Here is a 115,343-nt window from a genome sequence, read left to right on the forward strand (position 1 = left end):
TTTGGCATTTTAACGATGGGGATCACTTGCTGATATTTTGCTACAGCAGGATTTTCAACAGACATTGCAGCGGCAGCAGGAATGCCTTCTTTGTTAAAAGCTTCGACTAACCCGCCTGCCATCTCTCCAAAATTAGGATAATGCATAGCTGGTCCACATAATATCGCATCTGCTTCAAACTTTTTGGCGAATCCGATAAATTTTTGTTTGACTTCTTCTGGATGACTTGAATAATAACGATCACCGCAGTATAAAGTAGCAATAATCTCTGCCTTTTTTTCTTTAAACAATGGTGCTAATGTTTCTCCCGGTCCTAGAGCTGTTTTTTTTCCACCAGGAGGTAATTGTGCTTGTTCGTCACTTCCCATACCTGCAGTCACATGGTTGAGGATCAAAATGATTTTTTTCATGCTCCTACTCCTTTTTATAAGGTATCAAAATCAAAGTCATCAAAATTGATTTCTTCTGCTGTTGATTCTTCTGCCTCAAGCTCTTCTTTCAGATATTGATTGTCTAACACTTTGATGAATGGATAATAAACTGCCATTCCTAATAAAATAAGTAATCCCTGAAGGACAGAAGCTTGCCAACCACTGACTAAAAAGCCTGAAATGATCGGTGGCGTTGTCCATGGAAGTTGAATCCCATTGGTGTAAGCAACTAGCCCTAGATCCATACAAAAATAAGCAATAATGATATTGATTGTCGGTACTAAAGCAAATGGGATCAAAATGATTGGATTTAATACGATCGGTAAACCAAAGATGATCGGTTCATTGATCCCGAAAATTCCTGGTACAAGCGATAATTGTGAAAGTTTTTTCACTCGCTGACTTTTACATACAAGAATCATAATCAAAATCAATGATAAGGTAGAACCGCCCCCACCAAATGTTGCAAACATATCTTGAAATTGACCTGTAATGATATTAGGAATTTCATGTCCGTCTTTGAACGCATTTAGATTTTCAATCGATAAAGCACGAAGAACTGGATTGAAAACTGCACCTACGACACTTGAACCGTTGATTCCGAAAAACCAGAAAAAATGTAAAAATAAGTACGCAATGATCATAGCACCTAAGGTATTCCCTAAACTTAACAATGGTGTTTGTAAGAATTTAAACAGGATTTCTTGTAAATTCCCATATGTGGTTAAACTCGCTACCCAATTAGCCACCATAAAGAACGTTAAGATGACGAAACTTGGAATCAATGCTTCAAACGATTTAACAACAGTAGGCGGCACGCCATCTGGCATTTTGATTGTCCACCCTGTACGAATCAAGGCAACGAACATACGAGTCGCTACTAAAGCAACTACCATCCCTAAAAATAAACCACTTGATCCCATCCAACGTAAAGGAAGACTTCCGACTTCAAATACTTCAGTCGAACCTTCTGGCGTAAATAATGTGGTAAAAGGCGTTACGATAAAGAATGAAACTAAAGAAATAATTGCTGCTTGCATCGCATCCACTTTAAATTGCTTTGCTAAACTATAACCGATGCCCCCAACTGCTAAAATCGTCATGATATCAAAACTGGCAGTAGCAGGCTTATTCAACATGACTGCCCAATTTTCCCCTAAAAAACCAGCCATCCATTCATTCCAATTTGGTATTGGAAAGTTGGTCAATACTAGAAACAATGACCCCACGATCAATAACGGTGTAGAAAGTAAAAAGCCATCTCGTATAGCAATCAAATATTTATTTTCTCCAACCGTTTTTGCCATTGGTGTCAAAACTTTTTCTAACCAATTCAAAAATTTTTGCATCTTTTTTCCCCCGATCTTTTTGTTGACTCCGACTGTTTCCGTTTACAAAAACTCATTTTCTACTTTCTTTGATCATTTTCAGGACATCTTTCATCGCACGTTCGCCATCCATCATGCCATATGCTTCTGTGGCAATTGTGCCTACAGGAATGCCTAACGGCTCAAACGTTTTTTTCATTTTATCACTTAAATGACGAACTTGTGGTCCTAATAAGATGGCTACCGGTTTCTCTTGTTCAACTTTTTCCTCTGCATGGATTGCTGGGAACGCATGGATTTCTAGTGGCATCTGATGTTTTGTGACTACTTCCATCATTTTATTGACCATAATACTCGTTGACATACCTGCTTCACAGAATAAATAGATTTTTTTTGTTGCCATTTTTTTCTCCTCCTTATATATACATATGCTGATTATCAGCTAAATGACTTCGATACTGGGATCAAACTGGGGCTTTGATGCGTTTTTCATAAGCATCCAGCCATTCTTTGGTGATTGGTTCAATGATCGTTGTCTGATCAACTCCTGGATTAGCTAAGTAGATAGCTGGTTGCTCCTTTTCAGTTGCAACAGTAAACGTAAATTCGACATTAGTCGCAACTCCCCATTCACCTGCTTTATTCATAGCAACTAATGAAAAAGCACCTGCTTTGCCATACCGTTCTTTTAATAAATCAGTAAAAGAATACACAGCTTGATCACAGGCTTTTTGTGGAGTGACTCCTTCTCCCATCAAGCGAACAATTTCATAAGCTAGACAGCCTTTCATTAGATCTTCTCCTAGACCAGTTGCTGTCGCACCACCGATTTGACTGTCGACGTAAAAACCAGAACCTGATAAAGGGGAATCTCCCACACGACCTTGCTTTTTCATAAATAATCCAGAACTAGACGTTCCTGCAGCCATGCCAGTGTGTTGATCCAAAGAAACCACGCCCACCGTATCATGTCCGTCATAGGGGCTTAGATTCGTTTTCGCCACTTCTGCCACTCGTTTTTGCCAAATTTTTTTAGCTCTTGGCGTTAGCATGTTTTTCCGTTCGAATCCTGCTAGCATTGCATATTCAGTGGCTCCTTGTCCTACGCGAAAACTATTGAATTTTTCATTACTTAATTTTCTGGCAACTGATATTGGATTCGCAATATCTACGATCCCAGCCACTGCCCCAATTTTGAACGTATCCCCATCCATAAAAGCCGCATCCATTTCTACAATGCCTCGTTCGTTTGGCAAGCCACCATAGCCAACTGATTTATAAAATGGATAGTCTTCTACACATTTGATTGACGTTTCCACAGCATCTCCGCATGTTCCTTCCTGTTCTAATAATTCTTTGGCAGCTAACACACCATCATGTGCCATACGCCACGTTGCGATAATTCCCCACATGTTTACTCCTCCTATATATAGCGCTTACATCTATTTTATTTAGTATATACTATTATGTCTATACTAAAAAGAGACTTTTCTTAAAATCTAATTGATTTATAAGAGAAGTCTCTGATAATCTTTTTTTTAAAAAATATATAACTGCTTATTCGATCAATGCTTGAATGCTTCGCAGGTATATCTCTAAATTCATACGCAGATCTGTTACTTCCATATACTCGTTTTTGTTATGCGCAATCCCTTTTTGCCCTGGAAAAGAGGGACCAAACGCTAATACATTAGGAATCTTTCTGGCATAAGTAGCACCCGTTGTCGTCACTGGTGTAGGGTCGTTCCCAGTAATCTCGCCATAAATTTGAGATAGTTTTTTGATTTCAGGCGAATCTTTTTTCTGACAGATCCCTGGAATACTGCGATTGATTGTAAAAGTCGCTTTCTCGGGCAACTGTTTAGCCAACCCACTCACGACTTCCTCTTCTGTGACTGAAACAGGGTAACGAAAAGCAACTTCTAAATCTAACCCGTTAGTGTTTTTTTGCAAATTCACAGGTGTAAGAATCAACCTGCCTGAATCTTCATCAGACAAAGCAAGCTCGATTCCTTCTCCATAATGTTTATTGTGGAAAGCTTGCCAGATCCAATCAAAATAAGCTCGTATTTGTTCTGGAACAGCTGAATCTGCTTTGATTTTTTCGGCAAGCAGCGTAATCGCATTCTCTCCTAATTCTGGGGCATTACTTGGAGAACGTTTTCCTTCCACATCAAATTTTTTCGCATTAATCGACACACTCAGCTGGTCTGGCACATGATCTCGATATTGATCCCCTGCAAAATCACTGATTTGAATAACTTCTTCTTTAACTAATGGGAAATGAATCGTTAGGTTGACTACTCCTCTTTCTCCGTAAACAACTGGATATTTACAATCTGGCGTAAAACCAAATGATGGTGGAACTTCAGCCTGTAAATAATGAGCCACATCAGACATCCCACTTTCTTCATCAGTCCCAAAAATAATGCGGATCGTTTTTTTAGGAACCGCTCCCATTTTTTTCAACAGGATCAGAGCATAAAAACAACTAATGATCGGCCCTTTATTATCTAAAATCCCTCGTCCATAAAAGCGTCCATCTTTTTCGCTTAAATCAAAGGGTGGAAAATCCCATCCCGATCCTGCTGGAACCACATCTAAATGACCAATGATCCCAATATAGTCCTCATCATCTTCTCCCCATTGGACGTACCCGATCGCATCATCAATCACTTTGGTCTTAAACCCTACTTCTTTTCCTTTTTTAAGTACAAGGTCCAACACTTCTCGAGGTGCTTTCCCAAACGGAGCATGATCTTCCGGCTCCCCTTTCACACTTGGTACTTTCATAACTGTTTGAAGAAATTCAAGAAATTCTTCCCAATGATCATCAATCATCGACTTGTTTTTTTTCAATTTATTTACTCCTTTTTTGACGAATCAACGTATTTTTAAATGTATATTTATCTGCACGATAAAACGAGCAGTCATATAAGATCGGTTTGGCTGCTGGCGAATATGTCATTGAATGGACAAACAACATCGGTTCATCCACAGCTACTTGCAAGAGTTTTGCCACGTCAGCCGTCGCTTTCACTGCTTCGATTTCTTGGTGGGAATAAGCAATTTCAACGTTTTTTTCGATCACTTGATAGAGTGACCCACTTAATTCTTCTTGAGAGACTTCTCCCAGATAACGTTTTAAAATATAAAGATTTTCAACCGTCATTGGTTCGTCATCAAAATAACGTAATCGTCTCAAATGAACGATTGGCTCAGAAATCGATTCACCAAAAGCTTGTTTAACATTCGTTGGTAGTTGTTCAGTAACTTCGCATTCTAAGACTTGCGTTTTTGTCTTTTTCCCTTGGATTCGAGCAGTTTCGGTAAAGCTTTGCAGTCCTCCAGAGCCACTTTGGATCTTAGGTTGTTTCATGACATACGTGCCTTTACTTTTTTCTTTGATCAACTTATTTTGGCTGATCAATAACTCGATTGCTTTACGAACAGTTAAACGACTACATTGAAACTCGTCTGCTAAATCATATTCTGAAGGTAATTTTTGACTAGAAACGTAAATTCCTTCCATGATTCGCTTCTCAATCTCATTCGCAATTTCTTGAAATTTTGGTTGTTTTTTCACGAGATTCCTCCTATATATTTTCCAAGCTCCTGTTAACACGTTCATTTTGAGCAATGAACAGGATGGTTTGCCATAGGAAATAGTATGGGTTAAGTATATATCAAAAAGGATATACTTTCATTCCTCATTTTTATTTTCCAAATAATATAAAGGTTGGCACCTAAACAAACACGCTTCAAGAACCCCAGTAAGGCTATCTATTTTTTATAAAGAATCACAAAATTGACCCTTCAAAAATGCCACTTACCGTTTTTTCATTTTGCAATTTCTCTTGTTTGATTTTCCTTTATAAAGAGATGATTTTGCTAAGCAAGATCGAAAAGCATCAGGCAACAGAACAAAAATATCCGAACGATAGTGAAATATTCCTGATACTCCATCAGGATCGATGATCAAAACATCCATCAACTATCGTTCGAATAATTTAGTTTTACACTTACTATTTTTCATTGAGTGGTACAGCAGACTTTTATTGCAATATAAGGAACAATTCTCATTGCATCATTTACAAACCGTCAATAATTCTATACATGCAACAATCAATAACCTCTTGGATAAATACTACTTATTGAAAGTTACTGACTATTAGAAAGTTTGAACGTACTTTTTCTCACTGTCATAGTTTTGATTTTGCCAAATAGATAGACAGCAATACTACTTATGCCTACTGTTACAAGGTATCTTGTCTCCCACCAATTCATTACTACAGGTAATCGATCAACTACTCGTACGATAAAGATATGGATATAATAAATTTGAATAGAATTTTTTGATAACCATATGATTGGGTCGAGTTTATATTGAACTATCTTTTTACTCAATAGTGTAGTCACTAGAAATAAAAGGATAGATAGGCTTAAGCCATAACTTATATACTGTAATTGCGGTGGATATTTGAAAGCTTGTATGTCAAAGCTTCTTGTTTTAAGGATTGAAACAAAAAATAGAAAAACAAACCAACCACAAAATTTGAGATTATCTACCATCCGATTATTGTAAACACAGATTCCAATAAATACGATAAATGAATAGCCACCTAATTCTAAAGCAAACAAAATCAAAAAATGTCCCGTTGAAACCAATGACAGATTTTGCGCATACTCCAATAGCAGCATACAAAAAATGAATAGCAAGATGATCATTGTCCGTTTTTCTTTCAGTGAATATAACCACTTGAAAATCGGACTCAATAAGGCTATTTCAAAAAATATCCTTAATATCCACATATAACCGATACCTTTATCAGAAAACATCGCAAACGAAGAAATGATATATTCAAAATGATATGGAAAATCCTTATGTCTCAATAATGCGATGGCCCCAAAGAGAATAAAATAGCCTAGTAACACTTTCCAAGTAGGAATAATTAAACGCTTAAATCTTTTAAAAACATAGACTCGGTATTTTTCTTCTTTTGTGGATAAGCTAAAGCTCATCCCTAGTAACATAGTTATTAATGGAACATCAAAAGTTCTTAGCTGAAGTAGATTATTAGGAGGTGAAATATGGGCTAAAATAATGAATAAGATAGCCACTCCTCTTAAAATATCAATGCGTTTGTCTCTCATCGTTTTCCTCTCATTCAAATGCCACTAATTTTTACGATAAACACTCTCTGATAAATTAAGGACAAAAACTGGTGTAAACGTTAATCCCTAGTGAAAGAACAATATTTCGCAAAAAATGTGCGGGGCATTTTTGAATTTCTTCACTTTCAAAAGTAAAACATCATTAAGTCATTGATACCAATTCGATTCGTGTTAGTTTTCTGAAAAAACATTATGTGTCTCACTGAGATCAATGACTTTCTGGATGCTTTCACTTTTACCTTTCACTTTTACATAGTAGCTGGACGTAATCAAAATAATGAGTGGTTATTTTTCTTTGATCGTCACAACATTTCCTTCGCTAATTTGATGGCCATTTGGTGCGTATAAGTTCATTGTTACTTTATCCCCTGATTTTATTTGATTGGCTTTCACATAGTAATCGATATTTCCTTCAGCAAAGCTACCACCCCAGCTGACTGATTTTCCATTAACAAACAATTGTCCTTTTTTAACTTCCCCTTGATAGGTTCCAGAAATCGTTTGTGTGCCTAAGGTATAGCTTAAATCAGTTACTTTTACCTCACTTTTTTGATAGGTTACGTTAATTTTGCTGTTTTCGATGATATTTTTATTTTTATCCACTCCTTCAAGAACCACCGTATCCGTTTCAGATAGTTCCAGTTGACCAATATAGTAAGTGAATTTACCATCTTTAAAGGCACCTCCCCAACTGATCACTTTTCCATTGACAGTTAAACGACCTTGGTAGATGTCGCCTTCATAAGTCCCTTCAATGACTGTACTTCCTTGTTTCTTCACTGCTTGAGTTATTTTTCCTGTTACTTTTTTTAGATTGACCGGTTGTTCTTCTCCTAACGAATGTTGATTTGGATCATATCCTTGGATCGATACCTTATCCCCATCTTTAATTTGAGAAGGCTTCACATAGTAGGTAAATGTCCCGTCTTTAAAAGTCCCACCCCAGCTAATGGACTGTCCATTGATTGTTAAGTGAGCCATTCGAACATCTCCCGTATATGTTCCGGTAATAACAGAAGCACCTAATTGATAGTCAGCCATCGTAATCGCTCCAGAATAACTAGTGATCGTTAGAGTTGCGGTATCCAGTAATTTATTCTCTTCATCAAAAGCATCTAAAACAACTGTATCCCCTGCACTTATTGTTTTAGGTCCACAATAATATGAGAAGGTTCCATCTGAATTAAAAGTTCCTCCCCAGCTGATCACTTTTCCATTGACGGTTAATCGAGCCTTTTTCACATTACCATAGTATCTTCCAGTAATTGTTGTTTTACCAAGGATATACTGATCCGCCTGAATCGTTCCTTTGGTTTCTTCTGGAAGTTCCTCTTCAGTGATTGATTTCCAACCTTTATCTGTCATTTGATACCAATAACTTTTTTCATCATCATTAGGAATCAATTCACTATTATGATAACGTTCAATCCGGTTATCTGATTCTTCATGGGTAATATGGACATAATCGCCGATTTCATAAGGAGCGCCTTTAAACATTTGACTTAACTTGTCACTATCTTCTTCACCTGACAATTCAACTGCTTTTTTCTGTTTCAGGTAACGATCATATTGCTGGATCGTGACATACACGTCATTTCCCCAACTTTGATGAAGTTTACCTGATTTCCCAACCATTGAGAAAGTTTTGGTCTCTGGATTTGGCACAATAATCTGATAGCCATAAGCATTACCAAAAAGTTTAACGGCTTCTCCCCCCAGAATAGTCAGCTCATCATTTGAAACTGTTGTGGTTTCTCCCACACTGTTAGTAACTTTTATCTCTGTGCTGGTTTGTCCTACAGTTGCAAAATCTGGCACTTGTACATATTCGACTTTAGTGATTGGCACAATGTTTTTTTCTGAGCTTGTATCTACTAATTGTTTAGCATCCACTGGTAATCCCAAGAATAAATCTTCTGTGATTGATGTAACTACTGGTTTTAGGTCAACCTCTTTCCAGCCTTTATCTGTCATTTGGTACCAATAACTTTTTTCGTCATCCTTAGGAATCAATTCACTATTATGATAACGTTCAATCCGATTACCTGATTCTTCATGAGTGATGTGAACATAATCGCCAATTTCATAAGGAACATCTTTAAACATTTGACTTAACTTGTCGCTATCTTCTTCACCCGACAATTCGACCGCTTTTTTCTGTTTCATCTGATGGTCGTATTGTTGGATTGTTACATATACATCATCTCCCCAACTAAAATGAAGTTTACCTGAATTTCCAACCATCGAGAAAGTTTTGGTCTGTAGATTTGGCACAATAATCTGATAACCATAAGCATTACCAAAAAGTTTGACTGCTTCTCCCCCAGTTACCTCTTTAATAGGTAAAACGTTAGAAACACCATTCTCATTCGTTAGCTTAATGGTATTCCCTGGATAATCAGAATAGTTGCCAATCCCTTGATAGTAAACATTTGAAATCTTCGTAGGACTAGCAAGTGGAATAGATTTGAGGTTTTCTAACGAAACTTGGCCTGCTGTGGTAAAAATTGGCAGATTAGTCAATGTAAAGGAATCCAGTGTCGGAATGGTGTAAGGCTTAACAGCTCCTGGGAGTGCATAATCCTCCCCACGACCGTCCACATCTTTCCAAATTTCTTTTTCTAGTTTCTTAAACTGTTGGCAATATTTTTCTGTTTCAGCAGTTGTTTTTATTCCCCATTGATTAAAGTAAGGAACTAAGTTACGATTTGCCGCTTGAGAAAATACTTTAACCATTGTCTGAATCTCCTCATCATTGGATGAAGGGAGTTCTCTTGTTTCCATTGTTCGATATAGTTGAGAAACTGTCTTATAGTAATCTAACCCGAAGACACGCTCTAAGGACCAAAACATCCCCAACTGAGCAAATAGCTCATCGCCTAAACTACTAAAATCACGTTTATCTACATCAATATTAAAGTAATCATCAATGACCTTTTGTGTTGAGCTGCTTGCAAGTCGTGAAGGGAAGCCTAATTTTTGTTGGACATACATAGAAGAGATATTTACCGTTACTTCTGTCATACCATCAAATTTGTATTGAGGTGTTTGGAACGTATGCCCCATTTCATGCCAAAATCCCCATTGCTGATCTGTCGGTTTACTTCCTAAAATATCCTGAGAAGCGCCCGTATCTATTTGAAAAGAGATATAGTTATTGGTCGCATAAGCATAGCCTGCCCCTGAATCAGGATTGGCAATATGAATTCTTTGATTCATGTTCTTCTCAGCAGCATAGCCTGCTTGATTATTAAACCCATAACATTCTACAGTCAGTTGATATACTTTATCCCAATAACTAGCCAATTCATTTAAACGATCTTCGGAAAGAGGCGTTATATTTTTTAGTTCACTCATTTGAAATGTTCCAAACACATATTTTCCCTCAATGACAAAAAAAGGAACATTCGTCGTTGAATCATTCAATCGTTGAAAAAAGGTTGCTTGATTATTTTTGCCACCTAATCGAAATTCAGGAACCTCGACTCCACCTGTTAAAGTGACATGAATCGTTTGGTCATAAGATTGGTTACGAATATAAACCATGCCATCGCTGTCTTCTCTAGTAATATGATTGATCCCCTTAGTTAACTGATAATCAACCGGATTTGAACCAATGCTTTCTGGTGCAGAATTAAGATTCTCGTACTTTCCATACTGCCCGATTACTAAGCTAACATTTTCTGGATTCTCTTTGACTTCTACCGTAATTTCTTCTCCACGAGGTAAAAATAGCCCTGTCACTTCCAAGTTATTGTGAGTAGTATTTCTCCGCTCTTTATCATAATCTGTATAGAGATCTCCTCTTGGAATAGCAGTAACATCCACAGTTGGCGTCTTTAATTCTTTCGTGTCAGCGTGAACAACCATCGAACTAACCTGCCAAGTCATCGTCATCAATAAAAAACAAAAACCCCATCTTTTGATCAAATCGTTTAATTTAGCCATCTTTTTCATAATATCTCCCTATCTATAAAAGATAATTTTTTATAAATTCTTCTATTACTAATTGTTAATAGCTGTTTTCTCGTTGATTATTCATTTCGTTACTCTTATTTTTGAACATTGCTTTTTCATAAGGATATCTTTCTGATAACTAAGTACTTAAAAAACTAAATGGTACTGGCAATCAGCGAGTACCATTTAGTTCATCTTAAATATGGAATTTTTTTCTTAATTAACAGAAACTGTTTGGTTTTCAGCCAATAAGTTGCCACTTCCATCATAGAAATTCATTGTTACTTGATCATCAGCTTTGATTAGATCTGGCTTCACATAATAACTGATTGCCCCATCCTTAAAGCTCCCACCTTTACTGATCAGTTTACCATTGACAAACAAGTGTCCTTGGTGAACTTGGGTATCAGAACCATAGGCTCCTTTGATCGTTTGTGTGCCGATTTTATAAGTCAATTCGTTGATTTCAGCTGTTGGTGTTTGAATAGTGACATCAATCTCTGATCCTGGAATTTGTTGTCCTCGATTGTTGGCACCCATCAAGACTACTTGATCATCTTCTGACACTTTAAGGTTTCCTACATAATAACTGAACTTGCCATCTTTGAAGCTGCCGCCTTGACTAACTTTTTCGCCATTGACCAACAAGATTCCTTGGTAAACATCGCCTGTGTAGCTTCCTTCGATCACTGTACTGATTCCCACACGATGGGCTTCTGTTAATTGACCCAGTTGTTCTCCTATAGTCACTGGTTGTGGGTCCCCTAGTGGTGTATTGAATTTATCATATCCTTGAATCGTTGCTTGATCCCCTGCTTTGATGACTTGAGAGTTCACATAATAGCTAAACTTGCCATCTTTATAGGTTCCGCCCCAACTAACGACTTCTCCGTTCACTACTAGTTTTCCTTTATGGATATCCCCCGTGTAAGTTCCAGTAATGGTTGAATCACCCAACTGATACGCGTCCACTTGATCAATTGATCCTGAAGATTCGGAAATCACTTCAATCTCTTTGGAATCCATCAATTTCTTCTCTTTGTTGTAGCCATCTAATACGACTTTGTCGCCGACTTTTAATTTGCCAGCACCAACATAATAGCTGAATTGACCATCCTTGAAGCTACCGCCCCAGCTGACCACTTTGCCATTAACGGTTAATCGGCCGAGAGACATATTCCCTGTGTAGGTTCCAGTAATATTGACATCTCCTACATGATATTCTTGTGGTTCCAACTCACTTTTCACTAGTTCTGCCACATAAGTTCCTGCCGTTAAATCACCCGTGCCGTAATTTGCCATAAAGTCAGCCGGTGAATAGCCTTTGGACTGACCATCTTCACGAATCCAATTTCCTGTCAGCTGATCCCCTTCGTTCAATGCTTCAGGCGCTGATAACTTAGTGTCTCCAATCGCCTTAAAGTGATCGCCTAGTGTTAATTTCTTAAGTGGAGTCTGATAAAACATATTTTCCGACGTTGTTAATTCACTGGTATCAAAACCACTTATATCTAGACTTGTTACGCTATCCATAGCTGCAAACATCGCAAACATACTTGTTACGTTACTGGTATCAAAGCCACTTATATCTAGACTTGTTATGCCACCCATACCTGTAAACATAGAGTGCATATCTGTTACATTACTAGTATCAAACCCACTCACATCTAAACTTGTTACGCTGCTCATACCTTGAAACATAGATTGCATAGATGTTACGTTGCTAGTATCCAGTTGACTTAACCCTTCGATTTCAGTTACATTCGCAAGGTTACCTCTAGTGCTATTTCCAGTAAATAATAAATTAGCATTTTCTGGAGCAACTACTTTTCCAGCCAAGACAATTTTCTTGATGGCTTTAATATCTACTTTGTCGCTGTTCCATGGTGATTCTGCAGCGCCACTTAACTCACCTGCTCCGATCGTTAGTGTCCCTGTATCTTCATCAAAATTATACGGACTGGTCCCCCACAATCCCGTAGCAGAAACATACGTGCCAGCAGTCAAGTCACCGGTGCCATAGTTTTTCATGAAATCTTCTGCTGTATAAGCCTTTCCTTTGCCATCCTCTCGCTTCCAAGCAGAAGTAAGACCTGCGTTTGTTTTATTTGCTTCTACAAATTTAAACGTATCTCCTAAAATTAATTTCTTAAGCGAAGTATCAGTAAACATATTTTTCATAGATGTTACTTTGCTAGTGTCAAAGTTGCTTAAATCTAGACTTGTTACGCTACTCAGACCGTCAAACGCAGCATCCATAGTTGTTACGTTACTGGTATCAAAGCTACTTACATCTAAACTTGTTACACTGCTCATACCAGAAAACATATAACCCATAGTTGTTACGTTACTAGTATTAAAGTTACTTACATCTAGACTCGTTATGCTACTCATATTTCTAAACATATTACGCAGCCTTGTTACTTTACTAGTATCAAAGTTACTTACATCTAAACCTGTTACACTGCTCATACCAGAAAACATATAACTCATATTTATTACTTTACTAGTATCAAAACCACTTACATCTAAACTCGTTACGCTGCCCATATATTCAAACATCCCAAACATACTTGTTACGTTACTGGTATCAAAACTACTTACATCTAAACTTGTTACACGGCTCAGATTGTCAAACATACGCTCCATAGTTGTTACGTTACTGGTATCAAAACTACTTACATCTAGACTTGTTAAGTTCCTCATATCGTAAAACATCCCAAACATATTTGTTACTTTACTGGTATCCAGTTGACTCAATCCTACGATTTCAGTTACACCAGTAAGGGTTTCGGATCCACCGAATAAGAATTCAGAATCTTCCGGGGCAACTACTTTCCCAGCCAAGACAATTTTCTTGATTGCTGTACTAGATATTTTTCCACTTCGCCATGGCGATTCTTTATAGCCACTTAACTCACCTGCTCCGATTGTCAATACTCCTGTATTTTCATCAAACGTATACGAGCTGGTACCCCACGTGCCTGTTATCTCGGAGGCAGCTGCCACATTCGCTTTTTGCGCTACTTTTGGCGCTTCCGCTGTTGGATTAGTTGCATCCCCTTCACTTTCGGCAGTCGGTGCTGTTGCTTGGTCTTGTTCTGTTGCTTGTTTTTGGGTGTTCTCAGTTGTTTCATCAGTTGTTTCATCGGTTGGTACTGACGAGTCACTAGTTGTAGTGGTTGAATCCGTTGGGTTTACTAACGGATCTGTGACGTTTTGTATCGTTTGATCGATGGCTTCTTTTGCTTTATTCGCCTGTGCTTGTTCAGTAGCAGTTTCAGCTGTTGGTGTCAAAGTATCCGCTAATGCCATCGTTGGTGCAATCCCAGTATTTCCCATCACACCAGCCACTGCAAACATCGTTAATAACTGCTTTTTACGTTTTGCTGTTAATTTTTTCTTGCTCATTTTTTACTCCTTCATGTTCTTATTTTTGATCATCTATTTTCCATGAATACATCACTTTATCTGTTGGTTTGTATTCAACAGCTTTAGGCGTTTCGCCTTTTTTCAATTGGAAATAGAGGTCTCCTTCAATCGTCTCTCCTTTGTCCATTTCGTCACCAAAGCTGGCAAAATCCATATTGATGGTTTGTTCCCCTTTATCTGTTTTCAATAAGAAATCAATCGCACCTAAGCCTTTCATATCAGCAGATACATTCTTCCCTTTGACGTGTACGCTATAGATGGTTTGTTTTTTTTGATTCGTATCGAGCAATGTCTTTTCTCCAAAATCAGTAAGCGTCATCTCGATCCCATTGACGATCAATGATTCTGCTTTTTTCTGCGTATGGCTAGCAGTACTAGTAGAAGTCGTTGTAGTCGAATGTCTCGTACCACAAGCGCTCAATCCCCAAAAGCAGGCAATTCCAGCTACTAAAAGTCCAATTGTTTTTTTCATTTCTTCCCTCCTTTTTTCTGCCTAGTTGCTAACTATTTTTATATTCAAGCAAATCCAAATCCACTTGGTTACCTGTATCGTTATTTTACTCGTTTTAACCCCTAATAAACGCTCAATTTAACCACTTATTATTTTAAAATTTTGATCGTTTTTTTTTAATTCTTCTAAATTAGAGTGATTTTTCAGTGAATATAGTTAAGCATTGATGCCCCTTGACAACAGATCCTTATTGACCGATTTAGCGATAGACACTCGTTTTCTCAAAGGTTTTCCCTTGGCTATTCATCTATACTTTCAGTATATTCACTAAAAAAACAGACTAAGCTTAGCGGTTAAACACATCAATGGATGATGTTATACACTATGCTTAATCTGTTTCGATCCGTTCATTTGTCAGTCTTTTTTGGAAAACTACAGGCGTTTTTACAACGATGAGGGTATAGCAAACCTTAGTTTTCCTATCCTCTATGCTGTATTTCAGTTGAATTAATCATTTAAGTAATCTGGAGAAGCTAAAAGTGAACGTGTCACTTCTTTAGGTATCACAAAGGTTGGTGTGCCCATATAGCCAGGTGCGATCGAAAATTGATCGTAAACTAAGACTAATTCGTGGTTTTTATTGATATAAAAAGATGTGTCTTTAGTAACTAATGGTGTTTTTCTGATTAGTCCATCTTTAAAATCATCATCTGTCCAATAATACTGATCAGGGTTTTCTTTGCTATTTTTTTGCATTTGCTCTTTGACTTCATTTGTCAAAACGGAAAGATACTGATCATCTTTGAATAATAGTGGTAAAGATAGGACTACTCCGCTTTTTTTATCAATCGTATCATAACGCTTTTCCGTATAGCTGTCTGCGGCAGTTTGTGTCATCTTTCGTTCAATCACTAAAAAACGCGGATCATCCAACAGTTTCTGATAATCTCCCGTAACTTGAAAATGATTTGTTTTAAAGTCTTGGTACTGTACTTTTGCTTTTTCAAAGTTTTCTTGTCCTTCACGAAAGTACTTTTTGTTCAGTCCAGCAATCGTCTGACTATTTTCTTTATCTTTTGTACTGATTTGCGGCACTCGGATCTCGATTGCTTCATCAGACAGTGTTTTCCCTAAAATTAATTTCACAACTGGGCCAATCAAGGGTAAATCTTCAGCAAAACTACGAATTTGATTGTTAAAAAAAACACTGCTGAACATCATCGCAATAATAGCAAAAGATAGAATAAGTCCTTTCACTTGTTTTTTTCGTTTCACTCGCTGGTTAAATCTTTGTTCTTCCAATGAGTAGCGCTTGATCATCTCATTTTTGATACCATGAGGAATTTCTTGTTGTTGATAGACTTGTTTCAGTTGTTCTAATTCTTTCTGAGCTGAGTACATCCGTCTTTCTCTCCTTTATTGTGATTTTTACTGTAAGATTTTTCTTAGCTGATTTAACGTACGATACATTTTGGTTTTGACGGTGTTTTCATTCAAATCAAGAATCTCTGCAATTTCTTTTAAACGAAAGCCTTCAAAAAAATGTAAAATCAAAATTTCCTTTTCGGGGCTATCAATTCCTTCAATGATTCCATGTAAATCAGTCAATGAATCGTCCATTGTATGAGCGAGTTGAATCGTTTCTTCTTCCAATGTTTCCGATTGATTTCGTTTTTGCTTACGCCAAGCATCGATCGCTGTTCGTATCAAAATACGATAAAACCAAGCTGAAAATCGTTCAATCTCTTTCCCTTGTTCAATAGCAGCTAACGCTTTATGAAAACTGTCTTGCATTACGTCTAATGCTTCTTCTTTGTTATGAACATAATTCATTGTGATCCGAAACATTTTCTCATATTCCTCTTGGATCAATTCACTTAATAAATTCTTTGATTTTTCGATTTGCTTCTTTTTCTTGTAACGATTAAAAATCGGACCCATCTCCTTTCCCTCTCACTTACTATGACGATCAAACAAATCAAAAAGTTTCAATTTTTTTAATTTATGTAAAAAATCAATACAAAAAAACTGCAGATCCCTTATTGGGGGATCTGCAGCTATGAAGCCGAAAGTCTATTCTTCGGTGAACTCTTCGTCCTCGTAGTCTTCGTCTTCATCGTCATCTTCAATGATGCTTAGATCTTCTTCGATGTTGCCTGGTAATTCTTCTTCATCGTCACTTGTGTCGTCTGCACCGATTTCTTGCAAGTCAGAGTTATAAGCAGCGATTTCTTCATCATCGTCATCATCATCTTCAAAAAGATCATCGTCATCTTCGTCAGACAAGTCAGTATCTTCTGGGTCATCATCATTATAATCGATCGCATCTTCATCATCGTTGATAAAGGCATTGACTTTTTTACGTTTGCGTCGACGAGGTGTATCTTCATCTTCTTCGTCAATTCCATGGTTTACTTCTTCATCGATCGAGTCGATCGCATACCATGAACGCAAGCCCCAACGATTGTCACCTAATGAAATAAAGCTACCATCAATATTTAAGTCAGTATAAAATTGTGCCAGTGAATCACGAATCTCACTGTCTGATTTTCCAAGATAGGTTTGGATTTGGTTGGCTAAATCAGAAAAATCCATCACATCGCCACGTTGTTCTAAGATCGCATGTGCTACTTCGATCATTGATAATTCGTTTTTGTTTGCACCTTCAAATACACTAATTTCCAATCAGGACACGTCCTTTCACAGTCTACTCCTTATCATACAAAATCATACGTAAAAAATCAAACGTTTCTTTGCGATTTAAGCAGTAAAATCTAAAGTTAAATAATATTCCCCTAATTTTTCTGGTCCCATTAGCAAGTCGTATTCAATCATTACTTTCCCAGCGGTTGGTCGGTCTTTCAAACTAACATGTAATTCTTTGGTATACGTTTCAATTTGAAGCATGCCATAAGGTGTCCGATACGTTGTTTCCAAACGTTCACGATACCCGAATTTTAGTCGCATCCGTGTTTCTCCCGCACGAATCAGTTGAACCTGTCCATCGGGCATCAATTTGATCGTTACAGGGATTTCTTCTGCTGTATTTTCCTGAATTTCCTGGTATCGTATGTATAACGTATCCCCAATTTTGACCATTTGACCTTTCAGATCAAAGAAAAAGTCTTGATGCTCCCCGTTTTGCATGACTTTCGTCCGTAATTTGATTGAAATGGGTGTTCCTTGCGATTGTGCCATTTTACATTCTCCTTTACTTCATATAGGTACATTGTTCCTAGTTTTCGTCTATTTGTCAAACAACTCGTCATCGAAGAGGTTGTGAAAGCATCGGGGAGCTCCGATGACAATAAGAAAGAATTTTTTAAAATAGCTTCTCATATTTTGAAAAATTCAGGCTTATTTCAAGGAGCTGATGCTTGAACACCGTTTATTCGTTTTTAGAGCTACCAGAAGAGACTGAGCCAAGTTTTGTCCCAGACTCAATAAATTCTTTTTTTAGAGTATGTTAGAGTATAGTATAATAATGAGAGAAACTCCCATGAAACGATGACAAACGTGAATCATTGGAATGTCAATCGATGATTAATTATATAAAGGAGCGAATGTAATGAATCCAACAATTATTTTGGATCAAAAAATTTATCAAAAAAATGATTTTACCCCTTTTGCTCTGACGGATATCTTAACCGAGTATTCAAAAAAAAACAACCAAAACTTTCTCCATTTTTGGCAATATGAACAAACGGTGATCTTAGGAATGAAAGATACTCGAACGCCCTACTTCCATGAAGGCATTCAGGAGCTAAGAAAAGCAGGCTATCAGCCAATCGTTCGTAACGCTGGTGGATTAGGGATCATTTCTGATCAAGGGGTTTTAAATCTCTCATTGATTTTCCCTCAAAACGAACAGGAGAAGATATCGATTGATGCTGCCTATGAAAAAATGCTCACATTGACTCGTCTGGCTTTTCCAACCGTATCAATCGAAGCTTTTGAAGTGACTCATTCTTATTGTCCTGGTACGTATGACCTGAGTATCAACGGTAAAAAGTTTGCGGGGATCGCCCAACGTCGCATAAAAAACGGGATTTCTGTGATGATGTATGTTAGTGTCAATGGCGCACAACAAACCAGAGGTCAAGCGATGAAACGATTCTATCAAGAAGCGCTGAAAGAATATTTCGGCACGGATGGTTACCCGGCGGTCGTTCCTGAAAGTATGGCAACCTTAGCTGATTTACTTGAAACGCCTTTAACCATTGAGGATGTAAAACAACAATTCAAATTGGCACTCACACAACTCTATGGAGAGAGTCGTTCCGTTGATGCGCTCTGCTGGAAAGAGGCACATGTCACTTCTGAACAGTGGACGGATCAAATCAATCGAATGGAAGAACGAAATAAATTAAAGGAGCTTGCTGATGACTATTCCTTATAAATATCAATTATTACCGATCGAAAAGGTCTTTCGTGACCCGGTCCATAACTATATCCATGTCCAACACCAAGTCATTTTAGACTTGATCAATTCAAAAGAAGTCCAACGATTGCGCCGTATCAAACAGTTAGGCACTTCTTCCTTTACTTTTCACGGCGCTGAACATAGTCGGTTCACTCATTCATTAGGGGTCTATGAAATTTCAAGACGGATCTGTGATATCTTTTCCCGCAATTTCCCTCAAGAAAAAATTGGCGCTGACGGCTGGGATGATCGAGAACGTTTGGTTACGTTGTGCGCAGCATTGCTTCACGATGTTGGTCACGGTCCTTATTCTCATACATTTGAACATATTTTCCATACGAATCATGAAGCGATCACTGTAGAGATCATTACTTCTCCCGAAACGGAAGTTTATCAAATTTTGAATCGTGTGGAAGAAGGATTTCCAGAAAAAGTCGCCAGTGTGATCCAAAAAACATATCCTAATCCCCAAGTCGTCCAAATGATTTCTAGTCAGATCGATGCTGATCGAATGGATTACTTGTTGCGAGATGCCTATTACACTGGGACAGAATACGGTACGTTTGATTTAACACGAATTTTACGTGTCATTCGTCCCTATAAAGGCGGGATCGCCTTTTCGATGAATGGGATGCACGCAGTCGAAGATTATATTGTGAGCCGCTATCAAATGTACGTTCAAGTTTATTTCCACCCTGTGTCTCGTGGCATGGAAGTAATTTTAGAACACTTGTTACATCGGGCGCATGAGTTGTATCGAGAAGATCCCAATGTGTTTGAATCCCATTCTCAACTACTCTTACCGTTTCTTGACGAAAACTTTACACTGGATGAGTATTTAAAATTAGACGATGGCGTTTTAGGAACTTATTTTACCCAATGGACGGAATTTTCTGATCCAATCTTAAGTGATTTAGCTAAACGTTTCTTATACCGTAAACCGTTAAAATCGGCGACTTTTTCTGGGGATCGCTCTTCTTCCTTGATCAAGGAAATGACTGCTCTTGTGGAAAAAGTTGGCTACAATCCTGTCTACTATACTGCCATCAATTCCAGTTATGATTTGCCTTATGATTTTTATCGCCCCGAAGAAGGACGCCATCGAACACAAATCGAAATCTTGCGAAATGATGGAACTTTGGTAGAATTATCAGAGGTGAGCCAACTTGTGGCTGCTCTTGCTGGACAAGAACAAGGAGATGAACGATTTTTCTTTCCAAAAGAAATGGTTGATCCGTCTTTAAGAAATCACTACGATCTATTTGACGAAACCTATCAAGAATTTGCAAGCCATATCCGCAATGGTTCACTGATTACCCAAACAAACTAAAACACACGATCACTGGAGGAAATTATGTCTATCAAGTTAGTCGCCATCGACATCGATGGAACCTTATTAAATGAGAAAAGAGAAATTACAGCAGACGTCAAAGAAGCGATTGCTCAGGCTGTCGCTAAAGGAGTAGCTATCGTCTTGTGTACCGGCAGACCGTTGCCTGGTGTCCAAGAACAGTTGAATGAACTCGATTTATTCCAAGAAAATGACTACGTGATCACCTACAATGGCGCACTTGTCCAACAAACAAAATCAGGAAAAATCATCGCACGACATGGTTTGACACATGAAGATTATTTAGAAATCGAAGTGATGGCTCGTCGAGTTGGCAGTCATCTACACTCCATTGATGATCAGGCGATTTACACCTCTAATCGTGATATCAGTGCGTATACGATCCATGAAGCCAGCTTAGTTCATATGCCGTTGAAATACCGCACACCTGAAGAAATGACACCAGATATCAATTTGGTTAAAATGATGATGATCGACGAACCTGATATCTTAGATGCTGCGATTGCTCGTTTACCACAAACATTCCGTGAAAAATACACGACAGTGAAAAGTGCGCCTTATTACTTTGAAGTATTAAACAAAGAAGCAAGTAAAGGCGCAGCCGTTGCGAACTTAGCGCAACATCTTGGAATCGATCAGGATGAGATCATGGCGATTGGTGACAACGAAAATGACTTATCGATGATTGAATATGCTGGCTTAGGCGTTGCGATGGGTAATGCTGTTCCGCTAGTTAAAGAAGCTGCCAACGTGGTCACTAAAACAAATGAAGAACATGGTGTGGCAGAAGCGATCAAAACGTATGTTTTATCATAATAAAAATAACATTTGCTACTAAATAAAAATCCAAAACCAGTTCGTCACTGACTGTACGCTGGTTTTGGATTTTTTCTTGATTTAATTGTTTTAATTGTTTTAATTGTTCAATAACCATTTTTCAACCGCCCACTTGTGGCTACCTCGTTTTAATTTTTCAATGGCTTCTTGTGATGTGACCCACCAAATAGTATTCGTCTTTTCAGTTGGTTCTGCCACTTGTTGCCAGCCGTTTGCCACATAAAAGTAGCCTGGGTTATAGTAATAGGTCTGACGGTAATTGGAATAAAAATACTCATCCGCTTCCCCTAAATAAGTCGCAATTTCTGCGACGATCCCCATTTCCTCAAGGAGTTCTCTCTTAAGAGCTGCTTCTTTTGTTTCCATCGCTTCGATCTCTCCACCAGGTAAAAAATAAGCACCATTTGGAGCTTCAATCAAAGCTAGTTTGTTCTTTTCTTCCACGATGATATAGGCAGCATATCGTGGGGAATACTGGACCCCTGCTTCTTTTTCACCAAATACTGGTTTATCCATCATTTTGTCCACCTTAAGCTTATTTACTTTTTATTTTACATGAGAGTTTTCTCATAAACAAGCGCAAATCTTCTATTGCTCTTTCTTTTTTTGTTATGATGAAAAAAAAGGAAAGGAAGTAGTTATTTATGAAAATGGCTCATACTTGCGTTCGAGTGAAAGATCTTGACGCTTCATTAGAATTTTACCAAAAAGCGTTTGGCTTTGAAGAAAGTCGTCGTCGTGATTTTCCGGAAAACAAATTCACCCTTGTTTATTTAACTTTACCAGGAGATGACTACGAATTAGAATTAACTTATAACTATGATCATGAAGGCTATGATCTAGGGAATGGCTATGGACACATTGCTATTGCTGCGGATGATTTAGAAGCACTTCACGAAAAACACCAAGCAGAAGGATTCAATGTGACAGACCTAAAAGGACTTCCAGGAACAGCTCCTTCTTATTATTTCGTTGTTGACCCTGACGGATATAAAATCGAAGTTATTCGGGGATAAGGTTGTTAAAAAAACGCTCAAAACAGCTTCTCTTGTTTTGAGCGTTTCTTTTTTATTATCATCGGAACTCCCCGATACCTTCACAACTACCCAAGCATGATGCTTTCTTCTGGGTATTTGTAATTGGCTTCTGTCCTGTTCGCTTTTACTAGTAGTGAAAAAACGACTGTCATGATTCCTACTCGACCGATATACATCAAAGAAATAATGACTAGTTTTCCGATCAATGTCAAATCCGGGGTCAACCCCATCGTCAAACCAACTGTCCCAAAAGCGGAAAAGACTTCAAACGCAATATATTCGATTCCTGACGTTTTGGGAATCGTCTCCGTCACAGATAGGACCATGATCGCAACAACACATAAAGAGAGAGTTACAAAGAAAAGAGTCAATGCACGTAGCACAGCTGCTTGGCGAATGGTTCGACCGAAGGCTTCTGCTCGTGTCTTTCCTTTAAACATGGCATGCATTTGGATCAATAAAATTCCTAATGTCGTAGTTTTCAGTCCTCCAGCTGTCGAACCAGAAGTTCCTCCGATGTACATCAAAAACATCGTTAAAATCAATCCTGCATGACTCATCTGTAAATAATCAATAGAGTAATAGCCTGCTGTTCTTGGGGTCACACTCATAAAAAATGTATTCGCTAATCTTTCTGTAAACGTACCTTTAACTAAAGTCAGTCCATTTCTTTCAGTGATGAAAAATAAAATAAATCCACCAATTAATAAGAGTGCAGTTACAGATAAGGCGACTTTTGAATGTAGTGTGATTTTTTTGACCCGATGATAACTTAGAATATCACGCCAGACAATAAAACCTAATCCACCTGCAATGATCAACGCTGAAACGACCATGATCAGGTAAACATTTGTTTGATCCGCGAGTAGACTGTCTCCTAATAAATCAAATCCTGCATTACAAAAACTAGAAACGGCATGAAAGATACTAAACCAGACTCCTTTAGCCCAACCAAATTCAGGAATAAAAACTACACTCAAAGCAACCGCCCCGATTACTTGGATCACCACCGCAAATTTTAAGATATAGATCATTAACTTAATTACACCCGACATCTCTTCAAGGTTTAAGGCTTCCTTTAGCACAATCCGCATACTAAAACTGATTTTTTTCTTCGCAATAGCAAAAAAGAGGATCGGGATCATCATAAAGCCTAACCCACCGATTTCAATCAAGGTCATGATCAAAAACTGTCCTGCACTATTCCAATGCTCCGCAGTATTCAGTGTCGTCAAACCAGTCACACAAACAGCTGAGGTTGCAGTGAATAAGGCATCAATAAAATGGGTGCTTTCTCCGCTGCGGCTAAAAAATGGTAACGTCAGTAAACTACCTCCAAACAGGATCAAGATAAAAAAACCAGCAGCAATTAGCTGGACAGGTGATAATCGTTTTCTTACTCTTTTTTTCATGATAGTCATTCCTTATGCTTAATTTTTATCTAAGATCTCAGAACGACATTTTGTTCTGCGATCATAAATAGGTACAAAATGAATCATTGGCGTGAAGCAACTCCTCAACAATAAGCGATGATTTTCTAAAATAGGAGAAGCTATTAAAAAAATCCTCTCTTATTCGCTCGGAGCTGACCGCTTCTTTCACGACCTCTTTCCATTATAAGCAAACGAGCGCAAGAAGAAAAATAAATTACTACTTTTTCTTCTTACGCTAAATTCGATTTGTTTCGATCATGAAAAAAGCCATTAGAATGCTGAATTGGATCAGCCTTACTCTTCTGTTCCCATATTTTTCACTTTGATCAGGCGAGTTACTTCTGCTCGTTCGTTTTCTTCTAGCTTCATTTTAATATAATAAATCGTTTCTTCCAATTGAGGAATCGTCATATATTCTAACGCATTGACCCTTCTTCTGGTTTTCTCGATCTCTTCAGCCATGAGTTGACATGTTTTTTCAACTTCTGCCAGCTTCAAAAGCTTTGGTAAGAGCTGCGTAAAACCATCGATCGAACGATCCAACTCTGCATTAGAATGAAGATAGCCATACTCTAATGGTGTCTCATTCAATGTTTCATCGTATTGAAAATTCATGAGGGGAACTTTGACACTCATAATATTTTTCTCAACTACAGAAAGTGAGACGTTTTCCGCTGGTAATGCCAAAAGTTCGTCAATAAAAGCTTCTTCGACTGTTGACTTTGCTAAGACAAAATCTTTCATTGCGGTTTGGGTTTCTTTTTCTATTGCTTGGCGTAACTCATTATTTTTACGGATCAGTAAAATAAATTGACGCATCAATTCATCTTGTTTATCCTTTAAAAGTTTATGTCCCCTTGTCGCTGTCGTTAATTGTTTCTTTAAACGAGTTAGCTCCATTCTCGTAGGATTGACGTTTAATCGCATAAGGAACTCACTTCCCTTCTGGCAAATACTTATCCAGTAAATCATCCTTGATTCGTTTTAACTCGGTTCTTGGAAGCATCGCCAACAGTTCCCAACCTAAGTCAAGCGTTTCTGTGATCGTCCGATTGGTGTAAAATCCTTGGTTGACATATTCGTTTTCAAATCGTTCCGCAAACTTTGCATAGATTTTATCAATATCTGACAAGGCAGATTCACCTAAAACGACAGCTAATTCCTTCGCTTGTTTTCCTTGCGCATAGGCGGCAAACAATTGGTTCATCGTTGCTGCGTGGTCTTCTCTCGTTTTACCGGCACCTGTTCCTTTGTCCTTCAACCGTGAAAGAGAAGGCAAGACATCGATTGGTGGTTGAATCCCACTCTTATAAAGCTCTCTCGTTAAAATGATCTGACCTTCTGTGATATAGCCCGTCAAATCGGGAATCGGATGAGTCTTATCATCTTCTGGCATCGTCAAAATCGGAATTTGAGTTACAGAACCTTTCAATCCTCTAATCCGTCCAGCCCGTTCAAATAAGGTGGCTAAGTTTGTGTAAAGATAGCCTGGATAACCACGACGACCAGGAACTTCTCGACGTGCGGCCGAAATTTCTCTGAGCGCTTCTGCATAGTTGGTCATATCGGTCATGATGACTAAGACGTGCATGCCTTTTTCATAAGCTAAATATTCAGCGGCCGTCAATGCCATTCTTGGTGTGGCGATTCGTTCGATTGCTGGATCATTAGCTAAATTCATAAACATAACGGAGCGGTCAATCGCACCTGTTTGTCTAAAGTCTTCCATAAAAAATTCGGCTTCTTCAAAAGTAATACCGATGGCAGCAAAAACCACAGCAAAATCATCGGAAGAATCCAAAACAGTTGCTTGGCGAGCAATTTGGGCAGCCAACTCTTTGTGTGGTAAACCTGAGCCAGAAAAAACCGGCAATTTTTGACCACGAACTAATGTATTCAAATGATCGATTGCTGAAATCCCTGTTTGGATAAATTCATCGGGATAATCTCTGGCAATTGGATTGATTACTTCGCCATTGATATCTAAATATTTTTCTGGCAAGATTTCAGGTCCATTGTCTTTTGGTCGACCAAGACCATCAAAAACCCGACCGATCATGTCTTCTGCTACTCCTAATTGTAAAGGGTGTCCTAAAAAGCGTACGGAAGAATTTTTTAGATTGATTCCACTGGTTCCTTCAAAGATCTGAACCATCGCTTTGTCTTCTTGGACTTCTAGTACTTGTCCACGACGAATCTCGCCGTTTTGCATCCGAACTTCAATCAATTCTTCATATTTGACTCCCGAAACTTTTTCGACTGCCATCAAAGGGCCGACCACTTCTTTGATTGTACGATATTCTTTAATCATCGGTCATCCCTCCTTCTGAAACAATCAATTGGATCGTTTCTTTGATTTCTTCATTTATACTACTAATTTTGGCTAACTCTTCTTCTGGAATATACTTGCTCCGACTAATGCGTTCTCTGACCGCTACCGTACCTTCCATGATTTCATTGAAGTACGCTCCCAACGATAAGGCTTTTCGAGCTTCTTTCCCAAAAGTCAAAATAACTTTCAACATGTTGAATTGTTTTTCTCTTGAAGTAAACGTATCTACATCATCAAAAGCATTTTGTTGTAAATAGTCTTCTCGAATCGATTTTGCTACTTCAAGGGTCAAGCGATCGTTATCAGAAAGCGAATCGATCCCTACCAAGCGCACGATTTCATTTAATTGTTCTTCTTCTTGCAAGATCCGCATGCCTTCAGTTACCATATCAGACCAATCCTGTTGTAAGATTTGATCCATATATCTGCCAACTTCTGTTGAATATAATGAGTAACTTTGGATCCAGTTAATCGATGGAAAATGTCTTTTTTGAGCAAGACTAGAATCTAATCCCCAGAAAACCTTCACCACTCGTAAGGTATTTTGAGTCACTGGTTCAGAGATATCTCCACCAGAAGGAGAAACCGCACTGATGGCAGTGATACTGCCCTCACGTTGGTCAGAGCCTAGAGCAATGACACGTCCTGAACGTTCATAGTATTCAGCTAGACGAGAGCCCAGATAAGCGGGATAACCTTCATCACCAGGCATTTCTTCTAAACGTCCGCTCATTTCACGCAGTGCTTCTGCCCAACGAGAAGTGGAATCTGCCATGATTGCTACATCATACCCCATGTCACGGAAGTACTCGGCAATCGTGATTCCCGTATAAATAGAAGCTTCTCGAGCAGCTACTGGCATGTTCGATGTATTAGCGATCAACACAGTTCGTTCCATCAAAGACTCGCCCGTATTTGGATCGATCAGTTCAGGAAATTCATTGACGACATCCGTCATTTCATTTCCTCGTTCCCCACAACCAACGTAAACCACTAGATCTACGTCCGACCACTTAGCAATCTGGTGTTGCACAACTGTCTTCCCTGCACCAAACGGACCTGGAACGGCTGCCGCTCCTCCTTTAGTTACTGGGAAAAACGTGTCAATGACCCTTTGACCGGTGATCATCGGTACATCTGGATTTAATTTTTGTTTGATTGGTCGACCACGACGTACTGGCCATTTTTGCATCATCGTCAACTCTTTTAAGCCTTGTTCCGTTTCGATCACACAAATCGGATCATCAATCGTAAATGATCCAGATTCAATTTTTTGTACAGTTCCTTTGATACCATTAGGGACCATGATTTTGTGCTGAATGATCTTCGTTTCATCCACGTACCCAATGATGTCTCCAGCACTTACTTCTGTTCCTTCTTCGATTGTCGCTTCAAACCACCATTGTTTCTCATGATCTAAAGCTGGTAATTGGATCCCACGTCCTAAGAAGTTACTTTGAGTCACTTCCATAAATGTATCCAGTGGTCTTTGAATCCCGTCAAACATTTGTGAAATGATTCCTGGTCCTAGCTCAACAGATAGTGCTTCCCCAGTTGAACGAACAGGTTCTCCGGGACCAATTCCTGAAGTTTCTTCATATACTTGAATAGACGCCACATCTTGACGCATCTCAATGATTTCACCAATGACTCCTAAATCTCCCACTAAACACATGTCTTGAATACTTGCTTCTGACATATTTTCTGCCATAACGAGAGGACCGGAGACTTTTATGATTTTTCCAATTTGCAAATGACTATCTCCTTTTCCTATTATAAAATATTTTGTCCAACAGCTTTTTCCACACTATTTTGGATCTCTTCTAAACCGATACCAAGGGTTCCTTGATGACTAGGAATCAAAATGATCGCAGGTGTCAATTGTCCTTTATAGCGCTCAATCGTTTCAGGGACCAGATTTGCACATTGTTCGGTGATATAGATCACACCATATTCATTCTTAGCCATCTCATCGATTGTTTTTCTTATTTCAGTCTTTGTCGTACCATGCTGTACATCAAAGCCAAATAATCGAAAAGGCGAGACAGAATCCTTGTCACCTACTACTCCGATTTTATAAGTCATAGACCTGTCTCATCCTTTCTTTTAGTTGTTCCAGTGAAAAGTGATTTCGTTTGCCAATGATCAAAAGGCGCAGATTTTTACTTTCGACTTCTTTTGCGTTCAAAAAAGCTAGTAATGGTAACGGGCCAAACGCTTGTGTCTGTGCTACTTGATAAAAAGAACTTAAATAATCATCTTTCAATTGTTCCAAACTGACTAAATCAATCTGTTCTTCATGGATGACTTGCTTTAATAGCTCACTGTAATCTGTTGTCAGTAAAAACTGAGTAAAAGATGCCATTTCCCCACGAACAAAGAAAAGCAATGTGTCTTTCGGAATATTTCCTGAACTTGAAATAACTGTTGTCATAAAACCTGCAGAACGTTGCTGCAAGATCCCTCTTGCTGTCGTGGTGATATTCGTTAAATCGATAAAAGCAATGATCTCTTCTAATAGTTCAGGGTAACCAAGCTGTTCCCCTAAGCGACGTTGCTCGGTTAGAAAACAACGGTCATAAATCACATCGATCCCTTGTAAAATAGTCGATTCTTCGCAATATTCATGAACTTCTCGAATATAATCCATGAGACTGTCTGGCAATTCCACCGACACTTGCGTGTGAATCGCATCTTTCAACACTTCCAGCGAATAAAATCCATCATGGATGTAAAGGTGATCAAGGTTTTGCCCTGTGATCTCAGCCTTTGTCAATACTTTCAAATTATGGAAAGTGTAACGCATCGTATAGATCCAAACGATTTCTGGTTCTGGTGCAGATTCTTTCAACCACTGGAATAATTTGCTGCGTTCCTGAGAGAGATTGGCTTCAAAATCCTTGTCAAAGCCGTCATAGATATACGGCTGATAGATCGTGGATTGTAAGATTTCTCCAAGTGAATCGATCGAATCGGTTTGGATCATTTGCTCAAACGTGTCTTTTGAAATCAACTCTAATTCTCTACCACGTATCAAGGGATTTAATTCATGATACTCCATTTGACAATCCCTCCTTAGTCAAATAATTCTTTGGCAATTTCAGCACTCATCGTCTCTTGAATTTCCTTGATCAAGTGACTAAACAAAAAGTTATATTGGATACCAGCATCATCAATGATCAACCCTGCTTGTGCTTTTTCAGTAAAGTCTTCCCGGATTAATTCAAAAGGAAGTTCTTCATTCCATTCAGCGATGACCGCAGGTGTTAAGATATCCGCTGATTTTTCTCCTGGGATCAAGCGAGCTGTGCCATTGATCGGTAATGTTTGGATCATTTGCTTCATCAACGCAAGTTGTTCTTCTTTTGGTTCATTTTCTAACTGAAGCGTTGCTTCCGTGAATAAACGCTGTAAAACTTCTTGTTTCGCATTTAAGATTTCTTGTTTCACTTGCATTTTTTGCTTGTTTCTCAACTGGCGATAACTTCGTTCAATTTCTTCCAGTTTACTTGCTTTTTCTTTCTGAAAATCTGCTTCGATCTGCCACTTTTTCACTTCGAATTTTTGATCGATTTCTTTGCGCTTCATTTCTTCGAATGATGCACGTTCGAGTTGTGCTGTTTCATTTATTTGAGTGATGATTTTATCAATCGCATCCACCGTCATTCCTCCTTATAAGCTAGGCTATTACGCATTTAAGACCAGTAAGAAAGAAATAACGAAACCTAAGATGGCATATGTTTCAACCATCGCAGCAAAAATGATCCCTTTCGTTGCATGCTCAGGTTTTTTCGCTAGAATTTGAATACCAGCTGCTGCAACCTTCCCTTGAGCGATCCCTGAGAATAAACCAGTAAAGGCAATCGGTAAGGAAGCCCCTAAGAAGTTCAATCCTTGAACGACAGACATATCGCTGCCTAAGTTGATAAAAATCAAGAAGGCGATAACGAAACCGTATAAGCCTTGGGTACCTGGAAGTAATTGTAAAATTAACGCTTGTCCGAATTTTTCTGGTTGACTGGTCGTCAATGCTGCTGCCGCTTCCCCAGTCATTCCAACGCCTTTAGCAGACCCGATTCCTGAAAAAATCGTTGCTGTTGCCATCGCTAATACTGCAAATACCATTCCACCATTTTGAGTAATCAAATAATCCATCATTGTATCAAATTCCTCCAATATTTCTATTTTTTCTTATGATTGATGTTGACGTATTTCTCCACCGTTTTTAGTGGTTTGAAGGAACGCCCTCCTCCAGTGTAAAACTTTCCAAAAAATTCTACATATTGTAATCTTGCGCCATGTACATAGGCACTCAAAAGTGTTAAGAACATATTCAAAGCCTGTAGGACAATGATCAATAAAATTCCGACACTAAAACGAGCAGCTGGAGGCATAAAAGCAACTAACATGTTGAAAGCTGCGGCAATACTTCCTCCAGAGATTCCCAGTGCCATTAGTCGTGTATAGCTGACTAAGTCTCCGATATAGCCAGTTAGACCATATAAATTATACGCACCTTTAGCGATCCCCTTGGCTTTTGAAGAAGATTGGAAAACAGGAATGATCAAAATACATACGGCTGAAAGAACAGCTAATGCACCGCCTAAATAAACAAAGGCGTTGTTTTTAAGGATCATCGTTCCCAATAAAACCAGAATGATACCAAGCAAGATCCCTTGCCAAGCAAACCCATCATTGACGGCATCGATATATGCTTTTCGTTTGATATGTTCCTTAGCAGCAATAAATAGTCCGACTAATATTTGGATCAAACCAAAAATTACGGATAAAATCAAGATCGTGTTGACATCATCTGTAGTAGACAAAATTGGAAATGGTAAATGAATACCAAAAATTTCTTTAGGCAATGCCGCCCCAAAAAATGAGCTGTAGATAAATCCCCAGATGATCGAAGGGATTGCTAGAATCTCAAAGAATTTTGCAAAACGTTGCATTCCCCGTGGCAATACCACTAATTTTTGGAGTAAAAATGCCCCTAAAAACATCAGTAACCCATACCCGATATCCGCCACCATCATGCCAAAAAAGACGAGGTAAAACGGCATCATCCACGGCGTTGGATCAACTTCTTCATACTTTGGTAAACTATACATCTCCGTTAACATCTCAAAAGGAGCAACGATCGGATGATTCTTTAGTTTGGTCGGTACTTCTTCAGCAATTTCATTGTCCGTTGGCTCGTCAAAGGTCAAATAGACTTCTTCACTTGCTAAGACATTTTGTAGCATGTGGATCAATTCTTGTTTTTCTTCATGATCCACCCAGCCTTGAATCAGAATCAGATAAGGAGTATGAATGATCCGGTCCTTGATTGATTCTCGTTCAGAGCGAGCCAAGAAGATTTCTTCCGTCCATTCGAAATCTTTGATATACCCACTACAAGCTCCAATGGCTGAAGAGAGTTTCTTTTGTTGGTCCTTGATTTCCTGTAAACTTTGTTTTACAGCAATTAACTGTTGCTGTGGTGTCCCCTCATACAGATAGTCTTCTTTAACAAATCCATAACGACTGGCGATTTCTTCCATGCGTGACTCGTCAGCTCGTAAAACAATGTAGGCAAAGTAAGTCGTTGTTGGTGAAGAGTTGATTTCTTCTAAATAGGCTTCGTTTATCTCAGCAACTTCAGCTTTAAAAGATTCAGCATTTTTAGCATTGACCGTTCCAATGACTAATTTGGTCATTTGACTATCAAATGCTTTAGGCGCCAAATCCAGATTTTGCCAATTGAGCAACCAATTCTCTTGGTCTTCCAATTGTTGGCGTTCGTCTACCAGTTGCTCCCATTGTTCCTTCAAAAGTAAGACTTCTTCCAGCTTTTTCGAAAAAGCTTCTTCTGAATAATTTTTTTCCAAGGTGTATAACGAAAGTTCACGCCTTTTTAAGTGTTGTTTTTTCTGACTTTTTTCGCCATGATGTTCGATAAATTGGATAGCTGTACGAATATCCGTTAATTTATAGGATAATTTCGCAAGTTCCTTGTCCTTATCGATCATCTCTGGTTCAGGAAAAAACGTCTCTACCCATTGATTGTTTTCAGATTCTTGGAACAGATCACGGATTTCTACTGCATGGAGTCCTTGAACTGCTTGCAACAAGATTTCACGATTTTTCTTATCTGAAATGAGAGTCACTTTTTCCATTTTAGTGACAGCCATTTTTTTGTTTCATCCTTTCAATGATCTCATTCGTTAAGTTCTTTTTCTTCGCTATTTCCTCTTCTTCTTTTTCTAAATATGTTTTTTCTATTTCAAGAACTTTTTGACGAAATTGTTCTAAAATCAATTCCAGTTTGTGCTGTTCGTCTTCAGTTACTTCCTCTTCATTTTTTCTTTTTTCTTTCATTAGCTTGGTTAATCGTTCTTGGAATTCTTTATTCAAATCGATTAATTCGTTATTTTTTAATTGTTCATATTGAGCAAGTTCAGCTTTGACCTGCTCTTCTTTTTTCTGATTATTCTCTTCTGCTTCTTTGATTCTTGTCAAAATTCGTGCCATTTCTGTCACAATCACTTCCCCCTTTCGATTAAAAAAGGACACATGCTCTCGTTACATTGAAAGTATGTGCCCTTTAGTTGACTAATGATGCTGAGCCCTTCAATATGTTCTTCTCACCCCTTGAAGAACGCGATCCTTGAAGCATTATGCCCAACCATTTTATTCGTGATTTAATTCTATTGTACCAAAATGACGAAAAAATTCAATAAAAACACCATATTTTTCCTCAGTAACTCTGTTTTTTTATAAGAAATTCTCATGAAAAAAATTTTTTCTTCATATGTAATCCCAAACTAGATCTATTTCAAATAGTTTTAAATTTTTTTTATTCTTGATAGAATAGAACGAATAGACGATTTGGAGGAATGTTTATGTTACCCATTATTGGAATTGCTGGAAATCAGTTGATCCGAGCGACAGATACTTTTCAAGGAAATCAAGTAACCTATACTCCCCAAGGCTTTGTCAATGCTGTGCAGCAGGCGAATGGTTTACCGATCGTTTTACCAATCTCATCCCCTAAGACTGCTTCTGCTTATATTGACCAAATCGATAAACTGATCTTAGCCGGTGGACAGGATATTTCCCCACAACTGTATCATGAACCTCCCCATCCAAAACTTTTAGAAACCAACCTTCAAAGAGATCTCTTTGAAGCAGCACTTATCAGCGAGGCACTCAAACAAAACAAACCAATTTTTGCTGTTTGTCGTGGAATGCAACTCTTAAATGTCGTGCTTGGGGGTAGTTTGTATCAAGATTTAACCACTTATCCTAAGTGGTCAGTCAAACATGAACAGCATCCAACCGCCCCACAATTTGCTACTCATGAAGTAGAGATTTTACCCGACACTCTATTACATCAGCTACTACCTGATACTTATTTGGTAAACTCTTATCATCATCAGGCGTTGAAAGAGCTGGCACCTTCATTAAAAGCCACAGCCTTTTCACCTGATGGTCTAGTGGAAGGGATTGAAAGTCTCGATAAGGATGTTCGATTATTTGGTGTACAATGGCATCCAGAGCTGACACATTCAAGCAATCCCACTGACCAAGGATTATTTGATTTTTTTGTTCAAGAATTTTAGTCCTGAAGTGATTGGGCAACGATTTTTTTCCTTTAGAATATCCTAAAAAATGCTGGCGTTATTTCGTAGATCAACCGAAATAACGCCAGCATTTAGTTTTTCATTTACCGTTTTCTTGTGCCGATACTGCTTTTAATAGTCAGTCGGTTAGGATTTTTTACGTTCATTTCTCATAATTGAAAGTGACTGTTTCAACGAACTCCATAAGCCACCTTCACTATAAACAAGAACATTTGATTTATACATATTCGCTGAGAAGAACATTAGCAGGAATGTGACAATGATTAACACTACAAGTGAAATCAATACACTAGTCATTCCAACTGTCTCATTCGCCAATCGAATCGGCATAATATAAGAAGAAAGGAACGGAATATAGGACGTGATCCGAATCACGATATTGTTTGGATCAGATGCGCCTAAGATCAACCCAAGCATATAGCCACCTAAAGAAAGATAAGTAACTGGTAAAATCGCTTTTGCTGTATCTTCTGCTTTGTTGACTAATGATCCACATAATGCCGCTAAAACGGAGAAGATCAAGATACCAAAGAACATAAACAACAATGCGTACCATAAAAATGGACCGATGATCTTATCTAGTGAAATATTCTCTATGATACTTTTTACAAAATCCATATGTTTAAATTGTTGGAATCCCACAGTCAAGATCACACCGTATAGAGCCATCTGCGTTAAAGCAACTAACAAGACACCAGTCAATTTACCATAAAAATGTTTTTGAGCTGTCGTACTTGATAAAATGACTTCCATGATTCGAGTTCCCTTTTCAGAAGCAATTTCTTGCGCGATGATTTGTGAATAAGTCAGGATAATGATAAATAAGATAATGGTTGCTGCATAACTAATCGCATATTGTACGCCAGAATTATCTTCTCCAACTTTCATTTTGTTATTACTATCAAAACTTACTTTTTGTCTAGTCAAACTTGCTGGTTGACTAAGACTAGCTACTTCTTCAGGGGAAAGTCCCAGTTGGCTAGCTCGCAATAGTGATTGCAACCCAGTTAATTGCTGTTGGATCAATAATTGTGTACTTTGTCCTAACGAATTTTCACTGTAAAGTTGACCTTTTAGCTGATCGTTTTCGACCGTGACGACTAAATAGGCATCAATTTTTTCATCGGCTAATTCTTTTTGAGCTTTTGTTTGCGAATCAACCGCTTGAAAGCTGAACTCATCGGTTTTTACTTGTTCAAGCTGTTGCGTTACTTGTTGATTTTCGGACAATACACCAATTTTATTGATCTCACTGTTCTGCTGAGCAAAATTGCCTGCTAAATAAACGATCCCTATCATAATGAATGGCACTAAGATCATAATCAAGAAAGAGATAGATTTGACATTTTTTAAATAGACATCTTTTGTAATGATCCAAAATTTACGCATCAATCTCACCTGCTTTCATTTTGAATATCTCTTCTAAGGTAGGCGGTTGTTGATTGAACATTGGAATATAGCCAAATTGTGTTGCTCGGGTAAAGATTTCTTTTCCTACATCAGGATCGTTTAAAGTGATTTCAAGCGTTTGATCTTCATGAGTGACGACTTTTTCGACCCCTTCGATCATTGCAACTTCCTGCTGGGACAAGCCAGATTCTAAGAATAGCTTTGTACGTCCAAAAGAATTTCTGATTTCATGGACTTTCCCGCTTAACACCATTTTTCCATTACGCAACATAATTAAATGATCACAGATTTTTTCAACATTATCCATATTGTGACTGGAGAAAATAACACATGAGCCATGTTCTTTTAACTCAATGATCCCATCTTTCAGCAATTCTGCATTGACTGGGTCAAGCCCACTAAATGGCTCGTCCAATATGATCAATTTAGGTTCATGGATCAACGTAGCAATCAATTGGACTTTTTGTTGATTTCCTTTAGATAATGATTTTACTTTATCGGTTTTCTTTCCTTTTACTTGGAACTTTTCCATCCAAAAATCGATTTTTGGTTCGATCTCTTTTCTTTTTTTGCCTCTCAATTCAGCAAAATACAACAATTGCTCTTGAATCGTTACTTTCGGATACAACCCACGTTCTTCAGGAAGATAGCCAATGATGTCATAGTCTTTTTCTCCCAAAGGTTGTCCATTCCATAAAACTTCTCCTTGATCCTGTGTCAAAAAATCTAAGATCAATCGAAAAGTTGTGGTTTTTCCTGCCCCGTTTTGTCCGATCAGCCCCATAATCTTTCCATCAGGTATTTGAAAAGACACATGATCAACAGCGGTATAGTCTCCAAACGTCTTAACCAAATCTTTCACTTCTAACATCGTCTCACTCCTTCGTCTCCATTTCTTCTACCATATTCAGATAGTTCAGACAACTTAAATCGCATACAAATGCAAAAAATGAAATAGTCCAGAGATTCTTTATCAATTAAAGGTTCAAAGTTTATTGAAAAATGTATAGTTTAAAAAGAAAACCATTCTTTCCCACTTTTCATTGAAACAACGACCATTTTGACATTTATTCAATCTAGGTTGGCTATAATCATTTCCAATAGTCATCATAGCGCTTCCCGCCTCGTCGAACTAAAACGAATTCTACATCATTTGTTATACAAAAAATCATAGGACACTTTACGTGGTTTGTAAAGTGTCCTATGCTAGTTCTCATGCAATTTATCAAAAACATTTTGAGCAACATTTTTTGGTAGCCCAATTTGTTGGAGTTCTTCCATCGTTGCTGCCGTAACATTTTTTAACGATTTAAATTCTTTTAGAAGTAATTTTTTTCTTTTCGGTCCTAATCCTTCAATTTCATCCAGCTTAGAAGCAAAACTGTTTTTACTTCGTAGTTGTCTATGGAATGTGATCGCAAACCGATGGACCTCATCTTGGACCCGTTGAAGTAAAAAGAACTCGGGCGAATTTCTTTCCAATGGAACCACCGAAAGTTCATTTCCAAAAAGGAGTTCATTCGTTTTATGCTTATCATTTTTAGCCATACCAGCCACTGGTATGTCGATCCCAAGTTGATTTTCTAAAACATCTTTGGCGACATCCACTTGCCCTTTCCCGCCATCGATCAAAATCAAATCAGGCAAAGGGAGACCTTCTCGAATGACACGAGAATATCTTCGATAAATCACTTCTCGCATCGAAGCATAATCATCTGGTCCTGTGACCGTTTTGATTTTATATTTGCGGTATTCTTTTTTTGCTGGCTTTCCATCGATGAATACCACCATTGCCGCTACTGGATTGGTTCCCATGATATTCGAATTATCGAAGGATTCAATCCGAACAGGTGTAGGAATATTCATGGCATTCCCTAAACGTTCCACTGCCCCAATCGTTCGTTCTTGCTTTCTAGCAATCAAATCAAATCGTTCATTCAATGCAACCGTAGCATTTTTATTCGCAAGTTCTACTAATTTTTTCTTTTCACCACGTTTAGGTTGTAAAACTTTTGTGGACAACAATGCCTCCACACTCGGTTGATCGATCGTGTCAGGAATCAAGACTTCTTTAGGAATAAAATGTTCATTTTCTTGATAAAACTGCCCAATATAAGTCAGAAAATCCTCTTCTGCTTCATTATAAAAAGGAAACATCGACACATCCCGTTCAATCAATTTCCCCTGTCTGACAAAGAATACTTGGACACACATCCAGCCTTTGTCAATGGCATAACCAAAAACATCTCGATCCACCAGATCTGTATTGGTCATTTTTTGACGAGTCATAATCGTTTCAATGGCTCGTATCTGATCGCGGTATTCTGCCGCTTTTTCAAATTCCATCTTTTCAGCAGCTTGAACCATTTTTTGGTGGATTTCTGATTCAACTTTTTCATAGCCACCATTTAAAAAGCTTTTAACTTCATCAACGATTTTCGTGTAAACTTGTGGATCAACATCAAAATAATAAGGACAAAGGCATTGGCCTAAGTGATAATACAAACACGGTTCTTTCGTTTGGCTAGGTTTACACTTGCGTAACGGAAACAACCGATCAAGGATTTTTTTGGTCTCGTTGGCTGCGCCAACATCTGGATATGGTCCGAAATAAACTGCTTTGTCTTTTAACACTTTACGTGTAATAACTAAGCGTGGGTACTTTTCGTTTGTGATTTTCAAAAAAGGATACGTTTTATCATCTTTCAACATGATATTGTATTTAGGATCATTTTTCTTGATCAAATTGATTTCTAAAAGTAAAGCTTCGATATTGGATTCTGTAACGATATATTCAAAGTCTTCGATCTCACTAACTAATCGTTCGGTTTTGGTATTATGACTACCTGTAAAGTAGGAACGGACTCTATTTTTGAGAATCTTTGCTTTCCCAACATAGATGATGGTGCCATTTTTATCTTTCATCAAGTAGCAGCCAGGTTGATCAGGAAGTAAGGCTAATTTATTTTTGATACGTTCGTTCATGAAATACTTCCTTTCAAATTTCATTGAATTAATTATAACATGTCTGTCAAAAAGAATCGTAATCGGCTCATTTGTTTCCTAGACTTGTTTGAGGGTTTAGATAAACTAGAGAAAGGTTTTACTGAAATTTGTGCTAAGGACAAAAAAACCGAGATATCAATCCATTGATTGATATCTCAGTAACATTCCAGATGTTTATAAATATTGATCGATCATTTGACGTAATTGCTCTTTCGAGTGTACACCAACCGCTTTTTCAACGACTTGCCCATCTTTTTTCAACAATAATGTTGGAATACTCATAATCCCAAATTGTTGAGGTGTTTGTGGGTTTTCATCTACATCCATTTTTACGATTCGGAATTCATCTTCATCGTATTCTTCTGACAGCTGATCTAAAATTGGTGCTTGCATGCGACAAGGTCCACACCAAGTTGCCCAAAAGTCGATTAATACTAAGCCTTTATCTGTTTCTTCGTTAAATGTCGTATCTGTAACTACTTGTGACATATCAAAGACCTCCATTTTTTAGTCTAGAGTCATTATAGCACCTTTCTTGATTCGAGACGAGCCTTCTGCTTACATTTAGTAAGTTTTATTTAAATTTAACGATCGTCGCCCCATTACCGCCTTGGTTAGCAGGAGCAAATTCAAAACTTTTGACACTTCGATGATTTTTCAGGTAGTCAGTGATTCCTTGACGCAAAGCTCCGGTCCCTTTTCCATGTACGATCGTTACTTGGGGATAGCCAGCAAGGATCGCTGAATCAAGGTATTGGTCAACCTCACTCAATGCTTCTTCATAGCGTTTGCCACGAAGATCTAGTTGGTTCGACACGTGACTAGCTGATTCAGAACGTACAGCATGAATGACCCGCTGTTTTGGTTCCTTTTGTGGAGCAACGGGCGTTAATTCACTTTCAGAAACATTCATTTTTAAAATCCCGATTTCCACTTGCCATTGCTCCCCGTTTTTACGTAACAAGGTTCCTCTTTGACCATAAGTTGTCACTAAAACTTCGTCGCCTGGTTTCAATGTTTTTTGTTCTTTGGCTTTTTTCAACACTTTATTTTTTTTCAGTTGTTCTTCTTGATGTAAGTTTGCCAATTTGGTTTTCGCATCAATCAATTGGTGCTCTTTTACATTTCCTTGTCCTACTTGTTGTTGCATTTTACGAATATCTGCAATGATTTTTTCCGCATTTTCTTGTGCTTCAGAAACTAATTCATTGGCTTTTTTCTTAGCTTTTTCGATTTCTTTTTCTCGTTCTTCAAAGAAATAGCGATACGCCTCTTTTAAGTTTTCATATAACTCTTGTGCTTCATCAACGTAGTGGCGCATTTCTAAATACTCCGTTTCAGCCATTTTTCGTCGATTTTCTAAATCAGCGATCATTTCATTTAAATCTTGGCTTTCGTCATTCATCAATTGTTTGGCTTCATTGATGACTGATTGATCTAATCCTAAGCGGCTAGAGATTTCAAATGCGTTACTTCGCCCTGGTACACCAATCAACAGACGATACGTTGGACTAAGTGTATCAACGTCAAATTCCATACTTGCATTGATTGTATTCGCCCGATTGTATCCATAAACTTTTAGTTCTGGATAGTGTGTCGTAGCCATCACATAAGCCGATTTTTTCCCAAGATCGTCTAAAATAGCAATCGCTAAAGCTGCCCCTTCTTGGGGATCTGTTCCTGCGCCTAATTCATCAAACAAGACTAAACTTTTTTCATTCACATGTGCTAAGATATCAACGGTGTTTGTCATATGGGAAGAAAATGTTGAGAGACTTTGCTCGATGGACTGTTCATCACCAATGTCAGCAAATACTTCCTCAAAAATACCGATTTGACTTTCTTCATCTACAGGGATCGGTAAACCCGATTGCCCCATCAATTGTAACAATCCTAAAGTTTTTAAAGTGATCGTCTTTCCTCCAGTATTTGGACCAGTAATCACGATCGCTTGGTACTCTTTCCCAATACTGATATCATTAGCCACCACTTTTTCTTGATCAATCAACGGATGTCTTGCTTGTTTTAAAATGACATGATTTTCTACACTGATTGCAGGAACGATGGCTTTCAGTTCTTTCCCAAAACGTGCTTTGGCGTTCATCAAATCTAGTTTACCGATCACGTATGCGTTATGAATGATTTCATGTCGATGAGGAACCAGTTCAGCAGAAAGTTCACTTAAAATACGTTGGATCTCATTACGCTCTGCAATTTGATACTGTCTCAAGCGATTATTTAATTCAACGATCTGCTTTGGTTCAACGAATAATGTTTGACCAGAAGCACTTTGATCATGGACTACCCCACCAAAGACACCTCGGTATTCTTGCTTGACAGGAATCACATAGCGATCATTTCGCATGGTAATAATCGTATCACTTAAGTATTTGGCGTTTTTCCCCCGAACAATGCCATCTAGTTGTTCTCTCACCGTTTGTTCACTTCGACGAATATTTTGACGAATGATTTTTAATTCAGGGGAAGCATCATCTGTTACTCGCCCATCTTCATCAATCGACTCTTTTAAACGTCGATTCAATTCGGGGATCGTCACCAATTGTTCTGCCCAGAAATAAAGACGTAAAAATTCAATTTCGCTATCTGCTAAATCGGCAAAGAATCGTTTTAATTCACTTGTAGTCGATAAAACACGTGCAACTTGCGCTAATTCGAGTCCATTTAAATCAGCACCGATCTCAATTCGTTTCATATGAGGTCGGATGTTCTCTAACTTAGGAATAGGGATTCCCCCACGTAACCTTTGAACTTTTAAGCCATCTTCTGTTTCTGCTAACCAATCTGTTAATTTCTCTTGTTGGTTGATCGGCACTAACTTTGCGAGTTCTTCTGTTCCTTGCGCGGTTACCACAAACTGACGAATAAGCTGTTTCACTTTTTCAAATTCTAATGTTTCTAGGATTCGATTATTCACGTTATCACCCTAACTTTCACTAAAAGAAGTTGTCACATTTCGCATTGACTCATTGGTCTTTGCTGTCCTGTCACAACTTCGTTTTTTTCTTTCACTACTTACTATTATACTATTACAAAAAATTTTTGATTAGTTTATCACATTCGTTATCCATAAATCATGGATTTTATTGGTTAGAAATGGTGTCTGCTCTACGATAAAGCGGGCAAGACTATTTCCACTAAATTGTTTTTGAACGATATCTACTGGCACAAAAGTCAATAAACTCAAGAGCAAAAATATCGTGACATAGGCAACGATTAAAGATAAGATGCCTCCCGCAAGCCAATCGACTTGTTTTAGGATCGGAATATAGGTCAAGCTATGAACAAAAATCCCGATAAAACGAGTAAGCAATCCTCCGATAAATAAAATCAGCAAAAAGGCGACTCCTGCATAAAAAGCTTCATCTAATCTGAAAGAAAATGTCTGATCAAAAAAGACCATTTGGGAATTAGATGTTACCGCAGGATAAGGAATATATAATTCCAGACGACTTGCTAGATCCTTATAAAAGTGCTGTGCTGCCATAAAAGACAAGATATAACCGATCGTATAAACGACCTGCATAGAGAATCCTCGTCTCGCACCTGAAAAAAATGCAAGCAGCAAGATAAATAAAATCAAAAGACTTAACATGTCTTGTTCCTTTCTCTTTCATCAATTTGAAGATTTTTGTTTGATTTGACCTTTTCTTTTTTCATTTAAAATTTGTTGGGCTTCCACATGATTCTTGATTTCTCGATCTGCTTGTCCGTTTTCTTTCAACACTTCTCGTGCTTCGTTTTCAATCGCTTCAATTCTTTTGATTCGATTTTCCATTTCCACAAATTTGATCATTTTTTTCTTTAAATCTGCTACTTCTTTTTCAAGTTCGAGATTTCTTTCTTGCTTCTTCAATTGATCCGAGAGCGCATTGACAGCCATTAAGATCGCTGCTTGTTCATTATCGATTTGCGGAGACAAATCCTTCAATTCTTTTAGTTGTTCATTGATCAAATTTGTCACGATATCCATATGGTGCTTTGTTTCACGTCCAATAATCGTGTAAGTTTGGTCGGCAATCACTGCTTTATAGCGTGTTTTTTCGTGCGCCATCCGAATCATTTCCCCCTATTGATAAAATTATTATCTAGTGTACCATGAAATTAATGATTTAACAGTTGTACACAAATTTTCTTATATTTACCTTATCATTATATGATAAACTTTGAAAAAATGCTATGTCTCATCCCCAACTGAACGACAAGGAACTATTAAGGGATCTTTCATCTAACAAGCATCTAAATTTATTAATTTAACTAAACTGGAGGTACATAATGAGTAATATTATCATCAAAGTAACGACTGCCCAAATGGAAAAAATGAAACAAGCTTATCTTTCTTATCTTTTACCTAAAAAAATTCCTTATACCGTATTTGCCGCTAAAAAAAATGGCACGACCATCACTGCATACACCTCAGGAAAAGTCATGTTCCAAGGTGCAAATGCCGAAAAAGAAGCAAGTCAATGGGGCGAAGCAGCTTCAGCAAAACCCAAAGCTGGAAAAACAGCTGCATCTTTGCCTAAGAACATCGAATCTTTATCTGTATTAGGAAGTGATGAAGTGGGAAATGGGAGTTACTTCGGTCCATTGACAGTTTGTGCTGCTTACGTGGCCAAGGAGCAACTAACACAACTAAAAAAACTAGGCGTTCGTGATTCAAAAGAATTAAAAGATCCTCAAATCATTCAATTGGCTAGTATCTTGAAGAAGACGATCCCTTATCAACTTTTAGTACTCGAGCCTAAAAAATATAACGAGATCCAACCGAAATACAATGCTGTGCGTATGAAAGTTGCTTTGCATAATCAAGCGATCCATCTACTGCTGAAAAAAATTGCTCCTGTCAAACCAGAGGCAATCTTGATCGATCAGTTTACACCAGAAAGCAATTATAAAAAGTATGTCCGTTTGGAAAAAAATCAAGTGCAAGAAAAACTCTATTTTGTGACCAAAGGAGAACAATACCACTTAGCGGTAGCTGCGGCATCGATCATCAGCCGAGCAAGTTTTCTAGAAGAATTAGCCAAAGAATCAGCAGAGATCGGTCTAGAGTTACCTTCTGGCGCTGGAACAAAGTCGGATCGAATAGCTGCAAAAATCATTGAAAAAGGTGGCATTGATTTGTTAGCAAATTATGCAAAATTACATTTTGCGAATACTGAAAAAGCAAAAAAAATGAGTTTATGATATCCCTTTAACGCTTTATTCTAAAAATAATAAACGTTGTTTCAGAAATCATTCTATAGGAATGAAGCGTTGAAGCAACGGTCATAAGACCTCTTAAAACAGGCTATCCAATTGGTCATTTGACCTTAAGAGCATAGCCTGATCTTTTAGATAGCATAAAAACTCCCATCACAGTAGAATAGAACTTTTTTCCACTGCGATGGGAGCCAATTAATTAGTCCCAAACGTTAAAACTTAGTATGTTTTACCCATTAATAACCAGCAATTTAATCAATCAACTCCCAAGGTCCCCATTGTTCAGTACCTGGTTCTTCCCCGCTTGTCCACCATTTCGCTTGATAGTTTTGCCCTTTATGAGACACCTTATCACCAGCTTTGTAAATATTTGTAGCACTACATGCTTCATATTTTGATGAAGATGTGCTATCTAGTGTTGTTACACTCAAAGGTTGACTGTGTTCTGAAACATTACCAGAATGATCAAACGCTTTTACAGTATAAATGTACGTTGAACCAGCCATTAAATATTTGTCAATATAATTGGTAGTAGCTGTTTGACCAACTTGTTGTCCGTCACGATAAACATAATAACCTGCTACTCCTTTATTATCCGTCGAAGCGGTCCAGTTCAACGTCACGCTTGTCTCTGTCACATTTGAAGCTGTCAGATCAGTCGGAATAGATGGTGCTTCTTTATCTTCTGGATCTGGTGTTGGCGTTGGTGTTGGATTAGTTGAATCCTCTCCATAAATCGTTTGTTGCGAGATATCTATACCGGCTTTTGTAATTCTTTGTGCTAGATTTATAGAAGCAATATGATCAACGGATACATCAGTTGCATTTGATTTTAATCTAAACGTATATGTCTCCCCTGGTTTAAGCTCTTTTCCTTCGTAAACCCCACTTAAATCGATCGTCACCGTTCCATTTGAGGTTGAAACCTCGCCTGCTTTGTAATCACCACTACTAAGAATCTCATTTGAATTCAACGCTAAAGTGTATCGTGGTAATTTAATTGTCTTGTGAGAAGATTCAATAGCTGATAAAACGTCCGAATTTTCATTTAGTGTTTCTTTATTTTTGATGACTAATTCATACCCTTTTGAACTGTTTTCAGAATAAGTAGAAATCCCTACCTCGACATTTAGATCACTTGATACAATTTTATGCTCTGGAAGTTTTTCTGTACCAAACAACCCATTTTTGATTGCTTTGGTCAGTTCATCTCTTTTCGTACTCGTTGTTGGCTTATCTTGCGATTGCATCCAAGAGATTACACCACCTAATTCATGCTCTTTCACATATTGCGTTTTGTAATTAATTGATTTTACATTGTCATAGGTAAAGAACTCTTTTGAAACTTCGCTGTATAAAAATGGTGCTTTGGCTGTATCATCCCAATATTCTTTTAGAGTCGGGATTTTAGTTTTTAATTCATCAATGTTTCGGTAGGACCAAACTCCACCTGCTCGGCCACCATCCCCAAGTGCCAGAGAATGTTCATTGTCCGCACCATATGTCGGCGTTTGGTCTGCATCTTTATTGCTTTTTTCAGCAGGTTGGAATAATCCAGGAGTATTTGGGTCTGTCCCTTTAGCTACTTCATTCCACCCACGAGTATAGAAAGCTGCGCCGATAACGATTTTTTCTGAAGGGGCCCCATGTTCTTTCAAAAAGCGAACGGTCTGATCAACGGACAACCCATTTGCATAGTTCGGGTCGTTAGGATTACCATAAAGTGCAGTATGATGACCACTTGTTGCACTCCAAGCACCATTCATGTCATAAGTCATCATATTCGCAAAGTCAACTACTTCAAATAGTTGTTTGATGTCAATTCCCTTGTCCAACATTCCTTGGGACGCAGGTAATGCTACAGAAAGTTCATAAGTCTTACCTAATTCCACTCCTTGTTTATCGATCGCTGCTCGAATATCTTTTAATAGTAAAATATAATTTTCTTTATCCTCTGGTTTTGCGTTAGGTGTTCCTTCATCATTTTTGTTGTCGACACGATCAGGCTCACGAACATCTGCTGGATATTCCCAATCAATATCAACGAAATCCATGTTGGTATATTTTAAGAATTTAGTAATGTTTTCCACTAATTTTTTTCGTTTCGCAGGACTAGCTGCAACTTCAGAAAAATCACCCGATTTTGACCAACCACCTAATGACACGCCAATTTTTAAGTTTTTATTTTGTCCACGCAAATTTTGAAGCGCATTCAACAAACCAGAAGCAGCATTTCCCCATCCGACTTCTGCTTCACCTGCTGGTACACCTACAGCGGCTTCTTTATCTGTAAATTTCAACTCACCATTACTATCAAAATCCAAAAAGGCATAATTTAAATGCGTCAATTGGTCTGCGGCAATATCTTTAGGATAAAATTCTTGTTCTCCTCCCCAAATCGACCAATCACCATAATACATCACATTACGATAAGACGCTTTTTTTGTAATTTCCTGTGCTTCTTCAGCATGCACATGTTCTTTGTGGCTGAATAATGGTGTTGTCAGAGAAATAACAGAAGAAAATAACATCGCTGCCAAACTAATTTTTTTCAACTTTTTCATTTTTAACCCTTCCCCTCTTTTTCTATACGAACTCCCCTAATAAAACTTATTATCCATAAAACAAATCAGTTATTTTTAATAAACCAACCTCCTAAAAAGCAAAAAAATGATAACCCTTACAAAACAAGGTTAACATTATCTTATCAAAGCATCAAATGATTTGATATTTTTGTATTGCATATTAACATTTATATATTTATAGTTATCTAAAATAACTAATAAATATCCCTATTCTCTTATCTCTTTTCCATCTCTTTTTACTGCTTTATTTAAAATAACTTTTATTTTTTATTTTTATATTTATAAAAGAACAAAAAAAGCATTTCGCCAAAATAAATTGGACAAAATGCTGCGAATCTTTTTATGTATGATTTGTTCATTTTTGAATGTATCCTCTTAGAGTTGGATCTTCCTGATTCTTTTCGTTTCATCATTAACATTTAACTGAAAAATTTTTCAACGAAATTGCCGATCATATTTAATCTGCGATTCCTGCTCTCTAAAACAATTTAATGTACGCAAGTATCGTTTAGCCGATTTTAAATGTTCAGCTAGTGGTTTTTTTTCTCCAAGATAAGTATAATAATTAGCTAACACGACTCTTTTTACCTCGTCTTTAGTGATGGTCTCTAACTTTAGCTTTTTGATGGTTTCTTTTGCAATTTTGACTGGCATTTTTTGTAAGAAAAAGTAATTGACCAGCGCATGTATATGTCCCCCCTTGGATCGGTTCTCTTTGATTAACTCATCACAACGTTTCCTTATGTCCCTTTTCCCTTTGTTGATCTCATCTGCTGAGAGTTTACCATCAAAAATCGGTTGAAATAATGGAATCTCATAACGATCACTTAATCGATTACTGATTCTTCTACTTGCACCTATGGAAATCAATGTATTTTCTATTTCTTTCCTTTGCCAGAGCCAATCATCCTTTTTTTGTACGATATGATCACAATACTTCTCAATGGCGCTCACCTTTAATTCCTCTGAAGAAACGGGCAAAGGAAAATCAAACCCATCAATCACATGGAGTGTTTCCTTTAGTGGTCTCTCTGTAAATAATAGAAAATGAACAATAGCCTTCATTCCTTTTTCATTACCTAAATCCTTTAAAAAAGAGTGACAACGATTCAACTGTCCAGATAAACGTCCAGCTTTGGGGAATAACTCTTCATTTACATGGTTATTGATCAACGTAACTAATTCTTGATTCGCTCCCCTTAAGGCAAGGGCATTTTCACTTGATTTTTTCCACTCAATGAGCCCTAATTTATTAAAAGATGCTTGGCACTCCTTAACAAGTCTTACTTCTTCTTTGATAGTCAAATAACTATTATCAAGAACAACATTTACTTTTGAAGGGATTTTTGTAAAAATTTCCTCAAGAATATCTGGAGGCAGCTCTTGAAGCACGAGATAATTCCGTGTTGCCAATGGCTCAAAATGTTCACAACGTTGGACTACTTCGTCAATGAGTTTTTGAGACGACTTCATCTTCAAAGAAGGAAGCAAGGTGACATTTAGTATCTTACTCAATTGATCGATCTGCGTTCGATTCATTCCTCGTAAAACAAGATATTCCTCACATTTTTTCTTTCCAACAGTTCCCTCAGATCCTATCAACATCGATTGGCACTTGTACACTTCCTCGAATTGTTTCTGTAAATAAAATTTATTGATAGTTTTAGGAAACCTTAGATCTCTAAAAATTTTATCAACATACTTGGGCGCTATATTTTGTAACAATAAGTATTTTTGAATCGCTACAAAGCCTTTTTTTGACCCTAAGTCTTCTAAAAAAGAATTGCACCGATCAACTAATGAGCTAATTGCCCCTCTTTTAGTCATATCTATCATTGGGAATATTGATTGATCGATGTATTCATTCATTTGATGAAGCTGTTGTAAACTAGGATAAGTTAAAATAAAATAATTCTCGAATTTTTTTCTGCCCATTTCTGATCCTAATTCTCGAACAAATTGGCTATATTTTCTATATCTAGTTAAACAAAAATGGAAATTTTTTCGATCCTCATCATTCATAGAATCTTTTATTCGCTCTATGACTTCGATATTGATTGCAGGAGGGAAATCTTCCAACATAAGGTAATTATTGACTGATTTAACTCCATTTACTTTGTTTGGATACCAGTAATTTAAAAAACTTTGGCAATATTTGACTGCTTTAGTTATTTTCTCCTCCTTTGATAAAGGTTCATCTTTCAAGGAAGGCAATAAATTGATGTTTAAAATTTCTCCTATCCGATTGAAAAATTTACGATCTACTCCTTGTAGAACTAGCCGATTTTCTACTTCTGTTGCCCCCATATTATTATAATAGAGCGTTGTAACGAGAAGGTCTTTATACTCTTTTTGATTGATTGTCTTGGGTAATTGAACTTCATTAAGTATATCCTTCGCTCTGTCTGCTGTTGTATTTTGCAACAATAAATAATATTGAACAGCTAATAATCCTTCTGTCTCACCGAAATCCTCTAAAAAAACATTACATCTTTTGGCCGTCAAAGTAATTTGTTTAGAGGATCTGGAATTCTCCCATGTAGGAAACAAAAATTCTCCAATTGTTGCACTTATTTTGTTGTATTCAGATCGAGGAAGTTCATTTAAAATGAGTTGATTTTCAATTGCTTTTATCCCTTCATTTGTGCCATATTTGACCAATGTTTCATTGAACTTTTTATGTAATTGTTTTTTCTTTTCTATCTTTTTAAAAAATCCATGTTTGTTCACAGTTCCCTTAAAAAGTAGTCCTTCAACAATTTCTTTAGTCAATTCTGGACTCAGGTCATGTAGCACAAGATAATTTGTAATAGCTTTTTTTCCTATCGCACTATTAAAAACATTTAGCAGCGATTGACAGTATTGAGTGGCTTCGTTAACTATCTCTTGCTGGGTTTTATCCTTAACTATTGGTAAGAAATCCATCTTCTTGATTTGACTGACTGTCTCTATAGACTTTCGATTTGCACCTTCCACTAATAAATGGTGTTCGATACTTCGTTTTTCATCTATCTCTTTGATTTTCTCTAATAAATAGCAAACATAACTATCCCTATCTAAATAGAACAAAGTTCTTTTCATTTCTCTTTCCCTTCTCGTTTATTCATTGAGCTTAAGTATAAAGTGGAAAATAGGGAGAAACGTTCCTTTTTTTTCAAAAAAAAAAATTTATTGAAATCCCCTAATAGAAAAGCCGCTTCAACTAACGAATGAATCCCATCGGCAACATCAACACAAAAAAACGGTGTGCAAGTGTTCGTTCTTTGAAATAGATCTGATGTTTTGGAGACAAATGGTGTCTCAAAAGCATCAGATCCATCCAATCGAACGGAGCTTACACAACCGTTATTGTCACAAGCTAAACAATAACCCCATTTAAGTATAGATCGATCAAAGTCGCCACATCAAAAGGCTGTTCCTCTGAATGACCAGATTCAGTAATATAAGGGGCTAGCAAAAGGAAAAAATGTTTCGCTGCCAGTTCCTGTGTGACGTTTTTTCGTAATAGTTGTTGATGATTGGCAAAAATCTTTTCAAAAGGTTCCCGATAATTCTTTTTCCATAAACAAAACAAATGATTTCTTGTTTCAGCTGAAAGATTGAGCTTCAAATCATGCAGCATCATAAACAAATCAATGAGATGGGTTTCAATAAGATATTCAGCCATCTTAGTCAACGTTTGTTGAAAATCATCGGCACCCGTTGCGGCGATCTTCCTCAAATCGTCCCCTACTGTTTTCAAATGTTGTTCCAGAACTGCCTGGTAAAGTTTTTCTTTGTCACTAAAGTAATGATAAAGATTGGGTTGGGTAATCCCGGCGTTCTTAGCAATTTCACGAGTAGACGTGCCGAGATAGCCTTTTGACATAAACAAATGATTAGCTTCATGTAAAATCTTTTTTTGCGTGTCTTTGTTATAGCGATGAACCACATACACACCTTCTTTTTATGCTTATTCTGTTTTTTCTTGAAAAACACCGTCTTCCATCATAAACACTTTATCACATTTGTCAATCAGGCGTGTATCATGGGTGACCATAATGATGGCTTTATTTTTTTCTTTCGATTCTTTTGCCAAAATATCTACGACTTCTCTTGCTTTTTCTGAATCTAAACTGGCTGTTGGTTCATCTGCTAAAATAATGGACGGATCGTTGTAAAGCGCTCTAGCAATGGCGACTCTTTGCCGTTCTCCTCCTGATAATTCTTCTGGATATTTGTTGACCAATTCGGCAACACCTAACTGTTCAAATAGTTCATTCGCTTCTTTCTGACGATTCTCATGTTTGACTTTATCCACTAATATCAATTGCTTTTTGACCGATAAAAATGGAACCAAATTAGACGCTTGTAAAATAAATCCGATTTCCTTAAAACGTAATTTTACCCGCTGATTCTCAGGTTGAGCACTAAATTCTTGCCCATTGATCAAAACAGACCCTTTACTAGGCGTTTGTAAGCCACCTGCAATGGTCAAGAAAGTACTTTTTCCTGAACCAGAAGGACCGATGATCGCAACAAATTCGCCTTTATCTACACTAACATTGGTTTTTTTCAGTGCGTGGACGATTTGATCACCATCTTTGAAATTCTTTTCGACATCTTTAAATTCGATTGCTTTCATTTTTTTCATCTCCTAACCAATTGCCTTCAACGGATCGATTTTTACAATTGCTCGTACCGAAAACAGCGCACCTAAAATGGCGACCACTAACATCAAAACACTGATAACTCCGAAAAATAACCAATTACTTTGAAAAGGTACGGTATCTGGTAAAAGGAACGAGGTCCCCACTGTTCCCAACAAGCCAAGACCGATCCCAAAGAATGAGAGTAAGAAGGTTTGTGCCACTACTGAGCGAGCAATAAACCCTCCTGTCATTCCTTGCGCCTTCAAAACACCAAAAATATTGATTTTTTGCATGGTCAACACATAAATGAAAATTCCGATTACAATCGCTGCAATCACGATCAAAAAGCCGATCATAAAACCAAAAGTGAGTACTTGCGCACTATAGCCAGGTAATTCATTGATAAATTTAGAAATGCTGATTTTTTCAAGAGCATTTGGTAAATCATCTATCTGCCCTCTAACAACCACCGCGTTGATTCGAGCATTCTCACTTGTATCTGTTTTTTCAAAACGAATTTCTTGGTAAGCATCAAGTGTTGTATATAAAACCGGCGATACATTGAACTTCGCATTTTCGGTAAATCCAGTTAATCGAAAGGTTTTGTCACTACCAGAAAGTTTAACTGTATCGCCAATTCCTAGACCATACTCTTCTTTTAAGCTAATATCACCCACTGCTTCATCATTCCCAACAAAGGCCTTACCTTCAACAATATTAGGCATGATAAATTGATCTGGATCAATACCAAAAAAACTCACATTGATTTTTCCTGCCTCATCGTTGTCTTTACTGGTTACGACCCCTGGTGTTTGTGCCAAGTAAGCCACCTTATCCCCTTTTACTTCTTGCGCTGTCTTTTTCGTGATCATTGACATCCCTAGGTTCGTATTGGCATCTTTTGACAGTACAATATAGTCTGCCTCCCACTTATCGACAGCCGTTCGGTTATCTTGTGCCAGTCCATACGCTAAACCGGTTAAAAAAAAGACCAAATATGCAATTAAAAACATCACCCCAGCAACCAACGCATAGCGTAATTTTGAATGTATGATTTCATTTAATGCTAAAAACATCTAACTCCTCCTTTAAAAGTTTATCAAACAATAATACAAGTTTATCACTTGATAAATTTTTAGAGGAATAATCTGCTCACAAAAAAACGGTAAGGCCAAATAAGTTTGCCTCACCGTTTGATTATCGCTATAAATTTGGTTCGTATTGCTTGTTGGTATGTTCTTTTCTGAATCAAACGCAACCATTCAAAAGTGCTATCCAAAGTCACTATCTGTTCAAGCTATTTTGCTACTTAATCCCTATTGATAAACCGTTTTTTTGTCTTAACACATGAAACGATTTTCTCTCAATTTTGCGTTTTTGATGTCTTCAACAGTTTGAGTTCCAGCTAATTGCATGACCATTTCAAGTTCTGTTTTGAAAAAATCAAATACTTGTTTGATTCCTGTACTTCCACCTAAAGAAAGTCCATAAATGGCTGGTCTACCGATGGCAACTAAATCAGCTCCTGAAGCAATCGCTTTAAAGACATGTTGCCCTCGTCTAACACCGCTATCAAATACGATCGGTACACGTTTATCCACAGCTTCAGCTACATAGCGTAATGAATCAAAAGAAGCTGGACCCCCATCTAACTGTCTACCACCATGATTGGAGACCCAAATCCCTTGTGCACCAGCATCAAGAGAACGATACACATCATCTTCTGATTGTACCCCTTTGACATAAACTGGCAACTCTGAATGGGTCGTAATAAATTCGATATCTTTTGGACTTAATTTTTGTTTAGACGATTTATAGACTGCATCCATCGTTTGACCGACTCCCGATTGGTAAGCTTGAACGATTGGCATGGGCAACGGAAAAGTAAAACCATTTCGCCGATCTGTTTCACGATTTCCGCCAACTGTTGCATCAGCTGTTAAAACAACCGCCTTTGCTCCGTTTCTTTTTGCCATTTCCAAGATATCCAAGTTGATTTCATCGTCCTTACTCATATAAAACTGAAACCACTGAGGAGCTTCAGGACCACCAGCTGCTCTAATTTCTTCCAAGGTACAAGAAGCGTAAGAACTAGCTGTATAGATCGTTCCAAATTCTGATACTCCTTTAGCCGAAGCTTTTTCAGCTTGTTCATGGGCTAATCCATGCGCTGCTATTGGTGCCATAATGATTGGTGCGGCTAATGTTTCATCAGAAAAATAGGTCGTTGTATCAGGTAATTCCACATCTTTCAAAACATGAGGGATAACCAATCGATGATTAAAGGCTTTTTGATTTTCTCGATAAGTAAACAAATCCCCTGCACCACTACTGATATAGCCATATCCACCACTAGGGATTACTTGAGTAGCTGCTAATTCCAGATCTTCCATATTGATGAAATCAATCATCCCTTCATGTGTACCAGCTTGATAAACTTTTTCCATAATAAAGCCTTCTTTCTCTCGAATTAAGAACCATAAATTTTATGATAGCGTTTGCATTATTATCGTACCTCTCAAAAATGATACAGGCAAATAATCTGTTTGAACTCTAGCAGAGAATTAGAGAAATAGTAGAGAGATAGTAGAGAGATTTTTTTAGGAAAGATTCTGTCTAAGGTTGAATAGGAGCTATTTTGTAGGGGGACAAAACAGCTCCTATCTAGTCAGAACTAACCTATAAAGGCTTACTTCTATCCTATAGAAAATAACCTAGGAGAAAAAGGTCATGATTGTCAGAGTGAACTCCTGTTTCGTTTGCGATGACTATTTTTCCGGAATATAAGCTTCTCCTTGAGCGAATAGTACTGCTTCTCCACCGATCACGATCCGTTCCCCTCGCAACTCACAATCAAGGTAGCCACCTCTTGGTGAAAGCTGATGGGCAATCATTTTTTTCTTACTTAATTTATTTACCCAATAAGGAATAAGATTGGAATGAGCAGAACCGCAAACGGGATCTTCATTGATCGTTAATTTCGGGAAAAATGTACGAGAAACAAAATCTTCCTTCTGACCACGTGCGGTTACGATCACGCCAACGCCCAAATCCAAATTTTTAATAGCTGAAAAGTTTGGTTGCAACTGTTTTACGGTTTCTTCATCTGTCAGTTCAAAAAATAAATCTCGCGCTAAATAAGCAGCTTTGATTTTTGCACCGATTGCTTTTTCGTATTCAGGTAAAATCGCTACTTTTTTAGGCATGATACTTGGAAAATCCATATAGTAAGTTTCTTGTTGTTTTGTCACAAGAAGTTCTCCACTTTGACTAGTAAATTTGATTATTTCTTCCTCTACCCCATAATAATTGAACAAAACAAACGCTGTTGCTAAAGTAGCATGTCCACATAAGTCGATTTCACGATCCGGAGTAAACCAACGTAACTCATAGTGTTCCTCCTTTTTGACAGTAAATGCTGTTTCAGATAAGTTATTCTCAATAGCAATTTTTTGCATCACCGTATCTGGTAACCACTTCTCTAAAACGTAGACTGCTGCTGGATTCCCTTTAAACACTTCTTGTGTGAATGCATCAACAACATAATAACTTAACTTCATTTTATTCAGACTCCTTAACTTTTTGATAAATATATTCTGCACAACATAGATCTTCAATCGCTAAGCCAACGGCATCAAAAATCGTGATTGTTTCTTGTTGGTCTTTTAATAATCTTTTTCCTGAAACCAATTCACTTAACGAGCCTGAGATCGCTGATTCTGATAATTCTCCTTCAGCAATCGGAATCAGTAGATCTCCACTTTCTTTCATTGCAGCTTCATAATCATCGACATAGATGGCACTGCTTTTCATCAACTCACTAGTGATTTCACGTGTATCTGGTGTAAACGTACCAATAGCATTGATATGCGTACCAGGAGTAAGCCATTCTTTTTTCAAAAACGCCTCTTTACTAGGTGTTAGCGTACAAATGATCTCAGCTTGTTCCACTGTTTCTGCGAGTGTTTCTCCACTTGAAAATTCAATTTCCGGGTATGCTGTTTGCATTTCCTCAATAAATTGTTGACTTCTTTCTTTACTCAAGTCATAGACAGATACTTTATTGATTGAACGTATAGCACAGATCGCATTCAAATGCGAGCTTGCTTGTTGTCCAGCCCCGATTAAAGCTAATGATGCCGCTTCTTTTTTCGCCAATATATCAGTGGCTAAAGCGGAAACTGCAGCGGTACGAATCCAAGTGACTGCATTCGCGTTGATTAGCGCTACAGGTACACCGTTTTTAGAATCAAATAATAGAATTTCCCCCAAATGTGAAGATAGTCCTTGTAAATGATTATCAGGAAATGCAGTAATGATTTTTGCACCAAAATAACGATCTTTACCAAGATAAGCAGGCATCATCGCAAAAACATTTTTGTTTTTACCATCTGGCAAAATCTCTACCATACGTGTATTTTGACTAATTTTTCCTTCGCCATAATCGCTAAAACACTGACGCATTACTTCAATTGCCTCTTGAAAATCTAATCGTGATACTGCTTCTTCAAAATCGATTTTTCTCATAAAAATCTCCCCTTCACATCCATATATTATCATTGAATTATATACATTCAATAGTATAATTGTATGGAATACAATTTTAGAGGTGAATAAAATGCCCATAAATTCTTATGAAGATTATCCGATCACTTGGCGACCTGATAAAACAAAATTAACACGCCCCATCTATAAATCTCTGATCCAACAGCTAGAAGAAGATATTCTTACAAGTAAGTTACAAAAAAATACCCAACTTCCTTCTCAGAGAGAATTAGCCGACTATTTAGATATCAATTTTACAACTGTCGGTCAAGCCTATAAATATGGTATTGAGAAAGGTCTCTTGTACACCAATATTGGAAGTGGTACGTTCGTTTCCCCTAATGCTTTTACTTCAATCACGATTTCAACTAATCAAGTAGCTGAGCATGTGATTGATTTTGGATTAGTTAGTTCTTTTGAAGACTGCAACCATCTTGTCCTGCCTTTTATCCATTCAGTCAGTCTCAACCCCAATATCGTGGGTTTATTGAATTATCGTGACCCTATGGGAACCAATTTTCAATTAAAGACGGCAGTCGAGTGGTTACAGACTCAAGGGGTTCAAACAACGATTCATCATACCGCAATCGTTTCTGGTGTTCAAAATGGTCTTGCTGTGACACTTGCCGCCTTTTTTTCTCCTGGAGATCGAATCGCTATTGATCGATATACCTATTCCAATTTTATTGAGTTAGCGCATTTGTATCACTTAGAAGTAGTTCCGATCGATTTCGACCAAGAAGGAATGAAACCTGAATTATTGCTACAAGAGTGTCATAAAAAGAAAATAAAAGGGATTTATCTGATGCCTTCTTGTAATAACCCCATCGGTTTTCAACTGTCTCTCCAACGGCGTAATGAATTGAAAGCTATTATTTCCAAAGAAAAGTTATTAGTTATTGAAGACGATATTCATTCTTTTTTAACGACCCATTTTCAACAACAAGTTTTGCCACCGTTTCAACAGCTGCTACCTGACCAAACCATTTACTTGTCAGGAATGACCAAATTCATTTGTTCAGGTCTTCGTGTAGCCTATCTTGTATTCCCAGAACGTTTAAGAGAACGAATTGAACGAGCAATCTTTAATATAAACGTCAAAACATCTGGTCTAGATGCAGAAATCATCACTCAAATCTTGCACTCACCAGAAACAGTCCAGAAAATCTTAACAACAAAATTAAAGCGAACAGCCGAAGCAAATGACTGCTTTGATGCGTATTTTGATTTACCTCGTCCTTCGAATCCTTATCCTTATTATCGAAATATTCCGATCCGAGCCGATATTTCTCCCTTAGATGTAGAACAACATTTTTTGAACAAAGGGATAAGAATCTATCACTCGAATCGCTTCACTAGTCAACAACAAGCTGATCCTTTTATCCGAATCGCCTTATCATCCAATCATTTAGAGATTTTAAAGAAAGGATTACGGATCATTAAAGAAGAAATCGATGCTTATTTATGATTTTTTAGTTTCTATTCTTAGGTATACTCAAAAAACCATTCAATCACTGGCAAACAAGAGAAGATCCATCACTCCCTTGATTTAGAACGTCTTCTCTTGTTATTGGGGTTCATCATTGAATCGATCATTTAATCGTAGTAAAAAAGTTTAGCACAACTTCATGCTCAACTTTTTTACTTCCTTAAGTAAGCCCTTCGAATTGATTCGCCGTTCTTTCGATCACTTGGATAGCTGTCTTGACCCATGTTCCTTTAGAAACGTGACTTAAATGACTTGCATAACTTGTAGTCAGCTGTTTCAACGTTTGTTTCTTCTGTTGAAGTGTTTGTTTGGTCAAGTTTTTTCTATTTTGCGATGTGGCATGACTTGGTGTTGCAACAATAAGCCGAATGAGTTGTTTTTCCAATGTTTTTTGTAATTCTTCAAACATGTTTTTCTCCCGTTTCGTTTTTATTAGTTGTTAGATCCTTTCTCTAATGCAGAATACTTATCTATTAAGGGATATTCGATGCGACATTCGATCAGTCTTTTCTCTCTGCGAAAAATCCCTTCCGCCTCTTCTTTGCTATCATTTAACAAACGATAGAACTGTTTTCTGTGGGGGGAAACATCAAAAAATGAAAAATCATGGAACTGGTTTGCTAAGTGATTTAAGTAATGATCAAATTTACTTTTCTCGTTCTTTAGTTGGTCGAGTTGATTTTCTAATTGTTTTTTTTCTGAATATAACTGTTTTTCCATAGGTTGAGACTGTCCTTCACCTTTTTTCCATAACCCCTCCATTTTATGAAAGATATTGGGACAATGTTTTATCTGTCCTCACCTGTTCTTCAATGGTGGTTACTATCTGTTTCAGCAGCGTATCTAATTCATATTGGACCTTTTGCAATAGGGTTAGTTGTTGTTCATAGGTAGCTACTGGCTGACGGACTAGTGTGTACTCTGTCACCTGATTTTCTGCCAGAATAGCCATTTTTTCGGTATCATTCAAATGTTCACCCCAGCGGTTCGTATCCCGTTTCGTTTGGCTCCAAAGAAGATTAGCCTGTTCAATCTCCTTGTTTAGCCACTTGACCACTGTGTCTATCTCAGATTGAATCGCTTGTTTGTATCCCAAGGTAATCGTTCTCGCTTGCATCGCATCTAAAAAAATCTCTTGTGAAGAAGAAATTCCTTTACCGCTGTGACGAAATTGATGATGAATCTCAGCGAGCCGATCCAACTCTTTGCTTGTCTGATGTTTTGCTAATTGGATAATCCCTTTAGACTGTGTCACTAGATTCCCATCTTGATCAAATAAATAACCGCCCAACATATGCTGTTTGCCCAACTTCACTTTTTTAGATGTTACTTCAATTATTGTGCCCACTTGTTTTTTTGTCAGTGAATACCCGATCGGTACTAAATCTCTTGTGTCAATAAAATTGAAAATCTTTCCTTCATTCGTTAATTTATCTGCTGTTGCTTGTTGTCTGGGATTTAAAATACTGTAAATGTTGGGGCCTTGGTAGAGATATACCCCCTCTAGCCGATCATGAAAAGCAGTCGGCAAATCTGAAATAGCATATTGTCCATTCATTGAACCTAAAGAATGGCCATATACTGAAACTTTGGCATTGGGATACATTTGCATGGTTTCTTGTAATGTATGGGCGGCAGACTTTAATTGCGGCATCGCAGTTGCTCCTCCTGCATTGATCACTTGGACAGCCGTAGGAAGATTGTTTACTCCCCAATCTCGCCATACATCTCCAGGATTTACCAGTATTTTATTGATCCCTATCGAGCCTTGATAAAGGATAGTTATCTGTTTCACTTCTTTTGGCTTTTGCACTTTTGGATTTCCGTCGGTAATGATAAAACTTTTTTCTCCACTTTTTTTGTTATCTATTATCTTTGATACATAACCATATGTTTGACGATTCACTGAAATTTTTTTGTTCACTTCGAGATTCATATAGCTTTGGCTTATCATTCTTATTCTCTCTTCATCAGTCATCCTCATGACTGATGCGCTCTCTCAATCAGCCTATCTAGTTTTTCTGAGATAACTAATCCATCATTCACTAATTGGTTCCTGCGCTCATTGACTACCAATCCTAATGTTAACTCTTTATCTTGATTAATGATCAATTCAACGTTGATTCCTCCTAAACGATTAGGTTCAATACTTTCGTAATCAATTTCATACGAATGGACGATTCCTTCAGCTGCTAATGCTTTGGGATCTAACCGTTTTAACTCAGATTCGATCAGTTGCGCTACTCGGTCACTCTTAATCATATTGACCATTTCTTCATTAAGCTGCTTTTGTTTCATGTACACAATCCCTCCGATTATGATTACTGCTATCCCTAAAATTTTCATTAAACGATACAACATTTTTTGTTTTTTCATAAATCCTCTTCCTGTTTTCTATCTATTTGACCAACACGTTCGTCATTCTTTTTTCATAATAGAGATACGCAAGTACTTGAAGATTTTGTCAGATAAACCCAATTTTTTTGTTGATCTGGTTTCTTTTACGATTCATGCTTTTGGTTTGATGAATTAGCCGAGTACACTCGTGACTTTCATCATGGGTAGTTCCTGCTCAATTAGAAGAATGTAAACAAAAAAACATAGATCTGGAACAAACGTTGTTCCAGATCTATGTTTTTCTTATCGATTAAAGTAGGAAAAAAATTATTGTCTTCGTTCCTTAAGAAAATAGTTGCATCAAAAATCCTGAAATGATCAAGACGATTGCACCGCCTAAACGATTCCCCATTTGCGCAAAAGCAATCAGTTCCATTCGATTAGCCGCAGATAATACTGCTACGTTTCCTGTACCACCCATTGAGTTGTTACACAAACCAGCTGTAATGGTTGATTCAACTGGGTACAAACCGAATAAACGTCCCACGAATCCTGAAGTGAGCGAGATTGCTACAACACTTGTCAAACATAAAACAACGAATTGCCAAGTTAACGCTGAAGCTAAGACATTTAGATTCAATAGCGCAATCCCTATTCCTGCAAGGACAGCTGCTGTTAAATTCTTAACGATCAGATTATTGAACATAATTGCTGCATCCTCATAATAATCAGGTAAGAGATTTGTAATTTTACAAATCACGACAATGATAATCATGAATGCATACGCATGGATTTTTGGCACAAAGTAGTTGCCGATTTGTCCTAAAATAAAGAATGTCAATGACACCATTAGACCTACACCTAATTGGGGGATCGATGGTTTCACATTCCGTGGTTTACCGTCACCAAGATCGCCTTTTGCCATAAGTTTGCCTTCACCATTCAATTTAGGCATTGATTTTCCTGCACGAGCAACCAAAGCTGCTCCAATGATGGCTAAGACATTAGTCATTGCTGTAGCTGGGAGTAATTGAGAAATAATAGAGGAAGCATTCGTTCCTAAGACGTTCGCATAAATCGTAGATAATGGAACTGCGCCAGCTCCAACTCCTCCAGCCATTGCTGGTAAAGAGATATACAGTACGGAACGTCCAAACCCATTACCAATTAACATTCCAACTAGACCAACAGCAAAAAACGAGACAATCATTGAAATAAGTGCTACTGGAATGAAACGTACCGATGCTTTCATTAGTAAATTACGGTTCATCCCTAAAATACTCCCAGTGATTAAAGCTGCGATATAAAAATCTAAGAAACCCATGTTACTTACAAAATTTTCAGTAGCTTTCACCACGTATTCTGGTAATATACCAAAAGTCGCAATTGCAGCTGAGGCAAAGATCGCAAATACGGAACCTCCACCTAGATAACTTCTAACGATTGGGATTTTTGTACCAATAAAATGAAATAAATTCCCGAATATCACTAGAACAGCGATCGGACCAATCATATTCGTTGGTAATTTCCCAAGTGCCATTGCAACGATCAGGACTAATACCATAACAAAATAGATAGGAAGACTTACTCCAGTAATCTTAGTTGTCCAAAATCCTTCTTTTGTTTTTTCTTCAACTTTTGTAGTTGATTCTTCTCTTTGTGTCATTCATACAGATCCTTTCTGAATAAAAAAGCACGGTGAAAGGCTGAGGTACGTTGAAAAATAGTTCAATATCTGATTTTTATAGCTTCTTCATCAGATGATTCCCATTTTTCACCTCGTTGCATCTAATCAGCTGCTTTCCTTTCACCGATTAACGTACTCTGTGTATGATTGTGCTCAACTAATCCTTCATTCACTTTGTTTTAGAAATTTGGTCAAGTTTATTTGTCTAACTCTTGGTATTCTGGTACCCATTTAGCAGATTCCACTGCTGCTTTGATATCAGTGATTTCTTCACGATTCAATTTTTGAGAAACAACAGATTTCGCTACTGTTTCTGCAATTGTTTGAGAAAATTCAGTGATCTTCGCAACTGGAGGTAAAATTGCTGCGCCTGGTTGTGTAACATCAACGATTCCACCTAATGCACGACTTGCTTGAGAAATGATCTCAGCATTCACACGTGTAGCCGTTGAAGCAATCAAACCAAGTCCTAACCCTGGATACATCAACGCATTGTTTGCTTGTCCGATTTGATAAGTTACTCCTTGATATTCCACGTCTGCTGCCGGAATCCCAGTTCCTACTAATGCTTTCCCATCAGTCCATTCAATTAAATCTTTGGCTTTCGCTTCCGCTAATTTCGTTGGATTAGACAATGGCATGATGATTGGACGTGGTGTATGGCTTGCCATTTCCTTAACGATTTCTTCCGTAAACGCACCTGGTTGAGTCGATGTCCCAATCATGATTGTTGGATGAATTTCTTTTACGACCGCTTCTAAAGTTGTTAGTTCAGCAGAATTAGTAAATTCAGATCGTTTTCGAGCAAAAGGAATTTGTCCTGGAGTCAAACCTTCTGTATCTTCAAATAATAACCCTTGTTTGTCTACTTGATAAAAGTGTTTTCGAGCTTCTTCTTCTGATACACCTTGACGAATCATTTCGTCTAATAGAATATTGGCAATACCTACGCCCGCAGTACCGGCTCCAAAAGTCAAAATAGTTTGGTCTTTCAATGATTCTCCAGAAATATTCAGTCCACCTAGTACACCAGCAAGAACAACAATCCCTGTTCCTTGGATATCATCATTGAAAGTAGTGATTTTATCTTCATATTTTTCTAAGATCGTTGCAGCATTTCCTCGTCCAAAATCTTCCCAATGTAGTAATAGTTCTGGGAAAAGATCCGTTGCTGCATCAACGAATTGATCGATAAATTCATAATATTTTTGTCCTGTCACACGACGATGGCGATTTCCTAAATACAATGGATTATTTAGTAATTCTTCATTATTTGTTCCTGCATCAATTGATACAGGTAATACTTGGGCAGGGTTGATTCCAGCAGCTGCTGTATAAACCATCAATTTACCGATCGCAATATCTACACCGTTGACTCCCCAGTCACCCATACCTAAGATTCCTTCTGCATCAGTCACCACGATCAAGCGAATGTCTCGACCGTCCGCAGCATTTTGTAAACTTGCTTTGATATTTTCTGGTTCATCAATTGAAAGAAACGCAGCATCTTGCGGTTTTAAGAAAATTTCATTGTATTGTTCGATTGAATCCGCAACGACTGGATCATAAACAACTGGCATAAACTCAACTAAATGTTGTCCCATTAATTTATAGAAGAGTGTCCGATTTGTATTGAATAAATTCATTAAAAAGATCCGTTTTTCAAGATCACTTTGTTTACTCAAATATTGTCCGTATGCTTGAATCGATTGTTCCTCTAACGTTTGGACTGTGCTTGGCAACATACCTGTAATCCCATATTTCGCACGTTCTTCCTTCGTAAAAGCTGTTCCTTTATTTAAAAATGGATTATTTAATAAGTTTAATCCTGTCAACATAGCTAATTCCTCCTAGGTTTTAGTAACAAGGGAAGTATAGGCGTGAGAAAAGAATATAGTCAAAACTAATACCTATCATAAATTTTATTTATATGTCAATTTTCCTTATAAACTATATTTTTATGAGCACAGCGTTTGTATAACATCCTAGTGGAATACCATTGCCAATTTTTCTGGTTCCATCAACAAATGAAGAAACGATCAACTACCGTGTTTCATTTTCCTATTGTGTTGGATAAAAAAATAAGATAAGATGAGAAAAATCTTTTGATTGGGGAAAATAAATGAAAGTATTTATCACAAGACAGCTACAACCTGATGCCAAGCAAACGATCCGTGAATTGAAAGAACAGATCGAACAGCAGCGTCACTGCCAGTTTAAACTAGCTCCTGATTTTGCTGAACAAACGAACGACCAGATCCGTCATGTCCTTTGTTTTAAAGAAGAGACACTTATTGCCTATGCTTTTTTAAGTTTTTATGATGAGAGCGAACTAGAAGTGACAATGATTGTGCATGAAAATTTGGCTTTTTTACAACAACTACTTGATGAAATAATGCGATTCGCTCAAACCATCGGTCGAACAACGATTCTTTACATCACTGATCCACGTGACCTTTTTTTGAAAAATTACTTTGAGTCGAAAAAAGAATTGAACAAACAGTTTACTGAGTATCGGTTGATTCTTCAGCCAAACAAATTTAAACAGCTAGATTCTCCTTATCGACCACAAAAAGCTACTCTAAAGGAATCTTCCCTAATTGCCCAACTCCAATTAGGAGAAATTGGGGCAACGGTTCCTCCATTGTCATCTGAAGATTTAGAGAAAACAGTTGTTTTTCATAAAGAAAATCAACTGATTGCTTGTGCCCGAATCGAAGAGGATCTATCTTCCTATGGTATCTACGGCTTAGTCGTAGCACCGGCTTTTCGTGGTCAAGGGTTAGGTAAACTTTGCTTGAACCGTTTGATCCAAGAATTATTAATCAAAGAAGAAAAAGAAATTTATTTAGAAGTCGACGCAACCAATCAAATTGCATATGATTTATATGTAAACATGGGCTTTGAAAAGAAAAGTACATTTGATTACTATGTTTGCCAACTGACTAAATATTGAAAGCTGTCACTCCAAAATATCACTAGAAATAAAACAGTTTTTCAGTTAAGGAATGCTCTATATAGAATGGCTCTATATAGAATGGCTTTATACGTTTTGATGTTGGTGAAGTTCACCAACATCTTTTCATTTTTCCCCCTTCATTTCCCTCATTTGATCCCTCCAGTAAAGAAAAACAATCAAATGTGTCCTCAATAAATATCCTATTCCATTCCTCACATCTACTAAGTCCTAATTCAGTCGTTTTAAGAAATTGTTTTAGCATTCAAATTTCCCCTACTAGAAATGTGTCCTCCATTCTTATGAATCCAGTCGTTATACTAGTCACTTCTTATTTTTTTCGACCAACTATTATTCTCTAATAATAAAAACAAAGAACCCTATCAAAAGACTAAATTCTATCATTGACATTAGTACGAATTCGTATTATTATCATAAGTACGAATTAGGATTATAAAGGAGAGGTTCATAAATGGCTGAAAAACACACGAATCAACGAATTGGAAAAATAACTTCTACACTTGATGGTGTTTATTGGAAAATTTCAAAATTATCTGGTGTCAAAGAAAATTTATTTTGGCTCTTATATGTTTTAGACGATGGAGAATTCCATTCACAGAAACAAATCTGCGAGGATTGGTCATTTCCCAAAACAACAATCAATACGCTGATCAAAGAATGTGAATCAGATGGATACATTACTCTTAAAAATATTCCTGGGAAAAAACGTGAATTACAAATCTGTTTAACTGAAAAAGGTCTCCTCTATGCCCAAGAAGTATTAAAACCGGTATATGAGATTGAAAATAAAGCCCTTCAAGAAACTATGAAAATTGCACCAACTTTTATTGATGATTTTGAGAGATTTTCCAATGAACTCTTTTTCTCTTTAGAAGATTACTTAAAAAGGAGAAATGAATCATGAAAAAATTATTTTCCTTCTTAAAGTCATATTATAAAGAAACTATAGTAATGATCTTATGTGTTTTCATACAAGGATTTGGAACATTATATATCCCTACCCTCACTGCAGATATTGTGGATAATGGTATTCTTCAAGGGGATTTAGATTATATCTGGAAAATTGGTACGCTGATGATTTTGGTAGCACTTACTATCATGAGTTTTTCCATCTTTGGTACTTATCTTTCTTCAAAAATTTCTGCCTATCTAGGCCGTGACCTTCGAAATGCGTTATTTCAAAAAGCACAAAATCTATCAATAGATAAATTCAATGATTTCGGGCCAGCTTCAATGATCAGTAGAAATACCAGCGATGTAACAAAAATCCAAGAAGCTTTTTCTTCATCAGTTGAAATGCTCTTACCCGCTCCTTTCATGGCAATTGCTGGATTAGTTCTCACTTTTTCAAAAGATACTGGTTTAGCAATCAGCATCATGGGAATCATGGTGGTCATTCTTTTCTTAGCTTTTTTAATTAGCAAAAAAGCGATTCCTCTTCTAGCAAAACAGCAAACGCTTTTTGACAAGATGAATAAGAATATTAGGGAAAAAATTACTGGTGTCAGAGTCATTCGTGCCTTTAATCGTATGGATTATGAAAAGAGCCGTATGGATAAATCCTTTTTTGACTACAATAAAACAGCAGTTAGTATAAATAAACTATTTGCCATCCTCATGCCGATCATTACGCTTATCATGAATTTTTCTACATTGTTGATTGTCTATCTAGGAAATATCAGAGTAACCAATGGATCAATGCAATTAGGAGATATCATTGCCGTCATCGGATACTCTTCTATCATTCTTATGTCATTGATCATGGGACTTGCAGGAATCACTAGCCTTCCGAAAGCAAAAATAAGTGCAGATAGGATACTAGCTGTTTTAAATGTCGAGGTAGATGATTCCTCAGAGACTTCTATCAATGAAACTGATGAAGTAACGGAAGTAATCAAATTTGATAAAGTGTCTTTCGGTTATGCAAATGCTGAAGAACCAGTGTTGGAAGACATTAGTTTTAGTGTAAAGAAAGGTCAAACTACAGCTATCGTTGGAAGTACAGGTTCTGGAAAATCAACAATCGCAAGTTTACTTATGGGATTTTATCACTCTTATACAGGAACTATTTCCTATAAAGGGAAAAATATCAAAAATTTATCTAGTGCAGCCCTCCGAGAGGAAATTGGCTATGTGCCTCAAAAAGCTTTTTTATTCAGTGGCACGATTTTAGATAATCTTAAACATGGTAAGAAAGATGCAACAGATGAGGAAATCACTCATGCTTGTAAAATTGCTCAGGTCAATGATTACATTAACAGCTTAAATGATAGATTTGAAACATCAGTAGCACAAGGAGGAAATAATTTTTCTGGTGGACAAAAACAAAGACTAGCCATTGCACGTGCATTAATTAAAAAGCCTGAGTTATATGTATTTGATGATAGCTTTTCAGCCCTAGATTATAAGACGGATGCGAAACTTCGGTCACTCTTGAAAAAGGAAACAAGAGAAGCCGCTATGATTATTGTAGCTCAGAGAATCAATACAATTATCGATGCCGACCAAATCATTGTTTTGGACGAAGGTAAAGTAGCAGGTATTGGCACCCATCAGACTTTATTAGAGACTTGCTTACCTTATAAACAAATCGTTGATTCTCAGTTTAGCAAGGAGGATATCGCATGAGTAACACGACCGTAAATGGAAATCCATCAAAAATAAAGAGTGTGAAAAAAACAACTTCTCGTCTGTACACTGATCTCATGGGACAAAAATGGAAACTACTATTAACTCTTATAGGTGTAGGGATTAGTTCGTTACTGAGTATAGTTTATCCTTTGTTATTAGCTCAGGCTATCAATCTTATTGCCCAAGAAGTTCAATTACCTGTACAAACAAGTAACGCATTTACAATAGGCATACACTCAATGAATACGTTGCTGCTATTGCTAGTTAGTATTTTTTCCGCCAGAGCTTTGTTTAGTTATCTGCAACAATATGTCTTGGCAAGTGTTGCAGAAAATGTCACGCTTTCAATGAGAAAACGAATTAGTGAAAAACTGAATAGAGTGCCACTTCGATTTTATGATACACATAAAAAAGGAGATATATCCAGTCGTATCACTAGCGACCTTGAAAAAGTTTCGACAACCTTACAAGATGGAATTTCTCAACTGCTTTCTTCATTTGTAGCAATGATTGGTGCCTTGTTCATCATGTTTATGATTAGTCCTTTGCTGTCTTTGATTGTACTAGGCACTGTGTTCTTGAGTCTGGTAATTGCTTCAATGTTCACGAAAAAAACACAGGTTGCTCATGCTGAGAACCAGAAAGCTTTGGGAAACATGAATGCTCAGATCGAAGAAGCATTCACAGGAAATATAATTATTAAGGCGTTTAATATCCAAGATGAAATGATTCAGAATACTGCGTCTTTAAATGAAGATCTGTGTCAGAAAGAAAAAAAAGCAAAGTTCATTACTTACGTCATCAATCCAATCATCCAATTTATGAACCATTTAGGCTATGTTGTAATCGCAATTGGCGGGGCAATTCTTGTTTTAAATGGAAGTATTTCAATTGGGTATATTCAAGCGTTTTTACAATATATTGAAAAAGTATCTGAATCAGTGTCTACATTTGCCTATATCTCTAATTCACTTCAAGGAGCTATTGCCGCTGCTGAGCGGATCTATCAAATAGAAGATGAAATAGAAGAAATTCCTGAAACGAACAAACGCATTAGCTTACCTAAAGTCAAAGGACAAATGCGTTTTGAAAATGTTCGTTTCGGCTACAAAGAAGACATGATGTTGATGGATAACATCAATATTGATGTTAAAGCGGGAAGTAAAGTGGCCATCGTTGGTCCTACAGGTGCTGGCAAAACAACATTAGTTAACTTAATCATGAGGTTTTATGAATTAAATGGAGGTAAGATTTCTATCGATAATGTCAATATAACGGAAATGACTCGTCAAGAATTGCGTTCGATCATTGGGATGGTTCTCCAAGATACTTGGCTATCCTCGGGTACTATTGCTGAAAATATTGCTTATGGAAAAAGAGATGCTCCAGAAACTGAGATTATCAAAGCCGCTAAAGCTGCACGAATCGATCATTTTATACGTACCCTTCCTGATGGTTATCAAACTATTTTGGATGATGAAACATCAAATATTTCTGTTGGACAAAAGCAATTACTAACTATAGCTAGAGCTATTCTTGCAGATCCAGCAATTCTAATTTTAGATGAAGCAACTTCTAGCGTAGATACACGTACGGAAGCTGAAATTCAAAAAGCAATGGATGCCCTGATGAAAAACCGTACAAGTTTTATCATCGCACATCGTCTTTCAACAATTCAAGATGCTGATCATATTCTGGTCATGGACAAAGGAACGATTATTGAACAAGGGAATCATGAAGAATTGATTCGTCAAAATGGGTTCTATGCTGATTTATATAATAGCCAATTTGCAGCCTAATCTAAGGGCTTGGTATCAATGCTCTTTCGACGAATGAAGAAACTAAATTATTGCAAGTAACGTATGGAGGAAGGTATGAAGATTTCAACAAAAAATGCGCTAACAAATGAACAAATCAAAACAGTTATATACAAACAATTTAAACATTCTGAAGTTACGAGTATCAAGCAATTTAAGGAAGGAACGCTGAATACAGTCTACCTAATAAAAGGCACCCAAGAATTACGCAACGGAGTAGTATTAAAGACTGCACCTGACGAAAGTGCTGGTTTACCTTTGTTAGAAAAAGGCGGACTTTACACAGAAGTTTATGTTTATCAGTTGCTCCAAGATCATCATGTCCCTGTACCCAAAATGTATGCATATGATTTTTCAAGAAAAGTGATTCCTTATAATTACATTCTATTAGAGTGTGTTAAAGGAAAAACTTGGTCCAACTATTTTTCTAATTACTTGCTTTTAAATAAATCAAGACCTGAATTGATGAAAAAACTCGGGAAAATAAATGCTAAATTACATGGGATTGAAGGCGAATGGTTTGGCTATATCAAAGAAGAACGTCATTATCGTTACACATCTTGGAGTGAAGCATTTACGGCTATGGTTAGCGATTTGTTAGAGGATGCGCGACAGCACGGATACAAAATTCCGTATACTGAAATCTTATCTGCTATAGAACAAAGAAAAGAGTTGCTAGATGAAATTCAAATACCTAAGCTTGTTAATTATGATATGTGGACTGGAAACATATATTTGGCACCCAAAAAAGAAAAGTTGACTATCTCAGGTATCATTGATTTTGAACGATTCTTTTTCGGAGATCCATTAGCCACATTCCCTTCATTCATGTTAGATAGATTAGAAAAAGATCCAAATTTCATCTCAGGTTACAGTAAAGTGATAAATGATCATTTTACGTTTAGTCAAGAAGATAAGATTAGGCTTGTACTCTATGATATCTATACTCATTTGGTAGAAATAGCATGCACCTATCGCTATCCGAAAATTGTAGCGGAAATATACCGATACTATCTAAATTCAAAAATTAAAACCTTTTTAAAAAAATTGAGCCAAAATGAATATGTTATCAAATAAAGAGAATTCCAACTAACAAAAAGAATTAAAATAACTTAAAAAGATAAGTCTAACCAATCTATCTTAATGAAATATTTCTTGAAACCAAAAAATTAGGATGAATATAAAGGGTGAGGAAGCTTATGAATAAAAAAATAAAATTTCGTTTTGAAAACAATCAGTCTAATGATAGTTCATATGAAAATAAACAAATAAAATGGAGTTCATTAAATAAGACCGCCAAAACTAACGGACAACTATTTTTCATAAGTGATATTGATAAGTTAGAAATGGACATACAAAAATTTGCCTATGTGATTGATAAAAAAATTGTTGAATCTGAAGAAAATGCTTTGACTTTTCTGAGCAACAATCCTGAACGAATCCCTTGGTATATCAAGAAGTTGAAAGAACAATACGAGAATTGGAAAAGTTCATCAAAATAAGGGCTTGCGAATACTCTAAGCAATGAGAGTTTCTCTCTTGCTTGGAGTATTTTATTTTTCAGAAGAAATACGATATTTAAATACCTGTTATAACTCTATTCTTCTATTGTATTAGATGACCTACATTCATCAGTTGGCTGTTAACAAAAAAAGGACACCGAGGGTTAACCTTAGCCAAGCGACTAAAAATAAAGCAATTAAAAAACTTGCAGCACATCTAAACATTTAATGAACTTTGTTTGAGTGTTTATAGACACAAAAAGAATAGGATACACTTCATATTCGATTACAACAAAAGTGTCCAGAAATCCGTTGTCTTCTGAACACCCTCTGTTTACCTTTATAAAATAAAACGAACTAAATCAATTTCCTTGTTTAGGATAGCTTACTATTTTTCTGGTTCAATGTATGGAACAATCGGTACTGTTACACCAACAGAACTGCCTCTAACAAAGGGTTTGTCTTTTAGTTCTGCTAAATTCTTTGCTTGTCCTGTAATCATTACTCCTAAGACTTCTAGGTCATCTACTTTCTTATTTTCGTTTTCCTTTAGAAAATTTACCATTGCTTTATTATTCACAGAAGAAACGTGTGATTCAAATGAGCTGAAAAAATAATCTTTATCTGCTTCTGCATCAATCAGCTGATTCTTTTCATCAAAACTTAACTGAAAACCATACGTTGGCATACCGGAACGTCCTTTGCTTTCGTCTCTCTCTTCAGAAAACAAATACAACCAGACAACATTGACATTTTCCGGAAACATTTTTTTCACTTCACTATAGCGATAGGGCCGATCAAAGGAAATCGCTACTTCTGCAAGTAAATCATCCGTGCTTTTTAAATCCGCTAATTCATTTTTCACCCCACCATAATAGTTTTCAATCGTCGGATTGTAGAATGTGGCGACTTTTTGTTTGGTTTGACGATTATATTCATATGAATTTTTAAGGGAATGATACCAAGATGTCATCCGTTCATTATTGTCCACTTCGTTGCCAAAAACATTGTACTTACTATGTAAACTACTCCAGGGTACAATGTAGCCATCAATGTTTTTCGATTGGTTAGTTACGACCTCCCCGCCCAAAATTGAGCTGTTAGCAATCACTTGTGAGTCAATTTGTGTATTTGGTGACGCAATTGTTTGGTAAGCAAATAACGACTGATCTAGCTCATGATAATTTTTCGTAGCGACTTTATCTAATATAAAAACCAAGATACCCGACATCGTAATAAAAATTATGATTGAAACACAACTGACCATTATTATCTGTTTTCTTTTGGCTTTTTTGATACTCCTATTCAAATCCATCACTCATCCTCCCAGTTTGCCTTTAATTTTTTTCGTGCTCTGTATAATTGTTTTTTCACGGTTTCTACTTTTTGATTTAACATACTCGCGATGTCCTCATACGATAGTCGATAATAATACTTAAAAATCAGTAATTCTTGTTCTTGCCTTTTTAGCGAGTCGATAATCATCCATAAATTTTCTGATTCATTAGTTCCATTCGACTGCGAGTCAACATAGCGAAAAATAAGCTCTTTTTCACGCTTCTTTTTCCTGAATAGATCAATATAGTTATTGAAAGAAACTCTAAAAAACCAAGGACGTAAATTATCCTGTGTCATATAGATAAGAGAAGAAAATATAGTATCATAGGTTTTAGAAACAGCATCTTCTGCGTCTTCCAACGTACTCCCCTTTTCTATTAGCACTCTGATTACTTCTTGCCCTAATAAAAGTAATACTTCTTCAAATGTTCCCTCCTGTTTCATTTCATTTTCTCCTTTCATCTATACAACGCTTGAACATCTGAAAAAGTGGACAAGAATATTCACTTTATCTGTCATTTCATTCTTAGAAACAATGACAAGTCACATACTTCATCACAAAGAACCTCTTATTATTATATCGTACCCTACGAAGGGTTTTATATTCCTATCTAGAAATCAGATATTTTCTGCATACTTTATTCTTGATCATTCCTTAAAACAAAATACACTTAACTATTTTGACTCTATTATTTATGGGACTGATGAAACCGAGTTGATTGTTCAGACTCAGATTTGATTTTACTCCACTCATCAGTCCTTCTTGACAAAGAGCCGATTTTTAATAACCTTGGTCAAAACAAAACACAAAAAAGCTGAACCCTTATCCATCAAGGGTTCAGCCGTCATTTTAAGACTATTCTTCTTCTTCAGCCATGAACGTGTTGAATACTTCTTCAATCATGTCCCATTCTGCATCAGTTTCGATTTGTTCTAGTTCGCCTTCTGTGCCATCTTCATTTTCGACATAAGCATAGGCTTGCAACTCAACATCTTCATCTTCTGGTACACCAGCTGGATAAAGCAATACGTAGTTACGGCCAAATTCTTCTTGTCCATCAACTGTTAATAAAATTTCATATAACGTTTCGTTTCCTTGATCATCTACTAAGGTGATATGCTCGTGCCCTTCGTGATCGTGGTCATGTGTGTGGTTATGTTCTGTCATAAGTCTCCCTCTTTTCATTGAAATTAAAATAATTTTTTTCCTGAACCGTCTAAATAATTTTGTAAAATCATGACAGCAGCTAATTTATCAATCACTTTTTTTCTTTTAGCTCTTGATGTATTGGCTTGCTCAACTAACATTCGTTCAGCTTGAACTGTGGTTAGTCGTTCATCTTGATATTCAACTGGTAACGAGAATAATTCTTTAATTTTTTCTCCATAAGCCATTGAGCTTTCTGCTCTTGGTCCAATTGTATTATTCATATTTTTAGGTAAGCCTACGACAAATCGGTCTACTTCGTATTGATCGACTAGTTCTTTCAAACGGTCAAAGCCAAACTCTTCCGCCTCTTCATCAATACGAATGATCTCTACTCCTTGAGCGGTCCAACCAAATGGATCGCTAACAGCAATACCAACTGTTTTTGAGCCCACATCTAAGCCCATTACTCTCATATACTTACCCCATGGTTTGTTAGATAATCTTTAACAATTACTTCCATGATTTCATCGCGTTCGTGACGGCGTATCAAGTTTCTTGCATCACGATAACGAGGAATGTAGGCCGGGTCTCCAGAAAGCAAGTAGCCAACAATCTGATTAATTGGATTGTAGCCTTTTTCTTCTAAAGCCCGATAAACGATCGCTAATGTCTCACTTACTTCTTTTTTACGACTATCGTCAAAACCAAAACGTACGGTTTCATCTGTAAAACCCATGATTCTACACCTCTTTCCCGCAAGGTATTCATTTACCTTCTACACTTTTATTTTACTCGAATTACCTTAAAACTACAAATAAATCTTAAAAAACTTCCAGTTAAATTAATAAACAGACTTCTCATTACTTTAACATATTTGTGATCAAATGTTCAGTTACTTGATCGTATCTTAACCAAAGTATACGCTATATTTAAATAAATATAAGCTTTTTCGATAATTCTTCAAAAAGTTCATACTTTTTTCGTATACTATCAAATGTCATTAGCTATTTTTTTCTCGCCTGTCCGGTATCATAGTTGATTTCATAACCCTCTTGAACGTTATAAATAAACACATTAAATTTTATTTTTTTATCTTCAATACTTTCTGCTTCTAATTGCACTCCTCTGGCAACTAATTCATTCCCCTTAAAATGTGGAGTGACACGATAACGAACGTGATGATTGGTTTCTTTGATATAAGCGGCAATATCATTTTCATGGACTAGCATATACGGCGCATTTAATGAACGAGTACCTGTCATCAAATTTTTGATGTTGTTGTTTTGTCCAGTCAATTGATAACCAATCAAATGGCTACGATTATAAAGCCATTGGCCATCGCTTAATTTTTTTTGTTTCCAACCAGTTGGATCAATATACAACGGCTCGCGTTTTTCTTTGGGAAAAAGGTCTTTTCCCAATAACGCATTGGCCGCACCTACACGGTTCAATCGATCAATATTCGAATAGCTTTGCCATGTTCCTTTAGCTAAGCTCAAATCTTCTTCAGTGAAATCCGGACGATTCTGATTGATCTCAATTTCTTGATGCTTCCCATCATATTCTGGTACGTCTGCTACTTTTGACGCTTGTGGGGTTGAGTCAAATAACCCAGTAATTTGTTGAACGATATCTGAATTTTTTTGTGTTGATAGTCCTAGTGCCCCTGCTAAAACAGCAACAACCACACCCATAATGGCTTTTGTTGATTTTTTCTGCATTTCTTTACTCCTTTTCTAAACAACTATTCTAAACTTTAACATACGTTCCCCTTTTTTAAAATATTTAAACTTATTTTATTCCATTTATTTCTACCTTTAATTCTCTATACTAAGTAAAAATTGATCTCTTCTTAAAAAGAATACGTCATAAAAAATCATTGATCTTAAAACAGTATGTTTTCACTTAATCAAGCAAAAAATGCCTTGTGACTCAAAAACAAAAAACAGTATTGATCAAACAAAATGTGATCAATACTGTTTCTCTTCATTCTTATCGTTCGTTTAAGCGGGTGACGGGAATCGAACCCGCGACATCAGCTTGGGAAGCTGGGATTTTACCACTAAACTACACCCGCATCTTACAAAAATCAGTATACGCCTCTTTCTTTTCATACTCAAGTATTTATTTATTTCTCTTTTATTTAGTCATTTGTAGTAAAATAAAAGCAACAAATGAACTATTGGAGAAAATATTATGACAGAAAAAGAGTTGGATTTATTACTTGATACTTGTTTATTAGCTGGCAAAATCATGATGGAAAGCAATGCTGAGATGTACCGAGTAGAAGACACAATGAGCCGAATCGCTCTTGCTTCTGGCAATTATCGACTGGTCAGCTATGTTACTCAAACGGGTTTGTTTATTGGTCTTGACCGTACGTCAACCATTAGAATGGAACAAATCACCAATCGCTCCATTAATCTGGAAAAAGTTGTCAATGTCAATAATCTTTCTAGAAAATATGTTGCTGGTGAGTTAACTTTGAATGATCTCTACATTGCCTTACAAGCCATTGAAAAAGATCGGTCATTTTTCCCAGTATGGCTTCAAATTTTAAGTGCTGCGGTGATTAGCGGAACGATCATGGTATTATTTGGTGGAGAAATGAGTGATTTACCAATCACTTTGATGATCGGCGGTATCGGCTATGCGATTTACTTATATAGTTTAAAATTTTTTCGGATCAAATTTTTGTCAGAGTTCTTATCTTCCTTGTTAATTGGTCTTACAGCTATTCTCAGCGTTCGTGTCGGATTAGGTGCCAATCAGGATTTGATCATCATCGGTTGTGTCATGCCCCTTGTTCCTGGAGTACAGATTACAAATGCTATTCGGGATTTACTAGCTGGACACTATGTTTCTGGAGTTTCTCGTGGTACAGAGGCCATGATGACTGCCACAATGATCGGATTTGCGATTGCCTTTATCTTCCAACTTTTTTATTGAGAAAGGAACATGATGATGTGGAATCTATTTATTCAATTTTCTTTTAGCTTTTTAGCCACAGCGGCTTTTGCGATCATCACCAACGTTCCTAGACGTGCCTTGATTTGTTGCGGGCTCTCTGGTGCCTTTGGCTGGATGATCTATTGGGTATGTGTGGACTTAGGTGGTACGCCGGCTTTTGGTTCGTTACTGGGTTCTTTAGGTGTTGCATTTATCAGTGATCTTTTTTCTAAACGATTAAAAATGCCTGTAACCATCTTTAATATCCCTGGCATGGTACCACTAGTTCCTGGAGGTCTGGCTTATCAAGCAGTGAGAAATCTAGTAACTGGCTCGTATCAGGCAGCTGCAAGTTATACAGTTCAAGCGATCATGATTGCTGGTGCTATTGCTTTAGGACTCGTTTTATCAGAGGTCTTCAACCACAATATCCGAAACTTCAAATTAAAACGAGAAGCCATTTTTTTGAAACGAAAAAAAAGAACATCTAAAAACGTTCATAAATGAAAAAGTAACGGCGAAAATAATCGTGCCATGAATAAAAAAACAAAGTATCTAGAAAATAGGCAAGCTACAAGCTATTTTCAAGTACTTTGGTTTTTTATTGTCACATCAGTTATTTTTGTCACTAATAATTTTAGTCTTTGCTTTAAAATGACCGATACACATATTGATTTTTGGGCGCCTCGATTTTGGTTAGAGTATTGACCTCTACAACTGGAATGTCCCGTTTGAAGGGTTCATAGTAGTCAGATTGGATGGTGCCTTCGACTTTATACCACTCATCGTTTTTGACATTCGTTCCTTCCGGCATATGTGTCAATAGACCGAATACACCTGAGTCAGCAACGCAATGGATGATTCCAAAACGGAATAAGAAATTATCTTCTTTTTCCCCATCTGGCGTTTTATACACAAAGCCTTCATAAGAGATTTTTTTCCCAATAAATTCACTTGGGTAATTATAAATCAATTCCATGACTTCCAAGTAATTCTCATCAGTGATCTTAATAAGCTGTTTGTCATCATATTTTTCTTTTAATTTTTTCATCTGATCCAAATAGTCAGACTTGTTAAAATAAATGCTCGTATCAGGCTTTAAATATTGTGTCTGCATTTCAGGGTCTCCAACCGACTCCTTACTTATTGGAAAATTGAATCCTTTTGCTTCCACAATCGTCGTATCTAAACTGACTGTTGGAAATAAAGTACCGACAATAACAGGTAAAGCCAACAGAACATAAGCGATCACTCGTTGTGAGGGCTTGGTTAACCCGTGATCGTGATCATGATCGTGGTGATGGTGTACTTCTTCATCTACCTGTTTTTTCCCTTTTACTGAATCACTCTTGACCCAAATATACAATTGGACCAATGCAAGTAAAGCAGATAAAATCATCGATAAAATAGCCAAATAACGATAATGAACATTGATGTACTGATCTAATTTCCCAGATACTTGTAAATACATCATTAGCTCAAAATAACCAGATAATATCAAAAATCGTATCATACTGCTCCTCCTAGATAAATAATGTAAAACCAATCACACTAACGGCTATCAAACCAATGAGCATCAAAATAAAGCGACCATTAAAATAGCGTTTCATCATCAAAAGGTTTTTGATATCCACCATTGGTCCAAATACTAAGAATGCCACCACAGGAGCTGTACCAAAAAGGCTGAGTAAGGATGACCCGATGAACGCATCTGCTTCCGAGCATAGGGACATCGTAAAAGCTAGAAGAAGCATGATAATAATTGCTAGTAGTTTGGTTGAGCCCAGTGTCAACATGACACGAGTTGGCAAGTAAGTTTGCATACTAGCGGCAATCAGACCACCGACAATCAGATACCGACCCGTATCAAAAAATTCATCGATTGAATGTGTGAGGACATGACCTGTTTGCTGACTAAGTTGCTTGATTCTCCCAATTTTGACCTCCTCGTGTTCATTGGTACCATGGGTGTGGTCATGATGATGGTTGTGATGATGGTTATGATCGATTGTTTGTTGGATCTTCGTTTTCAATACACTTTCTTTTTGAAAATAAGCGAGCCAGATACCAATGATCAACGCTACCACAAAGCTTCCAACCATTCGCCAACCGGCCATTTCCCAAGAGTTCCCAAATGCAATAAAAGTAGAAAAAATGACGATTGGATTGATAATAGGTGCTGTTAACATAAATGCAAAAGCGGTATGCACAGGAACTCCTTTTTTGACAAACTGATGAACGATCGGTACGATCCCACATTCACAGGATGGAAAGAAAAATCCTAAAACAGAACCAGTCAAAATGGATAAAAAGCGATTATCTGGTAACCAGCGTTTGACTCGCTCAGGTGTTAAAAAGACTTGTAGTGCCCCAGAGATGAGACAGCCTAATAGAACAAATGGTAAAGCTTCAATAACGATTGATAGAAAAATCGTACTCATCTGCAATACCGAATTTGGTATAAAAGAAAACATTTTTTCGCTCCTTACTATAAACATCATTTGCCAGAATAATATACGCTTTTCGCTAAAAAAAAACAAGGTTACTTCTATTTCTTACCTAACTCTTATCTTTTATTTGATAAAAATAAGACAAGTTAATTGACTTTTTTTCTTATTGTGATTAAATTGGTTCACGAAATCTTTCACAACATTTATTGTGAAAGGCTGTTTTGATTAGGAAGGACGTTTTTTATATGAAAAAAACCACGAATCTATCAGAAGTACATCAGTCATTAGCACAAGATGAAACGGTAGTTCTTTACTTATCTATGCCAAATTGCAGCGTATGTCATGCTGTTCTTCCTCGTTTGAAGAAATTATTGGATCATTATGATTTTCCTAGTTTTCATTTAGATGCTGTGGAAACACCTGAAGTAGCTAGTGCCTTTCAAATATTGACTGCTCCTGTTATTTTGATCTACCATAAAAATAAAGAAGTCGAACGACAAGCACGCTTTATCAATTTTGCGAAACTAGAAACGCTGCTGGATCAGTTAAATAACTCTGATGAAACGATCAGCTATGAAGAATTGTTTCAGTAATCGTTGTCTTAACCTATACTATAGCTATATGAAGACAATTAATGCGCGCTAACCTTTAGATAGGATAAAATACTTCTTAGGTTTGCTTAAGTTACCTTCATCTTACTATGGGCGAAATTTTGGAAATTCGTTCTAGTATTTTTTTCACTATGGTTTATTTAGCCATGTAGTTGACATTACGTAAAAAACACCATAGAGGTTGAACTTCATTCAATCTCCATGGTGTTTTATTATTTGAAATCTGCGGGTAACATTGCACCGCACTAATTTCATAGTACTTCTCGCACTCGCTCTAGATTTTGAGATTTCGTGTATATTGATCTGGGTTTCTCACTTGCAAACTCTCAACAACTAGCTGATTACGTCGATTCAAGTGTCCTGTAACAGCAATGTTATATTTTCTTTCTTCCATCATCATCAACTTATCCGCAATCTCGACATTTGCAACAATACAATTAAGTGGCTGATGAATGGTTTCCAATGTAAACCGAACAAGCAATGGTTGCGTCTTTATCACTCTGATCTTATCAAGTAAACCTACATATGTTTTCACATTGATCACCTCGATAATTGTTAGAAAAAGTCTCAAATCAGTTAAATTTTCATTGAAATCAAATGGTCATTACCAAGAAAGAAACGTTCTTTCCTATGCAATTCGGACATAACTATCCTTCAAAAAATATCTTTTTCGATACAACTAGTCCAAGTCGTGAAATTGTCGATATACTTCTTGCTTTTTGAGTCCGTTTTTTACAGCAACAGCTTTAATAGCTGCATTTGTTTTTTCCCCAAGAGCAATCAACTGTTCGACTTGTTCTTTCAATGATCCTTCAATTTGTGTTTGTGGCTCTTCACTTCCAGTATTTCCTTCAACCAATAAACAGCATTCTCCCTTTACAGGGTGTTCTTCAATGTAGTCTAATAACTCTTCAATACTTCCACGTAAATATTCTTCATGGATTTTTGTTAATTCTCGACACAAAACAACTTGACGGTTACCAAAAACAGTCAACATATTCGTTAAAGTTGCACTGATCCGATAAGGAGATTCGTAAAAAATCAATGTAGCTGTGTATTCTTTCAATGTTTCTAACGTTGTTTGTTGTTCTTTTTTCTTTCTTCCTAAAAAACCATAAAATAAAAATGGCTGAGGTAACAAGCCTGAAGCAATCAACGCAGTCATCCCAGCAGTTGGTCCTGGAATAGCGACTACTGGAATCCCCGCTTGGATGCAAGCAAGTACCAGCTCATGTCCTGGATCGCTAATAGAAGGCATCCCAGCATCACTTACCTGTGCAATCGAGCGACCAGACATCAACTCAGCGATCAATTGCGGAATTCGTTCCTTATAGTTGTGTTCATGTAAACTTTTTTGCGGTGTCTGAATCTCAAAATGATTCAGTAATTTTTGGGTATTTCGTGTATCCTCACTGGCAATCAAGTCTACTTCTTGTAATATCCGTACACTACGATAAGTCATATCTTCTAAATTGCCAATCGGAGTCGGTACTAAATAAAGCGAGCCAGTTTCATGATGTCCTTTAAAACTTTTTTGATTAAGCATGATTTATTCTCCTGTGTAAGAGGTCGTGAAAGAAGCGGTTAACTCCGAGCAAATAAGAGAGGATTTTTTAAAATAGCTTCCCATATTTTAGAAAATCATCGCTTATTGCTGAGGAGTTGCTTCTTGAACGCCGTGTAAGAGGTCGTGAAAACATCGGGTAGCTCCGATGACAATAAGAAAGAATTTTTTGAAACAGCTTCTCATGTTTTGAAAAATTCAGGCTTATTTCAAGGAGCTGATGTTTGAACGCCGTGTAAAGGTCGTGAAAAGCATGGGTTGCTTCAAGAATTAAGAACGAAAAATTGAAAATAGCTTTTCATATTTTTAATTTTTTGAGCTTAATTCCGCAGATGCAATGCTTTGAACGCCATATAAGAGGTCGTGAACAACACGGCCTCCTTTAAGAATTAAGGGCGAAACATTGAAAAATAGCATTTCTTATTTTTTATTTTCGGACTTAATTCCATAGAAGTGATACTGTGAGTGCCGTTTATTGATCGCTAAAAATAAGCAATATCAGGCTTGTTTCAAATCTCTTTGTTTACCGTCCGCTTTCTCGATAGATGACTTCTAAACAAAAGGCACAAGGTTCGTCATTCTCACGTCTTGAGCCATAGAGATCATAACAAACATGAAAGCCTTCTTCATAAATCTTTTCTAAGTTCATACGAGATTTTGAAAGTTCTTGTTTCACATTATCTGCTGGTGTTTGTACTTGATTTAATTCCCGTAAATGCTCTCTTAAACGTTGATTTTCCATTTCCAACGTTGTATTTTTTTCAACGATCTCATGTAATGCTTGCTTCATTTCCACCAATTCAGTTAATGTATTTCTTAGCTCTGATTCTAATTGGTTCAAGCCATCATATAATGATCTCTTATCCATTTATCTCACCTACCTGGATGAAGTTTTTCAATTCATCCCATTCATATTCGATTGGATTTTCCCGACCTGTTAATCGAACATTTACTAGTCGATTAAGTAAGTTCAAGCCGACAACTTTCCCTTTACCATCAGGAGTGTTAACCACTGTTCCAAAATCTGGAAGTGCTTTTTTTGCTAATTCATATTCTTCATTTTCATATTGCAAGCAACACATCAAACGTCCACACAACCCTGATATCTTAGTCGGGTTTAAGGACAAATTTTGATTTTTTGCCATTTTGATTGAAACTGGGACAAAATCTCCTAAAAATGAAGCACAGCATAAAGGCCGTCCACATGGACCAATCCCACCTAGCAATTTTGCTTCATCTCGTACTCCGATTTGTTGAAGTTCAATCCTAGTACGAAACACGGCAGCTAAGTCTTTGACTAATTCCCGAAAATCAATTCGTCCATCTGCTGTGAATGAAAAAATGAGTTTACTACGATCTAACGTATATTCTACATGAATGATCTTCATTTCTAACCCATGTTTTTGGACTTTTTCTTTCGCAATCAGCCTGGCTTGTTCTGCATCTTCTTTATTTTTTTGCTCTTTTTCGAGTTCTGCTTGTGTCGCTTTATGCAAAATTGAACTGATTTGCTCAGGCAATTCTTCCGGATCAAGTTCTGCTTTAGGAATGGCGACAGTTGCAATATGTAAGTTTTTTTGAGTTTCAACGATTACTTTCTCGTTGTATTCATACGTTAATTGACCAGGTTTAAAATAATAGATAGGACCTGCTTCTTTATAACGGACACCTACTACTTCGACCATTTCCATCCCCCTTGACCCTCATTTTTCCTGCTGTCTCAGCCAGTAATTGTTTGTAAAACAAACTGTTCCGCTACTGCTTGGAAGCTGACATTGCTTCTTAATTTCTGTTCCGCTAATAAAATACGCTCAATCGTCTGATTAATACGTGTTACTTTTCTAAGATTTTCTGCTATTAAAGCTTGTTGTAAAGCTTCTTGATAATAAAACATTAAGATCGATAAACCAGTAAATTGTTGCGATTTTTCTTTAAAAGTCTTTATTAACCTTTTTTGAACATAAATGAATGCTTGTGTATCATTTTTTTGCAAATACACAAACCACTGTTGAATCGAATCCTTAGCATCATTAAACCATTCATTTTGCGATATTTCAACTGCTTTTGTGAAACTGTTCGTCAAGAAAGTCAAAAGTTTCGCTTTTTCTAAAGGAATCTGTGCTTGTTGTAATTTATAAATCAACGCATCTTTAGCCAGCTCCTGAAAATGCAAGATTTGGCAGCGTGATTGAATCGTTGGTAAGATTCGCCCAATCGAATCCGTTTCTAAGATCGCTAGAAAATCGCCTGGCGGTTCTTCTAAAAACTTAAGCAAACTATTTGCTGCACTTGCATTCATCTTTTCTGCTTCTTGAATAAGGAAAACTTTCTTCCGAGATTCATAACCACTACGACTAAATTCGGTTTGCAAACGTCTAATTTGATCGACTTTGATCGTTTGCCCTTCTGGTACGATCGTTAAAACGTCTGGATGTTCTTGGTTTTGGATTCGTTGACAATTATTGCATACTCCACAAGGAAGTTGTTCCTGCAGATTCGTACAAAACAGGTGTTGTGCTAACCAAATCCCCATTTCGTGTTTTCCCGTTCCTTTTTCGCCTTCAAAAAGATAAGCATGAGCGAGGCGCCCATGCTCAAAACTTCGTTGAAGCTGTTGATACACGATAGGTTGCATTTGATCCAGCGTAAATTCTTGATCCATGGCGCCTCCTAAAATTGATGAAATCCTTCAACTGGTAACACAAAGACGGTTGCTCCACCGACTTCAACTTCTACTGGATAAGGAACTCCACCGTCCATAGAGATATCCAACGTGACAGGTGTTGAAACAAATTGTTTTCTTGATTCACAAGTTTTTTTGATGATTTCTAATGCTTCTTCTACACGTTCGTCTTCAATCCCAACAATAAATGTACTGTTGCCAGCTTTCAAAAAGCCACCAGTTGAAGATAATTTTGTTGCACGGATATTGGCATCAATCAATTCATTGGATAAACGATTACTGTCTTTGTCTTGAATAATTGCTAAAATAATTTTCATATACAGTCACCTTCCTAGTTTTCAAAAAATTGTGGATATTGTTCAACAATGGCTCTGTAACTTGTTTGAAGTACCTCTTCAAAGCCCTTTCTTGCATCAATTTTATAAATACGTTCAGGATTCTCTTCAGCTATTTTTAAATACGCATGACGTACTCGTTGATGAAATTCCAATCCTTCTGAATCTAATCGATCGATTTGACCTCTTCGGTTCTCTTTAATGCGATGCAATCCAGTATCTGAATCAATATCGAGATAAAGGGTAAAGTCAGGTGTCGTACCTTCTGTAGCAAATTCATTCAAGCGGGCAATCTCAGAAACACCAATTCTACGTCCCGCCCCTTGATAAGCCAATGAGCTGTCTACAAATCGATCACATAAAATAATGCTTCCTTCTGATAAAGCAGGTAGGACTTTCTCGACCAAATGCTGTCTTCTAGCCGCAGCATATAGCAAAGCTTCTGTCCGTTCATCCATCCGATCATTTTTAGGATCAAGGATAACTGCCCGAATCTCTTCGGCAATCGGGATCCCACCTGGTTCTCTTGTTTGAATGATCTTTGTTTTTGCTACTTTTTTCAAAAGAGGGAATAACTCATTTAGAATACTGGTTTTCCCAGCTCCATCTGGTCCCTCGATCGTAATAAATAGTCCGTTCACATTTTTGCCCCCATCTCTTGCGTTACTTCTTTATTGTAGCCGAAATTCTTTTTTATAGAAAATTTATAACTCGCGTCTGCCTTCTACCGCTTTTAACAGGGTCACTTCATCAGCATATTCGATATCCGAACCAACGGATAAGCCGTGGGCCAATCGAGTGACTTTGATACCAGCCGGTTTGATCAATCGTGAAAGATACATGGCAGTAGCTTCTCCTTCAGTGGTTGCATTTGTTGCAATGATCACTTCTTTCACTTGATCATCATGTAGGCGTTCAAGTAACGAAGAAATGTTGATATCTTCAGGTCCAGTCCCTTCCATTGGAGAAAGAACCCCATGTAGAACATGATAAAGCCCACGATATTCCCGCATTTTTTCTAACGCCATCACGTCTTTTGGTTCTTCGACAACTAAGATAACCCCACGATCTCTTGAAGGATCTTTACAAATCTCACATGGGTCTTCTTCTGTGATGTTGCCGCAAACACTACAAAAATGAAGATCTCGTTTGACACTTAACAACGATTTAGCAAATTCATTCACGATTTCATCTTTCATATCGATCGTGTAGAAAGCTAATCTTGTGGCTGTTTTCTGACCGATCCCTGGCAGTCTCATGTAACTATCGATCAATTTAGCAATTGGTTCTGGATATTGCATTTTCATTACCCCTTTAGGAAAAATTAGAAGGGTAACCCCTTAGTGTATTTTCCCATTGTTTTTTCAGATTCTGCATCGATTTTTGTCAAAGCATCATTGACAGCCATCATCAACAGGTCTTGCAACATTTCTGTATCTTCAGGATCCACGACACCTTCACTGATTTGGATGTCTTTCATCCGACGATCACCTGTAAAAATAACTTTTACTAACTCATTGGTTGCTACACCAGTAAATTCTGTTTCGTTCAATTGTTCTTGTGCTTGAACCATCTCTTTTTGCATTTTTTGGACTTGTTTCATCATCCCTTGCATGTTTCCCATTCCGCGCATCATAATTGATCATTCTCCTTTTTTTATTTAATCATCAATGATTGTCACAACATCTGTGCCAAAGATTTCTTCGGCTTTCGTGACGATCGTTTCTTCACTTGGTGCTTGTTGAGGGATCAGTTCGATCTCTTCATCTGAATCTTCCGGAGCAAAAGAATCATCATTACTCCCGTCTTTTGCTTGGACTAAATAGTCTTTGCGGATCGTTGGCCAGCTTTCTCTCGTGATATAGACTGAATCTGGTGCATAGTCTTTGATCATTCGACTTAAATTATTATGGATCGCCAACTGTAATTCTTCGTCGTTAGCAGCTCGTTGACAAACGATCTCGTAATCAAACGCAATGACTAACCCAGTAGGACTAGCCGCAACTGGTTCACTTGCTTTAAGCATCGCTCGTTGTGTCACAGACAAACTCATCAACAAATCGTCCCAGACTTCTTTGACTTCATTCAAATGCTTTCTGGTCGCTTCTCTTAGAACCTGATACACTCGTTCAGTTGGTATCCGATACGTACTTGCTTGTTTCTTTTGAACAGGAGCTTGTGTTTGCTTGGCAGTAGTTGAAGGGGTTCCCCCATTCGTTTTGATCTCGTTGATCGCTTTTTTTAGCTCTTTGATCTCTGCTTGTAGCTGATTAATTAACTGACTGTCTACTTCACTTGCTTGGTTACTACTTGAAGGAGCAGCTGAACCAGAAGCTTGAGCTAGCTTGACGGTTGCTACTTCCAGATAGATCGTAGCACTATTAGTAAAACGAATCTCATTTTGTGTTTCACTCAAAATATGGATCATCTGAAAAAGTCGAGGTGCAGGTACTTCTTTTGCTAGTTCGACAAATGGTTCTCGAAGTGAAGTTGTTCGTTCTGCTACGAGATTTGGCGCTTGTTGGTACATCAGTAAATCACGACAATACTGTAAAAGATCTTCTAAAAAGCGCCGTGCTTCCTTACCAGCAGCTAAGATATCTGTTAATGATTCTAACGCTTTGGGCACTTCATTATTCACACAAGCGCCTAAAAATTCATCCATCATCTCGTTGGTTAGACTACCGGTTACTTGCATCGCATCATCCACAGTTACGATCCCATTACTAAAAGAAATCGCTTGGTCCATGATACTTAGCGCATCACGCATCCCGCCTTCTGCTGCTCGAGCAATAACCCCTAGTGCTGGTTCTTCATATTGTACGTCTGATTGCTTTAAAATGTATGCCAAATGCTCAACGATATCTGCTGCATTGATTCGTTTGAAATCAAAGCGTTGTGTTCTGGAAATGATCGTTGCTGGTATCTTATGTGGCTCGGTTGTTGCTAAAATAAAAATAACATTTTCTTTAGGTTCTTCTAAAGTTTTCAACAATGCATTGAACGCTCCGGTAGAAAGCATATGCACTTCATCTATGATATAGATTTTATAAGTTGCTTTTGTCGGTGCGTAGTTCGCTCGATCTCGAATAAAACGTATTTCTTCGACTCCGTTATTACTTGCTGCGTCGATTTCAATCACGTCTTCTTGTGTTCCCGCTGTAATCGACTGACACATTTCACAATGATTACAAGGTTCTCCATCTTGACTATTCGGACAGTTGATAGCTTTTGCAAAAATTTTAGCTGCACTCGTTTTACCAGTTCCTCGTGGTCCTGTAAATAGATAAGCATGAGAAGTTTTATGGGAAACGATAGCATTTTTCAACGTCTGTGTCACCGCTTTTTGCCCGACGATGTCTTCGAAACGCTGTGAACGCCAGACACGATAGAGTGCTTGATATGCCATGAAGATCCCCCTTTTTTGAAAAATTCACTATCTTTTATTATACGTGATTTTGCTAAAAAAAACTACTATAGTTATGAGAAGAATCATGATTTGTCGTTTGTAGTTACTTGTGTATTCCCCGATTCTTTCAAATAAATACTCACAAACAGCTTTCTCGATCTTCCTTGTTTTTTGCAACTGAAAGAAAATCAGCTAAACAGCTAATATCCATCTTTCGCCTGAGAGTTTTTCATTGCTCCTATGGTATAATAGAGTCATTCATTTAACAATCAACATTCATAAAGGGAGGAATTTTTTATGGGTCTTATCAAAGCAGCAACAAGCATGATCGGCGGTGGATTAGCAGATCAATGGATCGAAGTAATCGAACCAGCGGATATGAGCGATACAACAGTTATGACAAAAGGTGTGAAAGTACGTAAAGATGATAAACGTGGCTCCAATCGTAAAGGAACAGAGGATGTTCTAACTGACGGAACCGTTGTCCATGTCTATCCGAATATGATGATGCTCCTTGTAGATGGTGGTAAAATCATTGATTATACTGCTGAAGAAGGCTACTACACGATCAAAAATGACTCTGCTCCTTCCATGTTCAATGGTTCATTGAAAGGTGCGATCGCAGAAACTTTTGAACGTTTTAAATTCGGTGGCGTGACACCTCAAAAGCAACAAGTCTTTTATATCAATCTTCAAGAAATCAAAGGAATCAAGTTTGGTACCAGTGCGCCGCTGAACTATTTTGACAATTTTTACAATGCTGAATTGTTCTTACGAGCTCATGGTACTTATTCGATCCATATTACTGATCCAATTTTGTTTTATACCAACGCTATTCCTAAAAACAAAACGCAAGTAGAAATCTCAGATATTAATGAGCAGTATCTGGCAGAATTTTTAACAGCTCTTCAAGCTGCGATCAACCAAATGTCTGCTGATGGTCAGCGCATTTCTTATGTTCCATCAAAAAGCTTAGAATTAAGTAAATACATGGGCAATGTTTTAGATGAATCTTGGAATGAATTACGTGGTATGGAAATCGTTTCTGTCGCAGTAGCAAGTATTTCTTACACAGATGATTCAGTGAAATTGATCAATATGCGTAATGAAGGTGCGATGTTGGGAGATCCAAGTGTTCGTGAAGGCTATGTTCAAGGTTCGATTGCTCGTGGGATGGAAGCAGCTGGTAAAAATGATGCCGGCGCGATGACTGGCTTTATGGGCATGGGAATGGGAATGAATGCTAATGGTTCTTACCTTTCACAAGCAGCACAAAATAACCAGGAACAAATCAAACAACAAGCTGAAAAACAAAACCAACAAACTGCTCAAGGGAGCAATGATACTTGGACATGTCCAGTCTGCGGAACTGAAAATACGGGAAAATTCTGTTCTAACTGTGGGGCAGCCAAGCCAGTTGCAAATGTCCAACCAAAGTTACAAATGAAATGTAGTGAATGTAACGAAGTGGTCGATCTTTCAAATGGTATCCCTAAGTTTTGTCCAAATTGTGGAAAACCATTCAAAGGAATCCCACTCGACTAAGTTTTAGAAAGGTGTGGATAGAATGGACGTTCTTACACATAAATGCCCAAACTGTGGGGGTCCTCTCACGTTTGATCCAAAAGATCAAAAATTCCACTGTGACTATTGTTTAAATGTTTACACTGAGGAAGAAGTCAGTCAGTACGAACAAGAACAAAAAGCAGCCCGAGGGATTCACTCAGAAGATCAACCGCCTTCCCAACAAGATTCTGAAAAAGATTTTACTTTTACTGCAGATGAACAGTTGGAGCAGATGGATGAAGCAGAACGAAAAGCGTTTGAAGAAGCTGGTGGTTTTTCTGATCCTAGCGATCAAGCAACACCAGCTGAATCAGTGGAAGAAGAAACAGAAGCAACGATGGAACTATTTCTTTGTCCAAGCTGTGGAGCAGAGATCGTGACCGATGCAACAACGGCTGCTACTTACTGCTACTATTGTCACAATCCAGTTGTTTTATCCGGGCGGTTAAGTGGAAAATTACTGCCAAATAAAGTCTTACCGTTTGCAGTCGAAAAAGAAGAGGCGGTCGAAAAATTCTTAGCTTGGACAAAGAAAAAATGGTTTGTACCCAAAGAATTTTTCAACAAAGACCAAATCGACAAACTAACTGGCGTTTATTTTCCTTATTGGACAACGGATGCAACCGTTGACGGCTCTATGCAAGCGACCGGAACAGTGATTCGTATTTGGCGAGTGGGTGACATCGAGTATACAGAAACCAAACAGTTTGCTGTTCATCGAGAAGGCTCACTTTCCTTTAAAGAACTAGTAAAAAATGCGTTGTCCAAGAATACCCAACAAAAAATGGTGGAAGCAGTCCAACCGTTTCCTTTGAACAAGGCAATTGACTTCAAAAGTCAGTATCTGGCAGGGTTTCAAGCAGAAAAACGAGATATCGAATATGAAGCAATCAAATCACAAGTGCAAGATGAACTGCAAGATTACTCCGAGAAATTGTTACGTGACACCGCAAATGGTTATACCACATTGACCAATGTTCGGACTTCGACAGATATCACTAGTGAGAATAATGAATATGTTCTTTTACCGGTATGGTTAGTCACTTATCGCAGTAGTGATGCCAATAAGAAAGTCTATTATTACGCCATGAATGGTCAAACAGGTAAAGTCAGTGGTGTTTTACCCATCAGTCATAAAAAACTGGGCTTGACGGCTTTTGGAATCTTTGCTGTATTGGCGATCCTCTTTATGATTGGAGGATACTTGATATGAAAAAAAGAATTTTACTTTTCTTTCTAGTCCTATTCGGTTTCTTTTGGAGTTCTTCCGTTGACGCTGCTACACCCGCAGTGAACGATGAAGCTGGTTTGTTCACGCAAGAGCAGGTCCAATCTTTAGAGCAACAAATCCAGCCTATCAATGAGAAGATCAAAGGACAAATCTTTATCGTAACGACGACTTCCAACTCAGAAGAACCTCGAACGTTTGCAGATGATTACTTAAGAAATGCGATCGGTAATGATCAAAATGGGGCTGTTCTGTTGTTAGATATGGGGCAACGTGAGATTTACATTTCAACTTCTGGTAATATGATCGATTATCTTGATGATGCTCGGATCAATGACACATTAGATGATGTCTACGACCAAATGACGAATTCGGCTTATTTTGCAGCAGCTCAAGCCTATTTGACTAAAACTTCAGAATATGTAGAAGCTGGAGTTCCTGGAGGACATTATCAAATTGATGAAGAGACTGGTAAGATCACGCGGTATAAAGTGTTGACGACGACTGAAATAGTGATTTCTATCATCTTAGCCCTGGCATTGAGCCTCGTATTCTACTTTGTAACAGTTTCGAGGTATCAGTTGAAATCAGGAACTTATAAATACCCATTTAGAGAAAAATCAAACGTAAAATTAACGGATAAAACAGATCGCTTAACCAACTCCTTTGTCACTACACGCAGGATTCCAAAAAGCCCACCTCCTGGCAGCGGCGGTGGCGGAAGTACGACTCATTCCAGCGGTGGCGGGACTTTCGGTGGTGGTGGTCGAAGCTTTTAAAGCACCACAATAGGAACAATCATCCATAAATTAAGATGCTTCCTTCATGCATTGTCGTCAGCTAAAGCTGATACAACTACATGAAGGAAGCATCTTATGTTTTCCACTGATCCTATTTAAAAGATAATATTGTCTTCTAATAAATCCATATTGGTGATAATGATCCGATGATCTTTAACGGTGATTATCCCATTTTCTTTCAGTTGTTTTAAGATCCTACTCACACTACTAGCGGTAGAGATTCCGCAAAACTTGGCGATTTCTTCATTAGTGATCACAAAATCGATCATCATGCCTTCCTCTGTCCGAACCCCAAATAAATCATATAACTCGTAAAGTTGCGTACATACAGCACCTAATTTCCCATTTAAAAGCATTTGTTGCATTTTTTTCATGGAATACAGCAAACGATACCGATAATACTCTTTTACATAGTGTTGCATCTTTGGATCTTCGTTGATATGTTCCCAAAATTTCACTCGATTGATTCGATAAAATTCTGCATATTCAGATTCAATCCGAATATTGTACGGCGAATCAATAAACTGCGAATATTCATCTTTTAAAAGTGAAACAATCTCTAGATCTTTAATATACCTCAAGTTGAACTCACGACCATCATTTGAGATGACACTTGCTTTGACCGTGCCTTCTTTCAAAATATACGTGTAACAATCCTCCACTCCTTCAAAAGTTAGATACTTATGATATCTTTTTCGTACAATTGGAAATTGATTTTTCTCTAAATATTCCTTTAGCACTCTGCTGTCCAATCATGCTCCCCCATCCAAACATTTATCTAAAAAAATAATACAAGATTTCTAAGTATTTTAAAGCCCAAAGGTATTTTACTAATGATATTAACATTTGTTAAGTACCATTTTAAATTATGTCTGTGATTTTTTTCTTCTTTTCGTTTCGTTATACTGCGAATGTAAAAAAAAAATGAAAGAATTGAGGAAAAAAATATGAACTACTGGATGAAAACAATTATTAATCGACTTGAAACAGCTTATCAAACAAGATTTGACATGAAAGCTTCTTTGGTTTTCTTAAATGATGCTTACCAAAATTCGATTGAATTGATCAAAGCAGTCGATGAAAAACCATCGAACGAATTAGAAGAATTTTTAGAATTATTTATGACGACTCGAGACTTGTTCATTCGTCAATTGGTCGATCGCTACCCATCAAATTACCACGATGTTGAAGTACAAATCCAAAAATTAAAAGCTTATTCAGATTAAGGGGTAAACACAAAGCAAATGGAAAAAAAATTATTCAATAAACATTTTATCGGAATCACTCTTATTAATTTCATTGTCTATTTAATTTATTATTTACTGATGGTCATTATTGCCGTTATTGCTCAAGATGATTTACATGCTAGTATGAGCCAAGCAGGTTTTGCTTCTGGTATCTACATCATAGGTACACTATTGGCTCGTTTATTTATGGGTAAACAACTTGAATTATTTGGGCGCAAGTTTACTTTGCGTGGTGGAGCGATTTTTTATTTACTCTCTACTTTAGCCTATCTTTTCACCCCAACGATCGGCGTATTATATCTGGTACGTTTTTTAAATGGGTTTGGCTACGGGACCGTTTCGACAGCAACCAATGCGATCGTCACTGCCTATATTCCTGAATCAAAAAAAGGAGAAGGGATCAATTATTATGGTTTAAGTACTAGTTTAGCCGCTGCTATCGGACCCTTTTTAGGAATGATCTTGCTTAATCTGACTGATTTTCATTTTATTATTTGGTTTTCTATCGTTTTAGTTTTTCTTGTAACGATTGCCTGTCTGATGTTCCCAGTCAAAAACATTGATTTATCAGATACTCAAAGAAAATCACTACAATCTTGGAGTATCCATGGATTCATTGAGAAAAAAGCATTGTTCATTACAGGAATCGCCTTTTTAATGGGTCTTTCTTATTCAAGTGTTTTGTCCTTCTTGTCTTCTTATACGAAAGTCATTCATTTAGTCGCTGCAGGCTCCTTTTTCTTTGTGGTCTATGCGTTAGTTATCACCTTCACTCGCCCATTGACGGGACGTATTTTTGATGCTAAAGGTGAACAGTATGTCATGTATCCTAGCTATTTGTTCTTGACTGCTGGCTTGTTTCTACTAAGTGCGACAACGAACAGCATCACCTTACTTATTTCAGGCGCACTCGTTGGTTTAGGTTACGGGACTTTCATGTCAAACGGACAAGCAGTTTGTTTGAAAATCGTCAAAGAACACCGTATCAGTATCGCTCTTTCAACTTACTTCATCGGATTAGATCTAGGTCTAGGTGTTGGCCCCTACTTGATGGGAATATTGAAATCTTATACGTCATTTAGAGGATTATACATTGTTTCTGGTATCATTCCTTTGATCTGTACAGTTCTCTATATCATTTATAATAAAAAAAAGAGCCACTCAGCAAAACTTGAATGGAATTAGTGATGAACTGAAACTGATTCAAGAAACGAATAAAAGGTGTTGAAGTATTCACCTCTAGCAAAACATTGGCCGAAGAATCCAAAGATAGAAGAAACTATTTTTGGATTCTTCGGCTTATTTTCATGATTAGATACTTCTGTCAAAACTCCTTTTTGTTCAGAAACAATCACTCAACTTTTATTCTGCTAACCCATAAACTTCTAGTTCATAAAGACGGACAGCTGTATCTGCACCTTGAGTTGGTTGATCGATGATGACTCTCACAAATCGGGCAGTCGTTGCTGCAAAGGTATTTAGCGTTGAACCTTGCGTATTATTAGTTGTTCGCGAAACTTCTTGGAAATTTTCTCCGTCTGCACTCACTTCTATAGTATAAGCTTTGGTATTCATGCCTACACTTTCTCCTCCTGCAGAAGCGTGAGCCATGCGCACTTCACTGATCAATTTAGCTGTTCCTAAATCAACCGTGATGGTATGTGGCGCACTCCCTACAGCACACCATTTTGTTCCAAGATCACCATCGACAGCAAACTTTGGTGCCTCTGATTCATTCACATATGAAGAGGCTTCTGCTTTGGCACCTTTAGATAATAAACTCAGACCAGCTTGGGCATTCTTGGTAACCGTAACGATCCCTTTCATTTCAGTTGTCGTTTCTCCTGCTTCATTGATCGCTGTCAATTCTACATCGTAGCTTCCTTCTTTTGAATAAGTGACACGAGGCTGTTCTTCCGTGCTTGACTCTACATCAGCACCTTTGAATGTCCACTTTAAGCTTTGGGTATTTCGTGAAGAGGTGTTCGTGAAAGTGATCGGTTCTCCTGGCGCTACCAAAGTTTTTGAGACAGTAAAGGAAGCACGTGGTAACTGAACAGGTGGCCAGTCAAAACGGATTGGTCTGGAAGGTTCACCCTTGTTGCCATAGATATCAACTGGCACAACTTCGATAGCTGTAGCTGTTGCATTTTGACGTTCTAAGCCATTGATAAAATAATTCTCAGCAGGTGTGGCTCCGATAAAGACACGTGTTCCATCGTCTAGAACTCGGTAAATTTCATAGTGTTTGATGCGATCTGCTTGTGGACTAGTCCAAGATAATCTGATCCCGGCAAACATTGCTTCTTCGTCAAATGACAAATCATCGAACGTAACATCATTGACCGCTGTTGGACTCAGCACCTTTTTAGGTGTCGCAGAAATTTGACCTAAGAATAACTCATAATTCTCACTTGCTTTTGCTGAGGCTACCTCATAGGCAATCGACGTTACTTCTTTTCCAGTTGCTTTATTCAAAGGATAAGAAACCGTTGTCCAGTCATTCCCTATTTTTTTATTGCCATTAAACGTTTCAAATGTACCATCAGCAAAACCTAATACTAGTTTCAACGTGGTTCGATCAGATGCTTTGGCTGTCGTCGTAAATGACATGTTTTTTTCGACTTTGACTTTTGTTTGATACAGTTTGATCTTACTTGTTACTTTTTCCGCAAGTTTTCCTTTAAAAGCCAAGGAACTCCCACCATTAAAAGCAGTAGTATAGTCCACACTACCAGCTAATTTATTGCCAGCTCCTTCTTCGATAATATAGCGGTAAGTCGGCATGATATCTTGGAGACTTCGATTATTCCATTCATTTGTTGAAACTTGTTGCCCATTGCTAAAATAGCTGTAACCATTTCCAACATTGAAATTGGTGATAAAAGGCCATTGCGTAATAGCGGTTTGTTCAACCGAAAAAGTAGAGATTCCAGGCCAACTTGTGCCGGTTGGTAGTGTACTTTTAGTAGGATCCCCTTGTTCATTGATCCAGAATTTTTCTTCTTTTTGTTGGTAGTCCATTGGGTCATTGGAAGAAGAATAGGTCCAACTTGGGACGTAAATCCCTAGTGAAGTATAGGGTATTCCCTTCTTATCCGTAAACAAATCCCATCTGACCGGTGTATCGTACCCTTTTTCTTGGACATCGATTCCCGCAAATAAATCATAGGGATCAATCGCTAAACTTTCTGCTTTTTCTTTTGATTTACGCAATAGATCTTGGCCTGCTAAGCTAGAGGTATTCCACCAAAAATTCAAAAACATGCTATCTGCTACTGGATTCAAATCAGCATCCACTAAATAATCTTGGTTTTGATCAGTCAACGCATTCTGCCAATCCATTTTCCCATCACTTGTCATGGAATCGTACCACATAACCTCTAACGCTCCAGCTGATTTTTGTTTAAATTCCCCAATCAGTTCTTTCATTAAATCAGCGTGCTTTTTTGTTAGATTGGTTTCTGTCTCTTGATTGATGAACCATCCATCAAACCCATATCTTTGTGCGACTTCGATCATCTTGTCCACGATTGGAAAATGACCTTGATCATCTTTTTCTAAAAAAGTATTCAACCATTCGATTTTTCCGCCATGGGCCCCTTGCGGAAAAAAGATCGTACCTAAAACAGGCACACCATTTTTGTGCGCCGCATCGGTAACATCTGGGCTTGGCGGAACAATAATACCTTCGCCAGCTGAGCCTCCCCAATAAACCAATTGATCAATATATTGCCAATTCGAAAAAACATTTGCATCAAACTGATTGCTCCCTCTTGGTGCACTTCCACTAGTGCTATTATTCATGATCGAAAGTGCGACAACCTTCATCTTTTCGTTTTGGGTAGTATTCGATTTTAATAAGTGCGATTTCTCCACTCGTGTGGCTAAAGGCTCAACACTAACATTGTATTTCGCATCTGTATCCTGATCAAACGTCCATTTAAGCAATTCATCAGGGAACCAGTAAGAGGACTCCGGTTGATTATCCATCGAAACCCTTACCTCGGGATTTGTGGCATCTACTTGTGCATAAACGACCGGTTCTTTCAGAGCAATTCCCATCATCACCGTTACCAACAATCCAGCTAAAGTACCTTCTAACTTCTTCATTGCTACCTCCTATGATTTGTTCTTATCTAATCGCTTGCTGCAACTGTTCACTCGCTACTCCTTTCTTAATTATTATCTTCCATAATTTATGATAGCGCTTACCAAAAAGGGTGTACATGAACAAACTATAGCTTTCTTGATACAAATTATAGGTGTTATCAATGAATGAATTTTATGAGAACATACACTTTTATTGGTCTTTCTGATTAATAAAAACACTCTGTGTGGTGTTCATGGATTTTTTTCAATTGTTCGTTCGTTAATTTCTGACTGGTCACTAAATAATCGATTTCATGACTAGCAATTGCTTGATGAATGAAGCGTTGTTCTAATTTATCCTGTGTAGCTAACACCATCAAATGATTGGCTTGTTTACGAAACGCTCTTTTTACTAACGCCTCTCCTTCATGCGTTTCCGTCACGCCTTGATTAAAATCAAATCCTCGACAGCTGATGATTGCAAGGTCAGCAGCATAAGTCAAAATATCATTATATGCTTTTGCTCCGTTGATCGTTGCTCGTTTTTGAACGATTTTACCACCGATGATCGATACTTTTGCTGAAGTAAATTCACTTAGCATCGCAGCAGTAATGACCCCATTCGTAATGATTTGCAGCCCCTCAAATCGACCTAAATTTCGAACTAAATGCAAACTAGTTGTACTAGAGTCTAAAAATAAAACCATATCATCTTTGATCAAATTAGCTGCAATATCCGCAATATAACGTTTTTCACTCTCTTCCTCTAAATGAGTGATTTTCATCATATATGGTACATCGATTTTCTGATTATCTACTAACATAGCCCCACCACGGACTCTTCGGATCAGACCACTTTGTTCTAAGACAACAAGATCTCGTTTCACTGTCGCTTCACTGTAATTTACTAAATCGATCAATTCAGTAATCCTGGCAAATTGGTTGATTTTCAAATGATTGACAATCGTTTGTTGTCGCTCTTCTACATCACTTAACATCTTCCCCACTCCTTTCTCTTTCGCTTTATTTTACCATAAACAAAGATGCCTCCACCTACATCCAAAAACAGAATCGAGCGGTTAGAATGAAAATGCTTCGCTATAGGACATCAGCCGAAACAACTAAAATTAGCGATTCATTGGCTTATTCCTAGAAATACTGAGCATTTTTTCATGACCACTCGATTTCGATTTCATTGGAGACTGAGTCAAAACTTGTCTCGGTCTCTTTTAGTATCTCTAAAACGAATAAACGGTGAGAAATTCGTCTTATTTATAACACTTGGCTTGATCGATCGTGTTTAAGATCGTCATTTTATGTTTCACTACTTCCTGTACTTTTTGATTCGCATAAGGGTAGATCATATTCGGTTCATACATTTCCGGGTTTTCATTTAAGATTTCTCTTAAAGCATCGAAAAAGACACTTTTAAGATCCGAACTAAGGTTGACCTTAGCTACACCATATTTAACTGCTTCGCTTACTTCTTTATCCGGATTTCCTGAACCACCATGCAAAACAAATGGCAAATCGATGGTCTCATTCAATTCTTTCAATAACTCGATATTCAGTTTTGGTGTTTTATCTTTAGGATATAAGCCATGTGCTGTTCCAATAGCGATAGCTAATGTATCAATATTCGTTTCTTCAACAAACTGTTTTGCTTGTTCAGGATCTGTGTAAATAATATTAGCTGCCCCACCTTCTGCTGACCCATTATTCCCAATCGTACCAATTTCTGCTTCGACTGACACATCTACCTCGTGAGCTAGAGCCACCACTTCTTTAGTTATCTTTATATTATCGTCAAAGGATTGCAAGGAGGCATCAATCATAACCGAGGTATAGCCATTGCGGATAGCCCGTAACACATCACTTACTTTACCGCCATGGTCAAGATGGATCACTACAGGTACTTTACTTTTATGCGCATAAGCTCGAACAGCAGCAACAAATTCATCATTCAAGTAAGCAATCTCATCGGGATGGATCTCTAAAATCACTGGTGCATTTAACCGTTCTACTTCTTCCATGATTGCCTTTAACATATCATAACTACAAATATTAAAAGCAGGAACCGCAAATTGATTGTCTTTAGCTACTTTCAATAACTCTTTCATTGTATATAACATTATACTTCCACCTCATTTATTATTTTTTCTTGCTTCACTATTTTTTCTTCATTTCCGACTTGTTCTTCGCTTGATTTCTTTAATAATCCAAGTGAAAGAGCCGTAACTACTGTCCCAGCACCAATCGCTAGCAAATACATGGGTAGGTGATTGATCACGTTAGGTATCAGCATGACCCAGATCCCACCATGAGGAGCAATGGATGTGACACCGGCAGCCATTGAGATACCCGCTGCAGTAGCAGAGCCAAGAATCAAGCTCGGAATGACTCGAATCGGATCTGAAACTGCGAAGGGAATCGCTCCTTCTGTAATATAAGAAGCACCAAGCACCCAACAAGATTGACCAGAAGTCCGTTCTTCTTTCGTAAATTTTTTCTTGAACAACAGTGTGGCTAAAGCGATCCCCAGCGGTGGGGTCATTCCAGCTGCCATACATGCTGCGATCGGTGCATTGACTCCGGCAGACATCAAACCAATGGAAAAAGTTGAGATCGATTTATTGATCGGCCCTCCCATATCAGCTGCCATCATCACGCCGATGATCAAGCCAAACATTAACCCAGAAGTATTGCCTAAACTATTCAACCAATTGGTTAATACTTCTAATAACCATGAAATGGGGTGTTCGATTACAAAAACCATTGCTAAACCAATGATCAAGATAGATACTAGCGGAACAACGATCAATTGATACATCGCTAAGATACCTTTTTTTACAGGAATTTTATTTGCCAGAAAATCTGTCACATACCCTGCTAACAGCCCCCCAATCATCCCCCCAAGAAATCCAGAACCACCAGTAGATGCCAGTAGCCCTGCCACGATCCCAGGTGCAAAGCCAGCTTTCCCCGCAATAGAGGTCGCAATCCCTGCCCCTAAAGCTGGCACCATCATAGCAAAAGCGGTGTCTCCGCCAATTCTAGAAAATGCGGCAGCTAGGACATTATAGTCAGCTGATTTAGGATCCGCTGCAGTGATCCCAAAAGCAAAACTTAATGCGATAATAATTCCGCCCGCAATAACAAACGGTAACATATAGTTCACACCACTCATAAAATGGTTATAAAGTGTGGCTTTTTGTTTTGTCGCTTTTGTTTGTTCAACTGATTGGGCAATTTCTAACGTATTGATCCCTTTTAATGCTTCATCAATTACCAATTCTGGTTCTTTAATTGCTCGACTCGTTGAAACTTTTTTGATTCTTTTACCCGTAAAACGTTGCATATCAATTTCTTTATCAACTGCTAGAATAATCGCATCTGCTTCAGCAATCTCTTTTGTAGTTAACCTATTTTCCGTTTTGATTCCTTGCGTTTCAAACTTTGCATCATGGCCTAGTTTTTTAGCAGTCCCTTCTAATTTCTCAGCGGACATATACGTATGCGCAATTCCCGTAGGACATGCGGTTACACCAATTATTTTCATCGTTATTCTCCCCTATCTGCTTATTCAATAACGGTCTCAGTTGATGCGTGTGACATTATTCGATGATTCATTTAACGGATTGCTTTTTCTTCATTTTTTAAAACGGTCATAATTTCTGAGGCTGAATTTGCTTCTTTGATTTGTTTTCTAAAGTTTGGATCAATTAATCGCCTTGACAACGCACTGAGAATCTCAAGATGACTGTCAGCAGCGTTTGCAGGAACCACGATTGCAAAAGTATATGCAATTGGCTCCCCATCTAAGCCAAGATATTCTGTAATCTGGCTGCTACGAACAAAACAAATGGTTGGTGTAATGACAGCCTTGCTTTTAGCATGTGGGATACCAAATCCAGCTTCGATTCCTGTAGGCACTTCCTCTTCTCTTTTAAATAATGCTTTGATTATTTTTTTTGCACTTTTTACTCTATGTGTGGTTTCAAGTGTAGTACCGATACATTCAAATAATGATTTTTTTGATCGAATTGAGTCATCGAAAAGAATCAATTCTTCTGAAATCAGTTGACTAATCTCCACTCCATATAGCCTCCTTTCACTATTTGTTAACGCTTTCTAATAACTGTGGCAAGTATAGCATCCCTAATTCAGCCATTCAATGCTTTGAACGAATAACGAAAAATGGATCAAATTTTTAAAAAATCAGTCAAAAAAAATGATCGATAGCGTTCATCAAAATTAGAGATTCATGTGTTTCAGGCCTTACTTATATAAAAAAACACAACGTATTTTGACCGTTACAATCAAAATACGTTGTGTTTATTGATGATCAATCAATTCTTTCCCAGTCAATCGTTTCTCCAGGAACTTTATCGGTATTCCACCATTTTGCACGATATTTCACACCTTTATACATGACAATATCCCCAGCAACATACACTTTATCTTTATCCCAAGTTTCAATTGAAGGATCTTCCGTGTTGCCATTGTTATTATCATCATCGGTGATATTTCCTGCATCACCTTTCATTTCATCACGATATTCCCAGATTTTCTTCGTTAATTTTGGTAGTCTTGCTAATTCTTTTTTAGTATCGGCAGTAACTTCGATAGCCCATTTTTCAAAAAATGGCGTTAGATTTTTGTTACTGATCTTTGAAGCAGATAAGATAAAATGTTGTCGCTTATCTTGTTCTGTCCATAGCTGTGGACTTTCTTCACGATATAACTGATGTAGTTTAGGATAGAAGTCGCTGCCAAATGCTAATTCCAGCTGCCAAAACATTCCTAGTCGAACAAATTCATCTTGTTTATCAAAATTTTTCGATTGACTTCGATTCAAATAATTGAAAATATCCGTATATACGCGATCTTCTTCTAAACGACTACGCTGTCCTAATGCTTTTTGTACCCGCATCGAAAAGATATTCACGGTCACTTCGGTCATATCCTCCCAACCCATATCATCAATTTGATAGGTATGACCTAATTCATGCCAAATCCCCCACTGTGAGGAACCGTCTGGATCTAACAAGACTCTCATTCCATCTGCATAATTAAAACCAGTATGTTGTTCATACGCGTACATATAATCTTCTCTGGCACTCGTTTCACGCATATGTTGAACTAAGCCAGTTGGTTGACGATGGATTGTAGCGCTATTATCTAGTCCGGCTGTTTGATCGTGAAGATCAATTACTTTTTCTTTCGTTGTTAAAATTTTAGTTGGGTCCTTCACATAATTAATTGTTTTGTCGGATCCTGTAACCAAAACTCGATCACTGACCAATTCATAAGCAGGTGCATTTGGATGATTTCTTACTTCATTCTGCCAATCTTTATTGGTCATTTTTCCTAGAATAAAACGTGGAATTGTAATACCACCACGTATTTCAATTCTCGTTTTTTGTTGCGTGATGCGAGTGGATTCATTTTGGATATGGATCACACCTTCTTGAGTACCGAAAATGACGTTTCTTCCTCTATTTAGTCGTTTCCCTTTCGTTGCCCCTTCGAGATAATCTTTCAGACTAGCCCTGGTAATCGTATACGTCGGTAGTTGTTGCGCCGTTTCATCTACATAAATTTCGATCGTATCATTTTTACGTTTATAGATCCCTGTAGATTGATTGCTACTAGGACCAAACCAATTACCGATTTCTTCCCGATAACTCTCAACATCCTCACTTTGATAAGCATTCAAAACCGTTGAAACGTTTTCATTACTTCGCTCTGAAAGAACGACTTCCGTCCCAATAGTCGGTTCATTTACTGTTGCCTCAACATTTAGGTCATTTGATAAAATAACCATACCGAACAGTAAAGACCCCAAAATCATTGCATTCTTCTTACTCATATTAGCACCCCTTAATGTTATTTTTTTCTTTATAATATAACATTAACATGCATTATTTTATAAATGTTGTCGTTTTTTTCCAACAGAAGGAAAGAATGAAAATCAGACTTTTAAATAATATGGTATGATAAATTTTTAGTGACAATTTTTTGATTATCAGAAACAGAAAACACAAAAAAAAACAGACTACCTTTATCAGATAGTCTGCTAAACATCGTATGAACAATGTTTTGATTATTCTGCAGCGTTTGCGTCTTTGAGACCGTATTTTTTGTTGAAACGGTCCACACGTCCGTCTGCTTGTGTGAATTTTTGACGTCCAGTATAGAATGGATGTGAGTCAGAAGTAACTTCGACACGGATGACTGGGTATGTATTACCGTCTTCCCATTCAACTGTTTCTTGTGAAGTTTTTGTTGAACCTGACAAGAATTTAAAGCCAGTTGTTGAATCCAAGAACACTACTGGATGGTAATCTGGATGGATGTTTTCTTTCATGCGTTTTCGCTCCTTTGCCCTGACCCATTTGCTGAACCAGAGTTGATTTGTCGATATACAACAGTAACATCTTAACATGTTTCTAACAACGTTGCAATTATCTTTTTAGATTTCTTGTCTGATTTTTTTTACCGAACGAGACATCTTGGAATTCTTTGAAAAATTGTTGATTGTTTTTGGTTTTTCTTAAAAAACGGATCAATTGTTCGGTGTATTCCAATGAATCGCCGACCATATTCTTTCGTAACTTCCAAATTTCTTCTAATTGATCTTCTGGCATTAGAAGCTCTTCTTTTCTCGTACCAGATTTCTTGATATCAATGGCAGGGAAGATACGACGCTCAGATAGTTCACGAGACAGTTGAAGTTCTAAATTCCCTGTTCCTTTAAACTCTTCATAGATCACATCATCCATTCGGCTACCCGTATCGACTAAGGCAGTTGCTAAGATCGTCAAGCTTCCACCTTCTTCGATATTTCTAGCTGCTCCGAAGAATTTTTTTGGTTTATATAGTGCGGCTGGATCGATTCCCCCGCTCAATGTACGACCACTTGGCGGTACGACTAAATTGTAAGCTCTAGCTAATCGGGTAATACTGTCCATCAAGATCACGACATCTCGTTTATCTTCGACTAAACGCATCGCTCTTTCCAGGACCAACTCAGATACCCTTGTATGATTTTGTGGTTGTAAATCGAAAGTAGATGAAACGACATCTCCTTTGACGCTTCGTTCCAAATCCGTGACTTCTTCTGGGCGTTCATCGATCAGAAGAACGATCAGTTCTACTTCTGGATGATTTTCAGTGATTCCATTGGCGATTTCCTTTAACACAGAAGTTTTTCCGGCTTTAGGAGGTGCTACGATCAAGCCACGTTGACCAAAACCTACTGGTGAGAAGATATCGATCATTCTTGTTGCTAGTCTTTGAGAGGTTGTTTCTAACCTAAGCTGATCTTGAGGATACAGAGGTGTCAAAGCTGGAAAATGCGGACGTTCTTTGGCTTCTTCTGGGTCTTTTCCATTTACACTTTCCACGTGCATCAACCCATAATAACGTTCTGACTCTTTAGGTGGGCGAGCCTTTCCTGCTACTTTATCTCCATTTCGCAAACTAAACCGTCTTATTTGTGAAGCAGAGATATAGATATCTTCTACACTTGGCCCATAATTGATTGGTCGTAAAAAACCATACCCATCTTGTCCAACGATATCTAAGATTCCTTCCATATAATAAAACCCTTGTTTTTCTGCTTGCGCCCGAATCACAGCTAAAGATAATTCTTTTTTATTCATTTTGCTATAATAAGGAATCTTAAATTCTTTTGCGTAACTGTAGACCTCTTTTAATGTCTTATTTTCCAGTTCCGCCATCGTTAAATAATCACTCATTCAGCTTCCACTTCCTCCACCATTTGGATTTCAGCACCTAATGCCGTCAATTTTTCAATAATATGATCATAACCACGTAAAATATATTCTACGTTATAAATAGTAGTTGTTCCTTCAGCCATGAGACCTGCAATAACTAAACAAGCACCTGCTCGAAGGTCAGAAGCGACTACCTCTGTTCCATGAAGTTTATTTGGTCCATTTGTAATGATCAAATTCCCTTCCACTGATATATCAGCACCCATACGTGCTAATTCAGGCACATGATTCACACGTTTAGCATAGATCGTATCTGTGATTTCAGCTGTTCCTTTGGTCATTAATAAGAGGGGAGTCAATGGTTGTTGTAAGTCTGTTGCAAACCCAGGATATGGATAAGTCATCACATTCACCGCTTTTAACTCTTTAGACGGAAACACTTCAATCTCATCTTCTCTAATTGTCATGTTTACGCCCATTTCTTGAAGTTTAGCAATAAAACTTTCTAAATGTTCGTAAATCACATTTTTGATCTTAACACCATTTCCTGCTGCTGCAGCAAGCGCTAGATAAGTCCCTGCTTCGATTCGATCAGGGATCATGAAATGGCGACAACCATGGAGTTTGTCTACACCTTCGATCCGGATCACATCCGTCCCTGCTCCTCGCACTTTGGCACCCATATTATTTAACAAAGTAGCAACATCGATGATCTCTGGTTCACGAGCGGCATTTTCGATTACTGTCTGACCTTTCGCTTTAATAGCAGCCAGCATCACATTGATCGTTGCACCGACTGAAACGACATCCATGAAAATCCGATTTCCCTGTAATCCCTGTTGGTCGGTCCGTAAATACATTGCACCATGTTCATTATTGACTGAAGCACCTAATGCTTCGAAACCCTTGACATGTAAATCAATTGGTCGTGGTCCTAAGTAGCAACCACCTGGCAAACCAACCACTGCCTCACCAAATTTTCCAAGCAGTGCCCCCATAAAATAATAGGAAGCCCGTAGACTATTGATCTTACCACTTGGCATGGGCACAGAGACGATACCGCGGGGATCAATTTCTAAAATATTTTGTGAAAAATGGATTTTTGCTCCCATGATTTCTAAAATTTCGATTAGTGAATGAACATCCTGAATATCAGGTACGCCTTCTAAAATAACCGGAGAATCTGCTAAAATCGCTGCAGGAATCAAAGCCACTGCACTATTTTTAGCCCCACTGATTGTTACTTCACCAGTTAACGGACGATTTCCTTCAATTATGATTTTTTTCATTGATTTCCACCTTGTTATTGTTCAATTTTATTACACATGCTTGTATTTTATCATAGATGAAATAAAGAAACGAGTTCCCATTCTTTTTTATTTCCTCAAAAATCAAAGGTTTATTCTGAAAAAAGATGGACGAATGTTTATTAAAGTGAACGATTATTAATTTGCGAAAAAAAAACCGCAAAACAGGTTGAACCTGTTTTACGGCATTCTTAATCGATTAATTAAGCTTTGTTAGCTGAACCGAACCAATCAATGTGTTCTTCTGCATCTTTAATGATTGCAGCTTTACCTGGTGCTAACAATTTACGAGGGTCAAAACCTTTTCCTTCTTTATCTTTGCCAGCTTCGATATATTCACGAGTAGCTTTAGCAAATGATAATTGGAATTCAGTATTTACGTTTACTTTAGAAACACCCATTGAAATTGCTTTTTGGATTTGTTCTTGAGGAATACCTGATCCACCATGTAATACTAAAGGCATATCTGGACCTACAGCATCAGCGATTGCTTGTAAATGATCAAATGCTAAACCATTCCAGTTTTCTGGATATTGACCATGGATGTTACCGATACCACATGCTAGGTAGTCGATTCCTGTAGCAACCATTTGTTTGCATTCTTCGATATCTGCTAATTCACCGTTACCGATGATTCCATCTTCTTCTCCGCCGATTGAACCAACTTCACATTCAACAGAAATTCCTTTAGCGTGAGCTTTTTCTACAACTTCTTTCGCTAATTTCAAGTTTTCTTCAAATGGTAAGTGAGAACCGTCAAACATAACTGAAGTATAGCCTACTTCGATACATTCCATAGCTGCATCATAGTCACCATGGTCTAAGTGGATGGCAACAGGAACAGTGATGTTCATTGATTCAACTAAGTCACAAATAATATCTTTAGCAACTTTGTAGCCGCCCATGTATTTAGCCGCACCCATTGAAGTTTGGATAAGTACTGGTGCTTGTTTTGCTTCAGCTGCTTCAAGGATTGCTTGAGTCCATTCTAAGTTATTTGTATTGAATCCGCCGACAGCGTAACCGCCTTTACGAGCAGCTTTTAAAAATTCAGCTCCTGATACTACTGGCATAATAAATTCCTCCTAAGTTTTGTAAAACTAAATTTGTTAAGACTATCCTTAACCAACGAACCTATTTTACCAAACATTTTCAGAGTTTTCTACTAAAATCAATGAAAATGAAAATTTTCAAGAACTTTTTTGCAAAAAATAAGGTTTTCAGTTGGCTGATTTAGTCAAAAATGGCTAGTTTATCGTTTTTTATTGTTCAAACAATAACAATTTATTTATAACTGTTTTCTCTAAATTCATCTGAAACATTAAAAGCGTATTTGTCCCGCTTATTTTCCTTCACGTTCAGACAAAGCAGCTCCGACAAATCCTTTGATCAATTTTTGTGGGCGATTTGGTCTTGAGATCAATTCTGGATGGAATTGACAACCAACAAAGAATTTTTTCTCTGTTAATTCCACGATTTCCACTAAACGATTATCAGGAGAAACACCTGAGAATACTAATCCTTTTTCTTCAAATAATTGACGGTATTTATTGTTGAATTCATAACGATGACGGTGACGTTCTTGTACTACATCGGCTCCGTCATAAGCTTCGGCTGTTTTCGTTCCTTTTTTAATTTTACATGGGTAAAGACCTAGACGTAACGTTCCACCTAAGTTTTCGATATTTTCTTGGTCTGCCATCAAATCAATGATATTATTTGTTGTTTCTGGTGTAGTTTCTGCTGAAGCAGCATCTTCCAAGCCAACCACATTACGAGCAAACTCAACACACGCCATTTGCATGCCTAAACAAATCCCTAAGAAAGGCACATCATTTTCACGAGCATAACGGATCGCTTCAATTTTTCCTTCGACCCCACGATCGCCAAAGCCACCAGGTACTAAGATACCATCTGCATCTTTCAAATATTCTGCTACATTTTCTTTGGTTAGATCTTGGGCCTTGATCCAGTCAAGTTCGATATCCGCATCAAAAGCAAAGCCTGAATGTTTCAACGCTTCAACAACTGAGATATAAGCATCTGGTAATTCTACATATTTACCTACTAAAGCAATTCGGACTTTTTTCTTCAGATTCAATACTTTTTCTTCTAATTGTTTCCATTCTTCCATATCAGCTTCTGGCGTTTCTAGTTTCAAATGTTCACAAACGATGCGATCCATGCCTTGTTTTTGTAAAAGCAACGGAATAGAGTAAAGAGTGTCCACATCTGGTGATTCAATGACCGCTTCGGGTTCTACGTCACAAAATTGTGCTAATTTATTTTTCACATTTTGTGAAACAGGTTGCTCTGTTCGAACCACCAAGATATTAGGTTGGATTCCTAAACCACGTAATTCTTTTACACTATGTTGAGTTGGTTTAGTTTTCATTTCTCCCGCAGCTTTTAGGTAAGGAATCAATGTTGTGTGGATATACATCACGTTATCAGCACCAACATCCGCCTTCATTTGGCGTAGTGCTTCTAGAAATGGTAAAGATTCGATATCGCCGACTGTTCCGCCAACTTCAGTGATGATCACGTCTGAATCAGTCATTTTTGCTGCACGCATGATTTTCTCTTTGATTTCATTTGTGATATGAGGGATGACTTGAACAGTTGCTCCTAAGTATTCCCCTTTTCGTTCTTTACGAAGTACTTCTGAATAAATTTTCCCTGTAGTAACATTGGAGTATTTGTTCAAATTGATATCGATAAAACGTTCATAATGGCCTAGATCCAAATCAGTTTCTGCTCCGTCGTCTGTTACAAAAACTTCTCCGTGTTGGTACGGACTCATTGTTCCCGGGTCTACGTTGATGTAGGGATCAAATTTTTGGATGGTTACTTTTAAGCCACGATTTTTCAACAAACGACCTAAAGAAGCTGCAACGATTCCTTTACCAATCGATGAAACTACGCCGCCCGTTACAAAAATGTATTTTGTCATAAGTTCAAAAACTCCTTCTTCTTTTATCTGCAGGAAAAGTCCCAGAAAATGAACAAAGCTCCCTATTCTAGTTAGAATAGGGAGCAAAATTTCTGTGAACTTCTGACCCTTTAAAAGGGTGCCCAATGAGTATACTACAAGCAAATTTGAAGAAAGTCAAGCCTCTAATTTAACGTTGCAGATGTCGTTAGTCATAAGAATAATCCAACGTCATTGATAAATGAAAACAGGTAGTTCACTCTCTAATAAAAAAACTGCACGAAAAATAGTACACTCATTCTTTTAGTAAGAACGATTAGCCATACGACTTCTTTACTCATTCACTAGACTATCTTTGATGATCTCTAGAAGATTTTTGTCCTTGTTTTTCAGATGTATTTGTACTTCTCGTTCTTGAAGCATTGAATTTTTCTGTCCTATTTTTTAACGGTAACAATTTTTCTACATCTAATTGTTTCCAGTTTTCTTGTCTTCTTTTCTTCAAATCCTCCACTTTTTTCATTACCTGTTCCTGTTGTCCGGGGGTCAAATTAGAAAATTCAGCTTGAAAACCTAATTTATCTTCAGCTTTAGTTCCCACCTTGCCTACACTTTCTTTAACCAACCCTCTAAATTCTCTTTTATATAATTCAAGGTTTGAAAGTTCCTGTGGATTGCCATGCACAAGATCTGTTTGTGGATACTGTAACATATTGAATTCAGCATAGTTAGTCAGCAGTTCTACAGCATGGCGGTTAAACTGCCAACGTTCATTTACGTTTTCCACGCTCAAACCAAGATTATGTATAATTTCCCTATATTCATTCTGCCTAAGAGGCAAAACACGTCTTGAAGTACCTTCTATTGTTGTACTATGTGGTATATCTAAATTCTCTTCTAATATAGATACAACCTCGTGTTGTGCAAGTGGAATAACTGGGTCATTCATTTGCTCACGAAGTACTGAAGTGATATCCTGTATCAGGGTAAAAGGACGGCGCATTCTCAACCTTTCTATTTTTATTGAAAGTTCAGTATCCCTTATTGCCTTCATCTCCTCAATTCTTTTCTTTTGTGATTCTTTAATTTTATTACGAGTATCAGGACTGAGGTCAAACAAGTCCACGAAAGAACCAATATCATTAGGTTTCATCTTAAAATTTTCTATTACAAATTCTATATCCTCACTTAAATCAGCCTCATTAACTTTGTAAGGTAACTCTGAATACATTTTTTTAAGACTCTCTGCAACCTCTGTGAACGTCCTTGATGTCATCGACTGTTGCACCATTTCGTTAATTTTTTGTATTCGTTCTTCTTTTAAAAACTTGATTTTACGTCGAGGTTCTTCTTCAATCTCCCTTTTTCTAATTGTTTCACGAAGATTTTCTTTATTTGCTAGTTCTAGCTTATCAATAGTAGAATTTATTTCATCTGGTGTAAAATAGGTTTTTTCAAAGAAGACGTCTAATGCCTCACTTATATCAATATCGTCTATTGGTTGAATAACATTAATTTCCGGATCATGAATCAATTGATTGATAGATGCAACAACTGTATCTATCATCTTTGAGCGATCAGAGAATGAATTGACTTCCTCACTTTGTTTGTTTAAATTTTTATGAACAGCTCTAAGTTTTTCGTCTCTTAATAAATTTTTTTTTCGCACTTGATGTTTTTTCATTGAATTAATTTGTGATGTTCTAACCTGTTCACGAGTATGATCATCCAGATTAAGACGATCTACTACGTAATTGATTTCATCTTTAGAATAAGTACGTAGGTTTAATAAAAATATTTCTTCTTCATCTTCCTCTAATCCTTCATTCATATCTTTGATTATTTGATCTAATTCAACTTTATTCATAAATTTATGCCTCCTTTATAATATAATAATAAGGCAATAACTTTAAGGCAATAACTTTAATTTGAGCATACCTAATTTTCCCCCCAGAAGAAATAGGTATGCTCAAATTAAAAAAATTCAATTATTTATCATCATATACAATCTTCAATGAACTCATTTTTTACTTGTGCGTATCAACCAGGAGTGCAATAATCACTGTAAAACAAGAATATTCTTAGAAAAATTCTACACAAAAAAAATGAAAAAAATTTTTTTATACTATAGAATAGGTGTGTTATTCATATTTTGCAAATAATTTTCTTTCCATTAAAATTTTAAAAAAAATTTCAATCAGAAATAGCTGTATACTACTCGTAGAGAATGATTTCATTACACAATCCAACCAGTTATTTGTGATTCAGAATAACTTAACATCATCCGTTTCTCATTCTCTTACTCCTGAGGTGTATTCTTCAGGAGTTTTTTGTTGTCCCACATCTATTTTGCTCTCACTAAACCATGCACGAACAAAATAAGCCAAAATTTCCTAAAATAAGTCTTCAGCGACTAAGAAATCAGTTAAAACAAACTGTCTTTCTTTTCAGTCGTACTCATTTTTCGTAAAATTTTGGCTTATTGTCCTGTTTATCAAGCATAAGAAGGTTGTGAAAAGAGCGGTTTGCCCTGAGTATTAAGGATGAAAATCTCGAAACAGCTTTTCATGTTTTGAAAAATTCAGGCTTATTTCAAGGAGCTGATGCTAAAAACCCATTTACTCGTTTTTAGAATGAAGTGAGATTGATCTCTCCAACTCCAGTTATTCATATTCTAATGGGGTAGCGATAATCAATACAATTCCAAGTATTGTTCTCTTTCCCATTCTGAAACAGTTTGTCTAAACGCCGCCCATTCTAAGCGTTTTGCTTCGACAAAGTTTGAAAAGATATGTTGTCCCAAAGCATCGATCATCACTTTGTCTTTTCTTAATTCTTTGATTGCATTATGGATCGTTGAAGGAAGATCTTGAATGTGTGCTTCTTCTCGTTCTTCTTCGTTCATCACATAAATATTTCGATCTACAGCTGCTGGTGGCGTGATTTCATTACGAACGCCATCCAATCCAGCTTGTAATAAAACAGCCATTGCTAGATATGGATTAGCAGATGGATCAACTGAACGCAATTCCAAACGTGTGGATAAGCCACGAGATTCTGGAACACGGACTAATGGTGAACGATTGCGACCGCTCCATGCCACATATACTGGTGCTTCATAGCCAGGAACTAAACGTTTATATGAGTTGACGGTCGGATTGCAAACCGCTGTATAGGCACGAGCATGTTTCAATAGCCCACCTAGGAAATGATACGCTGTTTGGCTAAGTTCTAAATCGCCATCTTTGTCATAAAAGACATTTCCTTCATCATTGAACAAGGACATATTACAGTGCATCCCCGAACCATTGATCCCGAATAATGGTTTAGGCATGAACGTTGCGTGTAACCCATGTTTACGAGCAATTGTTTTAACGACTAGTTTGAATGTTTGAATATTGTCACAAGCATCCACAACGTCTGCATATTTAAAATCAATCTCATGTTGCCCAGGAGCTACTTCGTGGTGAGAAGCTTCTACTTCAAACCCAAGGCTTTCTAATTCTAAAACAATATCACGACGACAGTTCTCACCTAAATCTGTTGGTGCAAAATCAAAATATCCACCTTTATCGTTTAACGTGGTCGTGATTCCACCATCTTCATCTAACTTAAATAAGAAGAATTCTGGTTCTGGACCTAAGTTGAAAGAGGTAAATCCAAGGTTGCGCATATCTTTTAATGCACGTTTCAAATTCCCGCGTGGATCACCTGCAAAAGGTGTGCCATCTGGGTTATAGATATCACAAATCAAACGAGCTACTTTGCCATGATCACTTTCCCAAGGGAAGATCATCCATGTTGAAAGATCAGGATACAAATACATATCGCTTTCTTCAATCCGAACAAAACCTTCGATCGAAGAACCATCAAACATCATTTTGTTTTCAAGTACTTTATCGATTTGACTAACGGGTACTTCGACATTTTTGATCGTTCCTAAGATATCTGTGAACATTAATCTTAAAAATCGAACGTTCTCTTCTTCAATGATTCGTTTAATTTCATCACCAGTTATTTGTTTCTTTACCATGGTATCCCTCTTTCTTTTTCTTTATATTATTCAGTCAAAGAATTGTCGTTGCATTCCTTGCGACTGATAATGCCCAGTTTTACTTAGCCCACCTTGCGCCAATATCTCATCACGAAAAATTTGTCGAACGTCATGATCAGTTAGCGGTTTTTTGCTCTTTTCTTCCTGTTTTTTGGCTTGAGCCATTTCGTAAACTCGTTTGATACCAGCCATATTTAATCCATCAGAAAGATAATCTTTGATCTCTAACAACAAGTCAATATCGTTTAATGAATACATTCGACGATTTCCTTCGCTTCTTTCAGGATGAACAAAATCTTGTTCTTCATAATAACGAATTTGTCGTGCGGATAAATCAGTCAGTTTCATTACTGTACCAATTGGAAATACAGACATTGAACGGCGCAATTCCTTTTCTCCCATCAGACGTCCCCTTTCGTTTAACAAGTTGGGTAAAGTATACCAATCAAAAAAACTACTGTCAACCGCTTATGTCAGGTTTTCTAACATGAGAGTTGGTTTTTTTTACAAAAAAACTTGAGCAACGATTCATTGCTCAAGTTTTCTAACTTTTAAAAAAAGAGAAAATACATAGGTCACTCTGATAAGAAAGAGACAACGACCATTTAACTATTCAGCCATTTAGAAGTTGACTTTGCAAATCCTTTTACTTCATATCCATTTTTTTCTTCTACAAAATGCTCTTTCAAAACGAGGGTTTGTCTTCGTAAAGCACTTAACGTTTGCCCATCCTGACTGGGTACAAAGAGCGTGTATGGCACCATCAATTCCAACAACTGCTGTTTGATCGCTTGCACTAGCTTTTCTTTCCCATCGGTACTTTGCGCCGATATCAATACATTTGGAAAGAGTGAAGGCGTAAATAAAGCTGGTTCAATTTGATCCGCTTTGTTATAGACTGTTAATACAGGCATCTCTTCCATCTTTAGTTCAGCCATCAACTGTAATACAGTCTGCTCCTGCAAAATACGATCTGGCGAACTTGCATCAACTACATGTAACAATAGATCCATGGATTGACTTTCTTCCAATGTTGAATGAAACGCATCAATTAATTGTGTCGGAAGATCTTGAATAAATCCAACCGTATCAGTAACCGTAATCTCAAATCCTTCTGCAAATCGCCATTTTTTTGTTAAGGGATCCAAAGTAGCAAATAACTGATCTTTAGAATACGTATCCGCTTGCGTAAGCAAATTAAGAATGGTTGACTTACCCGCATTGGTATACCCAATCAAACCAATTTGAAAGATTTCACTAGACTGTCTTTTTTGGCGGTTTCTCGCTCGATGCGCTTCTACAGCCTTCAACTCACGTTTTACCCCTAATATTTTATTACGGATATGACGTCGATCCGTTTCCAACTTGGTTTCCCCAGGTCCTCTCGTTCCGATTCCACCACCTAATCGAGACAATGACTTTCCTTGTCCAGCTAAGCGTGGTAAAAGGTATTCTAATTGAGCTAGCTCTACTTGCAGCTTTCCTTCTTTCGAACGGGCTCTCATGGCAAAAATATCTAAAATCAACTGGACTCGGTCAATGATAGGGATTCCTATTGCTTCTGAGACTAGCTGACTCTGCCGAGGGGTCATTTCATGGTTAAAGATAATCAGATCCGCTTCATGAGCATCCGCTTGTTGGATCAATTCTTGTAATTTACCTTTACCGATAATAGTTTGACGATCGACTTGCGGTCGTTTTTGCGTCAATGTAAATACAACTTCCCCAGAAGCTGTATTGGTCAGCTTGCTCAATTCTGCCATCGACTCAGTGAAGTATCGTTGATTCTGTTCTGTCTCAACGCCTACGATGATCACTTTTTCTTTTTTATTTGTCATCTTTTTCCTCCAACCACGTTCTGATCAATTGATCAATTTGCTCCATACTACTGGACTCTGCTAATAAGTCAAACCAATGTGCATCAAGACGATTACGAAACCATGTCAATTGTCGCTTTGCATACCGTCTCGAGTTCATCTTCAACTGCTCCACAACGTTTTCTAAAGATTCTTCTCCCTTAAAATACGGATAAAATTCTTTGTATCCAATGCCCTGACTCGCTTGGACTTCACCAAGTTCATACACAAAACGTGCTTCTTCTAATAAGCCTTCCTCTAACATACTATCTACACGTTGATTGATGCGCTGGTATAACAAGGCTCTCTCGGTATTAAGACCAATCATACAATAATCATAAAGACGTGCGGGTTCCTCTTGCGGTGTTGTGATACTGTAGCCAGTCACTTCAAATACTTCTAAAGCTCGAATCACTTTTCGTTGGTTGTTCCAATGAATTTTTTCCGCTGCTAGCGGATCTTTTGTTTTCAAATACTCCCAAAGTTCTTTTTTACTGAGTGTTTCAGCTAATTCTTCATATTTTTTTCGTACCGCTGTGACGCTTTCCTCTTTTGCACCCAATTGAAAATCATAAAGTAAAGATTGAATATACAACCCTGTTCCGCCAACGATCATCGGCAAACGACCACGTTCTGTGATTTCTGTGATCAATTTTCGTCCAGCTTTTTGAAAATCTGCTACGGAATAAGTTTCATTCGGTTCGATGACATCAATCAAATGATGGGGAATACCTTCCATTTCTGACGTGTTTATTTTAGCCGTCCCGATATCTAATTTTTTGTACACTTGCAGTGAATCCCCACTAATAATTTCACCGTTAAATTTTTTAGCCAATTCCACGCTAAGCGCTGTTTTCCCTACCGCTGTAGGTCCAACGATTACTAATACTTTTTCCATTATCATCCTACTTTTTCATTGTTTGTTTTATCCAAAATGCTTTTTGGGGAAAGTCTGTGATTATTGCATCTAGTTGTTGATCGAAACATCGTGTCATCTGCTGGTCGTCGTTGATGGTCCAGCATCTGATCGATTTGGGGAATGTCTCCATGGATGGCAAATGCTCCAAGTACCAGTCACCTCTAGGATGAATCCCTTCTATCCAAGGAGTATCTTCAGCTAACTGTACTTTCTTTTGTGACGTACTTAAAAGAAGATCCAGCTGTGCCTGAGGATCAATTTTTACTACTCGTTCCAATGTATGAAAGTTAAAACTGCAGTACGCATGTCGAAAAGGCCATTCCACTGCTTTTAATTGTTGAACTACTTTTTCTTCGATGCCAGCATACTCATATTTATCTGTTTTAATCTCGATCATTACCGTTCCACGATAATTCATTTCCCAAAAAAGATGCAAGACCTCTTTCAAAGTTGGCACTTTTGTTGCCTGAAACTCTGTATTGAACCACTTTCCTGCATTCAACTTTTTTATCTCTGCTAATGTTTTTTCCCGTACCAATCCTTTGCCATCCGTTGTCCGATCCACTTCCTCATCATGAATCACCACGATATGCTCATCTTTCGTCAAATGAACATCTAGTTCAATCCCATCTGCACCTATTCGAACCGCTTCGGCAAACGCAGGCAATGTATTCTCTGGATGGGTACCACTACTTCCACGATGCGCAAAAATCTGAACCATTTCATCACCACTTTCAGTCTCTTTGATTGTACCATAGGAAAAAGGCTGTGAAAAAGTCGTAATACTTCAAATGGTTAAGAATGAGGTTGACTTGTCATTTTAAAAAATGAGTAAACGGTATTCAATAAAGAACTCCTCAGCAATAAGCGATGATTTTCTAAAATATGAAAAGCTATAAAAAAGTCCTCTCTCATTTATAGTGTTCCCTCTATCGAAAATAAGCCGAAAAAACCAAAAATATAAGGAACTACTTTTGGATTCTTCGGCTTATTTCTAAAAGCTAGACAATTCTGTCACAACCTTGACTTTACAAATTATAAAAGTTTTTTGATCCTCTTCAATCTCAACTCAAAAAACAATTAGCTCCACACATTATCATTTGAGAAAAAGCCAATGGGTTGTCGCGTGACACTTTTTAATTGCGCTTTTTTTTCATTGATCATTTCCGTCAGATTATCCGTGAAGTTTTCTAAGATCACACGTCCACCTTTATAAGCATAACCGCCTATTTTCATCGTTTCGTCAGGAGAAAGAACGACTTTACGGTGCGCAATGTTTTTAAACAACTCCTCTAAGATGTAATTTGGAAGATAAAAATTATTTTGTGCAGCAAATGACTGTAAATAAGCAAAATCATCAATAGTGATATAACAATCATCAAATGCATCAAAGCTGACATATTCATCTAACAATGTTGCTCTTTTTTGCAAGATTTCATTGATTTTTTTATTTAGT

At 37.4% G+C, this 115,343-nt stretch carries 104 protein-coding genes, 1 tRNA gene and 1 other annotated feature (2 of these 106 only partly in view); of the genes, 21 read left to right on the forward strand and 84 right to left on the reverse strand.

Annotation, left to right across the window (positions count from 1 at the left end; genetic code table 11):
• From AB5M32_RS04925 to AB5M32_RS04990, 14 genes are all read right to left on the reverse strand, one after another.
• Window positions 1-410 carry the 5' portion of a GrdB-related putative oxidoreductase gene (locus tag AB5M32_RS04925; RefSeq protein WP_178285802.1) on the reverse strand. Its footprint begins 109 nt before the window's first position, so the window shows 410 of its 519 coding nt (coding positions 1-410); its start codon is at window positions 408-410; its stop codon lies beyond the left edge, outside the window.
• A 14-nt stretch (window positions 411-424) separates the two neighbouring features.
• On the reverse strand, window positions 425-1,780 hold the full coding sequence (celB, locus tag AB5M32_RS04930; protein ID WP_010738000.1) for a PTS cellobiose transporter subunit IIC: 1,356 nt from the start codon (window positions 1,778-1,780) through the stop codon (window positions 425-427).
• A 52-nt stretch (window positions 1,781-1,832) separates the two neighbouring features.
• Window positions 1,833-2,162: a PTS sugar transporter subunit IIB gene (locus tag AB5M32_RS04935; protein WP_010718620.1), complete on the reverse strand. Its 330-nt coding sequence runs from the start codon at window positions 2,160-2,162 to the stop codon at window positions 1,833-1,835.
• Window positions 2,163-2,223: 61 nt separating this feature from the next.
• On the reverse strand, window positions 2,224-3,171 hold the full coding sequence (locus tag AB5M32_RS04940; protein WP_034699124.1) for a N(4)-(beta-N-acetylglucosaminyl)-L-asparaginase: 948 nt from the start codon (window positions 3,169-3,171) through the stop codon (window positions 2,224-2,226).
• Window positions 3,172-3,316: 145 nt separating this feature from the next.
• The gene (locus AB5M32_RS04945; RefSeq protein WP_368024351.1) at window positions 3,317-4,618 is read right to left on the reverse strand and encodes a Sapep family Mn(2+)-dependent dipeptidase; all 1,302 of its coding nucleotides are present in this window, start codon (window positions 4,616-4,618) and stop codon (window positions 3,317-3,319) included.
• A gap of 1 nt (window position 4,619) precedes the next feature.
• Entirely contained in the window at window positions 4,620-5,345 is a 726-nt protein-coding gene (locus tag AB5M32_RS04950) for a GntR family transcriptional regulator, LSA1692 subfamily (protein ID WP_178285801.1), read from the reverse strand.
• Window positions 5,346-5,920: 575 nt separating this feature from the next.
• The gene (locus AB5M32_RS04955) at window positions 5,921-6,913 is read right to left on the reverse strand and encodes an acyltransferase (protein WP_178285800.1); all 993 of its coding nucleotides are present in this window, start codon (window positions 6,911-6,913) and stop codon (window positions 5,921-5,923) included.
• A gap of 306 nt (window positions 6,914-7,219) precedes the next feature.
• Entirely contained in the window at window positions 7,220-10,891 is a 3,672-nt protein-coding gene (locus tag AB5M32_RS04960) for an immunoglobulin-like domain-containing protein (protein WP_368024352.1), read from the reverse strand.
• Between the two features lie 216 nt (window positions 10,892-11,107).
• Window positions 11,108-14,302, reverse strand: a complete 3,195-nt coding sequence (locus tag AB5M32_RS04965) for an immunoglobulin-like domain-containing protein (protein WP_368024353.1) — start codon at window positions 14,300-14,302, stop codon at window positions 11,108-11,110.
• Between the two features lie 19 nt (window positions 14,303-14,321).
• Window positions 14,322-14,795 (reverse strand): DUF4352 domain-containing protein, encoded by a 474-nt coding sequence (locus AB5M32_RS04970; RefSeq protein ID WP_178285796.1) that lies wholly within the window; start codon window positions 14,793-14,795, stop codon window positions 14,322-14,324.
• A gap of 486 nt (window positions 14,796-15,281) precedes the next feature.
• A complete protein-coding gene (locus tag AB5M32_RS04975; RefSeq protein WP_178285793.1) occupies window positions 15,282-16,175 on the reverse strand; it encodes an RsiV family protein in 894 nt (297 codons plus the stop codon).
• 27 nt (window positions 16,176-16,202) lie between these two features.
• The gene (locus AB5M32_RS04980; protein WP_034699109.1) at window positions 16,203-16,715 is read right to left on the reverse strand and encodes an RNA polymerase sigma factor; all 513 of its coding nucleotides are present in this window, start codon (window positions 16,713-16,715) and stop codon (window positions 16,203-16,205) included.
• A gap of 132 nt (window positions 16,716-16,847) precedes the next feature.
• Window positions 16,848-17,459, reverse strand: coding sequence for a DNA-directed RNA polymerase subunit delta (rpoE, locus tag AB5M32_RS04985; protein ID WP_010718626.1), 612 nt, complete (start codon window positions 17,457-17,459; stop codon window positions 16,848-16,850).
• 75 nt (window positions 17,460-17,534) lie between these two features.
• Complete coding sequence (locus AB5M32_RS04990; RefSeq protein ID WP_010718627.1) at window positions 17,535-17,972, reverse strand: DUF1934 domain-containing protein; 438 nt, start codon at window positions 17,970-17,972, stop codon at window positions 17,535-17,537.
• 370 nt (window positions 17,973-18,342) lie between these two features.
• Here AB5M32_RS04990 and AB5M32_RS04995 point away from each other — a divergent pair, with 370 nt between their 5' ends.
• The 3 genes from AB5M32_RS04995 to yidA are packed head-to-tail and all read left to right on the forward strand — an operon-like array spanning window position 18,343 to window position 21,364.
• Window positions 18,343-19,173 carry a lipoate--protein ligase family protein gene (locus tag AB5M32_RS04995; RefSeq protein WP_178285791.1) on the forward strand — a complete coding sequence of 277 codons (831 nt, stop codon included), beginning with the start codon at window positions 18,343-18,345 and terminating at the stop codon, window positions 19,171-19,173.
• Window positions 19,157-20,527, forward strand: a complete 1,371-nt coding sequence (locus tag AB5M32_RS05000; protein WP_053765708.1) for an HD domain-containing protein — start codon at window positions 19,157-19,159, stop codon at window positions 20,525-20,527. Before AB5M32_RS04995 ends, AB5M32_RS05000 begins: the two co-directional genes overlap by 17 nt.
• A 24-nt stretch (window positions 20,528-20,551) precedes the next feature.
• Window positions 20,552-21,364: a sugar-phosphatase gene (gene yidA / locus AB5M32_RS05005; protein WP_010718630.1), complete on the forward strand. Its 813-nt coding sequence runs from the start codon at window positions 20,552-20,554 to the stop codon at window positions 21,362-21,364.
• A gap of 99 nt (window positions 21,365-21,463) precedes the next feature.
• Here yidA and AB5M32_RS05010 read toward each other — a convergent pair whose 3' ends face one another.
• Window positions 21,464-21,901, reverse strand: a complete 438-nt coding sequence (locus AB5M32_RS05010) for an NUDIX hydrolase (protein WP_178285790.1) — start codon at window positions 21,899-21,901, stop codon at window positions 21,464-21,466.
• A gap of 128 nt (window positions 21,902-22,029) precedes the next feature.
• Here AB5M32_RS05010 and AB5M32_RS05015 point away from each other — a divergent pair, with 128 nt between their 5' ends.
• Window positions 22,030-22,401 carry a VOC family protein gene (locus AB5M32_RS05015; RefSeq protein ID WP_010718633.1) on the forward strand — a complete coding sequence of 124 codons (372 nt, stop codon included), beginning with the start codon at window positions 22,030-22,032 and terminating at the stop codon, window positions 22,399-22,401.
• 86 nt (window positions 22,402-22,487) lie between these two features.
• On the opposite strand, the gene AB5M32_RS05020 is transcribed toward AB5M32_RS05015, so the two are convergent.
• The 10 genes from AB5M32_RS05020 to AB5M32_RS05065 all read right to left on the reverse strand — a co-directional run bounded on the left by AB5M32_RS05020 (window position 22,488) and on the right by AB5M32_RS05065 (window position 32,703).
• Window positions 22,488-23,834 (reverse strand): TrkH family potassium uptake protein, encoded by a 1,347-nt coding sequence (locus AB5M32_RS05020; protein ID WP_178285788.1) that lies wholly within the window; start codon window positions 23,832-23,834, stop codon window positions 22,488-22,490.
• Between the two features lie 315 nt (window positions 23,835-24,149).
• A complete protein-coding gene (locus tag AB5M32_RS05025; RefSeq protein WP_080292479.1) occupies window positions 24,150-24,782 on the reverse strand; it encodes a V-type ATP synthase subunit D in 633 nt (210 codons plus the stop codon).
• A 7-nt stretch (window positions 24,783-24,789) separates the two neighbouring features.
• A complete protein-coding gene (locus tag AB5M32_RS05030) occupies window positions 24,790-26,166 on the reverse strand; it encodes a V-type ATP synthase subunit B (RefSeq protein WP_178285786.1) in 1,377 nt (458 codons plus the stop codon).
• Window positions 26,159-27,940, reverse strand: coding sequence for a V-type ATP synthase subunit A (locus tag AB5M32_RS05035; protein WP_178285784.1), 1,782 nt, complete (start codon window positions 27,938-27,940; stop codon window positions 26,159-26,161). The genes AB5M32_RS05030 and AB5M32_RS05035 overlap by 8 nt, the downstream gene beginning before the upstream one ends.
• A gap of 20 nt (window positions 27,941-27,960) precedes the next feature.
• Window positions 27,961-28,272, reverse strand: coding sequence for a V-type ATP synthase subunit F (locus AB5M32_RS05040; RefSeq protein ID WP_010718638.1), 312 nt, complete (start codon window positions 28,270-28,272; stop codon window positions 27,961-27,963).
• Entirely contained in the window at window positions 28,262-29,248 is a 987-nt protein-coding gene (locus tag AB5M32_RS05045) for a V-type ATPase subunit (RefSeq protein ID WP_178285782.1), read from the reverse strand. The genes AB5M32_RS05040 and AB5M32_RS05045 overlap by 11 nt, the downstream gene beginning before the upstream one ends.
• 14 nt (window positions 29,249-29,262) lie before the next feature.
• Complete coding sequence (gene ntpE, locus AB5M32_RS05050; protein ID WP_010738014.1) at window positions 29,263-29,847, reverse strand: V-type sodium ATPase subunit E; 585 nt, start codon at window positions 29,845-29,847, stop codon at window positions 29,263-29,265.
• A gap of 27 nt (window positions 29,848-29,874) precedes the next feature.
• The gene (locus AB5M32_RS05055) at window positions 29,875-30,345 is read right to left on the reverse strand and encodes a V-type ATP synthase subunit K (protein WP_010738015.1); all 471 of its coding nucleotides are present in this window, start codon (window positions 30,343-30,345) and stop codon (window positions 29,875-29,877) included.
• Window positions 30,346-30,368: 23 nt separating this feature from the next.
• Entirely contained in the window at window positions 30,369-32,363 is a 1,995-nt protein-coding gene (locus tag AB5M32_RS05060; protein ID WP_368024354.1) for a V-type ATP synthase subunit I, read from the reverse strand.
• Window positions 32,350-32,703: an ATPase V gene (locus AB5M32_RS05065; RefSeq protein ID WP_192924300.1), complete on the reverse strand. Its 354-nt coding sequence runs from the start codon at window positions 32,701-32,703 to the stop codon at window positions 32,350-32,352. Before AB5M32_RS05065 ends, AB5M32_RS05060 begins: the two co-directional genes overlap by 14 nt.
• 107 nt (window positions 32,704-32,810) lie before the next feature.
• Window positions 32,811-32,859 (reverse strand) — a sequence feature (sodium ion sensor (DUF1646 type); this cis-regulatory element may regulate processes involved in with the transportation of sodium ions).
• Between the two features lie 215 nt (window positions 32,860-33,074).
• Here AB5M32_RS05065 and AB5M32_RS05070 point away from each other — a divergent pair.
• Window positions 33,075-33,794, forward strand: coding sequence for a gamma-glutamyl-gamma-aminobutyrate hydrolase family protein (locus AB5M32_RS05070; protein ID WP_010718644.1), 720 nt, complete (start codon window positions 33,075-33,077; stop codon window positions 33,792-33,794).
• A gap of 147 nt (window positions 33,795-33,941) precedes the next feature.
• Here the strand turns inward: AB5M32_RS05070 and AB5M32_RS05075 are convergent, their stop codons facing one another.
• The 7 genes from AB5M32_RS05075 to zapA all read right to left on the reverse strand — a co-directional run bounded on the left by AB5M32_RS05075 (window position 33,942) and on the right by zapA (window position 42,303).
• Complete coding sequence (locus AB5M32_RS05075; protein WP_178285777.1) at window positions 33,942-35,204, reverse strand: ABC transporter permease; 1,263 nt, start codon at window positions 35,202-35,204, stop codon at window positions 33,942-33,944.
• Complete coding sequence (locus AB5M32_RS05080) at window positions 35,197-36,096, reverse strand: ABC transporter ATP-binding protein (RefSeq protein WP_010718646.1); 900 nt, start codon at window positions 36,094-36,096, stop codon at window positions 35,197-35,199. Before AB5M32_RS05080 ends, AB5M32_RS05075 begins: the two co-directional genes overlap by 8 nt.
• Before the next feature lie 335 nt (window positions 36,097-36,431).
• A complete protein-coding gene (gene uvrC / locus AB5M32_RS05085; protein ID WP_010738020.1) occupies window positions 36,432-38,210 on the reverse strand; it encodes an excinuclease ABC subunit UvrC in 1,779 nt (592 codons plus the stop codon).
• A gap of 195 nt (window positions 38,211-38,405) precedes the next feature.
• A complete protein-coding gene (trxA, locus tag AB5M32_RS05090) occupies window positions 38,406-38,720 on the reverse strand; it encodes a thioredoxin (protein WP_010718648.1) in 315 nt (104 codons plus the stop codon).
• 85 nt (window positions 38,721-38,805) lie between these two features.
• Complete coding sequence (locus tag AB5M32_RS05095) at window positions 38,806-41,166, reverse strand: endonuclease MutS2 (RefSeq protein WP_178285776.1); 2,361 nt, start codon at window positions 41,164-41,166, stop codon at window positions 38,806-38,808.
• A gap of 129 nt (window positions 41,167-41,295) precedes the next feature.
• Window positions 41,296-41,844 (reverse strand): CvpA family protein, encoded by a 549-nt coding sequence (locus AB5M32_RS05100; protein WP_010718650.1) that lies wholly within the window; start codon window positions 41,842-41,844, stop codon window positions 41,296-41,298.
• A gap of 21 nt (window positions 41,845-41,865) precedes the next feature.
• Window positions 41,866-42,303: a cell division protein ZapA gene (zapA, locus tag AB5M32_RS05105; protein WP_010718651.1), complete on the reverse strand. Its 438-nt coding sequence runs from the start codon at window positions 42,301-42,303 to the stop codon at window positions 41,866-41,868.
• Between the two features lie 221 nt (window positions 42,304-42,524).
• Between zapA and rnhC the strand changes: the two genes are divergently transcribed.
• Window positions 42,525-43,439, forward strand: coding sequence for a ribonuclease HIII (gene rnhC / locus AB5M32_RS05110; RefSeq protein ID WP_053765717.1), 915 nt, complete (start codon window positions 42,525-42,527; stop codon window positions 43,437-43,439).
• Window positions 43,440-43,705: 266 nt separating this feature from the next.
• Here the strand turns inward: rnhC and AB5M32_RS05115 are convergent, their stop codons facing one another.
• From AB5M32_RS05115 to AB5M32_RS05150, 8 genes are all read right to left on the reverse strand, one after another.
• On the reverse strand, window positions 43,706-46,018 hold the full coding sequence (locus AB5M32_RS05115; RefSeq protein WP_368024355.1) for a glycosyl hydrolase family 18 protein: 2,313 nt from the start codon (window positions 46,016-46,018) through the stop codon (window positions 43,706-43,708).
• A gap of 456 nt (window positions 46,019-46,474) precedes the next feature.
• A complete protein-coding gene (locus AB5M32_RS05120; protein ID WP_178285772.1) occupies window positions 46,475-49,120 on the reverse strand; it encodes a hypothetical protein in 2,646 nt (881 codons plus the stop codon).
• A 277-nt stretch (window positions 49,121-49,397) separates the two neighbouring features.
• Window positions 49,398-49,970 carry a TetR/AcrR family transcriptional regulator gene (locus tag AB5M32_RS05125; RefSeq protein WP_010738025.1) on the reverse strand — a complete coding sequence of 191 codons (573 nt, stop codon included), beginning with the start codon at window positions 49,968-49,970 and terminating at the stop codon, window positions 49,398-49,400.
• Window positions 49,971-49,991: 21 nt separating this feature from the next.
• Complete coding sequence (locus AB5M32_RS05130; RefSeq protein WP_010718656.1) at window positions 49,992-50,663, reverse strand: ABC transporter ATP-binding protein; 672 nt, start codon at window positions 50,661-50,663, stop codon at window positions 49,992-49,994.
• 12 nt (window positions 50,664-50,675) lie between these two features.
• Window positions 50,676-51,746, reverse strand: a complete 1,071-nt coding sequence (locus AB5M32_RS05135; protein ID WP_178285770.1) for an ABC transporter permease — start codon at window positions 51,744-51,746, stop codon at window positions 50,676-50,678.
• 264 nt (window positions 51,747-52,010) lie between these two features.
• A complete protein-coding gene (locus AB5M32_RS05140) occupies window positions 52,011-53,117 on the reverse strand; it encodes an alpha-hydroxy-acid oxidizing protein (protein ID WP_368024356.1) in 1,107 nt (368 codons plus the stop codon).
• Window positions 53,118-53,438: 321 nt separating this feature from the next.
• Complete coding sequence (locus AB5M32_RS05145) at window positions 53,439-54,230, reverse strand: PhzF family phenazine biosynthesis protein (protein WP_178285766.1); 792 nt, start codon at window positions 54,228-54,230, stop codon at window positions 53,439-53,441.
• A 1-nt stretch (window position 54,231) separates the two neighbouring features.
• Window positions 54,232-55,197 carry an ornithine cyclodeaminase family protein gene (locus AB5M32_RS05150; RefSeq protein WP_081128124.1) on the reverse strand — a complete coding sequence of 322 codons (966 nt, stop codon included), beginning with the start codon at window positions 55,195-55,197 and terminating at the stop codon, window positions 54,232-54,234.
• Between the two features lie 91 nt (window positions 55,198-55,288).
• Here AB5M32_RS05150 and AB5M32_RS05155 point away from each other — a divergent pair, with 91 nt between their 5' ends.
• On the forward strand, window positions 55,289-56,683 hold the full coding sequence (locus AB5M32_RS05155) for a PLP-dependent aminotransferase family protein (RefSeq protein WP_010738030.1): 1,395 nt from the start codon (window positions 55,289-55,291) through the stop codon (window positions 56,681-56,683).
• Window positions 56,684-56,864: 181 nt separating this feature from the next.
• Here the strand turns inward: AB5M32_RS05155 and AB5M32_RS05160 are convergent, their stop codons facing one another.
• The 6 genes from AB5M32_RS05160 to AB5M32_RS05185 all read right to left on the reverse strand — a co-directional run bounded on the left by AB5M32_RS05160 (window position 56,865) and on the right by AB5M32_RS05185 (window position 62,566).
• On the reverse strand, window positions 56,865-57,113 hold the full coding sequence (locus tag AB5M32_RS05160; protein WP_178285764.1) for a hypothetical protein: 249 nt from the start codon (window positions 57,111-57,113) through the stop codon (window positions 56,865-56,867).
• A 23-nt stretch (window positions 57,114-57,136) separates the two neighbouring features.
• Complete coding sequence (locus AB5M32_RS05165) at window positions 57,137-57,424, reverse strand: hypothetical protein (RefSeq protein ID WP_178285761.1); 288 nt, start codon at window positions 57,422-57,424, stop codon at window positions 57,137-57,139.
• Between the two features lie 43 nt (window positions 57,425-57,467).
• Window positions 57,468-58,658: a hypothetical protein gene (locus tag AB5M32_RS05170; RefSeq protein ID WP_256736307.1), complete on the reverse strand. Its 1,191-nt coding sequence runs from the start codon at window positions 58,656-58,658 to the stop codon at window positions 57,468-57,470.
• Window positions 58,659-58,684: 26 nt separating this feature from the next.
• The gene (locus AB5M32_RS05175; RefSeq protein WP_178285759.1) at window positions 58,685-59,080 is read right to left on the reverse strand and encodes a DUF1310 family protein; all 396 of its coding nucleotides are present in this window, start codon (window positions 59,078-59,080) and stop codon (window positions 58,685-58,687) included.
• Window positions 59,081-59,384: 304 nt separating this feature from the next.
• On the reverse strand, window positions 59,385-60,707 hold the full coding sequence (locus AB5M32_RS05180) for a 2-hydroxycarboxylate transporter family protein (protein WP_010718665.1): 1,323 nt from the start codon (window positions 60,705-60,707) through the stop codon (window positions 59,385-59,387).
• 218 nt (window positions 60,708-60,925) lie between these two features.
• On the reverse strand, window positions 60,926-62,566 hold the full coding sequence (locus AB5M32_RS05185) for a malolactic enzyme (RefSeq protein WP_010718666.1): 1,641 nt from the start codon (window positions 62,564-62,566) through the stop codon (window positions 60,926-60,928).
• A 284-nt stretch (window positions 62,567-62,850) separates the two neighbouring features.
• On the opposite strand from AB5M32_RS05185, the gene AB5M32_RS05190 reads away from it, so the two are divergent.
• From AB5M32_RS05190 to AB5M32_RS05215, 6 genes are all read left to right on the forward strand, one after another.
• Window positions 62,851-63,684 (forward strand): N-acetyltransferase, encoded by an 834-nt coding sequence (locus tag AB5M32_RS05190; protein WP_178285757.1) that lies wholly within the window; start codon window positions 62,851-62,853, stop codon window positions 63,682-63,684.
• Between the two features lie 472 nt (window positions 63,685-64,156).
• Entirely contained in the window at window positions 64,157-64,609 is a 453-nt protein-coding gene (locus AB5M32_RS05195) for a MarR family winged helix-turn-helix transcriptional regulator (RefSeq protein ID WP_010718669.1), read from the forward strand.
• Complete coding sequence (locus AB5M32_RS05200) at window positions 64,606-66,333, forward strand: ABC transporter ATP-binding protein (protein ID WP_178285755.1); 1,728 nt, start codon at window positions 64,606-64,608, stop codon at window positions 66,331-66,333. The genes AB5M32_RS05195 and AB5M32_RS05200 overlap by 4 nt, the downstream gene beginning before the upstream one ends.
• Complete coding sequence (locus AB5M32_RS05205) at window positions 66,330-68,135, forward strand: ABC transporter ATP-binding protein (protein ID WP_178285753.1); 1,806 nt, start codon at window positions 66,330-66,332, stop codon at window positions 68,133-68,135. The genes AB5M32_RS05200 and AB5M32_RS05205 overlap by 4 nt, the downstream gene beginning before the upstream one ends.
• A 75-nt stretch (window positions 68,136-68,210) precedes the next feature.
• Entirely contained in the window at window positions 68,211-69,230 is a 1,020-nt protein-coding gene (locus AB5M32_RS05210; RefSeq protein ID WP_161298825.1) for a phosphotransferase family protein, read from the forward strand.
• Window positions 69,231-69,352: 122 nt separating this feature from the next.
• On the forward strand, window positions 69,353-69,655 hold the full coding sequence (locus AB5M32_RS05215) for a hypothetical protein (protein WP_010718673.1): 303 nt from the start codon (window positions 69,353-69,355) through the stop codon (window positions 69,653-69,655).
• A 388-nt stretch (window positions 69,656-70,043) separates the two neighbouring features.
• Here AB5M32_RS05215 and AB5M32_RS05220 read toward each other — a convergent pair whose 3' ends face one another.
• The 7 genes from AB5M32_RS05220 to AB5M32_RS05250 all read right to left on the reverse strand — a co-directional run bounded on the left by AB5M32_RS05220 (window position 70,044) and on the right by AB5M32_RS05250 (window position 74,220).
• Window positions 70,044-70,970 (reverse strand): anti sigma factor C-terminal domain-containing protein, encoded by a 927-nt coding sequence (locus tag AB5M32_RS05220; protein WP_178285751.1) that lies wholly within the window; start codon window positions 70,968-70,970, stop codon window positions 70,044-70,046.
• Window positions 70,970-71,437, reverse strand: coding sequence for an RNA polymerase sigma factor (locus AB5M32_RS05225; RefSeq protein ID WP_010738038.1), 468 nt, complete (start codon window positions 71,435-71,437; stop codon window positions 70,970-70,972). Before AB5M32_RS05225 ends, AB5M32_RS05220 begins: the two co-directional genes overlap by 1 nt.
• 412 nt (window positions 71,438-71,849) lie before the next feature.
• The gene (locus tag AB5M32_RS05230; protein WP_010718676.1) at window positions 71,850-72,161 is read right to left on the reverse strand and encodes a DUF1292 domain-containing protein; all 312 of its coding nucleotides are present in this window, start codon (window positions 72,159-72,161) and stop codon (window positions 71,850-71,852) included.
• Window positions 72,162-72,184: 23 nt separating this feature from the next.
• Window positions 72,185-72,616 carry a Holliday junction resolvase RuvX gene (gene ruvX / locus AB5M32_RS05235; protein WP_010718677.1) on the reverse strand — a complete coding sequence of 144 codons (432 nt, stop codon included), beginning with the start codon at window positions 72,614-72,616 and terminating at the stop codon, window positions 72,185-72,187.
• On the reverse strand, window positions 72,613-72,879 hold the full coding sequence (locus AB5M32_RS05240) for an IreB family regulatory phosphoprotein (protein WP_010718678.1): 267 nt from the start codon (window positions 72,877-72,879) through the stop codon (window positions 72,613-72,615). Before AB5M32_RS05240 ends, ruvX begins: the two co-directional genes overlap by 4 nt.
• Before the next feature lie 268 nt (window positions 72,880-73,147).
• Entirely contained in the window at window positions 73,148-73,864 is a 717-nt protein-coding gene (locus AB5M32_RS05245) for a DNA/RNA non-specific endonuclease (RefSeq protein ID WP_010718679.1), read from the reverse strand.
• A gap of 285 nt (window positions 73,865-74,149) precedes the next feature.
• Window positions 74,150-74,220 (reverse strand) — tRNA-Gly (locus AB5M32_RS05250).
• A gap of 119 nt (window positions 74,221-74,339) precedes the next feature.
• On the opposite strand from AB5M32_RS05250, the gene AB5M32_RS05255 reads away from it, so the two are divergent.
• Both AB5M32_RS05255 and AB5M32_RS05260 read left to right on the forward strand, forming a co-directional pair.
• Complete coding sequence (locus tag AB5M32_RS05255) at window positions 74,340-75,092, forward strand: threonine/serine exporter family protein (protein ID WP_010718680.1); 753 nt, start codon at window positions 74,340-74,342, stop codon at window positions 75,090-75,092.
• A gap of 15 nt (window positions 75,093-75,107) precedes the next feature.
• The gene (locus AB5M32_RS05260) at window positions 75,108-75,599 is read left to right on the forward strand and encodes a threonine/serine exporter family protein (protein ID WP_063627444.1); all 492 of its coding nucleotides are present in this window, start codon (window positions 75,108-75,110) and stop codon (window positions 75,597-75,599) included.
• 142 nt (window positions 75,600-75,741) lie between these two features.
• On the opposite strand, the gene AB5M32_RS05265 is transcribed toward AB5M32_RS05260, so the two are convergent.
• Together AB5M32_RS05265 and AB5M32_RS05270 are read right to left on the reverse strand one after the other, a co-directional pair.
• Window positions 75,742-76,605 (reverse strand): TIGR03943 family protein, encoded by an 864-nt coding sequence (locus AB5M32_RS05265; RefSeq protein ID WP_010718682.1) that lies wholly within the window; start codon window positions 76,603-76,605, stop codon window positions 75,742-75,744.
• Between the two features lie 10 nt (window positions 76,606-76,615).
• A complete protein-coding gene (locus AB5M32_RS05270; RefSeq protein ID WP_034710704.1) occupies window positions 76,616-77,566 on the reverse strand; it encodes a permease in 951 nt (316 codons plus the stop codon).
• 221 nt (window positions 77,567-77,787) lie between these two features.
• Here AB5M32_RS05270 and AB5M32_RS05275 point away from each other — a divergent pair, with 221 nt between their 5' ends.
• A complete protein-coding gene (locus tag AB5M32_RS05275) occupies window positions 77,788-78,135 on the forward strand; it encodes a thioredoxin family protein (RefSeq protein WP_178285748.1) in 348 nt (115 codons plus the stop codon).
• 292 nt (window positions 78,136-78,427) lie between these two features.
• On the opposite strand, the gene AB5M32_RS05280 is transcribed toward AB5M32_RS05275, so the two are convergent.
• From AB5M32_RS05280 to dnaX, 10 genes are all read right to left on the reverse strand, one after another.
• Window positions 78,428-78,688: a hypothetical protein gene (locus AB5M32_RS05280; RefSeq protein ID WP_002328071.1), complete on the reverse strand. Its 261-nt coding sequence runs from the start codon at window positions 78,686-78,688 to the stop codon at window positions 78,428-78,430.
• 144 nt (window positions 78,689-78,832) lie between these two features.
• Window positions 78,833-79,699 (reverse strand): 16S rRNA (cytidine(1402)-2'-O)-methyltransferase, encoded by an 867-nt coding sequence (gene rsmI, locus AB5M32_RS05285; RefSeq protein WP_010718684.1) that lies wholly within the window; start codon window positions 79,697-79,699, stop codon window positions 78,833-78,835.
• A 541-nt stretch (window positions 79,700-80,240) separates the two neighbouring features.
• The gene (locus AB5M32_RS05290; RefSeq protein ID WP_010718685.1) at window positions 80,241-80,585 is read right to left on the reverse strand and encodes a DNA replication initiation control protein YabA; all 345 of its coding nucleotides are present in this window, start codon (window positions 80,583-80,585) and stop codon (window positions 80,241-80,243) included.
• Window positions 80,578-81,402 carry a stage 0 sporulation family protein gene (locus tag AB5M32_RS05295; RefSeq protein WP_034699017.1) on the reverse strand — a complete coding sequence of 275 codons (825 nt, stop codon included), beginning with the start codon at window positions 81,400-81,402 and terminating at the stop codon, window positions 80,578-80,580. Before AB5M32_RS05295 ends, AB5M32_RS05290 begins: the two co-directional genes overlap by 8 nt.
• A 35-nt stretch (window positions 81,403-81,437) precedes the next feature.
• Complete coding sequence (gene holB, locus AB5M32_RS05300) at window positions 81,438-82,379, reverse strand: DNA polymerase III subunit delta' (RefSeq protein ID WP_178285746.1); 942 nt, start codon at window positions 82,377-82,379, stop codon at window positions 81,438-81,440.
• Between the two features lie 8 nt (window positions 82,380-82,387).
• A complete protein-coding gene (locus tag AB5M32_RS05305; RefSeq protein ID WP_010718688.1) occupies window positions 82,388-82,717 on the reverse strand; it encodes a cyclic-di-AMP receptor in 330 nt (109 codons plus the stop codon).
• A gap of 14 nt (window positions 82,718-82,731) precedes the next feature.
• Window positions 82,732-83,376, reverse strand: coding sequence for a dTMP kinase (gene tmk, locus AB5M32_RS05310; RefSeq protein WP_178285744.1), 645 nt, complete (start codon window positions 83,374-83,376; stop codon window positions 82,732-82,734).
• 63 nt (window positions 83,377-83,439) lie between these two features.
• A complete protein-coding gene (gene recR, locus AB5M32_RS05315; RefSeq protein ID WP_010718690.1) occupies window positions 83,440-84,036 on the reverse strand; it encodes a recombination mediator RecR in 597 nt (198 codons plus the stop codon).
• A 23-nt stretch (window positions 84,037-84,059) separates the two neighbouring features.
• Window positions 84,060-84,371, reverse strand: coding sequence for a YbaB/EbfC family nucleoid-associated protein (locus tag AB5M32_RS05320; RefSeq protein WP_010718691.1), 312 nt, complete (start codon window positions 84,369-84,371; stop codon window positions 84,060-84,062).
• 24 nt (window positions 84,372-84,395) lie between these two features.
• Window positions 84,396-86,144, reverse strand: coding sequence for a DNA polymerase III subunit gamma/tau (dnaX, locus tag AB5M32_RS05325; RefSeq protein ID WP_034699015.1), 1,749 nt, complete (start codon window positions 86,142-86,144; stop codon window positions 84,396-84,398).
• A gap of 297 nt (window positions 86,145-86,441) precedes the next feature.
• On the opposite strand from dnaX, the gene AB5M32_RS05330 reads away from it, so the two are divergent.
• The 3 genes from AB5M32_RS05330 to AB5M32_RS05340 are packed head-to-tail and all read left to right on the forward strand — an operon-like array spanning window position 86,442 to window position 89,717.
• On the forward strand, window positions 86,442-87,689 hold the full coding sequence (locus tag AB5M32_RS05330; protein ID WP_010718693.1) for an SPFH domain-containing protein: 1,248 nt from the start codon (window positions 86,442-86,444) through the stop codon (window positions 87,687-87,689).
• Between the two features lie 22 nt (window positions 87,690-87,711).
• Window positions 87,712-88,923 carry a hypothetical protein gene (locus AB5M32_RS05335; RefSeq protein ID WP_010718694.1) on the forward strand — a complete coding sequence of 404 codons (1,212 nt, stop codon included), beginning with the start codon at window positions 87,712-87,714 and terminating at the stop codon, window positions 88,921-88,923.
• The gene (locus AB5M32_RS05340; RefSeq protein ID WP_178285742.1) at window positions 88,920-89,717 is read left to right on the forward strand and encodes a TPM domain-containing protein; all 798 of its coding nucleotides are present in this window, start codon (window positions 88,920-88,922) and stop codon (window positions 89,715-89,717) included. Before AB5M32_RS05335 ends, AB5M32_RS05340 begins: the two co-directional genes overlap by 4 nt.
• Window positions 89,718-89,833: 116 nt before the next feature.
• Here AB5M32_RS05340 and AB5M32_RS05345 read toward each other — a convergent pair whose 3' ends face one another.
• Complete coding sequence (locus tag AB5M32_RS05345; protein ID WP_010738044.1) at window positions 89,834-90,490, reverse strand: Crp/Fnr family transcriptional regulator; 657 nt, start codon at window positions 90,488-90,490, stop codon at window positions 89,834-89,836.
• 195 nt (window positions 90,491-90,685) lie between these two features.
• On the opposite strand from AB5M32_RS05345, the gene AB5M32_RS05350 reads away from it, so the two are divergent.
• Together AB5M32_RS05350 and AB5M32_RS05355 are read left to right on the forward strand one after the other, a co-directional pair.
• Window positions 90,686-90,964, forward strand: coding sequence for a hypothetical protein (locus tag AB5M32_RS05350; protein ID WP_010718697.1), 279 nt, complete (start codon window positions 90,686-90,688; stop codon window positions 90,962-90,964).
• An 18-nt stretch (window positions 90,965-90,982) separates the two neighbouring features.
• Window positions 90,983-92,170, forward strand: a complete 1,188-nt coding sequence (locus AB5M32_RS05355; RefSeq protein WP_010718698.1) for an MFS transporter — start codon at window positions 90,983-90,985, stop codon at window positions 92,168-92,170.
• 177 nt (window positions 92,171-92,347) lie between these two features.
• On the opposite strand, the gene AB5M32_RS05360 is transcribed toward AB5M32_RS05355, so the two are convergent.
• The 18 genes from AB5M32_RS05360 to AB5M32_RS05445 all read right to left on the reverse strand — a co-directional run.
• On the reverse strand, window positions 92,348-95,098 hold the full coding sequence (locus tag AB5M32_RS05360; protein WP_368024357.1) for a discoidin domain-containing protein: 2,751 nt from the start codon (window positions 95,096-95,098) through the stop codon (window positions 92,348-92,350).
• A 206-nt stretch (window positions 95,099-95,304) separates the two neighbouring features.
• Entirely contained in the window at window positions 95,305-96,075 is a 771-nt protein-coding gene (locus AB5M32_RS05365; protein WP_178285738.1) for a DeoR/GlpR family DNA-binding transcription regulator, read from the reverse strand.
• 270 nt (window positions 96,076-96,345) lie between these two features.
• A complete protein-coding gene (locus AB5M32_RS05370) occupies window positions 96,346-97,209 on the reverse strand; it encodes a ketose-bisphosphate aldolase (RefSeq protein ID WP_034698965.1) in 864 nt (287 codons plus the stop codon).
• Complete coding sequence (locus tag AB5M32_RS05375; RefSeq protein ID WP_178285736.1) at window positions 97,209-98,636, reverse strand: PTS fructose transporter subunit IIC; 1,428 nt, start codon at window positions 98,634-98,636, stop codon at window positions 97,209-97,211. The genes AB5M32_RS05370 and AB5M32_RS05375 overlap by 1 nt, the downstream gene beginning before the upstream one ends.
• Window positions 98,637-98,707: 71 nt before the next feature.
• The gene (locus AB5M32_RS05380; RefSeq protein ID WP_053765737.1) at window positions 98,708-99,172 is read right to left on the reverse strand and encodes a PTS sugar transporter subunit IIA; all 465 of its coding nucleotides are present in this window, start codon (window positions 99,170-99,172) and stop codon (window positions 98,708-98,710) included.
• Between the two features lie 250 nt (window positions 99,173-99,422).
• A complete protein-coding gene (locus AB5M32_RS05385) occupies window positions 99,423-100,949 on the reverse strand; it encodes a M60 family metallopeptidase (protein ID WP_256736302.1) in 1,527 nt (508 codons plus the stop codon).
• A 234-nt stretch (window positions 100,950-101,183) separates the two neighbouring features.
• Complete coding sequence (locus AB5M32_RS05390) at window positions 101,184-101,447, reverse strand: type B 50S ribosomal protein L31 (protein ID WP_010718705.1); 264 nt, start codon at window positions 101,445-101,447, stop codon at window positions 101,184-101,186.
• Window positions 101,448-101,544: 97 nt separating this feature from the next.
• On the reverse strand, window positions 101,545-102,840 hold the full coding sequence (gene rho / locus AB5M32_RS05395; RefSeq protein ID WP_178285734.1) for a transcription termination factor Rho: 1,296 nt from the start codon (window positions 102,838-102,840) through the stop codon (window positions 101,545-101,547).
• Window positions 102,837-104,108 (reverse strand): UDP-N-acetylglucosamine 1-carboxyvinyltransferase, encoded by a 1,272-nt coding sequence (locus AB5M32_RS05400; protein ID WP_010718707.1) that lies wholly within the window; start codon window positions 104,106-104,108, stop codon window positions 102,837-102,839. The genes rho and AB5M32_RS05400 overlap by 4 nt, the downstream gene beginning before the upstream one ends.
• A gap of 221 nt (window positions 104,109-104,329) precedes the next feature.
• Window positions 104,330-105,199: a class II fructose-bisphosphate aldolase gene (locus AB5M32_RS05405; RefSeq protein WP_010718708.1), complete on the reverse strand. Its 870-nt coding sequence runs from the start codon at window positions 105,197-105,199 to the stop codon at window positions 104,330-104,332.
• Window positions 105,200-105,468: 269 nt separating this feature from the next.
• Window positions 105,469-107,079, reverse strand: coding sequence for a CTP synthase (locus tag AB5M32_RS05410; RefSeq protein WP_010718709.1), 1,611 nt, complete (start codon window positions 107,077-107,079; stop codon window positions 105,469-105,471).
• A 328-nt stretch (window positions 107,080-107,407) separates the two neighbouring features.
• The gene (locus tag AB5M32_RS05415) at window positions 107,408-108,925 is read right to left on the reverse strand and encodes a hypothetical protein (RefSeq protein WP_368024358.1); all 1,518 of its coding nucleotides are present in this window, start codon (window positions 108,923-108,925) and stop codon (window positions 107,408-107,410) included.
• Between the two features lie 825 nt (window positions 108,926-109,750).
• Complete coding sequence (gene glnA / locus AB5M32_RS05420; RefSeq protein ID WP_010718711.1) at window positions 109,751-111,091, reverse strand: type I glutamate--ammonia ligase; 1,341 nt, start codon at window positions 111,089-111,091, stop codon at window positions 109,751-109,753.
• Window positions 111,092-111,121: 30 nt separating this feature from the next.
• Window positions 111,122-111,514, reverse strand: a complete 393-nt coding sequence (locus AB5M32_RS05425; protein WP_010718712.1) for a MerR family transcriptional regulator — start codon at window positions 111,512-111,514, stop codon at window positions 111,122-111,124.
• Between the two features lie 203 nt (window positions 111,515-111,717).
• Window positions 111,718-112,950, reverse strand: coding sequence for a GTPase HflX (hflX, locus tag AB5M32_RS05430; protein ID WP_178285732.1), 1,233 nt, complete (start codon window positions 112,948-112,950; stop codon window positions 111,718-111,720).
• Window positions 112,940-113,866 (reverse strand): tRNA (adenosine(37)-N6)-dimethylallyltransferase MiaA, encoded by a 927-nt coding sequence (gene miaA, locus AB5M32_RS05435; protein WP_178285730.1) that lies wholly within the window; start codon window positions 113,864-113,866, stop codon window positions 112,940-112,942. Before miaA ends, hflX begins: the two co-directional genes overlap by 11 nt.
• Window positions 113,867-113,873: 7 nt before the next feature.
• The gene (locus tag AB5M32_RS05440) at window positions 113,874-114,608 is read right to left on the reverse strand and encodes a glycerophosphodiester phosphodiesterase (protein WP_178285728.1); all 735 of its coding nucleotides are present in this window, start codon (window positions 114,606-114,608) and stop codon (window positions 113,874-113,876) included.
• A 359-nt stretch (window positions 114,609-114,967) separates the two neighbouring features.
• On the reverse strand, window positions 114,968-115,343 hold the 3' portion of the coding sequence (locus AB5M32_RS05445; protein ID WP_010718716.1) for a hypothetical protein. Its footprint extends 152 nt past the window's final position; the window shows 376 of its 528 coding nt (coding positions 153-528); the start codon falls outside the window, past its right edge; the stop codon is at window positions 114,968-114,970.

This window comes from Enterococcus sp. C57, from assembly GCF_040887305.1.
GTDB classification, from domain to species: domain Bacteria; phylum Bacillota; class Bacilli; order Lactobacillales; family Enterococcaceae; genus Enterococcus_B; species Enterococcus_B hirae.

What these genes read in the sequence shown, in the direction of transcription:
- AB5M32_RS05055 (WP_010738015.1), bottom strand. Translation starts at nt 30,345, where the DNA reads ATGATGGATTATTTGATTACTCAAAATGGTGGAATGGTATTTGCAGTA.
- AB5M32_RS05260 (WP_063627444.1), top strand. Translation starts at nt 75,108, where the DNA reads ATGTGGAATCTATTTATTCAATTTTCTTTTAGCTTTTTAGCCACAGCG.
- AB5M32_RS05350 (WP_010718697.1), top strand. Translation starts at nt 90,686, where the DNA reads ATGAACTACTGGATGAAAACAATTATTAATCGACTTGAAACAGCTTAT.
- AB5M32_RS05335 (WP_010718694.1), top strand. Translation starts at nt 87,712, where the DNA reads ATGGACGTTCTTACACATAAATGCCCAAACTGTGGGGGTCCTCTCACG.
- AB5M32_RS05135 (WP_178285770.1), bottom strand. Translation starts at nt 51,746, where the DNA reads ATGTTTTTAGCATTAAATGAAATCATACATTCAAAATTACGCTATGCG.
- AB5M32_RS05270 (WP_034710704.1), bottom strand. Translation starts at nt 77,566, where the DNA reads ATGTTTTCTTTTATACCAAATTCGGTATTGCAGATGAGTACGATTTTT.
- AB5M32_RS05130 (WP_010718656.1), bottom strand. Translation starts at nt 50,663, where the DNA reads ATGAAAGCAATCGAATTTAAAGATGTCGAAAAGAATTTCAAAGATGGT.
- AB5M32_RS05440 (WP_178285728.1), bottom strand. Translation starts at nt 114,608, where the DNA reads ATGGTTCAGATTTTTGCGCATCGTGGAAGTAGTGGTACCCATCCAGAG.
- AB5M32_RS05200 (WP_178285755.1), top strand. Translation starts at nt 64,606, where the DNA reads ATGAAAAAATTATTTTCCTTCTTAAAGTCATATTATAAAGAAACTATA.
- AB5M32_RS05000 (WP_053765708.1), top strand. Translation starts at nt 19,157, where the DNA reads ATGACTATTCCTTATAAATATCAATTATTACCGATCGAAAAGGTCTTT.
- AB5M32_RS05030 (WP_178285786.1), bottom strand. Translation starts at nt 26,166, where the DNA reads ATGATTAAAGAATATCGTACAATCAAAGAAGTGGTCGGCCCTTTGATG.
- AB5M32_RS05265 (WP_010718682.1), bottom strand. Translation starts at nt 76,605, where the DNA reads ATGATACGATTTTTGATATTATCTGGTTATTTTGAGCTAATGATGTAT.
- AB5M32_RS04995 (WP_178285791.1), top strand. Translation starts at nt 18,343, where the DNA reads ATGAATCCAACAATTATTTTGGATCAAAAAATTTATCAAAAAAATGAT.
- AB5M32_RS05405 (WP_010718708.1), bottom strand. Translation starts at nt 105,199, where the DNA reads ATGCCAGTAGTATCAGGAGCTGAATTTTTAAAAGCTGCTCGTAAAGGC.
- AB5M32_RS05170 (WP_256736307.1), bottom strand. Translation starts at nt 58,658, where the DNA reads ATGATAAGCCAAAGCTATATGAATCTCGAAGTGAACAAAAAAATTTCA.
- AB5M32_RS05340 (WP_178285742.1), top strand. Translation starts at nt 88,920, where the DNA reads ATGAAAAAAAGAATTTTACTTTTCTTTCTAGTCCTATTCGGTTTCTTT.
- yidA (WP_010718630.1), top strand. Translation starts at nt 20,552, where the DNA reads ATGTCTATCAAGTTAGTCGCCATCGACATCGATGGAACCTTATTAAAT.
- AB5M32_RS05290 (WP_010718685.1), bottom strand. Translation starts at nt 80,585, where the DNA reads ATGGATAAGAGATCATTATATGATGGCTTGAACCAATTAGAATCAGAG.
- miaA (WP_178285730.1), bottom strand. Translation starts at nt 113,866, where the DNA reads ATGGAAAAAGTATTAGTAATCGTTGGACCTACAGCGGTAGGGAAAACA.
- AB5M32_RS05390 (WP_010718705.1), bottom strand. Translation starts at nt 101,447, where the DNA reads ATGAAAGAAAACATCCATCCAGATTACCATCCAGTAGTGTTCTTGGAT.
- AB5M32_RS04940 (WP_034699124.1), bottom strand. Translation starts at nt 3,171, where the DNA reads ATGTGGGGAATTATCGCAACGTGGCGTATGGCACATGATGGTGTGTTA.
- AB5M32_RS04965 (WP_368024353.1), bottom strand. Translation starts at nt 14,302, where the DNA reads ATGAGCAAGAAAAAATTAACAGCAAAACGTAAAAAGCAGTTATTAACG.
- AB5M32_RS05295 (WP_034699017.1), bottom strand. Translation starts at nt 81,402, where the DNA reads ATGGTCGAAGTAGTAGGTGTCCGTTATAAAGAAGCAGGTCCTATCTAT.
- AB5M32_RS05305 (WP_010718688.1), bottom strand. Translation starts at nt 82,717, where the DNA reads ATGAAAATTATTTTAGCAATTATTCAAGACAAAGACAGTAATCGTTTA.
- AB5M32_RS05190 (WP_178285757.1), top strand. Translation starts at nt 62,851, where the DNA reads ATGAAAGTATTTATCACAAGACAGCTACAACCTGATGCCAAGCAAACG.
- AB5M32_RS04970 (WP_178285796.1), bottom strand. Translation starts at nt 14,795, where the DNA reads ATGAAAAAAACAATTGGACTTTTAGTAGCTGGAATTGCCTGCTTTTGG.
- AB5M32_RS05140 (WP_368024356.1), bottom strand. Translation starts at nt 53,117, where the DNA reads ATGGAAAAAGTTTATCAAGCTGGTACACATGAAGGGATGATTGATTTC.
- AB5M32_RS05275 (WP_178285748.1), top strand. Translation starts at nt 77,788, where the DNA reads ATGAAAAAAACCACGAATCTATCAGAAGTACATCAGTCATTAGCACAA.
- AB5M32_RS05060 (WP_368024354.1), bottom strand. Translation starts at nt 32,363, where the DNA reads ATGGCTGTCACTAAAATGGAAAAAGTGACTCTCATTTCAGATAAGAAA.
- AB5M32_RS05045 (WP_178285782.1), bottom strand. Translation starts at nt 29,248, where the DNA reads ATGGAGTATCATGAATTAAATCCCTTGATACGTGGTAGAGAATTAGAG.
- hflX (WP_178285732.1), bottom strand. Translation starts at nt 112,950, where the DNA reads ATGACAAATAAAAAAGAAAAAGTGATCATCGTAGGCGTTGAGACAGAA.
- AB5M32_RS05375 (WP_178285736.1), bottom strand. Translation starts at nt 98,636, where the DNA reads ATGAAAATAATTGGTGTAACCGCATGTCCTACGGGAATTGCGCATACG.
- AB5M32_RS05115 (WP_368024355.1), bottom strand. Translation starts at nt 46,018, where the DNA reads ATGAAAAAGTTGAAAAAAATTAGTTTGGCAGCGATGTTATTTTCTTCT.
- AB5M32_RS05155 (WP_010738030.1), top strand. Translation starts at nt 55,289, where the DNA reads ATGCCCATAAATTCTTATGAAGATTATCCGATCACTTGGCGACCTGAT.
- AB5M32_RS04955 (WP_178285800.1), bottom strand. Translation starts at nt 6,913, where the DNA reads ATGAGAGACAAACGCATTGATATTTTAAGAGGAGTGGCTATCTTATTC.
- AB5M32_RS05160 (WP_178285764.1), bottom strand. Translation starts at nt 57,113, where the DNA reads ATGTTTGAAGAATTACAAAAAACATTGGAAAAACAACTCATTCGGCTT.
- AB5M32_RS05220 (WP_178285751.1), bottom strand. Translation starts at nt 70,970, where the DNA reads ATGGATTTGAATAGGAGTATCAAAAAAGCCAAAAGAAAACAGATAATA.
- AB5M32_RS05100 (WP_010718650.1), bottom strand. Translation starts at nt 41,844, where the DNA reads ATGTTAAGTCTTTTGATTTTATTTATCTTGCTGCTTGCATTTTTTTCA.
- AB5M32_RS05225 (WP_010738038.1), bottom strand. Translation starts at nt 71,437, where the DNA reads ATGAAACAGGAGGGAACATTTGAAGAAGTATTACTTTTATTAGGGCAA.
- AB5M32_RS05150 (WP_081128124.1), bottom strand. Translation starts at nt 55,197, where the DNA reads ATGAGAAAAATCGATTTTGAAGAAGCAGTATCACGATTAGATTTTCAA.
- AB5M32_RS05215 (WP_010718673.1), top strand. Translation starts at nt 69,353, where the DNA reads ATGAATAAAAAAATAAAATTTCGTTTTGAAAACAATCAGTCTAATGAT.
- AB5M32_RS05365 (WP_178285738.1), bottom strand. Translation starts at nt 96,075, where the DNA reads ATGTTAAGTGATGTAGAAGAGCGACAACAAACGATTGTCAATCATTTG.
- rsmI (WP_010718684.1), bottom strand. Translation starts at nt 79,699, where the DNA reads ATGCTTAATCAAAAAAGTTTTAAAGGACATCATGAAACTGGCTCGCTT.
- AB5M32_RS05425 (WP_010718712.1), bottom strand. Translation starts at nt 111,514, where the DNA reads ATGGGAGAAAAGGAATTGCGCCGTTCAATGTCTGTATTTCCAATTGGT.
- AB5M32_RS05385 (WP_256736302.1), bottom strand. Translation starts at nt 100,949, where the DNA reads ATGAGTAAGAAGAATGCAATGATTTTGGGGTCTTTACTGTTCGGTATG.
- holB (WP_178285746.1), bottom strand. Translation starts at nt 82,379, where the DNA reads ATGGATCAAGAATTTACGCTGGATCAAATGCAACCTATCGTGTATCAA.
- AB5M32_RS04975 (WP_178285793.1), bottom strand. Translation starts at nt 16,175, where the DNA reads ATGTACTCAGCTCAGAAAGAATTAGAACAACTGAAACAAGTCTATCAA.
- rho (WP_178285734.1), bottom strand. Translation starts at nt 102,840, where the DNA reads ATGAGTGATTATTTAACGATGGCGGAACTGGAAAATAAGACATTAAAA.
- celB (WP_010738000.1), bottom strand. Translation starts at nt 1,780, where the DNA reads ATGCAAAAATTTTTGAATTGGTTAGAAAAAGTTTTGACACCAATGGCA.
- AB5M32_RS04960 (WP_368024352.1), bottom strand. Translation starts at nt 10,891, where the DNA reads ATGAAAAAGATGGCTAAATTAAACGATTTGATCAAAAGATGGGGTTTT.
- AB5M32_RS05230 (WP_010718676.1), bottom strand. Translation starts at nt 72,161, where the DNA reads ATGACAGAACATAACCACACACATGACCACGATCACGAAGGGCACGAG.
- AB5M32_RS04935 (WP_010718620.1), bottom strand. Translation starts at nt 2,162, where the DNA reads ATGGCAACAAAAAAAATCTATTTATTCTGTGAAGCAGGTATGTCAACG.
- AB5M32_RS05255 (WP_010718680.1), top strand. Translation starts at nt 74,340, where the DNA reads ATGACAGAAAAAGAGTTGGATTTATTACTTGATACTTGTTTATTAGCT.
- dnaX (WP_034699015.1), bottom strand. Translation starts at nt 86,144, where the DNA reads ATGGCATATCAAGCACTCTATCGTGTCTGGCGTTCACAGCGTTTCGAA.
- zapA (WP_010718651.1), bottom strand. Translation starts at nt 42,303, where the DNA reads ATGGCGCACGAAAAAACACGCTATAAAGCAGTGATTGCCGACCAAACT.
- AB5M32_RS05145 (WP_178285766.1), bottom strand. Translation starts at nt 54,230, where the DNA reads ATGAAGTTAAGTTATTATGTTGTTGATGCATTCACACAAGAAGTGTTT.
- AB5M32_RS05120 (WP_178285772.1), bottom strand. Translation starts at nt 49,120, where the DNA reads ATGAAAAGAACTTTGTTCTATTTAGATAGGGATAGTTATGTTTGCTAT.
- AB5M32_RS05185 (WP_010718666.1), bottom strand. Translation starts at nt 62,566, where the DNA reads ATGTTGACAGGATTAAACTTATTAAATAATCCATTTTTAAATAAAGGA.
- AB5M32_RS05015 (WP_010718633.1), top strand. Translation starts at nt 22,030, where the DNA reads ATGAAAATGGCTCATACTTGCGTTCGAGTGAAAGATCTTGACGCTTCA.
- AB5M32_RS05180 (WP_010718665.1), bottom strand. Translation starts at nt 60,707, where the DNA reads ATGACACAAAGAGAAGAATCAACTACAAAAGTTGAAGAAAAAACAAAA.
- AB5M32_RS05415 (WP_368024358.1), bottom strand. Translation starts at nt 108,925, where the DNA reads ATGAATAAAGTTGAATTAGATCAAATAATCAAAGATATGAATGAAGGA.
- AB5M32_RS05075 (WP_178285777.1), bottom strand. Translation starts at nt 35,204, where the DNA reads ATGCGTAAATTTTGGATCATTACAAAAGATGTCTATTTAAAAAATGTC.
- AB5M32_RS05410 (WP_010718709.1), bottom strand. Translation starts at nt 107,079, where the DNA reads ATGACAAAATACATTTTTGTAACGGGCGGCGTAGTTTCATCGATTGGT.
- trxA (WP_010718648.1), bottom strand. Translation starts at nt 38,720, where the DNA reads ATGTCACAAGTAGTTACAGATACGACATTTAACGAAGAAACAGATAAA.
- AB5M32_RS05195 (WP_010718669.1), top strand. Translation starts at nt 64,157, where the DNA reads ATGGCTGAAAAACACACGAATCAACGAATTGGAAAAATAACTTCTACA.
- AB5M32_RS05245 (WP_010718679.1), bottom strand. Translation starts at nt 73,864, where the DNA reads ATGCAGAAAAAATCAACAAAAGCCATTATGGGTGTGGTTGTTGCTGTT.
- rnhC (WP_053765717.1), top strand. Translation starts at nt 42,525, where the DNA reads ATGAGTAATATTATCATCAAAGTAACGACTGCCCAAATGGAAAAAATG.
- AB5M32_RS05240 (WP_010718678.1), bottom strand. Translation starts at nt 72,879, where the DNA reads ATGGGTTTTACAGATGAAACCGTACGTTTTGGTTTTGACGATAGTCGT.
- AB5M32_RS05080 (WP_010718646.1), bottom strand. Translation starts at nt 36,096, where the DNA reads ATGTTAGAAGTGAAAGATTTGGTTAAGACGTTTGGAGACTATACCGCT.
- AB5M32_RS05175 (WP_178285759.1), bottom strand. Translation starts at nt 59,080, where the DNA reads ATGAAAAAACAAAAAATGTTGTATCGTTTAATGAAAATTTTAGGGATA.
- AB5M32_RS04990 (WP_010718627.1), bottom strand. Translation starts at nt 17,972, where the DNA reads ATGGCACAATCGCAAGGAACACCCATTTCAATCAAATTACGGACGAAA.
- AB5M32_RS05070 (WP_010718644.1), top strand. Translation starts at nt 33,075, where the DNA reads ATGTTACCCATTATTGGAATTGCTGGAAATCAGTTGATCCGAGCGACA.
- ruvX (WP_010718677.1), bottom strand. Translation starts at nt 72,616, where the DNA reads ATGAGAGTAATGGGCTTAGATGTGGGCTCAAAAACAGTTGGTATTGCT.
- AB5M32_RS05165 (WP_178285761.1), bottom strand. Translation starts at nt 57,424, where the DNA reads ATGGAAAAACAGTTATATTCAGAAAAAAAACAATTAGAAAATCAACTC.
- AB5M32_RS05205 (WP_178285753.1), top strand. Translation starts at nt 66,330, where the DNA reads ATGAGTAACACGACCGTAAATGGAAATCCATCAAAAATAAAGAGTGTG.
- uvrC (WP_010738020.1), bottom strand. Translation starts at nt 38,210, where the DNA reads ATGAACGAACGTATCAAAAATAAATTAGCCTTACTTCCTGATCAACCT.
- AB5M32_RS05020 (WP_178285788.1), bottom strand. Translation starts at nt 23,834, where the DNA reads ATGAAAAAAAGAGTAAGAAAACGATTATCACCTGTCCAGCTAATTGCT.
- AB5M32_RS05370 (WP_034698965.1), bottom strand. Translation starts at nt 97,209, where the DNA reads ATGTTATATACAATGAAAGAGTTATTGAAAGTAGCTAAAGACAATCAA.
- AB5M32_RS04980 (WP_034699109.1), bottom strand. Translation starts at nt 16,715, where the DNA reads ATGGGTCCGATTTTTAATCGTTACAAGAAAAAGAAGCAAATCGAAAAA.
- AB5M32_RS05210 (WP_161298825.1), top strand. Translation starts at nt 68,211, where the DNA reads ATGAAGATTTCAACAAAAAATGCGCTAACAAATGAACAAATCAAAACA.
- AB5M32_RS05355 (WP_010718698.1), top strand. Translation starts at nt 90,983, where the DNA reads ATGGAAAAAAAATTATTCAATAAACATTTTATCGGAATCACTCTTATT.
- recR (WP_010718690.1), bottom strand. Translation starts at nt 84,036, where the DNA reads ATGCAATATCCAGAACCAATTGCTAAATTGATCGATAGTTACATGAGA.
- AB5M32_RS05025 (WP_080292479.1), bottom strand. Translation starts at nt 24,782, where the DNA reads ATGCGATTAAACGTCAATCCTACGAGAATGGAGCTAACTCGTTTAAAG.
- glnA (WP_010718711.1), bottom strand. Translation starts at nt 111,091, where the DNA reads ATGGTAAAGAAACAAATAACTGGTGATGAAATTAAACGAATCATTGAA.
- AB5M32_RS05010 (WP_178285790.1), bottom strand. Translation starts at nt 21,901, where the DNA reads ATGGATAAACCAGTATTTGGTGAAAAAGAAGCAGGGGTCCAGTATTCC.
- AB5M32_RS05065 (WP_192924300.1), bottom strand. Translation starts at nt 32,703, where the DNA reads ATGGCACGAATTTTGACAAGAATCAAAGAAGCAGAAGAGAATAATCAG.
- AB5M32_RS05320 (WP_010718691.1), bottom strand. Translation starts at nt 84,371, where the DNA reads ATGATGCGCGGAATGGGAAACATGCAAGGGATGATGAAACAAGTCCAA.
- AB5M32_RS05400 (WP_010718707.1), bottom strand. Translation starts at nt 104,108, where the DNA reads ATGAAAAAAATCATAATTGAAGGAAATCGTCCGTTAACTGGTGAAGTA.
- AB5M32_RS05040 (WP_010718638.1), bottom strand. Translation starts at nt 28,272, where the DNA reads ATGACTTATAAAATCGGAGTAGTAGGTGACAAGGATTCTGTCTCGCCT.
- AB5M32_RS05330 (WP_010718693.1), top strand. Translation starts at nt 86,442, where the DNA reads ATGGGTCTTATCAAAGCAGCAACAAGCATGATCGGCGGTGGATTAGCA.
- AB5M32_RS05360 (WP_368024357.1), bottom strand. Translation starts at nt 95,098, where the DNA reads ATGAAGAAGTTAGAAGGTACTTTAGCTGGATTGTTGGTAACGGTGATG.